The sequence below is a fragment of the Streptomyces sp. NPDC001443 genome (assembly GCF_053597355.1).
The window spans coordinates 1-111,682 of record NZ_JBSFIA010000022.1 but is presented as its reverse complement, the minus strand read 5'-3'; the positions used below and the strand labels follow the sequence as shown (position 1 = coordinate 111,682).

109 protein-coding genes (1 of these 109 cut by a window edge) are annotated in these 111,682 nt (G+C 72.7%); 53 read left to right on the top strand and 56 right to left on the bottom strand.

Annotation, left to right across the window (positions count from 1 at the left end):
* Window positions 1-278, top strand: partial view of an SRPBCC family protein gene (locus ACWC24_RS23085; protein WP_450664743.1) — the 3' portion only. It extends 193 nt beyond the left edge of the window; 278 of the gene's 471 nt are visible here — the last part of the coding sequence; its start codon lies beyond the left edge, outside the window; it ends in the stop codon at window positions 276-278.
* A 240-nt stretch (window positions 279-518) separates the two neighbouring features.
* Here ACWC24_RS23085 and ACWC24_RS23080 read toward each other — a convergent pair whose 3' ends face one another.
* Window positions 519-1,643 (bottom strand): PLP-dependent cysteine synthase family protein, encoded by a 1,125-nt coding sequence (locus ACWC24_RS23080; protein ID WP_450664742.1) that lies wholly within the window; start codon window positions 1,641-1,643, stop codon window positions 519-521.
* Window positions 1,644-2,017: 374 nt separating this feature from the next.
* On the opposite strand from ACWC24_RS23080, the gene ACWC24_RS23075 reads away from it, so the two are divergent.
* Together ACWC24_RS23075 and ACWC24_RS23070 are read left to right on the top strand one after the other, a co-directional pair.
* Window positions 2,018-2,341, top strand: coding sequence for a hypothetical protein (locus ACWC24_RS23075; RefSeq protein ID WP_392622086.1), 324 nt, complete (start codon window positions 2,018-2,020; stop codon window positions 2,339-2,341).
* 178 nt (window positions 2,342-2,519) lie between these two features.
* Window positions 2,520-3,044, top strand: a complete 525-nt coding sequence (locus ACWC24_RS23070) for an ATP-binding protein (RefSeq protein WP_450664741.1) — start codon at window positions 2,520-2,522, stop codon at window positions 3,042-3,044.
* 157 nt (window positions 3,045-3,201) lie between these two features.
* On the opposite strand, the gene ACWC24_RS23065 is transcribed toward ACWC24_RS23070, so the two are convergent.
* Complete coding sequence (locus ACWC24_RS23065; protein WP_450664740.1) at window positions 3,202-3,411, bottom strand: hypothetical protein; 210 nt, start codon at window positions 3,409-3,411, stop codon at window positions 3,202-3,204.
* 40 nt (window positions 3,412-3,451) lie between these two features.
* A complete protein-coding gene (locus ACWC24_RS23060) occupies window positions 3,452-3,742 on the bottom strand; it encodes an SHOCT domain-containing protein (protein WP_450664739.1) in 291 nt (96 codons plus the stop codon).
* Between the two features lie 225 nt (window positions 3,743-3,967).
* Here ACWC24_RS23060 and ACWC24_RS23055 point away from each other — a divergent pair, with 225 nt between their 5' ends.
* The 6 genes from ACWC24_RS23055 to ACWC24_RS23030 all read left to right on the top strand — a co-directional run bounded on the left by ACWC24_RS23055 (window position 3,968) and on the right by ACWC24_RS23030 (window position 7,999).
* A complete protein-coding gene (locus tag ACWC24_RS23055; protein ID WP_450664738.1) occupies window positions 3,968-4,525 on the top strand; it encodes a TetR/AcrR family transcriptional regulator in 558 nt (185 codons plus the stop codon).
* A gap of 12 nt (window positions 4,526-4,537) precedes the next feature.
* Window positions 4,538-4,933, top strand: coding sequence for a (R)-mandelonitrile lyase (locus ACWC24_RS23050; protein WP_450664737.1), 396 nt, complete (start codon window positions 4,538-4,540; stop codon window positions 4,931-4,933).
* A gap of 9 nt (window positions 4,934-4,942) precedes the next feature.
* Window positions 4,943-5,527, top strand: a complete 585-nt coding sequence (locus ACWC24_RS23045) for a DUF4865 family protein (protein WP_450664736.1) — start codon at window positions 4,943-4,945, stop codon at window positions 5,525-5,527.
* Window positions 5,524-6,432: a phosphotriesterase family protein gene (locus ACWC24_RS23040; protein ID WP_450664735.1), complete on the top strand. Its 909-nt coding sequence runs from the start codon at window positions 5,524-5,526 to the stop codon at window positions 6,430-6,432. The genes ACWC24_RS23045 and ACWC24_RS23040 overlap by 4 nt, the downstream gene beginning before the upstream one ends.
* Before the next feature lie 58 nt (window positions 6,433-6,490).
* The gene (locus ACWC24_RS23035; RefSeq protein ID WP_450664734.1) at window positions 6,491-7,075 is read left to right on the top strand and encodes a TetR/AcrR family transcriptional regulator; all 585 of its coding nucleotides are present in this window, start codon (window positions 6,491-6,493) and stop codon (window positions 7,073-7,075) included.
* A 147-nt stretch (window positions 7,076-7,222) separates the two neighbouring features.
* Entirely contained in the window at window positions 7,223-7,999 is a 777-nt protein-coding gene (locus ACWC24_RS23030) for an SDR family NAD(P)-dependent oxidoreductase (RefSeq protein ID WP_450664733.1), read from the top strand.
* Window positions 8,000-8,028: 29 nt separating this feature from the next.
* On the opposite strand, the gene ACWC24_RS23025 is transcribed toward ACWC24_RS23030, so the two are convergent.
* On the bottom strand, window positions 8,029-9,270 hold the full coding sequence (locus tag ACWC24_RS23025) for an ROK family protein (protein ID WP_450664732.1): 1,242 nt from the start codon (window positions 9,268-9,270) through the stop codon (window positions 8,029-8,031).
* Window positions 9,271-9,412: 142 nt separating this feature from the next.
* Entirely contained in the window at window positions 9,413-10,087 is a 675-nt protein-coding gene (locus tag ACWC24_RS23020) for an alpha-ketoglutarate-dependent dioxygenase AlkB family protein (protein ID WP_450664731.1), read from the bottom strand.
* Window positions 10,088-10,167: 80 nt separating this feature from the next.
* Here ACWC24_RS23020 and ACWC24_RS23015 point away from each other — a divergent pair, with 80 nt between their 5' ends.
* The gene (locus ACWC24_RS23015) at window positions 10,168-11,304 is read left to right on the top strand and encodes a methyltransferase (protein WP_450664730.1); all 1,137 of its coding nucleotides are present in this window, start codon (window positions 10,168-10,170) and stop codon (window positions 11,302-11,304) included.
* Window positions 11,305-11,319: 15 nt separating this feature from the next.
* Here ACWC24_RS23015 and ACWC24_RS23010 read toward each other — a convergent pair whose 3' ends face one another.
* The gene (locus ACWC24_RS23010) at window positions 11,320-12,168 is read right to left on the bottom strand and encodes a class II fructose-bisphosphate aldolase (RefSeq protein ID WP_450664729.1); all 849 of its coding nucleotides are present in this window, start codon (window positions 12,166-12,168) and stop codon (window positions 11,320-11,322) included.
* 148 nt (window positions 12,169-12,316) lie between these two features.
* On the bottom strand, window positions 12,317-13,207 hold the full coding sequence (locus ACWC24_RS23005) for an SIS domain-containing protein (protein ID WP_450664728.1): 891 nt from the start codon (window positions 13,205-13,207) through the stop codon (window positions 12,317-12,319).
* A 218-nt stretch (window positions 13,208-13,425) separates the two neighbouring features.
* On the opposite strand from ACWC24_RS23005, the gene ACWC24_RS23000 reads away from it, so the two are divergent.
* From ACWC24_RS23000 to ACWC24_RS22985, 4 genes are all read left to right on the top strand, one after another.
* Entirely contained in the window at window positions 13,426-14,205 is a 780-nt protein-coding gene (locus ACWC24_RS23000; RefSeq protein ID WP_450664727.1) for a DeoR/GlpR family DNA-binding transcription regulator, read from the top strand.
* 385 nt (window positions 14,206-14,590) lie between these two features.
* Window positions 14,591-16,429, top strand: coding sequence for a glycoside hydrolase family 15 protein (locus ACWC24_RS22995; protein ID WP_450664726.1), 1,839 nt, complete (start codon window positions 14,591-14,593; stop codon window positions 16,427-16,429).
* A 164-nt stretch (window positions 16,430-16,593) separates the two neighbouring features.
* Window positions 16,594-17,838 carry an MFS transporter gene (locus ACWC24_RS22990; protein WP_450664725.1) on the top strand — a complete coding sequence of 415 codons (1,245 nt, stop codon included), beginning with the start codon at window positions 16,594-16,596 and terminating at the stop codon, window positions 17,836-17,838.
* A 107-nt stretch (window positions 17,839-17,945) separates the two neighbouring features.
* Complete coding sequence (locus ACWC24_RS22985; RefSeq protein ID WP_450664724.1) at window positions 17,946-18,686, top strand: maleylpyruvate isomerase family mycothiol-dependent enzyme; 741 nt, start codon at window positions 17,946-17,948, stop codon at window positions 18,684-18,686.
* Window positions 18,687-18,786: 100 nt separating this feature from the next.
* Here the strand turns inward: ACWC24_RS22985 and ACWC24_RS22980 are convergent, their stop codons facing one another.
* Window positions 18,787-19,191, bottom strand: coding sequence for a MarR family winged helix-turn-helix transcriptional regulator (locus ACWC24_RS22980; protein WP_450664723.1), 405 nt, complete (start codon window positions 19,189-19,191; stop codon window positions 18,787-18,789).
* Between the two features lie 85 nt (window positions 19,192-19,276).
* On the opposite strand from ACWC24_RS22980, the gene ACWC24_RS22975 reads away from it, so the two are divergent.
* Together ACWC24_RS22975 and ACWC24_RS22970 are read left to right on the top strand one after the other, a co-directional pair.
* On the top strand, window positions 19,277-20,767 hold the full coding sequence (locus ACWC24_RS22975) for an MFS transporter (protein ID WP_450664722.1): 1,491 nt from the start codon (window positions 19,277-19,279) through the stop codon (window positions 20,765-20,767).
* A gap of 117 nt (window positions 20,768-20,884) precedes the next feature.
* Window positions 20,885-21,160, top strand: a complete 276-nt coding sequence (locus ACWC24_RS22970; protein ID WP_450664721.1) for a DUF6332 family protein — start codon at window positions 20,885-20,887, stop codon at window positions 21,158-21,160.
* 11 nt (window positions 21,161-21,171) lie between these two features.
* Here ACWC24_RS22970 and ACWC24_RS22965 read toward each other — a convergent pair whose 3' ends face one another.
* From ACWC24_RS22965 to ACWC24_RS22955, 3 genes are all read right to left on the bottom strand, one after another.
* On the bottom strand, window positions 21,172-21,837 hold the full coding sequence (locus tag ACWC24_RS22965; RefSeq protein ID WP_450664720.1) for a response regulator: 666 nt from the start codon (window positions 21,835-21,837) through the stop codon (window positions 21,172-21,174).
* Window positions 21,834-23,156: a sensor histidine kinase gene (locus ACWC24_RS22960; protein ID WP_450664719.1), complete on the bottom strand. Its 1,323-nt coding sequence runs from the start codon at window positions 23,154-23,156 to the stop codon at window positions 21,834-21,836. Before ACWC24_RS22960 ends, ACWC24_RS22965 begins: the two co-directional genes overlap by 4 nt.
* Before the next feature lie 111 nt (window positions 23,157-23,267).
* Entirely contained in the window at window positions 23,268-23,990 is a 723-nt protein-coding gene (locus ACWC24_RS22955; RefSeq protein ID WP_450664718.1) for a TetR/AcrR family transcriptional regulator, read from the bottom strand.
* A gap of 206 nt (window positions 23,991-24,196) precedes the next feature.
* On the opposite strand from ACWC24_RS22955, the gene ACWC24_RS22950 reads away from it, so the two are divergent.
* The gene (locus tag ACWC24_RS22950; protein ID WP_450664717.1) at window positions 24,197-24,646 is read left to right on the top strand and encodes a nitroreductase family deazaflavin-dependent oxidoreductase; all 450 of its coding nucleotides are present in this window, start codon (window positions 24,197-24,199) and stop codon (window positions 24,644-24,646) included.
* A 7-nt stretch (window positions 24,647-24,653) separates the two neighbouring features.
* Here the strand turns inward: ACWC24_RS22950 and ACWC24_RS22945 are convergent, their stop codons facing one another.
* The gene (locus ACWC24_RS22945; protein WP_450664716.1) at window positions 24,654-26,096 is read right to left on the bottom strand and encodes a geranylgeranyl reductase family protein; all 1,443 of its coding nucleotides are present in this window, start codon (window positions 26,094-26,096) and stop codon (window positions 24,654-24,656) included.
* A 180-nt stretch (window positions 26,097-26,276) separates the two neighbouring features.
* Here ACWC24_RS22945 and ACWC24_RS22940 point away from each other — a divergent pair, with 180 nt between their 5' ends.
* Window positions 26,277-27,632 (top strand): M20/M25/M40 family metallo-hydrolase, encoded by a 1,356-nt coding sequence (locus ACWC24_RS22940; protein WP_450664715.1) that lies wholly within the window; start codon window positions 26,277-26,279, stop codon window positions 27,630-27,632.
* Window positions 27,633-27,761: 129 nt separating this feature from the next.
* Here ACWC24_RS22940 and ACWC24_RS22935 read toward each other — a convergent pair whose 3' ends face one another.
* The 3 genes from ACWC24_RS22935 to ACWC24_RS22925 form a co-directional block, all read right to left on the bottom strand.
* Complete coding sequence (locus ACWC24_RS22935) at window positions 27,762-28,805, bottom strand: NUDIX domain-containing protein (protein WP_450664714.1); 1,044 nt, start codon at window positions 28,803-28,805, stop codon at window positions 27,762-27,764.
* Window positions 28,806-28,977: 172 nt separating this feature from the next.
* Window positions 28,978-29,172, bottom strand: coding sequence for a hypothetical protein (locus ACWC24_RS22930; protein WP_450664713.1), 195 nt, complete (start codon window positions 29,170-29,172; stop codon window positions 28,978-28,980).
* 130 nt (window positions 29,173-29,302) lie between these two features.
* A complete protein-coding gene (locus tag ACWC24_RS22925; protein ID WP_450664712.1) occupies window positions 29,303-30,256 on the bottom strand; it encodes an ROK family protein in 954 nt (317 codons plus the stop codon).
* A gap of 192 nt (window positions 30,257-30,448) precedes the next feature.
* Here ACWC24_RS22925 and ACWC24_RS22920 point away from each other — a divergent pair, with 192 nt between their 5' ends.
* On the top strand, window positions 30,449-31,486 hold the full coding sequence (locus ACWC24_RS22920; protein ID WP_450664711.1) for a LacI family DNA-binding transcriptional regulator: 1,038 nt from the start codon (window positions 30,449-30,451) through the stop codon (window positions 31,484-31,486).
* A 251-nt stretch (window positions 31,487-31,737) separates the two neighbouring features.
* Here the strand turns inward: ACWC24_RS22920 and ACWC24_RS22915 are convergent, their stop codons facing one another.
* Window positions 31,738-33,027 (bottom strand): DUF6986 family protein, encoded by a 1,290-nt coding sequence (locus tag ACWC24_RS22915; protein WP_450664710.1) that lies wholly within the window; start codon window positions 33,025-33,027, stop codon window positions 31,738-31,740.
* Between the two features lie 181 nt (window positions 33,028-33,208).
* Here ACWC24_RS22915 and ACWC24_RS22910 point away from each other — a divergent pair, with 181 nt between their 5' ends.
* The gene (locus ACWC24_RS22910; RefSeq protein WP_450664709.1) at window positions 33,209-34,132 is read left to right on the top strand and encodes an endonuclease/exonuclease/phosphatase family protein; all 924 of its coding nucleotides are present in this window, start codon (window positions 33,209-33,211) and stop codon (window positions 34,130-34,132) included.
* Between the two features lie 91 nt (window positions 34,133-34,223).
* Here ACWC24_RS22910 and ACWC24_RS22905 read toward each other — a convergent pair whose 3' ends face one another.
* The 5 genes from ACWC24_RS22905 to ACWC24_RS22885 form a co-directional block, all read right to left on the bottom strand.
* On the bottom strand, window positions 34,224-35,186 hold the full coding sequence (locus ACWC24_RS22905; RefSeq protein ID WP_450664708.1) for an electron transfer flavoprotein subunit alpha/FixB family protein: 963 nt from the start codon (window positions 35,184-35,186) through the stop codon (window positions 34,224-34,226).
* 53 nt (window positions 35,187-35,239) lie between these two features.
* Window positions 35,240-36,037 carry an electron transfer flavoprotein subunit beta/FixA family protein gene (locus ACWC24_RS22900; protein ID WP_450664707.1) on the bottom strand — a complete coding sequence of 266 codons (798 nt, stop codon included), beginning with the start codon at window positions 36,035-36,037 and terminating at the stop codon, window positions 35,240-35,242.
* Between the two features lie 219 nt (window positions 36,038-36,256).
* Complete coding sequence (locus ACWC24_RS22895) at window positions 36,257-36,781, bottom strand: flavin reductase family protein (RefSeq protein ID WP_450664706.1); 525 nt, start codon at window positions 36,779-36,781, stop codon at window positions 36,257-36,259.
* 47 nt (window positions 36,782-36,828) lie between these two features.
* Complete coding sequence (locus ACWC24_RS22890) at window positions 36,829-36,909, bottom strand: putative leader peptide (protein ID WP_450664769.1); 81 nt, start codon at window positions 36,907-36,909, stop codon at window positions 36,829-36,831.
* 105 nt (window positions 36,910-37,014) lie between these two features.
* Window positions 37,015-37,392, bottom strand: coding sequence for a TlpA family protein disulfide reductase (locus tag ACWC24_RS22885; protein ID WP_450664705.1), 378 nt, complete (start codon window positions 37,390-37,392; stop codon window positions 37,015-37,017).
* Between the two features lie 509 nt (window positions 37,393-37,901).
* Here ACWC24_RS22885 and ACWC24_RS22880 point away from each other — a divergent pair.
* Window positions 37,902-38,630 (top strand): lysophospholipid acyltransferase family protein, encoded by a 729-nt coding sequence (locus ACWC24_RS22880; protein WP_152890443.1) that lies wholly within the window; start codon window positions 37,902-37,904, stop codon window positions 38,628-38,630.
* Between the two features lie 77 nt (window positions 38,631-38,707).
* On the opposite strand, the gene ACWC24_RS22875 is transcribed toward ACWC24_RS22880, so the two are convergent.
* The 5 genes from ACWC24_RS22875 to ACWC24_RS22855 form a co-directional block, all read right to left on the bottom strand.
* The gene (locus tag ACWC24_RS22875) at window positions 38,708-39,400 is read right to left on the bottom strand and encodes a B3/B4 domain-containing protein (RefSeq protein ID WP_450664704.1); all 693 of its coding nucleotides are present in this window, start codon (window positions 39,398-39,400) and stop codon (window positions 38,708-38,710) included.
* Between the two features lie 8 nt (window positions 39,401-39,408).
* Complete coding sequence (locus ACWC24_RS22870; RefSeq protein WP_450664703.1) at window positions 39,409-39,999, bottom strand: transglutaminase domain-containing protein; 591 nt, start codon at window positions 39,997-39,999, stop codon at window positions 39,409-39,411.
* A gap of 107 nt (window positions 40,000-40,106) precedes the next feature.
* The gene (locus ACWC24_RS22865; protein ID WP_450664702.1) at window positions 40,107-41,177 is read right to left on the bottom strand and encodes a threonine aldolase family protein; all 1,071 of its coding nucleotides are present in this window, start codon (window positions 41,175-41,177) and stop codon (window positions 40,107-40,109) included.
* Entirely contained in the window at window positions 41,174-41,929 is a 756-nt protein-coding gene (locus ACWC24_RS22860; protein ID WP_450664768.1) for an SDR family NAD(P)-dependent oxidoreductase, read from the bottom strand. Before ACWC24_RS22860 ends, ACWC24_RS22865 begins: the two co-directional genes overlap by 4 nt.
* A gap of 44 nt (window positions 41,930-41,973) precedes the next feature.
* The gene (locus ACWC24_RS22855; protein WP_450664701.1) at window positions 41,974-43,371 is read right to left on the bottom strand and encodes a DUF6421 family protein; all 1,398 of its coding nucleotides are present in this window, start codon (window positions 43,369-43,371) and stop codon (window positions 41,974-41,976) included.
* A 422-nt stretch (window positions 43,372-43,793) separates the two neighbouring features.
* Between ACWC24_RS22855 and ACWC24_RS22850 the strand changes: the two genes are divergently transcribed.
* Complete coding sequence (locus ACWC24_RS22850) at window positions 43,794-44,477, top strand: glycerophosphodiester phosphodiesterase (protein WP_450664700.1); 684 nt, start codon at window positions 43,794-43,796, stop codon at window positions 44,475-44,477.
* A 40-nt stretch (window positions 44,478-44,517) separates the two neighbouring features.
* Here the strand turns inward: ACWC24_RS22850 and ACWC24_RS22845 are convergent, their stop codons facing one another.
* The gene (locus ACWC24_RS22845) at window positions 44,518-45,063 is read right to left on the bottom strand and encodes a GNAT family N-acetyltransferase (RefSeq protein WP_450664699.1); all 546 of its coding nucleotides are present in this window, start codon (window positions 45,061-45,063) and stop codon (window positions 44,518-44,520) included.
* A 70-nt stretch (window positions 45,064-45,133) separates the two neighbouring features.
* On the opposite strand from ACWC24_RS22845, the gene ACWC24_RS22840 reads away from it, so the two are divergent.
* Together ACWC24_RS22840 and ACWC24_RS22835 are read left to right on the top strand one after the other, a co-directional pair.
* Window positions 45,134-45,526: a VOC family protein gene (locus tag ACWC24_RS22840; protein WP_450664698.1), complete on the top strand. Its 393-nt coding sequence runs from the start codon at window positions 45,134-45,136 to the stop codon at window positions 45,524-45,526.
* Window positions 45,527-45,671: 145 nt separating this feature from the next.
* Window positions 45,672-46,436, top strand: coding sequence for a VOC family protein (locus ACWC24_RS22835; protein WP_450664697.1), 765 nt, complete (start codon window positions 45,672-45,674; stop codon window positions 46,434-46,436).
* Between the two features lie 419 nt (window positions 46,437-46,855).
* Here the strand turns inward: ACWC24_RS22835 and ACWC24_RS22830 are convergent, their stop codons facing one another.
* Window positions 46,856-47,422, bottom strand: coding sequence for a MarR family winged helix-turn-helix transcriptional regulator (locus tag ACWC24_RS22830; protein ID WP_450664696.1), 567 nt, complete (start codon window positions 47,420-47,422; stop codon window positions 46,856-46,858).
* Window positions 47,419-49,170 carry an FUSC family protein gene (locus ACWC24_RS22825; RefSeq protein ID WP_450664695.1) on the bottom strand — a complete coding sequence of 584 codons (1,752 nt, stop codon included), beginning with the start codon at window positions 49,168-49,170 and terminating at the stop codon, window positions 47,419-47,421. Before ACWC24_RS22825 ends, ACWC24_RS22830 begins: the two co-directional genes overlap by 4 nt.
* Before the next feature lie 180 nt (window positions 49,171-49,350).
* Between ACWC24_RS22825 and ACWC24_RS22820 the strand changes: the two genes are divergently transcribed.
* The 4 genes from ACWC24_RS22820 (at window position 49,351) to ACWC24_RS22805 (ending at window position 52,816) form a co-directional block, all read left to right on the top strand.
* Window positions 49,351-49,893 (top strand): DUF5134 domain-containing protein, encoded by a 543-nt coding sequence (locus ACWC24_RS22820; protein WP_450664694.1) that lies wholly within the window; start codon window positions 49,351-49,353, stop codon window positions 49,891-49,893.
* Between the two features lie 256 nt (window positions 49,894-50,149).
* Window positions 50,150-51,097 carry a M56 family metallopeptidase gene (locus ACWC24_RS22815; RefSeq protein WP_450664693.1) on the top strand — a complete coding sequence of 316 codons (948 nt, stop codon included), beginning with the start codon at window positions 50,150-50,152 and terminating at the stop codon, window positions 51,095-51,097.
* Between the two features lie 108 nt (window positions 51,098-51,205).
* On the top strand, window positions 51,206-51,895 hold the full coding sequence (locus tag ACWC24_RS22810; RefSeq protein WP_450664692.1) for an HAD family hydrolase: 690 nt from the start codon (window positions 51,206-51,208) through the stop codon (window positions 51,893-51,895).
* Window positions 51,896-52,141: 246 nt separating this feature from the next.
* Complete coding sequence (locus ACWC24_RS22805) at window positions 52,142-52,816, top strand: TetR/AcrR family transcriptional regulator (RefSeq protein WP_450664691.1); 675 nt, start codon at window positions 52,142-52,144, stop codon at window positions 52,814-52,816.
* Here the strand turns inward: ACWC24_RS22805 and ACWC24_RS22800 are convergent.
* Complete coding sequence (locus ACWC24_RS22800) at window positions 52,804-54,306, bottom strand: LVIVD repeat-containing protein (protein ID WP_450664690.1); 1,503 nt, start codon at window positions 54,304-54,306, stop codon at window positions 52,804-52,806. The genes ACWC24_RS22805 and ACWC24_RS22800 overlap by 13 nt on opposite strands.
* A 211-nt stretch (window positions 54,307-54,517) precedes the next feature.
* Between ACWC24_RS22800 and ACWC24_RS22795 the strand changes: the two genes are divergently transcribed.
* Window positions 54,518-55,177, top strand: a complete 660-nt coding sequence (locus tag ACWC24_RS22795; protein ID WP_450664689.1) for a DUF305 domain-containing protein — start codon at window positions 54,518-54,520, stop codon at window positions 55,175-55,177.
* Between the two features lie 88 nt (window positions 55,178-55,265).
* Here the strand turns inward: ACWC24_RS22795 and ACWC24_RS22790 are convergent, their stop codons facing one another.
* Window positions 55,266-55,835, bottom strand: a complete 570-nt coding sequence (locus ACWC24_RS22790; RefSeq protein ID WP_450664688.1) for a DUF6214 family protein — start codon at window positions 55,833-55,835, stop codon at window positions 55,266-55,268.
* A gap of 209 nt (window positions 55,836-56,044) precedes the next feature.
* Here ACWC24_RS22790 and ACWC24_RS22785 point away from each other — a divergent pair, with 209 nt between their 5' ends.
* The 3 genes from ACWC24_RS22785 to ACWC24_RS22775 all read left to right on the top strand — a co-directional run bounded on the left by ACWC24_RS22785 (window position 56,045) and on the right by ACWC24_RS22775 (window position 59,514).
* Window positions 56,045-57,400: an FAD-dependent oxidoreductase gene (locus ACWC24_RS22785; protein ID WP_450664687.1), complete on the top strand. Its 1,356-nt coding sequence runs from the start codon at window positions 56,045-56,047 to the stop codon at window positions 57,398-57,400.
* 298 nt (window positions 57,401-57,698) lie between these two features.
* Complete coding sequence (locus ACWC24_RS22780; protein WP_450664686.1) at window positions 57,699-58,676, top strand: pectate lyase family protein; 978 nt, start codon at window positions 57,699-57,701, stop codon at window positions 58,674-58,676.
* Between the two features lie 31 nt (window positions 58,677-58,707).
* A complete protein-coding gene (locus tag ACWC24_RS22775) occupies window positions 58,708-59,514 on the top strand; it encodes a pectate lyase (RefSeq protein ID WP_450664685.1) in 807 nt (268 codons plus the stop codon).
* A gap of 31 nt (window positions 59,515-59,545) precedes the next feature.
* Here ACWC24_RS22775 and ACWC24_RS22770 read toward each other — a convergent pair whose 3' ends face one another.
* A complete protein-coding gene (locus ACWC24_RS22770) occupies window positions 59,546-60,493 on the bottom strand; it encodes a PaaX family transcriptional regulator C-terminal domain-containing protein (RefSeq protein ID WP_450664767.1) in 948 nt (315 codons plus the stop codon).
* Window positions 60,494-60,570: 77 nt separating this feature from the next.
* Here ACWC24_RS22770 and ACWC24_RS22765 point away from each other — a divergent pair, with 77 nt between their 5' ends.
* Window positions 60,571-62,283 (top strand): DNA alkylation response protein, encoded by a 1,713-nt coding sequence (locus ACWC24_RS22765; protein WP_450664684.1) that lies wholly within the window; start codon window positions 60,571-60,573, stop codon window positions 62,281-62,283.
* A 3-nt stretch (window positions 62,284-62,286) separates the two neighbouring features.
* Here the strand turns inward: ACWC24_RS22765 and ACWC24_RS22760 are convergent, their stop codons facing one another.
* Window positions 62,287-62,871, bottom strand: a complete 585-nt coding sequence (locus ACWC24_RS22760) for an Rv1733c family protein (protein ID WP_450664683.1) — start codon at window positions 62,869-62,871, stop codon at window positions 62,287-62,289.
* A gap of 236 nt (window positions 62,872-63,107) precedes the next feature.
* On the opposite strand from ACWC24_RS22760, the gene ACWC24_RS22755 reads away from it, so the two are divergent.
* From ACWC24_RS22755 to ACWC24_RS22740, 4 genes are all read left to right on the top strand, one after another.
* On the top strand, window positions 63,108-64,250 hold the full coding sequence (locus tag ACWC24_RS22755; RefSeq protein ID WP_450664682.1) for a WD40/YVTN/BNR-like repeat-containing protein: 1,143 nt from the start codon (window positions 63,108-63,110) through the stop codon (window positions 64,248-64,250).
* Between the two features lie 226 nt (window positions 64,251-64,476).
* Window positions 64,477-65,154, top strand: a complete 678-nt coding sequence (locus ACWC24_RS22750; RefSeq protein WP_450664681.1) for a uracil-DNA glycosylase — start codon at window positions 64,477-64,479, stop codon at window positions 65,152-65,154.
* A complete protein-coding gene (locus tag ACWC24_RS22745) occupies window positions 65,151-66,158 on the top strand; it encodes an N-acetylglucosamine kinase (protein WP_450664680.1) in 1,008 nt (335 codons plus the stop codon). The genes ACWC24_RS22750 and ACWC24_RS22745 overlap by 4 nt, the downstream gene beginning before the upstream one ends.
* A 122-nt stretch (window positions 66,159-66,280) precedes the next feature.
* Window positions 66,281-67,204 carry a sirohydrochlorin chelatase gene (locus tag ACWC24_RS22740; protein ID WP_450664679.1) on the top strand — a complete coding sequence of 308 codons (924 nt, stop codon included), beginning with the start codon at window positions 66,281-66,283 and terminating at the stop codon, window positions 67,202-67,204.
* A gap of 217 nt (window positions 67,205-67,421) precedes the next feature.
* Here ACWC24_RS22740 and ACWC24_RS22735 read toward each other — a convergent pair whose 3' ends face one another.
* Both ACWC24_RS22735 and ACWC24_RS22730 read right to left on the bottom strand, forming a co-directional pair.
* On the bottom strand, window positions 67,422-68,453 hold the full coding sequence (locus ACWC24_RS22735; RefSeq protein WP_450664678.1) for a lactonase family protein: 1,032 nt from the start codon (window positions 68,451-68,453) through the stop codon (window positions 67,422-67,424).
* A gap of 572 nt (window positions 68,454-69,025) precedes the next feature.
* A complete protein-coding gene (locus tag ACWC24_RS22730) occupies window positions 69,026-70,525 on the bottom strand; it encodes an FUSC family protein (RefSeq protein WP_450664677.1) in 1,500 nt (499 codons plus the stop codon).
* 261 nt (window positions 70,526-70,786) lie between these two features.
* Here ACWC24_RS22730 and ACWC24_RS22725 point away from each other — a divergent pair, with 261 nt between their 5' ends.
* Window positions 70,787-71,263, top strand: coding sequence for an Lrp/AsnC family transcriptional regulator (locus ACWC24_RS22725; RefSeq protein ID WP_450664676.1), 477 nt, complete (start codon window positions 70,787-70,789; stop codon window positions 71,261-71,263).
* Window positions 71,264-71,294: 31 nt separating this feature from the next.
* On the opposite strand, the gene ACWC24_RS22720 is transcribed toward ACWC24_RS22725, so the two are convergent.
* Complete coding sequence (locus tag ACWC24_RS22720; protein WP_450664675.1) at window positions 71,295-72,161, bottom strand: LysR family transcriptional regulator substrate-binding protein; 867 nt, start codon at window positions 72,159-72,161, stop codon at window positions 71,295-71,297.
* A gap of 58 nt (window positions 72,162-72,219) precedes the next feature.
* Between ACWC24_RS22720 and ACWC24_RS22715 the strand changes: the two genes are divergently transcribed.
* The 3 genes from ACWC24_RS22715 to ACWC24_RS22705 all read left to right on the top strand — a co-directional run bounded on the left by ACWC24_RS22715 (window position 72,220) and on the right by ACWC24_RS22705 (window position 75,358).
* On the top strand, window positions 72,220-72,618 hold the full coding sequence (locus ACWC24_RS22715) for a DUF5997 family protein (RefSeq protein ID WP_450664674.1): 399 nt from the start codon (window positions 72,220-72,222) through the stop codon (window positions 72,616-72,618).
* 166 nt (window positions 72,619-72,784) lie between these two features.
* On the top strand, window positions 72,785-73,465 hold the full coding sequence (locus ACWC24_RS22710) for a class I SAM-dependent DNA methyltransferase (RefSeq protein WP_450664673.1): 681 nt from the start codon (window positions 72,785-72,787) through the stop codon (window positions 73,463-73,465).
* Window positions 73,466-73,705: 240 nt separating this feature from the next.
* Complete coding sequence (locus ACWC24_RS22705) at window positions 73,706-75,358, top strand: SpoIIE family protein phosphatase (RefSeq protein WP_450664766.1); 1,653 nt, start codon at window positions 73,706-73,708, stop codon at window positions 75,356-75,358.
* A 115-nt stretch (window positions 75,359-75,473) separates the two neighbouring features.
* Here ACWC24_RS22705 and ACWC24_RS22700 read toward each other — a convergent pair whose 3' ends face one another.
* From ACWC24_RS22700 to ACWC24_RS22680, 5 genes are all read right to left on the bottom strand, one after another.
* Window positions 75,474-77,012, bottom strand: coding sequence for a CYTH and CHAD domain-containing protein (locus ACWC24_RS22700; protein ID WP_450664672.1), 1,539 nt, complete (start codon window positions 77,010-77,012; stop codon window positions 75,474-75,476).
* 63 nt (window positions 77,013-77,075) lie between these two features.
* Window positions 77,076-77,996 (bottom strand): NrfD/PsrC family molybdoenzyme membrane anchor subunit, encoded by a 921-nt coding sequence (nrfD, locus tag ACWC24_RS22695; protein ID WP_450664671.1) that lies wholly within the window; start codon window positions 77,994-77,996, stop codon window positions 77,076-77,078.
* Window positions 77,993-78,907: a 4Fe-4S dicluster domain-containing protein gene (locus ACWC24_RS22690; protein WP_450664670.1), complete on the bottom strand. Its 915-nt coding sequence runs from the start codon at window positions 78,905-78,907 to the stop codon at window positions 77,993-77,995. Before ACWC24_RS22690 ends, nrfD begins: the two co-directional genes overlap by 4 nt.
* On the bottom strand, window positions 78,904-82,149 hold the full coding sequence (gene fdh / locus ACWC24_RS22685) for a formate dehydrogenase (RefSeq protein WP_450664669.1): 3,246 nt from the start codon (window positions 82,147-82,149) through the stop codon (window positions 78,904-78,906). Before fdh ends, ACWC24_RS22690 begins: the two co-directional genes overlap by 4 nt.
* 222 nt (window positions 82,150-82,371) lie before the next feature.
* Entirely contained in the window at window positions 82,372-82,794 is a 423-nt protein-coding gene (locus ACWC24_RS22680; protein WP_450664668.1) for a YjbQ family protein, read from the bottom strand.
* Window positions 82,795-82,848: 54 nt separating this feature from the next.
* Between ACWC24_RS22680 and ACWC24_RS22675 the strand changes: the two genes are divergently transcribed.
* A complete protein-coding gene (locus ACWC24_RS22675) occupies window positions 82,849-83,925 on the top strand; it encodes an NAD(P)-binding domain-containing protein (protein WP_450664667.1) in 1,077 nt (358 codons plus the stop codon).
* A gap of 12 nt (window positions 83,926-83,937) precedes the next feature.
* Here ACWC24_RS22675 and mltG read toward each other — a convergent pair whose 3' ends face one another.
* Both mltG and ACWC24_RS22665 read right to left on the bottom strand, forming a co-directional pair.
* On the bottom strand, window positions 83,938-84,801 hold the full coding sequence (mltG, locus tag ACWC24_RS22670; protein ID WP_450664666.1) for an endolytic transglycosylase MltG: 864 nt from the start codon (window positions 84,799-84,801) through the stop codon (window positions 83,938-83,940).
* Window positions 84,802-84,844: 43 nt separating this feature from the next.
* Window positions 84,845-86,665, bottom strand: coding sequence for an ABC transporter ATP-binding protein (locus ACWC24_RS22665; protein WP_450664665.1), 1,821 nt, complete (start codon window positions 86,663-86,665; stop codon window positions 84,845-84,847).
* 93 nt (window positions 86,666-86,758) lie between these two features.
* On the opposite strand from ACWC24_RS22665, the gene ACWC24_RS22660 reads away from it, so the two are divergent.
* Window positions 86,759-87,217, top strand: coding sequence for a MarR family winged helix-turn-helix transcriptional regulator (locus ACWC24_RS22660; RefSeq protein ID WP_450664664.1), 459 nt, complete (start codon window positions 86,759-86,761; stop codon window positions 87,215-87,217).
* A 21-nt stretch (window positions 87,218-87,238) separates the two neighbouring features.
* Here the strand turns inward: ACWC24_RS22660 and ACWC24_RS22655 are convergent, their stop codons facing one another.
* Complete coding sequence (locus ACWC24_RS22655) at window positions 87,239-88,033, bottom strand: hypothetical protein (protein ID WP_450664663.1); 795 nt, start codon at window positions 88,031-88,033, stop codon at window positions 87,239-87,241.
* 311 nt (window positions 88,034-88,344) lie between these two features.
* Here ACWC24_RS22655 and ACWC24_RS22650 point away from each other — a divergent pair, with 311 nt between their 5' ends.
* From ACWC24_RS22650 to ACWC24_RS22640, 3 genes are all read left to right on the top strand, one after another.
* Complete coding sequence (locus ACWC24_RS22650) at window positions 88,345-90,141, top strand: ABC transporter ATP-binding protein (RefSeq protein WP_450664662.1); 1,797 nt, start codon at window positions 88,345-88,347, stop codon at window positions 90,139-90,141.
* On the top strand, window positions 90,138-91,919 hold the full coding sequence (locus ACWC24_RS22645) for an ABC transporter ATP-binding protein (protein ID WP_450664661.1): 1,782 nt from the start codon (window positions 90,138-90,140) through the stop codon (window positions 91,917-91,919). The genes ACWC24_RS22650 and ACWC24_RS22645 overlap by 4 nt, the downstream gene beginning before the upstream one ends.
* 537 nt (window positions 91,920-92,456) lie before the next feature.
* Window positions 92,457-92,927, top strand: a complete 471-nt coding sequence (locus tag ACWC24_RS22640; RefSeq protein ID WP_450664660.1) for a DUF5709 domain-containing protein — start codon at window positions 92,457-92,459, stop codon at window positions 92,925-92,927.
* 104 nt (window positions 92,928-93,031) lie between these two features.
* On the opposite strand, the gene ACWC24_RS22635 is transcribed toward ACWC24_RS22640, so the two are convergent.
* On the bottom strand, window positions 93,032-93,826 hold the full coding sequence (locus ACWC24_RS22635; RefSeq protein ID WP_450664659.1) for a metal-dependent hydrolase: 795 nt from the start codon (window positions 93,824-93,826) through the stop codon (window positions 93,032-93,034).
* Window positions 93,827-93,971: 145 nt separating this feature from the next.
* Here ACWC24_RS22635 and ACWC24_RS22630 point away from each other — a divergent pair, with 145 nt between their 5' ends.
* Both ACWC24_RS22630 and ACWC24_RS22625 read left to right on the top strand, forming a co-directional pair.
* The gene (locus ACWC24_RS22630; protein WP_450664658.1) at window positions 93,972-96,485 is read left to right on the top strand and encodes a DEAD/DEAH box helicase; all 2,514 of its coding nucleotides are present in this window, start codon (window positions 93,972-93,974) and stop codon (window positions 96,483-96,485) included.
* 19 nt (window positions 96,486-96,504) lie between these two features.
* A complete protein-coding gene (locus ACWC24_RS22625) occupies window positions 96,505-97,371 on the top strand; it encodes an acyl-CoA thioesterase (protein WP_450664657.1) in 867 nt (288 codons plus the stop codon).
* 1 nt (window position 97,372) lies between these two features.
* Here the strand turns inward: ACWC24_RS22625 and ACWC24_RS22620 are convergent, their stop codons facing one another.
* Both ACWC24_RS22620 and ACWC24_RS22615 read right to left on the bottom strand, forming a co-directional pair.
* Window positions 97,373-98,287 (bottom strand): DUF6397 family protein, encoded by a 915-nt coding sequence (locus tag ACWC24_RS22620; RefSeq protein ID WP_450664656.1) that lies wholly within the window; start codon window positions 98,285-98,287, stop codon window positions 97,373-97,375.
* 125 nt (window positions 98,288-98,412) lie between these two features.
* A complete protein-coding gene (locus ACWC24_RS22615; RefSeq protein ID WP_450664655.1) occupies window positions 98,413-98,826 on the bottom strand; it encodes a roadblock/LC7 domain-containing protein in 414 nt (137 codons plus the stop codon).
* 94 nt (window positions 98,827-98,920) lie between these two features.
* Here ACWC24_RS22615 and ACWC24_RS22610 point away from each other — a divergent pair, with 94 nt between their 5' ends.
* Entirely contained in the window at window positions 98,921-99,349 is a 429-nt protein-coding gene (locus ACWC24_RS22610) for a PPOX class F420-dependent oxidoreductase (RefSeq protein ID WP_450664654.1), read from the top strand.
* 27 nt (window positions 99,350-99,376) lie between these two features.
* On the opposite strand, the gene ACWC24_RS22605 is transcribed toward ACWC24_RS22610, so the two are convergent.
* The 5 genes from ACWC24_RS22605 to ACWC24_RS22585 all read right to left on the bottom strand — a co-directional run bounded on the left by ACWC24_RS22605 (window position 99,377) and on the right by ACWC24_RS22585 (window position 104,460).
* Window positions 99,377-99,982: a GTP-binding protein gene (locus ACWC24_RS22605; protein WP_450664653.1), complete on the bottom strand. Its 606-nt coding sequence runs from the start codon at window positions 99,980-99,982 to the stop codon at window positions 99,377-99,379.
* Between the two features lie 248 nt (window positions 99,983-100,230).
* Window positions 100,231-100,641 (bottom strand): DUF742 domain-containing protein, encoded by a 411-nt coding sequence (locus ACWC24_RS22600; RefSeq protein WP_450664652.1) that lies wholly within the window; start codon window positions 100,639-100,641, stop codon window positions 100,231-100,233.
* 22 nt (window positions 100,642-100,663) lie between these two features.
* Entirely contained in the window at window positions 100,664-101,101 is a 438-nt protein-coding gene (locus ACWC24_RS22595; protein ID WP_450664651.1) for a roadblock/LC7 domain-containing protein, read from the bottom strand.
* Entirely contained in the window at window positions 101,098-103,623 is a 2,526-nt protein-coding gene (locus ACWC24_RS22590) for a sensor histidine kinase (protein ID WP_450664650.1), read from the bottom strand. The genes ACWC24_RS22595 and ACWC24_RS22590 overlap by 4 nt, the downstream gene beginning before the upstream one ends.
* Window positions 103,624-103,686: 63 nt before the next feature.
* Window positions 103,687-104,460: an MHYT domain-containing protein gene (locus ACWC24_RS22585; protein ID WP_450664649.1), complete on the bottom strand. Its 774-nt coding sequence runs from the start codon at window positions 104,458-104,460 to the stop codon at window positions 103,687-103,689.
* A 152-nt stretch (window positions 104,461-104,612) separates the two neighbouring features.
* On the opposite strand from ACWC24_RS22585, the gene ACWC24_RS22580 reads away from it, so the two are divergent.
* Window positions 104,613-105,212 carry a class I SAM-dependent methyltransferase gene (locus ACWC24_RS22580; protein ID WP_450664648.1) on the top strand — a complete coding sequence of 200 codons (600 nt, stop codon included), beginning with the start codon at window positions 104,613-104,615 and terminating at the stop codon, window positions 105,210-105,212.
* Between the two features lie 29 nt (window positions 105,213-105,241).
* Here the strand turns inward: ACWC24_RS22580 and ACWC24_RS22575 are convergent, their stop codons facing one another.
* Window positions 105,242-106,003, bottom strand: a complete 762-nt coding sequence (locus tag ACWC24_RS22575; RefSeq protein ID WP_450664647.1) for an alpha/beta fold hydrolase — start codon at window positions 106,001-106,003, stop codon at window positions 105,242-105,244.
* Between the two features lie 177 nt (window positions 106,004-106,180).
* On the opposite strand from ACWC24_RS22575, the gene ACWC24_RS22570 reads away from it, so the two are divergent.
* Window positions 106,181-106,714 (top strand): PadR family transcriptional regulator, encoded by a 534-nt coding sequence (locus tag ACWC24_RS22570; protein ID WP_450664646.1) that lies wholly within the window; start codon window positions 106,181-106,183, stop codon window positions 106,712-106,714.
* A gap of 311 nt (window positions 106,715-107,025) precedes the next feature.
* Entirely contained in the window at window positions 107,026-107,970 is a 945-nt protein-coding gene (locus tag ACWC24_RS22565; protein WP_450664645.1) for a hypothetical protein, read from the top strand.
* 143 nt (window positions 107,971-108,113) lie between these two features.
* Here the strand turns inward: ACWC24_RS22565 and ACWC24_RS22560 are convergent, their stop codons facing one another.
* Window positions 108,114-108,296, bottom strand: a complete 183-nt coding sequence (locus tag ACWC24_RS22560; RefSeq protein ID WP_351611204.1) for a hypothetical protein — start codon at window positions 108,294-108,296, stop codon at window positions 108,114-108,116.
* Window positions 108,297-108,811: 515 nt separating this feature from the next.
* Here ACWC24_RS22560 and ACWC24_RS22555 point away from each other — a divergent pair.
* Window positions 108,812-110,152, top strand: a complete 1,341-nt coding sequence (locus ACWC24_RS22555) for an esterase-like activity of phytase family protein (RefSeq protein WP_450664644.1) — start codon at window positions 108,812-108,814, stop codon at window positions 110,150-110,152.
* 57 nt (window positions 110,153-110,209) lie between these two features.
* Here the strand turns inward: ACWC24_RS22555 and ACWC24_RS22550 are convergent, their stop codons facing one another.
* Together ACWC24_RS22550 and xylA are read right to left on the bottom strand one after the other, a co-directional pair.
* Window positions 110,210-110,446, bottom strand: a complete 237-nt coding sequence (locus tag ACWC24_RS22550) for a hypothetical protein (RefSeq protein ID WP_450664643.1) — start codon at window positions 110,444-110,446, stop codon at window positions 110,210-110,212.
* A 459-nt stretch (window positions 110,447-110,905) separates the two neighbouring features.
* On the bottom strand, window positions 110,906-111,682 hold a 777-nt coding region (xylA, locus tag ACWC24_RS22545; protein ID WP_450664642.1), incomplete at its 5' end, for a xylose isomerase.

The window sequence follows — 111,682 nt, the reverse complement described above, 5'->3', positions numbered from 1 at the left end:
TCCGGCTCAAGGGCGGCGGGCACTTCCGGGAGACGGTGCTCGCGGCCGAGGGACCCGAGGTCTACGCCTACCGGGTGGACTCGGCCAACGCGCCGGGCGTCCGGGCCCTGGTCGAGGAGTGGCGGCTGACCCCGGTGGGCACCGGCACCCGCGTGCGGTGGACGTTCGCCGCGGACGGCAACACGGCGTTCCGGCTCGTACTGCGGCTGGCCCGGCCCGGGCTCGGGAAGGCCTTCCGGGACGCGGTGGGGACGCTGGAGCGGCGGTTGGCCGCGTAGGGCCTTTCGTTCGGACCGCTCGGCGTCGCGCCCCGGCGTCCCGGCCCGACGTCGCGTCCCGGCGTCCCGGCCTCCCGGCCCGGTGTCGCGCCCCGGCGTCCCGGCCCGACGTCGCGTCCCGGCGTCCCGGCCCGCTGTCGCGCCCTGGCGTCCCGGCCCGACGTCGCGCCCCGGCCTCCCGGCCCGGTGTCGTGGCGCCATCGGACGGCCGGTGGGACGTGGCCGACCGGCCGCCGGCGCTCAGTCCGGCCAGACGCCCGTCGTCAGCAGGGACTCGATCGCCGCCGTGTACGGCGTGATGTCCAGGCCCTGTTCGGCCAGCCACTCGTCCGCGTAGTACTTGTCGAGATAGCGGTCCCCGGGGTCGCACAGGAGCGTCACCACGCTCCCCCGGCGCCCCTCGGCCGCCATCTCGGCGACGATCTTCAGGGCGCCCCACAGCCCGGTCCCGGTGGAGCCGCCCGCCTTGCGGCCGATGACCTGCTCCAGGGCACGCACGGCGGCGACGCTCGCCGCGTCGGGGACCTTCATCATGCGGTCGACGGCGCCGGGCACGAAGCTCGGTTCCATACGGGGGCGGCCGATGCCCTCGATGCGCGAACCGCGGTCGCAGGTGACGTCCTGGTCCCCCCTGGTCCAGCCCTCGAAGAAACAGGAGTTCTCCGGATCGGCGACACAGATGCGGGTGTCGCGCTGGGTGTAGTGGACGTAGCGGGCGAGCGTCGCGGAGGTGCCGCCGGTACCGGCAGTGGCCACGATCCAGGCCGGCTCCGGGAACCGCTCCAACTCCAGCTGACGGAAGATGGATTCGGCGATGTTGTTGTTGCCGCGCCAGTCCGTGGCCCGCTCGGCGTAGGTGAACTGGTCCATGTAGTGTCCGCCGGTCTCCGCCGCGAGGCGGGCCGACTCCTCGTACATCCGGCGCGAGTCGTCGACGAAGTGGCACCGGCCGCCGTGGAACTCGATCAGCCGGCACTTCTCGGCGCTCGTCGTGCGCGGCATGACCGCGATGAACGGCACGCCGATCAGGTTCGCGAAGTACGCCTCGGAGACGGCCGTCGAGCCGCTGGACGCCTCGATCACCGGGCGGCCCGGCCGGATCCAGCCATTGCACAGACCGTAGAGGAACAACGAGCGGGCCAGACGGTGCTTGAGGCTGCCGGTGGGGTGGGTCGACTCGTCCTTCAGATAGAGGTCGATGCCCCACGCCTCGGGCAGCGGGAAACGCAGCAGGTGCGTGTCGGCCGAACGGTTCGCGTCCGCCTGGACCTTGCGGACCGCCTCTTTCAGCCAGTCACGATAGGCGTCGTCACTGCGGTCGACGTCGAGGGTCTCGCCGGTCCGGGTCTGCTGAGGGGTGCTCACGGCGGTGCTCCTAACGCTGCGCGCCGACGGCGCGTCGCGCGCCCGACGCCTCGATCATAAGCACCCTTCGCACCGCTTCTCACCAGCATAAACACATCTTTGAGCGGCCCAAAGGACGCCTGCGGAACCGACCCGGGGGCCCACCTGGCGCAGATCGGGGGGGCGCATTCGCGCGAGTGCTCCGGGTGCGCGCCGCCCGGACGTCGTACGCACTGGTGCTCGACGCGGTACGCGGGCAGACTTCAGGGGGCGGGGCGAAGGTCCCGGACGGGGGCGCACTGGATCACGGAGACGGGCTGGATCACGCCACGGGTCGGATCACCCGCGAGGCAGCGCGGTCCGGCGCACCCACGCGCACAAGGGGGCGGAACGGCATGGCGGAGCCGGAGTTCACGGCGACGGGCGTGCGGATCGGCAGGCGACTGCGCTCGCTCACCCGGGCCGGGCAGGTCCGGATCAGCGGCGGCAGGCTGGAGTTGCTCACGAGTTACGGCAGCGAGATCGACAGCGCGCCGGTGCAGGCGGTGCGGGCGTCGAAGCCCTGGTTCGCGCCGCAGGACCGCGCCCTGGCGGACCTCAACGGCAACCGGTATCAGCTGACCCTGAGTGACCACGACCCCGCTCCGGGCGAGCCGGGGCCGCCCGCGGCGCGACGGTTCATCGAGGCCGTACGCCGGGCCGCCGGGCGGGGTGGCTGAGGCGCGAGTTGCGGCACGGACCCCACTGGGTCACGCTGTTCTCACGTCACTCTGGGTTTACCGGCGATAACGCTGCGAACCAGCCCGCCGGACATGACAGCAGGCGGCAGCTTCATCCCACGTCCTGCTGGATCCGAACTCCGTGTTCTTCCGGACCTCACGTCGGGGAGTCGCAGCCGTGATCAGTCACCCGCGCAGGCACTGCACGGTGGAGCTCCAAGCCCTGCCGTCGCGGATCGGCCAGGTCCGCAGAATCGTATCGGCGCAGTTGCGCTACTGGCATATGGACCCTCTCATCGACCGGGCCGCGCTCGGTGTGACGGAGCTTCTGACCAACGTCCACCGACATGCCCAGCCCGACAAGACATGCACCGTGGAGATGGAGCTGGTGGTCGACCGGCTGACCGTCTCGGTGCGCGACCACGACCCCCGGCTCCCGGTGGTAGACGACGCGGAACCCCTGGCCACCTGCGGACGCGGGCTCGCCATGGTGGCCGCGGTCAGCGAGAGCTGGGGCGTCCGGCCGGACGGCGAGTCCGGCAAGGTCGTGTGGTTCACGCTCCCCACGGCCGTCTCCGCGCCGGCCCGCCCGGCCCGCCGTACGGTCGCGGACAAACCCGCGCACCTGTTCACGGAGGTCGAGGTCACGACCGACGGCCTCAGGCCCGCCCATGCTCCCGCCCGGTCGGCCGTTGTCGGCTGACCGGGCGGTGACCGGGCGGTGACCGGGCGGTGCCCCACCGCCGGACGCACCGGAGGCGACCCGCCTCGGGCGGGTCCGGACCGGTCGCGGGCCGCGCGGGCCGTGCGGGTCCGCCGCATGCCGTCGGCGAAGGTGCGGCGGGCGGTGTCGCCCGCCGTCAGGCCCCGTCGGCAGGCCTCCGCGCCGTGCCGCGGCCACCACCCGTGTGGTCCGACGGCAGCGCGCCGCCCTCCGTCGCGGTCGGCGCAGGGCCCAGGTCGAACGCCCAGACCAGGAAGCCGATCAGGTCGCCGCAGCAGGGCCGGTCGACGTCCTCCCCGTCCGGGGCCCGTACGGCCGCCCCGCCGTCGCCGCGGTCCTTCACCACGTCGGCGACCCGACGGCCGCTCGGGCGACGGTGGCCGTCGTCATGCCGTACCGCTCTTGTCCGTACGGCCGAACTGCTCGTCGAGGACGGACAGCCGGCGCCAGTACTCGTCCTCGTCGATCTCGCCGGAGGCGAAGCGGCGGCCGAGGATCGCGACGGGCGAGTCACCGGACGGACGGGGGTCGCCGAGCGCCTGCCACGGTCCGCGGCGGCCGCGCCGGGCGGTGCGGCGCAGGAAAGTGACGGCGCCGGCCACGACGGCCGCCCAGATCAGCGGGAAGAACAGGATCCAGGGGCCGGGACCGCCGTGCCAGTCGGCCAGGGTGGTCATCTCGGGTCATCTCCTCGGGAAGTTCGGTGGACGGAGTCCTTGGCGATGTACCGAGACTCGCCCCCGAGGGGGGTCCGGGTCGTCGTACGGCCAGCGGCTGTGCGCGTACCGCGGCGGGAGTACGCGGACGGTCCGCGACTGCTCCCCCGGCCGTTTCCGGCCGTTTCCCGGGCCGCTCTCCCGATCTTCGAGATTTCTGTAACTACTAGTATGTACAGTGGCGGCATGAGCACCTCGGAACGACTGATCGAGTCCACCCGGGACCTGCTCTGGGAGCGCGGCTACGTGGGCACCAGCCCCAAGGCGATCCTGGAGCGCGCGGGCGCCGGACAGGGCAGCATGTACCACCACTTCAAGGGCAAGCCGGACCTCGCCCTGGCCGCCATCCGGCGGACGGCCGAGGAGCTGCTGGCCACCACCGGTGCCCTCCTCGACGGTCCGGGCACTCCGTACGACCGCATCCGGGCGTACCTCCTGCGTGAGCGCGACGTGCTGCGCGGCTGCCCGATCGGGCGGCTGACCATGGACCCCGACGTCGTCGCCGACGACACGCTGCGCGCCCCGGTCGACGAGACGCTCGACCGCGTCCGCGCACAGCTCGCCAGGGTCGTCGAGGAGGGCGTGGAACAGGGCCAGTTCCCGCCCGGACTCGACGGCGAGGAGATCGCGGCGACCATCCTCGCGACCGTCCAGGGCGGTTACGTCCTGGCCCGCGCCTCCGGTTCGCCGGCCGCCTTCGACACCGGCGTCCGCGGACTGCTCTCCCTGCTCTCCCCCCGTTAGGAGCACACGCGCGTGCGCATCACCCGACAGCGCCCCGGGACCAGGCAGGGCCCGGCGGAGCACTTCACCGGCACGGTCTGGCTCGACGAGATCGCGGCCCCCGGCCCCCCGTCCCGGCTGCATCTGTTCAACGTGCACTTCGCGCCCGGCGCGCACACCGCCTGGCACCGCCATCCCCACGGGCAGGTCCTGCACGTCCTGGAGGGCGAGGGCCGGGTGCAGCGCGAGGGCGGCCCCGTGGAGCCGATCCGGGCGGGCGACACGGTGTGGATCGAACCGGGCGAGCGGCACTGGCACGGTGCGGGCCCGCACACCTTCATGACGCACCTCGCGGTGGTCGAGGCCGCCGAGGACGGCACGACCGTCGAGTGGGACGCCCACGTCGACACACAGGACCTGCCCGCCTGAGGAGGCCGGATGCACGCCATGCAGTACGAGGTCACCCTGCCCGCCGACTACGACACGGACGTCATCCGCGCGCGCGTGGCCCGCGTCGGCCACGCGCTGGACGACTGGGCGGGCCTCGGTCTCAAGGCGTACCTGCTGCGGGAACGCGGAGTGCGCGCGTCGCCGGTCAACCAGTACGCGCCGTTCTACCTCTGGAACACCGTGCGGGGCATGAACGCCTTCCTCTGGGGAGGCCCCTTCCAGGGACTGAGCGACGACTTCGGGCGGCCCGTGGTGCGGCAGTGGACCGGACTCGCCCACGAGGAGGGCACGTCCGCCGCGGCACCCGCCCGGTTCGCCGTCCGCGACCGCCGGCCGCTGCCCGACGGGGTGGAACTGTCCGCCCTGACGGGCCGGGCGGTGGACGAGGTCGGGCGACTGGCCCGCAAGGACGGCGCGGTGCTCGCGGCGGCGGCCGTGGACACCAGCCGCTGGGAGTCGGTCCACTTCTCCCTCTGGGAGCACGACACGCCCGAGACGGACGGCGAGGTGTTCGAGGTGCTGCACCTGTCGGCGCCGGGGCGGGACACGCTGCCGCGGGGCAGGCAGTGGTGAGCACGGTCCGTACGGTCCTGGGGGACGTGCCGCCCGAGCGGCTCGGGGTGTGCGACGCGCACGACCACCTGTTCTTCGGCAGCCCGCTGCTCCCCGGGCAGGAGCTGCGCAGCGCGACCGCGGCACGCGCGGAACTGGCCGCGTTCCGCGCGCAGGGCGGCGGCAGCGTCGTGCAGTGGACCCCGTACGGCCTGGGCCGGCGCGCGGCCGATCTGCCTGCGCTGTCCCGGGAGACCGGGGTGCACGTGGTGGCCGCGACGGGCCTGCACCAGGCGGCGCACTACGACGACGCGCTGCTCGACGGGCTGCGCGGCCGCCTGGCCGACGTCTTCGTCGCCGAACTGACCTCGGGCATCGGCACGTCGGGGGTGCGCGCCGGACTGATCAAGGTGGCCGGCGGCTTCCACGTCCTCGACGCGCACGCCCGCTGGACCATGACCGCGGCGGCCGAGGCCCACCATGCGACCGGTGCGCCCATCGCCGTGCACCTGGAACTCGGCACCGGCGCGCTGGACGTGCTCGACCTGCTGTGCGGCGAGTGGGGCGTGCCGCCGCACCGGGTGATCCTCGGGCACCTGAACCGTTTCCCCGACAGCGTGCTGCACCGCCAGGCCGCCGCGTCGGGCTGTTATCTGGCGTTCGACGGACCCTCGCGCGCCCACCACGCCACCGACTGGCGGATGCCCGACGCCGTCCGCGCGCTCGCCGACGCGGGACACGGCGACCGGCTGCTGCTCGGCGGGGACACCACGACGGCTGCCGCCCGCTCGGTGGACGGCGGTCCGGGCATGCCCTACCTCCTGCGCCGAGTGCGGCCGCGGCTGGCGTCGGCCCTGGGCGAGGAACCGGTGGACCGCATCCTGACGGAGAACCCCGGCCGGGCCTTCGGCGTGGAGTGGCACTGAACAGGCTCCGTACCCGCCATACTTGACCGATCGTTCTGCATTGTTCTAGCGTCCGGTCATGGCCAGGAGCAAGGAATTCGACCCGGACGCGACCCTCGACGCGGCCCTCGAACTGTTCTGGCAGCGAGGGTACGAGGCGACCTCCATGGCCGACCTGGTGGAGCGGCTCGGCATCGGCCGGGCGAGCATCTACGCCACCTACGGCAACAAGCACGACCTGTACCTCAAGGCCCTGGAGCGGTACGGCGATACGCGCGATCCGCTGCTGCTGCGCGAGCTGTCCCAGCCCGGTCCCGCGCTGCCGGCCGTGCGCACGCTGGTGCGGCGGTTCGCCGCCGAGGCCGCCGCCGACGACAGCCGTGCGCGCGGCTGCTTCGTCACCAACACGGCGGCCGAACTGGCCCCGCACGACGCCGCCGCCGCCCGGCGCGTGGAGCTGAGCTGGGAGCACCTGGAGACCCTGCTGCACTCGGCGCTGGTCCGCGCCCAGGCCCGGGGCGAGCTGCCCGCGCACCGCGAACCCCGGGCGCTGGCCCGGATGCTGCTCGTCCTCATGCAGGGGCTGCGGGTCGTCGGCAAGGTCTCGGCCGACCCGGCGCGGGTCCGGGAGGCGGCGGAACAGGCGCTCGCGATACTGGAATGAACGGTTCGGAAAAACGGGACCCTCCGGGATCCGTCACAGGGGACCCCGCGGGATCCGTCGCGGTGCTCCTCCGAGATCCGTCGCGGTGCTCCTCCGAGATCCGTCGCAGTGGTCCCCCGGGATCCGTCACGAAGGGAACGTCACGCCATGTCCGGCACTCGCTTCGCCCGCTTCACCGGCCGCACCGCCCTGGTCACCGGGGGCGGATCCGGCATCGGACGGGCCGTCGCCCTGGCACTCGCCGCCGAGGGGGCCCGGGTCGTCGTGTCCGGGCGCGGACGGGCGGCGCTCGACGAGACCGCCGCGCTCGCGGCGGCGGCAGGCGGCGAGACGGTCACCCTCGTCGCCGACGTGACCAGGGCCGGTGACGTCGACGCGCTGGTCCGGGAGACCGTGGCCCGCTTCGGCTCGCTCGACGTCGCCGTCAACAACGCGGGGGTCTTCCGTGGTGCCGGGCCGGTGGCGGACGTGCCCGAGGAGGACTGGCAGACGCTGCTCGACGTCAACGTGACGGGCGTCTTCCTCGCCCTGCGGGCCGAGATCCGGCAGATGCGCAGCCAGCCGGGCGGCGGCACGATCGTCAACGTCTCCTCCAACCTGGGTCCCCACAAGCAGGCGCGCGGGCTCACCGCCTACGGGGCGTCCAAGGCCGCCGTCTCCGCCCTCACCCGCGGCGCCGCGCTCGACCACATCGCGGACGGCGTCCGCATCAACGCGGTCAGCCCCGGCCCGGCGGACACCGCCATGTCACTGCGGCCCGGCGAGTCGCCGGCGGATCGCGCCGCGCGGATGAAGGAGCTGTCCCCGCTCGGCCGGGTCTCGTCGACCGAGGAGGTGGCCCAGGCCGTGCTGTACCTGGCCTCTGACGCGGCCGCGTCCGTGGTGGGCACGGATCTGGTGATCGACGGCGGGGCGGTGCTGTGACGGGACGGCCGTGGCGCGTAGGCGTACGCCTACGCGCTGAGCGCGCCCAGGGGGTCGTCGAGAACCGGCTGCCACGCCAGCTCCGCCGCGCCCACCAGGCTGTTGTGGTCCAGTGAGCAGGCCAGGATGGGCACGCCCCCGCTGCGGCCCCACAGGCTGCGGTCGGCGACCACGGCGCGCAGCCGGTCCGGGTCGGTGTCGATGAGGGTGCGGTGCAGACCGCCGAGGATGATGCGGTCGGGGTTGAGGATGTTCACCAGTCCGGCGAGCCCGAGGCCCAACCGGTCGATCAGGGCCTCGACGGCGGTGCGGACCGCCGGGTCGGCGTACTCGTCGCGGATCAGGTCGTCGGCCTGCTTCAGCAGCGACTCCTCGGGGCCGGGCGCCCGGCCAGCCGCCGTGAGCAGGGCCAACGGGTCCGTCTCCACGTCGAGGCAGCCGCGGCTGCCGCAGTAACAGGGGTGGCCGCCCTCGGGGTTGACGGTGAGGTGGCCAACCTCCAGGGCCAGGCCCGAACTGCCGGTGTGCAGTCGCCCGTCGAGCACCAGCGCACCGCCGACCCCCCGGTGACCGGTGGCCACGCACAGCAGGTCGCGGGCCCCTCGTCCGGCGCCGTGCCGGTGCTCGGCGAGCGCGGCGAGGTTGATGTCGTTGCCCGCGAACGCCGGACCGGTGATGCCCGCGGCGCGCACCCGCTCGGCGAAGATCTCCCGTACGGGCGCCCCCGCGGGCCAGGCCAGGTGCAGCGGGTTCAGGGCCAGGCCCTCGGGTTCGGCGACCGCGGACGGCACGGCGAGCCCCGCGCCCACGCACCGCCGTCCGGTCCGCCGCAGCAGCTCGGCACCCACGTCCACGACGGAGCCGAGCACCTTCGCGGGATCGGCGTCGACGGTCTCGCAACCGGGCGCGGTCGCGACGATCCGGCCGCCGAGTCCGACCAGCGCGGCCCGGAACCCGTCGGCGTGCACCTGAGCGGCCAGCACCACGGGCCCGTCCTCGGCGAGTTCGAGCCGGTGCGAGGGCCGGCCCTGCGATCCGGCGGCGGCGGGCCGGGCGTCGACCCTGATCAGGCCGAGTGCTTCCAGCTCCACGGCGACGGCGCCCGCCGTGGCACGGGTGACGCCCAGTTCGGCGGTCAGCACGGCCCGGGTCGGCGCCCGCCCGGTGTGCACCAGCTCCAGCGCGGGCCCGAGCGCGCCGCGCCCCCGGTCCAGCCGTGTCCTTGAGGTGGTCCCTTCCCCTGCCTGCCGGGGCTCCGCCTTGCCGCTCATGAGAGCGAGTCTCCCATGATCCGCTCGACGGCCGGCGAGTGCGGCCGTGTCGACGTGCCCACGTCGGGTTCACCAGGCGTGGCACGGCCCACCACTCCGGCCGACGTTTCGCGGCTCACCGCTCCACCCGGCGTGGGGCGGCTCACCGCAGCCCGCTCACCCGCAGGGTGATGTTCAGCCGTCCGGTCAGCCCCAGCCAGGCCGGGGCCGTGCCCGGGTGGACCCGCGGCACGCCGTGGTAGGCGAGCCGCGACGGGCCGCCGAACACGAACAGATCGCCGCTGCGCAGTTCGACGTCCCGGTACGGACGCGCCCGCGTCTCGGTGTTGCCGAAGCGGAAGACGCAGGTGTCACCGAGGCTCAGGGACACCACGGGAGCCTCCGACCGCTCGTCGGCGTCGCGGTGCATGCCCATCCGGGCGTCGCCGTCGTAGAAGTTGATCAGCGCGATGTCGTACGCCACCGCCGTGCCCGGCGCCGTCTGCGCCGTCAGCGCCTTTGGGCCGAGGGCGTCGCGCACCGCGCGCCGGCCCAGTTCGCCCAGCCAGTCGGGGAACGGCTTCACCGGCGCGCCGTCCCCGTCGACGACGGTGCGGGCGTACGCGTACGGGTACCAGTGCCAGCCCAGACAGACCTGCCGGGCCGTCATGGCCCCGCCGCCGGGTGTGACCACCGTGCGCAGCCCGGCCGGCGGACGTGCCCACTCCCGGCAGGCCTCGAGCAGCTGCCGCTGCTCCCGGGCGTCGAGCCAGTCCGGCACATGGACCGCGCCCGGCGCGAGGTCCGTACGGTCCCGGGGGAACAGCTCGGCGTCCATGGCCCCATCCTCCCGCACCGTTCTGCGGCACAGGCCCTGAACTGCGACTCCGCTAGCCTTGACGCACGATGAACGACCGTATGACGACTCCCTGGGGCGAGCTCCGGCTGGCCCGCTTCCCCGAGGACCCGCGCGATCAGTTGCGGGCCTGGGACGCCTCCGACGCGTATCTCCTGCGGTACCTCGCCGGGCAGCCCGTGCCACCGACCGGCGACGTCGTGGTCGTGGGCGACCGCTGGGGCGCGCTGGTCACCGCGCTCGCGGCGCACCGGCCGACGCAGATCACCGACTCGTTCCTCGCGCAGGAGGCGACGCGGGCCAACCTCGCCCGCAACGGCGTGGAGACCGGGGCCGTACGGCTGCTGACCACCCAGGACCCCCCGCCCGAACGGATCGACGTGCTCCTGGTGCGGGTGCCGAAGAGCCTGGCGCTCCTGGAGGACCAGTTGCTGCGGCTGGCGCCCGCGGTGCACGAGAACACGGTCGTGGTCGGCACCGGCATGGTGAAGGAGATCCACACCTCGACGCTGCGGCTGTTCGAGCGGATCCTCGGGCCGACCCGTACCTCGCTGGCCGAGCAGAAGGCCCGCCTGATCTTCTGCGAGCCCGATCCGGCGCTGAAGCGGCCGACCCACCCATGGCCGTACGTGTACACGCTCCCGGACGGCATCGGCGCCGTCTCCGGGCGCACGGTCGTCAACCACGCGGGCGTCTTCTGCGCCGACCGGCTCGACATCGGCACCCGTTTCTTCCTGCGGCATCTGCCCGACTTCCGGGGAGCCCGGCGGGTGGTGGACCTGGGCTGCGGCAACGGTGTCGTCGGTACGGCGGTGGCGCTGTCCGAACCGGACGCCGAAGTGCTGTTCCTGGACGAGTCGTTCCAGGCCGTCGCCTCGGCCGAGGCGACGTACAGGGCGAACGCGGTGCCGGGGCACGCCGAGTTCCGGGTCGGGGACGGCCTGGACGGCGTGCCGGACGACAGTGTCGATGTCGTCCTCAACAACCCGCCGTTCCACTCCCATCAGGCGACGACCGACGCGACGGCCTGGCGGATGTTCGCCGGGGCGCATCGCGTGCTGCGGCCGGGCGGCGAGCTGTGGGTGATCGGCAACCGGCACCTGGGCTACCACGTCAAGCTGCGGCGGCTGTTCGGCAACAGCCAACTGGTGTCAGGGGACCCGAAGTTCGTGGTGCTCAAGGCGGTCAAGCGGGGGTGAGCCGGCCGTCGGCGGTCAGCCCAGCACCTTGATGATCCGGGTCACGGCCTCCGCCATCGCCGCCCGGCCCACGGCGAGGTATCTGCGCGAGTCGACCGCCTCCGGGTGCGCGGCGAGGAAGTCCCTGATGGCGCACGTCATGGCGATGTTGAGGGCGGTGCCGACATTGACCTTGGCGATGCCTCCGGCGACCGCCGCGGTCAGTTCGCCGTCCGGGACCCCGGAGGAGCCGTGCAGGACGAGGGGGATGCCGACGGCGCTGTAGAGCCGGGCGAGGAGGGCGTGGTCGAGGGCGGCGGTGCGGGTGGTCATCGCGTGGGAGCTGCCGATGGCCACGGCCAGGGCGTCGACGCCGGCCTCCGTCACGAAGGCGCGGGCCCCGGCGGGGTCGGTGCGGGCGCCGGGTGCGTGGGGATCGAGCGGCGGGGCGCCGTCCTTGCCGCCGACCTCCCCCAACTCCGCCTCGATCCACAACCCTTGGTCGTGCGCCCAGTCGGCGGCGGCCCGGGTCGCGGCGAGGTTCTCCCGATACGGCAGACGGGCGGCGTCGTACATCACCGAACTGAATCCGGCGGCCGCCGCCTGGCGCAGCAGGGCGTCGCTCCGGACATGGTCAAGGTGCAACGCGACCGGCACGCCGGCGCGTTCGGCGGCGGCCGTCGCCGCGCGGGCGAGCGGGAGCAGTCGGCCGTAGCGGAATCTGACGGCGTTCTCGCTGACCTGGAGGACGACGGGCGACCCGGCCGTCTCGGCGCCGGCGATGACGGCCTCGACGTGCTCCAGCGTGATGATGTTGAAGGCGGCGACGGCGGAGCGGCTCGCGGCGGCACGGGCGACGAGCTCGCCGGTGGTCGTGAGAGGCACGGCCCTTCCTTTCCGGGCGATCACGGCGATCAGGAAGATCAGCGGAGAGCAGGGGGATCAGGGGAAAACAGGGGCGATCAGGAGAGATCAGGAGAGATCAAGGAAGGGCGCAGGCGGTCGGCGCGGAGCAGAGGTGGCCGGAGGAAGGTCAGCGGTGCCGACGCTCGAGGATCACCGAGCGGGTGAGGTGGCGCGGGTGGTCCGGGTCGAGGCCGCGGGCCTCGGCGACCGCGACGGCGAGCCGCTGGGCCCGGACCAGTTCGGCGAGCGGGTCGAGATCGCCCGGCACCCACCGGCCGCCGGTGGCGCCCACCTGCTCGGCCAGCCCCTCGGGCGCCTCGCCGAACATCCAGGTGGCGGTGCCCTCGGCGGTGACGCCGATGGGGCCGTGCCGGTACTCCATCGCCGGGTAGGCCTCCGCCCACGCCAGCGCGGCCTCGCGCATCTTCAGTCCGGCCTCGTTGGCCAGACCGACCGTCCAGCCACGGCCGAGGAAGGTGAACTGGGCGCAGTCGACGAGCCCTTGGGGCAGTTCGGCGGCGAGCGCGGTACGGGCGTCGGTGACCGCCGCGGCGCCGTGCAGCCCGAAGTGGGCGCGCAACAGGGTGAGGGCCGTGGTGGCGAAGCGGGTCTGGACGACGGAGCGCTCGTCGGCGTAGTCGAGGACGACCAGGTCGTCGGCGGCGGCCGTCACGGGCGTGCCGGGATCGGCGGTGAACGCGACGGTGCGGGTACGGCCCCGCAGCCGGGCCAGCAGTTCCAGCACCTCGGTGGTGGTGCCCGAGCGGGTGAGGGCGACGACCCGGTCGTAGGCCCGCCCGTGGGGGAACTCCGAGGCCGCGAAGGCGTCCGTCTCCCCCTGTCCCGCCGCCTCGCGCAGCCCCGCCGCCGCCTGGGCCATGAAGTACGAGGTGCCGCAGCCGACGAGCGCGACCCGCTCCCCCGGCGCCGGCAGTACCGCGCGGTGTTCCGGCGCCTGGGCGGCGGCCCGGATCCAGCACTCCGGCTGGCTGTTCAGTTCCTCCTCGACATGGCTCACGCCGCGTCCCTCCCCGGGAGAATTCAGAGCTCATTTGATTGTTCTTGCAAGATATAGCGCTCTTTCAAGCATCTTCAAGCATCCGGAGTCGGCCAACCTTGCGCTAGGGTCGCCGGGAGAACGAATGCCGTGGACGAAGACGTCGAGTGCCGTGGACGAAGGCTTCGAGCGGCCCGGACGAAGGCTTCGAGCGGCCCGGACGAACGGAGAGGTGCGGGATGTCGCGCGACGCGCGCTGGAAGGCGCTGCTGGAACTGCTCGTCGAGCGCGGCCGGCTGGACGTCGAGGAGGCCGCCGCCGACCTGGACGTCTCGTCCGCCACGATCCGCCGCGACTTCGACCAGCTCGCCGAGCAGCAGATGCTCGTCCGCACCCGGGGCGGGGCGCTGGTGCACGGGGTGTCGTACGAGCTGCCGCTGCGCTACAAGACCGCCCGCCACGCCTCCGAGAAACAGCGCGTCGCCAAGGCCGTGGCCGAGCTGATCGCGCCCGGGGAGGCGGTCGGGCTCACCGGCGGCACGACCACGACCGAGGTGGCACGGGCCCTGGCCGTACGTGGCGACCTCGCCACCGGCTCACCCGCGCTGACCGTCGTGACGAACGCGCTCAACATCGCGAACGAACTGGCCGTGCGCCCGCAGTTCAAGATCGTGGTGACCGGCGGGGTCGCCCGGGCGCAGTCGTACGAGCTGGTCGGGCCGCTCGCGGACGGCGTACTGGGCCAGATCACGCTGGATGTGGCGGTCCTCGGGGTCGTGTCCTTCGACGTCACCCATGGCGCCGCCGCCCAGGACGAGGCGGAGGCCGCCGTCAACCGGCTGCTGTGCGAGCGGGCCGAGCGGGTGATCGTCGCCGCGGACTCCAGCAAGCTCGGCCGTCGGGCCTTCGCCCGGATCTGCGCGGCCGGGTCGGTGGACACGCTGGTCACGGACACCGCGGCCGACGCCGACGCGGTACGCCGGTTCGAGGAGGCGGGGGTCCGGGTCCTCGTCGCCTGACCGCGCGGGTCGCCGTGGCCGGACGGATACGCCTCGCCACGCGCCTTCCCGGCCCTCCTCGTCCGGAGCTCCAAGGCCTGTCCGGCGGATCAAGCCGCAGGAAAGCAGCGGTGCCGTAGCAGCCCAGGCGAGCGGGGTCATGGGGGTGCCCCCTGCTCGAGCGGAGCCGAGAGCTTGGGGGAGCGTCCGGCTGCAAGGCGGAGGAGGCAGTCGACGCGGTGGGGGCGCCTCCCGGCCGGAGGCCGGGGGATGTCGGCGAGTGACGACAACGCCGCTGGGGGTCCCCCTGGGGGAGGGCGTGCCGGACCCCGCGTCTGCGGCATGACCCGCCGGACAGGCCCTAAGCTGGAAGCCGCGTGATGCGGGCCGGTCCAGGGAGGCTGCGATGACGGAGACGTCGTTCGACCAGGACACGCCCGCGGGCGCGCGATACGTGCCGATCGCCGATCACGGGCTGATCGGCGACCTGCGCAGCGTGGCGCTGGTGGGCTCGAACGGCACGATCGACTGGTACTGCTGCCCCTCCTTCGACGCGCCCAGCGTCTTCGGCTCCGTCCTGGACGCCGAGCGCGGCGGCTCCTTCGAACTGGCGGCGACCGTGCCGGCCCGGACCAAGCAGTTCTACTTCCCCGACACCAACGTCCTGATCACCCGGTTCTTCACCGAGGACGGCGTCGGCGAGGTGCAGGACTTCATGCCGGTCACCTGCGCCACGGGCCGCGAGGCCGACCGCCACCGGCTGATCCGGCGGGTGCTGTGCGTACGCGGCTCGATCCCCTTCCGGGTCCGGGTGGCACCGCGCTTCGAGTACGGCGCCTCGCCGCACACCCTGCGCCTGGACGGCGACGTGGCCGTGTTCGAGTCCGCGAAGCTCTCCCTCGGCCTGACCGCCACGGTGGTCCTGGAGGCCGACGGGCCGGACGCGCGGGCGGATTTCAAGCTCGCCGAGGGCGAGTCGGCGGTGTTCGCGCTCGACCAGCTCGGCGGCGAGGTGGCACCGCGCCGGTGCCCCCGGATGGAGGCGGAGGAGCAGTTCACCGCCACGGTGGCGTACTGGCGGCACTGGCTGTCCGCCTCCAAGTACCGGGGCCGCTGGCGGGAGATGGTGCACCGCTCCGCGCTCACCCTGAAGCTGCTCACCTACGCCCCCACGGGCGCGATCGTGGCCGCGCCGACCACGAGCCTGCCCGAGCAACTGGGCGGCGAACGCAACTGGGACTACCGCTACGTATGGGTGCGCGACGCGGCCTTCTGCGTCTACGCCTTGCTGCGGCTGGGCTTCACCGGCGAGGCCGAGGCGTTCATGAGGTTCGTGACCCGGCACATCAGTCCGGGCGACGGCAAGCCGTCCGGCCCCCTTCAGATCATGTACGGCATCGACGGCCGCACCGACCTGCCGGAGCGTGAACTGCCCCATCTGGAGGGCCACCACGGCTCCGCGCCGGTGCGCGTCGGCAACGCGGCCGCCGATCAGCTCCAACTCGACATCTACGGCGCGCTGATCGACTCCATCTATCTCTACGACAAGTGGGCGGAACCCATTTCCAGCGAGCAGTGGGACGATGTGTGCGCGCTGGTCGACTGGGTCTGCGAGCACTGGGACCAGCCGGACGAGGGCGTCTGGGAGACGCGCGGCGGCCGCAAGAACTTCCTGTACTCACGGCTGATGTGCTGGGTGGCGATCGAGCGGGGCATCCGGATGGCCAACCGGCGCGGCCTGCCGGCCGACCTGGCCCGCTGGCAGCAGTGCCGCGACACGATCTACCGGCGCATCCACAGCCGGGGCTGGTCCGAGGACCGCCAGGCCTTCGTGCAGCACGAGGGCAGCGACGTACTGGACGCGGCCGTGCTGATGATGCCGCTCACCAAGTTCATCGCGCCCACCGACCCCAAGTGGCTGTCCACCCTCGACGCGCTCACCCAGGACCTGGTCTCCGACTCGCTGGTCTACCGCTACGACCCGCTGGCCAGCCCCGACGGACTGCGCGGCGACGAAGGCACGTTCTCCATCTGCTCCTTCTGGTACGTGGAGGCGATGGTGCGCGCCGGCCGGGTGGACGAGGCGCGGCTCGCGTTCGAGAAGATGCTGACGTACGCCAACCATCTGGGCCTGTACGCCGAGGAGATCAGCCAGACCGGTGAGCAACAGGGCAACTTCCCCCAGGCGTTCACCCATCTCGCGCTCATCAGCGCCGCCTTCAGCCTGGACCGGGCCCTGGGCTGACCGTCCGCACCCTGGGCCGACTGTCCGGCCCCCGTGCCCGGACCCGCGCCCGCCACCGGCCGAGCGGCGGACCCGGGCCGGGCCGCCGCCCCCTTGTCCGCCCCTGCCCGACGCCCTACGCTGACTTTGTGCCGCTAATAAACAAAACCCGAACGCACAGTGTCGTGCCGGGGAACGGCAACGACCTCACCCGCCTCCGCGTCGCCCTGACCACCTTCTTCGCCCTCGACGGCTTCGTGTTCGCCGGCTGGGTGGTGCGCATCCCGGCCGTCAAGCACCAGACCCACGCCTCGGCAGGCACCCTCGGACTCGCCCTGCTCTGCGTCTCCGCCGGAGCGGTCGTCACCATGACCCTCACCGGCCGGCTGTGCCGCCGCTACGGCAGCCATCCGGTGACGGTCGTCTGCGCCGTACTGCTCTCGCTCAGCGTCGCGCTGCCCCCGCTCACGCATTCCGCACCGGCCCTCGGCGCCGTGCTGCTGGTCTTCGGCGCCGCGTACGGCGGGATCAACGTCGCGTTCAACAGCGCCGCCGTCGATCTGGTCGCCGCGCTGCGACGTCCGGTGATGCCCAGCTTCCACGCGGCCTACAGCCTGGGCGGAATGGCCGGCGCCGGGCTGGGAGCACTGGTCGCGGGCTCGCTCTCCCCCACCCGCCACCTGCTGGGCCTCACCGTCGTGGGCCTGCTCGTGACCGCCGCCGCGGGACACACGCTGCTGCGCCACGGGTCCCCGGCGCCGACCGGCACAGAGCCGACCGACCTCCAGCCGGCCGACCTCCAGCCGGACGGCCCCCGGCCGGTCGCCGCGCCCCCGGACGGCCCGCACGCCGAAGGGGACGGCTCCCGACGGCCGGACTCGCACACCCGGCGGCTGGTGACCGTACTCGGACTGATCGCCCTGTGCACGGCGTACGGCGAGGGGGCCATGGCCGACTGGGGCGCCCTGCACCTCGAACAGGACCTGGACACGTCACCGGGGACAGCGGCAGTGGGGTACTCCTGCTTCGCGCTCGCGATGACGGCCGGGCGGCTGTCGGGTACGGCGCTGCTCGAGCGGCTGGGCCGCACCCGCACCGTGGTGGCGGGCGGCACCGTCGCCGCGGTCGGCATGCTGGTCGGCTCCCTCGCCCCGGCCTCCTGGGCGGTGCTGGTCGGCTTCGCCGTCACCGGACTCGGTCTCGCCAACCTCTTCCCGGTCGCCGTCGAGCACGCAGGCAGGCTCGCCGGGCCGTCCGGGGTCGCGACCGTCTCCACACTCGGCTACAGCGGCATGCTCCTGGGACCGCCCGCCATCGGCTTCATGGCCGAGTGGCTCTCCCTGCCCGCCGCGCTCACGAGCGTCGCGACGCTGGCCGGGGTGGCCGCCCTCATCGGGTTCGCGACCGGGCGGGCGGCCACGGCCGGGTGACCGGTTCCGGCGGGCCCGGCCGGGCCCGCCGGAACCGCCCCGGCGCGCACCGCCCGGCTTCCCGCACTCCGGCCGTCCGGCACTCCCCCGTCCGGCACACTCACCCCATGGACACTGAAGACTTCATCGGTTCCCTGGACCGGGAGGGCCGGGCGCTCGCCGCGGCCGCCGAGGCGGCGGGGACCGACGCCAAGGTGCCGACCTGCCCGGGGTGGCAGATGCGGGACCTGCTGAGGCACACGGGTGCGGTGCACCGCTGGGCCGCGTCCTTCGTCGCCGAGGGCCACACCTCCCCGCGGCCGATGAGCGACCCGCCCGAACTCGACGGCGCCGAGCTGCTGGCCTGGTACCGCGCCGGCCACCGGCACCTCGTCGACACCCTGACCGCGGCGCCGGCCGACACGTCGGCCTGGACCTTCCTCCCCGCGCCCGCGCCACTGTTCTTCTGGGCCCGTCGGCAGGCCCACGAGACGGCCGTCCACCGCTACGACGCCGAGTCGGCGCTCGACGGCCCGCCCGGCCCGGTCACCGCGGAGTTCGCGACGGACGGCATCGACGAGCTCCTGCGCGGCTTCCACGCCCGGCCCCGGAGCCGGGTCCGCACCGAGACGCCGCGGGTGCTGCGGGTGCGCGCGTCGGACACGGGCGCGGTGTGGACCGTACGGCTGTCCCCGGAACCGCCCGCGACCACGCGGGACGACGCCGGCGAGGCGGACGGCGCGGACTGCGAACTCGCCGGTCCGGCCGCGCAGTTGTACCTGGCGCTGTGGAACCGGCGGCCGATTCCGGACGTGACGGGGGACGCATCGCTGGCCGCGCTGTGGCAGGAGAACTCGGCGATCGGCTGACCGTCGCCACCGAGGTCAGGGCCTGTCCGGCGGAGCATGCCGCAGACGCGGGGTGATACGACACCGACGCTTTCCTGCGACTTGATCCGCCGGACAGGCCCTAGTCGGCGGAGCCGTCCGTCAGCATGCGTGTCAGCACCGCACGCTGCACCGGCCGTACCTCACCGTGCAGGGCTCGCCCCTGGGCGGTGAGGGCGACCCGCACCCCCCGCCGGTCCTGCGGGCACATGGCCCGCTCGACCAGACCGTCCCGCTCCAGCCGGGCGATCAGCCGCGACAACGCGCTCTGCGTGAGATGGACCCGCTCGGAGATCTCCTGGACGCGGTAGGTGCGGGTGCCGTCCGCCGCGGTGCCTTCGGCCAGCACCTCCAGCACCTCGAAGTCGCTGCCGCACAGACCGTGCCCGTGCAGCGCGCGGTCGAGTTCGCACTGGGTGCGCGCGTGCAGCGCGAGAAGGTCCCGCCACCGGTCCACGAGCGCCCGCTCGGCCTTCTCCGCCGCCATGCCGGGACCGTAGCAGAGAACGGAGATCGTTGCATCAGAATTAAATGCACTTGCATTCAATGCATATGCATGTACTGTCGTCGTCATGACCTCTCCGCTCACCGCCCCGGCGTCCGACGGACGCTGGACCCCACGGCTCTGGGGCACCCTCCTGGTGCTGTGCGCCGCGATGTTCCTGGACGCGCTCGACGTGTCGATGGTCGGCGTCGCCCTGCCCTCCATCGGCTCGGACCTCCACCTGTCGACCTCGACGCTGCAATGGATCGTCAGCGGCTACATCCTGGGCTACGGCGGCCTGCTGCTCCTCGGCGGGCGCACCGCCGACCTGCTGGGCAGGCGCCAGGTCTTCCTGGTGGCCCTGGGCGTGTTCGCGCTGGCGTCCCTGCTCGGCGGACTCGTCGACTCCGGCCCGCTGCTGATCGCCAGCCGCTTCATCAAGGGCCTGAGCGCCGCCTTCACGGCACCGGCCGGTCTGTCGATCATCACCACGACGTTCCCCGAGGGCCCGCTGCGCAACCGCGCGCTGTCCATCTACACCACCTGCGCCGCCACCGGCTTCTCCATGGGCCTGGTGCTGTCCGGCCTGCTCACCGAGGCCAGCTGGCGACTGACCATGCTGCTGCCCGCCCCCATCGCCCTGATCGCGCTCGCCGCCGGACTGCGGCTGCTGCCGCACAGCGAACGCGAGCGGGACCACCGGGGCTACGACATCCCCGGCGCCGTCCTCGGCACCGCCTCGATGCTGCTGCTGGTCTTCACCGTCGTCCAGGCACCGGAGGCCGGCTGGGCGTCCGCGCGCACGCTGCTGTCCTTCGTCGCCGTCGTCGCCCTGCTGACCGTCTTCGTCCTGGTCGAGCGACGCTCGCCGGGTCCGCTGATCCGGCTCGGCGTGCTGCGCTCCGGCAACCAGATCCGCGCCCAGCTCGGCGCCATGGCCTTCTTCGGGTCGTACGTCGGCTTCCAGTTCCTGGTCACGCTGTACATGCAGTCGCTGCTCGGCTGGTCGGCGCTGCACACCGCGCTGGCGTTCCTGCCCGCGGGCGCGCTGGTGGCGGTGTCCTCGACGAAGGTCGGCGCGATCGTCGACCGCTTCGGCACCCAGCGGCTGATCGCGGCGGGCTTCGCGCTCATGGCCGTCGGGTACGCGCTGTTCCTGCGGGTCGACCTCGACCCGGCCTACGCGGCCGTGATCCTGCCGAGCATGCTGCTGATCGGCGCGGCCTGCGCACTCGTCTTCCCTTCGCTCAACATCCAGGCCACCAACGGCGTGGAGGACCACGAGCAGGGCATGGTCTCGGGGCTGCTGAACACCTCGGTACAGGTGGGCGGCGCGATCTTCCTGGCCGTCGTCACGGCCGTGGTGACCGCGCACACCTCCCCCGACGCCGGCCCGCAGGCGGTGCTCGACAGCTACCGGCCGGGACTCGTGGTGGTCACCGGCATCGCCCTCGCCGGACTGCTGATCACCCTCACGGGACTGCGGACCCGCACGGCCGACCGGCGCAGCGTCGTGGTCGCCGGGTCCACGGCACCGGCCCCGAAGGCGGACGCGGAGCGCGTGAGCGTCTCCGACTAGTCCGCGCCGAGGGCGACTTGAGGCTGCGGCCGGCCCGCCCGTCGGTACATGTCTGCTGCGCGCACCTGCCCGGCGGGGCTCCTTGTCCGCCGGGCACACGCCTGTTTGACTCGTGGCATGACTGGCCACGGGGGACGGCGCACACAGGCCGAACGGGACGCGATCACGGTCGAGATCGGGTACGCGCTGTGCAGCGCGGCGTTCGCCGCGGCACTTGTCTTCGGTGCCGTCGCGGGCCCCGCGCTGCTGTTCGAACTTCCGGTCGGATGGGAGAAGTTGCTGCTGCGCGCGGGGCTCGCGCTCGCGGCCGTGCTGTTCGCCGTACGGGTGGTCAGCGTGCTGTACCGCTTCCGCGGCCGCCCCGCCGCCGTCGACGACGAAGAGGTCCGGTAGGCGCGGGCGCCTCAGCCCAGCCAGCCCGGTCGTACCAGTCCGTACTCGTAGGCCAGCACGACCAGTTGGGCCCGGTCCCGGGCGCCCAGCTTCACCATCGTGCGGCTCACGTGGGTCTTCGCGGTCAGCGGGCTGACCACCAGGCGACGGGCGATCTCGTCGTTGGACAGACCGATGCCGACCAGGGCCATCACCTCCCGTTCCCGCTCGGTGAGCCGGGCGAGGTCGTCGGCCGCCGCGGGCTCCTTGGAACGGGCCGCGAACTCCGCGATCAGCCGCCGGGTCACCCCCGGCGACAGCAGCGCGGCCCCCTCGACCACCGCCCGCACGGCCCGCAGCAGTTCCTCCGGTTCGGTGTCCTTGACCAGGAAGCCGGAGGCACCCGAGCGGATCGCCTCGAAGACGTACTCGTCGAGCTCGAAGGTGGTGAGCATGACCACCTTGACCGCCGCGAGCGCGGGGTCGCCGGTGATGCCGCGGGTGGCCGCCAGGCCGTCCAGGCGGGGCATGCGGATGTCCATCAGGACGACGTCCGGGCGCAGTTCGCGCACCGCGCGCAGTGCCTCCTCGCCGTCCGCGGCCTCTCCGGCCACCTCGATGTCCGACTGCGCGTCGAGCAGCGCCCGGAATCCGGCGCGGACCAACGACTGGTCGTCGGCGAGCAGTACGCGGATCACCGATCCTCCTCGGTCTTCGACGGCGACGACACCGATCCCGATCCTGATCCCGTTCCTGTGCTCGGTGCCGGTGCCGGTGCCGGTGCCGCATCACGATCCCGGTCCCGTCTCCGCTCCGACGGCAGTACGGCGAGCACGCGGAAGCCGCCGTCAGGGCGCGGCCCGGCCTCGATCCTGCCACCGAGCGCGGCGGCCCGCTCCCGCATCCCGGCCAGGCCGTTGCCGCTGCCGCCCGCGTCGGCGCCGGTCGCGGGCCCGTCGTCGTCGACGCACAACCGCAGCTCGCCGCCGACGTGCTCGACGCGCACGCGCGCGTGCCGCGAACCGGAATGCCGTACGACGTTGGTGAGTGCCTCCTGGACGATGCGGAACGCGGCGAGGTCCGCGCCGGGCGACAGCCGGGGCGGCCGCCCCTCGACCTCGACGGTGAGACCCGCGCCGGCCGCCAGCTCCACCAGCTCGGGCAGCCGGTCGAGCCCGGGCGCGGGCGTGCGCGGCGCGTCACCCGGCGTACGCAGTGTGTCGAGCACCTGGCGGACCTCGCCGAGCGCCTCCTTGCTCGCGGCCTTGATGGTGGTGAGCGCCGTGCGTGCCTGTTCCGGGTCCGTGTCCAGGAGCGCCAGGCCGACGCCCGCCTGCACGTTGATCACGGAGATGCTGTGCGCGAGGACGTCGTGCAGTTCGCGGGCGATCCGCAGCCGTTCCTCGTCGGCGCGCCGGCGCGCCGCCCGCGCCCGCTCGGCCCGTTCCCTGGCCCACTGCTCGCGCCGCGCCCGAGCCAGCTCGGACACCGCCAGCACCCCGAGCACCCAGGTGGCGACGGCGGCCTCCTGCCACCAGGAGGCGGCCTGGTCGCCGGTCGGCGGCAGCCACCGGTAGAGCCAGTGGGCCATCAGCACGTGGCCGGCCCAGAGCACCCCCGCCGCCGACCACGCGGCCCGGCGGTGTCCCATGACGACCGCGCTGAAGCAGGCCACGGCGACGGTCAGGAAGACCGGCCCGTACGTGTATCCGGCGGCCAGATAGACCAGGGTGACCGCGGCCGTGCCGAAGGCGACGAGCGCCGGACACCGCTTCCGCCACAGGAGCAGACCCGATCCGAGGAGCAGCAGCACCCGCGCGAGGGCGTCCAGCGGGAGCCGTCCGCTCTGCTGGGCATGTGCCGCGAAGCTCGACCCGCCGAGCACGAAGACGGTGATCGCGACGGTGGACCGCCACGGCCAACGGCTACCCCGCTCCTCCTTGTCCCAGAGGTGCCCCAGCGGCCCGTGCCGCCACCGCGGGGGCGGCCCGCCGCCGGATACGCGCTGCTCGTCCATGTCCGCCACGCTAGACGCCGCCGCCCCCGGCGGGCGTCCGCCGGCCGGGGCGATCACGCGTACTCCCCGCGGAGTACGCCGACGCGGGACCCGCACGCACGGCCGGTCCGCTCAGTCGGTCCGGCCCTGCTGCGGGTACACCAGCCCCACGCCGTGGGCGAGCCGGGCCACCGCGTGCCGGAAGAACGGCTCGCGGTCCTCCACGACCCGGTTGAACTGTCCGAACAGCTCGAAGCCGATCAGCCCGTAGAGCTGCGCCCAGGCCGCGACGAGTGCCGTGACCACCTCCGGGGGCAGATCGGGCGCGAGGTCGGCGGTCATCCGCTCGGCCTCGGCGCGCAGTTCGGCCGGCAGCGGCGGCTTGGCCACCCCGAGTCCCCGGTGCGCGTCCCGCACGATGTCGATGAGGAGAAGGCCGACCCGCGCGGCGGCCGGGACGGTCGCCTGGGGCGCGGAGTATCCCGGCACCGGGGACCCGTAGATCAGCGCGTACTCGTGCGGGTGGGCGAGCGCCCAGGCGCGCGCGGCCTCGCACACCGCGGTCCACCTGCGCACCGGACCGGCCCCGGCGACCGCGGCCTCCGCCGCCTCCGCGCTCTCGCCCAGGGAGTTGTAGGCGTCGATGATGAGGGCGGTGAGCAGGTCGTCACGGCTGGGGAAGTAGCGGTACAGCGCGGACGAGACCATCCCGAGCTCGCGCGCCACGGCCCGCAGCGACAGCTTCGCGGCGCCCTCCGCCGCGAGCTGTCTGCGCGCCTCGTCCTTGATGGCCGCGGTGACCTCGATCCTTGCCCGGGCTCGGGCGCCACGGGTGCCGTCTGGGGAGTTGCTCATACGAGCGAGTGTCCCATGTTTCCGGAGCAGTGCACACAACCGAGAGCACTGCATCAAAACGAGAGCGCTGCCGCGAAACGAGAGCGACGATAAAAAACGAGAGCACTGCTCTTGCTATGGATCACCGATCTCCAGCAGACTGTCCATCAAGTGAGAGCAGTGCTCACGGAATGCGCCCCCGAGCGCTTCCAAGAAGGGAAGTAGCCATGTCCACGCACGTCAAGAAGCCCGGCTGGTTCACCATCAACGTCTTCAACCGTGCCGTCGCCTGGATCACCCGCCGGGGCATCAGCGTCTGGGGCTCTCGGGTCCTGGCGGTCCGCGGTCGCAAGAGCGGCGAGTGGCGCACCACCCCCGTGAACCTTCTGACGGTGGACGGCCGCCAGTACCTGCTCGCCCCTCGCGGCCACGTCCAGTGGACGCACAACATGCGGGCGGCCGGTGGCGGTGAACTGCGCCTGGGCAAGAACGTGGACGAGTTCACCGCGACCGAGGTCGCCGACGACGACAAGGTCCCGCTGCTGCGGGCCTACCTCAAGCGCTGGAAGGCCGAGGTGGGCGTCTTCTTCAAGGGTGTCGGGCCCGACTCCCCCGACGCCGACCTGCGCCGGATCGCGCCGGACCACCCGGTCTTCCTCATCAGCCTCAAGAGCTGAACGAGCATCAGGAGCCGGTCTCGTCGGCCTCGCGGACATCGTCCGTCCCATGGGCATCGTCAGCCCCACGGACGCCGTCGGTCTCGCGCGCCTCGGCTCCCTCGCCGTCCGCGACACCGGCGCCACCCTTGGTGCTCGCGCCGCTCACACCGTTCGCACCGCGCGCACCACGAGCATCACCCGCACCCTCCGCACCGTCGGCCTCACCCGAACCACTCACCGCGTCCGCCGTGGCCGCCGTGGGCCGGCGGTCCAGCGCGGTCAGGGCGCGCTGGGCGAGAGGGTGGCCGCGCATGAGCTCGCCCAGGGTCGTCGCACCCCGGGTGATGTCCGCGAACGCCCGCCAGGCGGGCCGGAAACCCGTCAGAGCCGCGTGGAAGACGCCGGGCCGCCGCTCGAACACCGCCAGCATCCGCTTGCCGACGCTCATCTCCACGCCCAGCCCGGCCTTGATCGCGAAGGCGTAGTTCAGGGCCTGCCTGCGGGTGTCCACGGCGTCGTGCGCCTCGGCGATGCGGACCGCCCATTCACCCGCGAGCCGTCCGGAGCGCAGCGCGAACGAGATGCCCTCGCGCGTCCACGGCTCCAGCAGCCCGGCCGCGTCCCCGCACACCAGGACCCGACCGCGCGACAACGGCGAGTCGTCGGCCCGGCAGCGGGTCAGATGCCCGGAGGAGATGCTCGGTTCGAAGCCCGCGAGGCCGAGCCGGGCGACGAAGTCCTCCAGATAGCGCTTGGTCGCGGCGCCTTCGCCACGGGCCGAGATCACACCGACCGTCAGCGTGTCGCCCTTGGGGAACACCCAGCCGTAGCTGCCGGGCATCGGTCCCCAGTCGATGAGGACCCGCCCCCGCCAGTCCTCGGCGACCGTCTCCGGCACCGGGATCTCCGCTTCGAGGCCGAGGTCCACCTGGTCGAGCTTCACGCCGACGTGCGCCCCTATGCGGCTGGCGCTGCCGTCCGCGCCGACGACCGCCCGCGCGAACACCGTCTCGCCGCCCTGGAGGACGACGGCGACCGTGCGCCGGTCCGGTACGGCCGAGCCGTGCTGCTCGACCCGCTGCACGGTCACGCCGGTCCGCAGGTCGGCGCCCGCCTTCTGGGCGTGCTCGACCAGCTGCTGGTCGAACTCGGGCCGGTTGATCAGCCCGAACAGCATCCGCTTGGAGCGCCGGGTCCGGGTGAAACGGCCGTTGTTCGAGAACGTCACCGCGTGCACCCGGTCCTGCAAAGGCAGTTCGAAGCCCGGCGGCAGGCTGTCCCGCGACGGTCCGATGATGCCGCCGCCGCACGTTTTGTAGCGGGGCAGCTCCGCTTTCTCCAGCAACAGGACGCGCCGCCCCGCGACCGCCGCCGCGTAGGCGGCCGAGGCCCCCGCGGGTCCCGCGCCCACCACGACGACGTCCCACACCTGCCGCACGTCGTCCGCCGAAGAGTTCTCGCTGCTCACGATGGTCTACTGCTCCCGATCAAGCCGCTGCCGCACCTGTCCCCCGCATCCTACGGCGACCGTGGCACCGGACCGCTGTGGGAGTTGTCGGGGGCGTTTGCGCCCTGTACCCCAGGTGCGCATACGCTGACACGATCATCCGTACTCACGTACAACGTCGCACCCACGAGGAGCGTGCCCATGTCGTCGAATCCGGTCGCCGAGACCGTCGCCACGCTGATGCCCGGAGCGAAGGCGGAGCTCACCGAACTCGTGGCTTTCAAGTCGGTGGCGGACTTCGACCAGTTCCCCAGGAGCGAGAGCGAGGGCGCCGCGAACTGGATCGCCGACGCCCTGCGCACCGAGGGCTTCACGGAGGTGGCGCTGCTCGACACCCCCGACGGCACGCAGTCGGTCTACGGCTACCTGCCCGGCCCGGAGGGTGCCAGGACCGTCCTGCTGTACGCCCACTACGACGTGCAGCCCCCGCTCGACGAGGCCGCCTGGTCCACCCCGCCGTTCGAACTGACCGAACGCGACGGCCGTTGGTACGGCCGCGGCGCCGCCGACTGCAAGGGCGGCGTGATCATGCACCTGCTCGCCCTGCGTGCGCTGAAGGCGAACGGCGGCGTCCCGGTGCACGTCAAGGTGATCGCCGAGGGCTCGGAGGAGATGGGCACGGGCGGCCTGGAGCGGTACGCCGAGCAGCACCCGGAGCTCCTGGCCGCCGACACGATCGTCATCGGTGACGCGGGCAACTTCCGCGTCGGCCTGCCGACCGTCACCACCACGCTGCGCGGCATGACGATGCTCAACGTGCAGGTCGACACGCTCGAGGGCAACCTGCACTCGGGCCAGTTCGGCGGCGCCGCGCCCGACGCGCTGGCCGCGCTCATCCGCGTCCTCGACTCGCTGCGCGCCGAGGACGGTTCGACGACGGTCGACGGGCTCGCCCCGGCGTCCCGGTGGGACGGACTCCAGTACGACGAGGAGCAGTTCCGCAAGGACGCCAAGGTGCTCGACGGCGTCGGGCTGATCGGCTCCGGCACGGTCGCCGACCGCATCTGGGCCCGCCCGGCCGTCACGGTGCTGGGCATCGACTGCCCGCCGGTCGTCGGCGCGACGCCGTCCGTGCAGGCGAGCGCGCGGGCCAAGGTGAGCCTGCGGGTGCCGCCGGGCGTCGACGCGGTCGAGGCGACGAAGCTGCTCCAGGCCCACCTCGAGGCGCACACGCCGTGGGGTGCGCGGGTGCGTACGGAGCAGGTCGGCCAGGGTCAGGCGTTCAGCGCCGAGACGGCCAGCCCGGCGTACACGGCGATGGCCGAGGCGATGGCGGTGGCGTACCCGGGTCAGCAGATGCAGTACGCCGGCCAGGGCGGCTCCATCCCGCTGTGCAACACCCTGGCGTCCCTCTACCCGGACGCGGAGATCCTGCTCATCGGTCTGAGCGAGCCGGAGGCACAGATCCACGCGGTGGACGAGAGCGTGTCCCCCGACGAGCTGGAGCGGCTGTCGGTGGCCGAGGCGCTGTTCCTGCTGAACTACGCGGCCGGCTGAGCCGGCCGGTCCACACCGGTGGGCCCCTCGCCACGGGGCGAATTGCAGGGGCCCACCTACGGGAAGGCGGTCCGCGACCGTCGTACCGGGCCGCGCGTCGGCCGTCCGGCCGCCGCACCCGCCCGTACGTCAGCCGCCGACCGGTGTGCCCGCCTCCAGGTACAGGGCCGCGCCGCGTTCCTTGGCGCGCAGGGCCCAGCGCAGCCGCTCGTAGCGGACGGGCGGGAGCAGGTCGGCGGCCTCCTGCTCGGTGACGAAGCGCCAGGCGCGCAGTTCGGGGCCGGGCAGCAGCAGCCCGGCGGTGCGGTCCGGGTCGAGGCGGCCGCCGTCGAAGAGGAACCGCAGGCCGCCGTAGCCGGGCGGGACGGGCCGCTCCCAGTCGACGACGAGGAGGCGGGGCATCTCGTCGAGGTCTATCCCGGTCTCCTCCGCCACTTCGCGCACTCCGGCCCGCGCCGGGGCCTCGCCGGGTTCGACGACGCCGCCGGGGAACTCCCAGCCGGCCTTGTACGTGGGGTCGACCAGGAGCACCCGGTCCTGGTCGTCGAAGAGCAGCACCCCCGCGGCGGTCGTCTCGGCCGTCGGCTCGGGGGTCTGCACGATGGAGCAGGTGTCCACGGCCCCGCTGCCGACGGCCTCGGCGATGCGGACGGCCGTCTCGTACGGGGTGAGGGTGCTGGTGTCGACGAGGTGCGCGTCGGCGGTGAGCCAGCCGGCGAGCGCGGCACGGTAGGGCTCGATCTGGTCGTACGACCACTGGCGTACCCGTATCTCCCCGTCGGGCAGGTCCGGCGGGAGCTCTCGGTCGGCTATGCGCTCGCGCAGGATCGTTTCCGCCGGGGCGAGGAGCACATGCCGCACGGCGAGCCGGCGGGCGGCGAGACCGCCGAAGATCTCGTCGCGGTACTCCTGGCGCAGCAGCGTCATGGGGACCACCAGGGTGCCGCCGACCTCGGCGAGCATCGCGGCCGCGGTGTCGATCACGAGCCGCCGCCAGATCGGCAGGTCCTGGAAGTCGCCGACCTCGGCGAGGTGCTTGGCCGGCAGCAGCTGCGTGAGTGCCGCCCCGATGACCTCGGGGTCGAAGAGCGTGCTGTTCGGGATCAGTTCGATCAGTTCCCGCGCGGTCGCGCTCTTCCCCGCGCCGAACGCACCGTTGATCCAGACGATCACGGTTCCCCCTCTTCCGTTGGCCCCCTGTGGCTTGCCCGCTCCACCCTGCCACGGAAACCAGCTCCCGTTGAGGGTGCCCGGACGCGGGCCCGGAGCCCCGGGGCGGGGCTCCGGCACCGGTCGCCGAAGGAGGCCGGTCCGGGGGACCGGCGCCGACCGCGCGCCGCGGCCGTCAGCCGCCGTGCCCCAAGGTGTTCTCTCCGAGGTCGACGCTCTCACCGGCCACGACGTGATCGAGGGTGCCGACGGTGTCGCGTACGTTCAGGTCGCTCAGGTCCTCGGCGGACGCGCTGTGGGACGGGGTGATCGCGGCGACCACGAACCCGGTGGCGAGGGAGGCGATGGCGAGCATGCTGCGCTTCTTCATGCCCGGCTCAACTCCACAACGGCCTGCGGGGTCACGCCCTCGCCCCGAACGAACGCACCCGGCGGCTCCGCGACGCCCGCCCCGCCGGTCGCCGTGGGCCCGTCAGACTCCGGCGGTCGCCGTGGGTCCGTCAGACTCCGGCGGTCGCCGTGCCCGCCGCCCCCGCGAGTGCGGCGGCGGCCGCTCCCACGAGGCCGGCGTCCGTGCCCATCTGGGCCGGCGCCACGGTCAGCCGCTGGACGAAGGACAGGGTCGCGTAGTCGCCGAGGGCCTTGCGCAGCGGCGCGAAGAGCACCTCCCCGGCCTTGCCCACTCCCCCGCCGACGACGGCGATGTCGATCTCCACGAGCGTCGCGGTGGCCGCGATCCCGGCCGCCAGGGCCTGCGCCGCCCGCTCGAAGGAGGCCACGGCGACCGGGTCCCCGGCCCGCGCGGCGGCGGCCACCGCGGCGGCGGAGGTGTCGCCGTCCGGGCCGGGGCGCCAGCCGTTCTCGAGGGCCCGGCGGGCGATGTTGGGGCCGCTGGCGATCCGCTCCACGCACCCGCGCGCGCCGCACGGGCACAGGTCGCCGTCCAGATCCACGCTGATGTGGCCGATGTGGCCCGCGTTGCCGGTGGGGCCGGGGTGGAGCTGGCCGTTGAGGACCAGGCCACCGCCGACACCGGTGGAGACCACCATGCACAGCGCGTTGGCGTGGCCGCGGGCCGCGCCCTGCCAGTGCTCGGCCGCGGTGATCGCCACCCCGTCGCCGATCAGCTCGACGGGCAGGCCCCCGGTCGCCGCCCGGACCCGTTCGACGAGCGGGAAGTCGCGCCAGCCGGGCACGTTCACCGGGCTCACCGTGCCCGCCCCGGCGTCCACCGGACCCGCGCTGCCGATGCCGACGGCGCGGGTGCGCCCCCACAGCGGCGACGCGTCGAGCTCGCCGAGGACCTCCTCGACGGCCCGCATCACGGTGTCGCCGTCCTCCCGCGCGGGCGTCGGGCGCTGCGCCCGCACCAGGATCGTGCCGTGGCCGTCGACCAGCGCTCCGGCGATCTTGGTGCCGCCGATGTCGAGCGCGGCCACGAGGTGGGTGTGCATCAGTGTCGGATCTCCCCGTCAACCATGAGAAAAGGCTGGCCGGTCCAGCGTTGGGGGACGTGGGCCGAGATTGCGGTGGACAGTCTCTCCCGCATCTGACAACGTTGTCCAGGCCCTATGCTCGACGCCACATCCTCATACATGCCCGTGGAGCGATGCACACCCCCCGTGGCCGACAGGACAGGACGTACCGTGCCCGACACGCCCCGCCGATCCGAGAGCCGTTACGGCAACCGTCCCACCATGAAGGACGTGGCCGCACGGGCCGGGGTAGGACTGAAGACGGTCTCCCGCGTCGTCAACGGCGAGCAGGGGGTCACCCCGGAGACCGAGCGCCGGGTCCAGGAGGCGATCGACTCCCTGGGCTTCCGGCGCAACGACAGCGCGCGGGTGCTGCGCAAGGGCCGCACCGCGAGCATAGGCCTGGTCCTAGAGGACCTGGCCGACCCGTTCTACGGACCGCTCAGCCGCTCGGTCGAGGAGGTGGCCCGCGCGCACGGCGCCCTGCTGATCAACGGCTCCAGCGCCGAGGACCCCGACCGTGAGCAGGAGCTGGTGCTGGCGCTGTGCGCCCGCCGGGTGGACGGGCTGGTCATCATCCCCGCGGGTGACGACCACCGCTATCTGGAGCAGGAGATCAGGGCGGGCGTCGCGACGGTCTTCGTCGACCGGCCGGCCGGGAAGACGGACGCGGACGTCGTCCTGTCCGACAACTTCGGCGGCGCCCGTGACGGCGTCGCCCACCTGATCGCCCACGGACACCGCCGGATCGGCTTCATCGGCGACATGCCGCGTATCCACACGGCCGCCGAGCGGCTGCGCGGCTACCTGGCCGCCATGGAGGACGCCGGGATACCCGTGGAGGCCTCCTGGACGTCCCTGGGCGTCACCGATCCGCTGCGGGTGCGCAGGGCCGCGGAGGACATGCTCCGCGGGCCCTCCCCCGTCACCGCGGTCTTCGCGGGCAACAACCGGGTGAGCGTCACGGTGGTCCGGGTCCTCGCGGAGCAGAACCGCCGGGTGGCGCTCGTCGGGTTCGACGACATCGAGCTCGCCGATCTGCTGCACCCCGGGCTCACCGTCGTCGCCCAGGACGCGTCGGTGCTCGGCCGCACCGCCGCCGAGCGCCTGTTCGGCCAGCTGGACGGATCGCTGATCGTCCCGGAGCGCATCGAACTGCCGACGCGTCTGATCACCCGCGGCTCGGGCGAGCTGCCCCCGGCGGACTGACCGGCCGGAACCGGGGACCGCGAGCGAGCCCGCGACCGGGAACCGGACCGAGGGCGGCAGCGAGCCCCGGGGCGGGATCGCGGGGACCGGGACAAGGCCCGCGAGGACCGAGGCCGGCAGCAGACCCCGGGGCCGAGGCCCGGTCCCGGGAGGACCGGAGCGGAGACCGAGGCCGGGAACGAGACCGAGGCCGGGCGCGGGCCCCCGGACGGGACCGCGAAGGCCGGCGTCGCTGCGGGGCGGACGCGCCGTCAGGGCGTCCCGCCGCCCCGCCGTGGTGCCGCGAGGCCGTCCAGCTCGGCCCGGGTCAGTCCGGTCGCGCCGGTGACCTCCGCCAGGTCCAGTGCGCCGCAGTCGAGGCCGCGCAGCAGATGGCCGCTGAGTGCCTTGGCGGTCGCCGGCTCGTCCATGACGTCGCCGCCGGCGCGGTGGACGTAGCGGGCGAGCCGGGCCGCCGTCCGCTCGAAGCCCTCGCGGTAGAAGGCGAAGACGGCCGCGTACCGGGTGGGGAGGTGGCCGGGGTGCATGTCCCAGCCCTGGTAGTAGGCACGGGCCAGGGCGCGCCGGGTGAGGCCGTAGTGCAGGCGCCAGGCGTCGTGGACCTGTTCGGCCGGGCCGACCGGCAGCACGTTGGTGGAGCCGTCGGAGAGGCGTACGCCGGTGCCCGCGGCGGCGACCTGCATGACCGCCTTGGCGTGGTCGGCGGCCGGGTGGTCGCTCGCCTGGTGGGCGGCTGACACGCCGAGGCAGGCGCTGTAGTCGAAGGTGCCGTAGTGCAGGCCCGTGGCGCGGCCCTCGGCGGCCCGGATCAGGCGGGCGACGGTGGCGGTGCCGTCGGCGGCGAGGACGGCCTGGCTGGTCTCGATCTGGATCTCGAAGCCGATCCTGCCGGGCGCGAGGCCGCGCGCCTCCTCGAACGCCTCGAGCAGCCGCACCATGGCGGTGACCTGCTCGGGGTAGGTGACCTTGGGCAGGGTCAGCACGAGCCCGTCGGGCAGGCCGCCGGCCTCCGCCAGGCCGCTGAGGAAGACGTCGAGGGTGCGGATGCCGCGGTCGCGCACGGCGGCTTCCAGGCACTTCATCCGGATGCCCATGTACGGGGCGGCCGTGCCGTCCTCGTACGCCCGCGCGATCAGCCGGGCCGCGCGGGCGGCCGCCGCGTCCTCCTCGGCGTCCGGACGGGCACCGTAGCCGTCCTCGAAGTCGACGCGCAGGTCCTCCACGGGCTCGCGCTCCAGCTTGGTCCGCACGCGCGCGTACACGGGCTCGGCGAGTGCGTCGTCCAGGCCGAGGACCGCGGCGAAGGAGGCCGCGTCGGGCGCGTGTTCGTCGAGGGCGGCCAGCGCCCGGTCCCCCCACGAGCGGACGGTTCCGGCCTCGAAAACGTCCGCGGGCACATAGACGGTGTGGACGGGCTGACGGGTGCCCGGGTCGCCCGGGTAGTCCCGCTCCAGCGCGGCGTCGACCGGCGCGAGGAAGGCGCCGATCTCCGCGCCGACCGTGCCCGCGAGGCTCGTCGTCACCTTCTCCTGCCGACCCATCTCGCGTCCTCCGACTTCCCCGGCGCGGAATCAACAATTTGTTGAAGGAACCTATCCGGCGACCTTTCCACGGGTCAACACCCGTCCACGCCCCGGTCCCTCGCGATTCACCGTGCCCCTGCGCCCTCTTCCGTCCAGGCGTTTTCCCCTTCATCCTGGCTCCCGAGGGGAGGGGACACACATGGCGATCACCCCAGGGCCCACCCGTCGGGCGGGGTTGCGGACGCTGGTGGCCCTCGCGGCCACCGTGGCCGCCGTACCCCTGCTCGGCGGCGTACGGACCTCCGGGGCCCGGGACGCGGACCACGCGCGCGTGAAGGCGGGAACCGTCCCCCCGCTGCGGGTCATGACGTTCAATCTGCGGGTCGCCGGCTCCCACGAGCCCAACAGCTGGGCGGACCGCCGACCGGTGATGCGCGCGCTGCTGCGCCGCGCGGCCCCGCACGTCATCGGCACCCAGGAGGGGCGACTGCCCCAGCTGAGCGACATCGAGGCCGACCTCGGACCGCACTACGCGTGGATCGGCACTCCCGGCGAGGGCCACGAGGAGTCGGTGGCCGTCTTCTACGACACGCGTCGGCTCGCCCCGGTCGAGCACACCACGTTCCGCCTCTCCGACACCCCGGACGTGCCCGGCTCCAACACCTGGGGCGCCGCCTTCCCCCGGCTGGTCACCCGGGTCCGCTTCCGCGATCTGCTCGATCCGGGGCGGCAGTTCCACGTCCTCAACACGCACCTCGACCACCGCAGCGAGTACGCGCGCGAGCGTGCCGCCGCCCTCATCGCCGAGCGGGTCGCCGCCCTGGGCGACCGGCTCCCGATCCTGCTCACCGGCGACTTCAACGCCGCGGCCCACGCCAGCCCGGCCTACGACACCCTGCTGGACGCCGGCTTCCTGGACACCTGGGACACGGCGCGGCAGCGCGGTCCCGCCTACGGGACGTTCCAGGCCTTCGGCTCGCTGACGCCGAACGGCGAGCGCATCGACTGGATCCTGGCGACGCCGGGTGTGACGGTGCACCGGGAGTCGGTCGACACGTTCTGGGTGCGGGGCCAGTGGCCGAGCGACCACCTGCCGGTGCTGGCGTCGCTGAGCCTGGGCTGAGCCGAGCCGATCCCGGCATGGGCCGGGCCCGGGACGGGCGAGGCCCCCGTGACCGGTGTGGTCACGGGGGCCTCGGACAGCCTGACGCGGATCAGCCCTTGCGGGTCTTGACCTCGTCGGTGAGCTGGGGGACGACGTCGAAGAGGTCGCCGACGACGCCGTAGTCGACCAGGTCGAAGATCGGGGCCTCGGGGTCCTTGTTGATGGCCACGATCGTCTTCGAGGTCTGCATGCCGGCGCGGTGCTGGATCGCGCCGGAGATGCCGGAGGCGATGTAGAGCTGCGGCGAGACCGACTTGCCGGTCTGGCCGACCTGGTTGGTGTGCGGGTACCAGCCCGCGTCCACCGCGGCGCGCGAGGCACCGACGGCCGCGCCGAGCGAGTCGGCGAGCGCCTCGATGATCGCGAAGTTCTCGGCACCGTTGACGCCACGGCCGCCGGAGACCACGATCGCGGCCTCGGTCAGCTCCGGACGGCCCGTCGACTCACGCGGGGTGCGGCCGGTGACCTTGGTGCCGGTCGCCTTCTCCGAGAAGGACACGGCGAGGGCCTCGACCGCGCCGGCGGCCGGGGCGGCCTCCACGGCGGCCGAGTTCGGCTTGACCGTGATGACCGGGGTGCCCTTGGAGACACGGGTCTTGGTGGTGAAGGACGCGGCGAACACCGACTGGGTGGCCACCGGGCCCTCGTCGCCGGCCTCCAGGTCGACGGCGTCGGTGATGATGCCCGAACCGATGCGCAGCGCCAGACGGGCGGCGATCTCCTTGCCCTCGGCGGAGGACGACACCAGCACGGCGGCCGGGGACACAGCCTCGACGGCGGTCTGGAGGGCCTCCACCTTCGGGACGACGAGGTAGTCGGCGTACTCGGCGGCGTCGTGCGTGAGGACCTTCACCGCGCCGTGCTCGGCGAGCACGGCGGCGGTGTCAGCGGCACCGGCGCCGAGCGCGACGGCGACGGGCTCGCCGATCCGGCGGGCGAGCGTCAGCAGCTCGAGAGTGGGCTTGCGGACGGCACCGTCCACGTGGTCGACGTAGACGAGGACTTCAGCCATGGGATTGCTCTCCTGCGGGGATGATGTGAGGGGCGGTCAGCTGCTGCGGGGCCTTAGATGAACTTCTGGCCCGCGAGGAACTCGGCGAGCTGCTTGCCGCCCTCGCCCTCGTCCTTGACGATGGTGCCCGCGGTGCGCGCCGGGCGCGCGGCCGCGGAGTCGACGGCCGTCCAGGCGCCCTCGAGGCCGACCTCGTCCGCCTCGATGTCCAGGTCGGACAGGTCCCAGGACTGAACCGGCTTCTTCTTGGCGGCCATGATGCCCTTGAAGGACGGGTAACGCGCCTCGCCCGACTGGTCGGTGACCGACACGACGGCCGGCAGGGAGGCCTCGAGCTGCTCGGAGGCGGCGTCGCCGTCGCGGCGGCCCTTGACGGTCCCGTCGGCGCCACCCTCGACCGACACCTCGGACAGCAGGGTGACCTGCGGGACGCCCAGGCGCTCGGCCAGCAGCGCCGGGACCACACCCGCGGTGCCGTCGGTGGAGGCCATGCCGGAGATGACCAGGTCGAAGCCGGCCTTCTCGATGGCCTTGGCCAGCACCAGGGAGGTGCCGATGACGTCCGTGCCGTGCAGGTCGTCGTCCTCGACGTGGACGGCCTTGTCGGCGCCCATCGACAGCGCCTTGCGCAGCGCGTCCTTGGCGTCCTCGGGGCCCACCGTCAGGACGGTGATCTCCACGTCGTCGTCCGAGTTCTCGGAGATCTGCAGCGCCTGCTCGACCGCGTACTCGTCGAGCTCGGAGAGCAGACCGTCCACGTCGTCCCGGTCCACGGTCAGGTCATCGGCGAAGTGCCGGTCGCCAGTGGCGTCGGGCACGTACTTCACAGTGACAACGATCCTCAAGCTCACGCCGGCTCTCCTACTGCATCGTCTCAATTTCGGCTGCCTACTTGCAGGCAGCATAGGCGCCCCAAGCGGCCGATCCCGGTCGGGGCGGCCCGCGCTCCGACCGAAATATTACTCGTCAGTACACCCAGTTCGTTCCCGCTAAGCAAGCGCTTTGAACTGTGACCTTCGCAACGCAGCGTAATCGGAAGTCGACGACTTCGCAGAGGCAGGGTGCTGTGATCAGTCACGCAGTGCGTTGAACCGGCCCTGGTGGTAGACGAGCGGACGCCCGGGACCCGTGGGATCGCCGACGGCGACCTCGGCCAGCACGACACGATGGTCGCCCGCGGGCACCCGGGTGACGACGCGGCACACCAGCCACGCGGAGACGTCGTCGAGCAGGGGCACGCCCTCGGGACCCTCGCGCCAGGCGGTCGGCGCGCCGAACCGGTCGGCGCCGCTGCGCGCGAAGGTGCCGGCCAGCTCCCGCTGGTGCTCGCCGAGTATGTGCACGCCCACGTGGGAGGCCGTGGAGACGGCCGGCCAGCTGGAGGAGCCGGTGCTGATCCCGAAGGAGAGCAGCGGGGGCTCGGCGGACACGGAGGTGAGGGAGGTGGCGGTGAAGCCGACCGGCCCCGCCGCACCACGGGCGGTGATCACGGCGACTCCCGCCGCGTGCCGCCGGAAGACGGAACGCAGCAGGTCGGCCGAGGCGAGGCGCGGGGCGTCGAGGCGGGAGGCGTCGAGGTCGGGCGTGGCCGTCATGGAGTTGTCCTTCTGCGGCAGGGGCGTGGATGCGGGGCCGTGACTGCTCAACAGTCCGGACAGCACGCGCTCGCGGTGCGGGCGAGGTCGATGTGCACCCGCCCGAAGAGAAGGAGTTCCCTAGGCATACGGTCAGGCTGACGATAGGTGCCACGCACAGTCAAGTGCGTACCGGCATGTGGGAGATGTCTCACCGTGCTTCACCGTGCGCCCCCGCGCCGGGTGCACGGCCGTCAGACGGCCTCCCCGAGTGCCGCGATGACGTCCGCCTTGCGTGGCTGGCCGGCGGCGCGCCGTACGACCCGCCCCTCCGCGTCCAGGACGAGCACGGTCGGGGTCTTGAGGACGCCGAGTTCGCGTACGAGGTCGAGCCGGGCCTCCGCGTCGATCTCCACGTGGGCCACGCCCGGGACCAGCGCGGCCACCTCGCCGAGGATCCGCCGGGTGGCCCGGCAGGGGGCGCAGAAGGCGCTGGAGAACTGTACGAGCGTGGCCCGCTCGCCGAGCTCCCCGCCCAACAGGTCGGCTCCCAGCCGCTGTCCGTCGCCCTGCCCGCGCACCCGCACTCCCCTGCTCCGCCGCCGACGCGGCACTCCGTGAACACCCACCACCCGCCCTCGCGAGCACCGCCCCGCGCACCACACGTCCGGGCGCCGCACACGCGCGCACCACGTGCGGACGCCGCACACACGCGCGCACCACGTGCGGACGCCACACACGCGCGCGCACCATACGTCCGGGCACCACCCGCACCAGCGTTCGTGGGAGCGCGAAGATTCCCGGGTCCGCGACACGCGGAGTTCGCGCGGGCGTCGGGCTCACGGCCACCGGGGGGTCGCGTTCGCGCCACCTTCTCGAGTGGCGCGTTCGGGTACTGCCTGCGCCACGAGTTGTACCTGCTCACCCGGCGCGTCACGGTCCGCGCGGAGTAAAGGCGGGTTAAAAGCGCAGGTGGATCATGGGGCCGACGTGACGAGGATCTCGCCGCACCCGGGCACCAGGGCTGGCTCCCCGGCCGTTATTCGGGCACGATCTGCGGGATGCCGTAAACCTACGGCTGCGTAAGTTTCCGGCTGGGAGATCCCTTCCCAGGCTGAGTGAGGAAGGGCCCACCCCGTCCATGGCTGAACTGGTCTACCGCCCCGTCGTCGGTCTCGCGCGCACACTGTTCAAGGTGTGGGACCTCAAGATCGACTGCAAGGGGTCGGAGAACATCCCACGCTCGGGCGGCGCCGTACTGGTGAGCAATCACATCAGCTATCTGGACTTCATCTTCGACGGTCTGGCCGCGCTGCCGCAGAAACGTCTCGTTCGTTTCATGGCGAAGGAGTCCGTCTTCCGGCACAAGGTGTCCGGTCCGCTGATGCGCGGCATGAAGCACATTCCCGTGGACCGCGAGCAGGGCGACGCGGCGTACGCGCACGCCCTGGAGTCGCTGAAGTCCGGTGAGATCGTGGGGGTCTTCCCGGAGGCCACCATCTCACAGTCGTTCACGCTGAAGAGTTTCAAGTCGGGTGCCGCCCGGCTGGCCCAGGAGGCGGGCGTCCCGCTGGTCCCGATGGCCGTGTGGGGTACGCAGCGGCTGTGGACCAAGGGGCACCAGCGCAACTTCAAGCGCAGCCACACCCCGATCACCATCCGCGTCGGCGAGCCGGTGGAGGCCCCGCGCGACCAGTACGCGGGCGCCATCACGCGTCGGCTGCGCGGGCGTGTCCAGGAGTTGCTGGAGGCCGCGCAGCGCGCCTATCCCGTACGCCCCAAGGGCGCGGACGACACCTGGTGGATGCCGGCCCACCTCGGCGGCACTGCGCCGACCCCCGAAGAAGTGCGGGCCGCCGAGGCGCGCTGACACCGCCGCGCGCCCGGACGGGCCGCCGATCGACGCCGGTCCGGACCGGCAGGCCGCCCGAGCCGTCCGCCCGACCGTCAGCCCCCGTGCCGGATCGTGATCCGTGCGCCGGGGCTGAACTTCTCCAGCAGCTCGGCGAGTTCGGTCGCGGCCGCCTCGATGTCGGGCAGCGGCATCGGGGCCATGCCCTCCAGCAGGAAGATGCCCGAGGTGGTGGTCTCGGTGAGCCGGGTGCGCGGACCCTGGCGCCAGTTCCAGCGACGGCACGTCACCCCCGCCTCGTCACGCCACACCACCTCTCCGGCGTCGGGGTGTTCCACGCTCTCCTCCCCGCCCGAGACGGTCGGGAAGTCCTCGTCACCGGTGGCGCGCACCAGGCTCATGGCGCCCTGGATGCGGTCGATGTCCTCTCCCCCGACGGGGATGAGGTGGGCGACGCTGACGGCGTTGTAGAGGTCGACGAGCAGGTTGACGCGCGGCAGACCCGCGTCCGTCAGCGCCCGCCTGGCCAGCGCCTCGGCCGAGTTGCGGGTGCGCGACGGCTTCGAGCCGAACGCGGTGTACACCTCCCGCCAGGCGACCATGTGCGGGTCCTCGTGCGGAGCGCGGCCGTCCAGCCGGGCCGCGAGCCGACGGGCCGCGTCGTCGAGGACAGCCGCGCCGGCGTCCGCGCTGGGCCCGTTGACAAGACCGTGCGCCTCGACCGCGACCCAGGTGAAACCGGGCGCGAGGGTGCGCACGTCGTCGGACACGATCAGGGGGAGGGTCATCGTCTGCCTCAAAGTGCGGTGGGGAGCGTCTTCCAGAGGTGCGGCCGGTCGGAGGCTGCCTTGAGCGCGCTCAGCACGGCCGGGTGCGGTTCAGCGTACAGGACCGGATAGTCCAACTCACTGGACTCCGGATCGGCGACGAAGGCCAGCCGCTCGCCGTCGAGGGAGAACCGGGCGTCCACGCCCGGCTTGTTGCCGCGCGGGTCCTGCCGGTGCCACGAGCCGTGGAACCGCACGGCGACCAGCCCGTGCACGGCATGGCCGCCGCCGTCGTCCGTCAGCCGCTGGTAGGCGAACCCGGTGGGGATGTCCTCGGCGCGCAGCAGCGCGGCCAGCGCGTGGGCCTTGGCGTAGCAGATCCCGGTGCGCTGTTCCAGGACGTCGGAGGCGCGCCAGGTGACGCGCGGATCGCCGACGTCCTGGGAGTGCGGCACGGTGTCGCGCACGAACTCGTACGCCGCCCGCGCATAGGCATACGAGTCGACCGCCCCCTCGGCGAGCCGGGCGGCCGTCTCCCGCACGCGCGGATGATGGTGGTCGACGACGTCGTCAGCCGCCAGGTAGGCGGACAGATCTGGGGTGTTCTGGATCAGCTCCATGAGTGCAGAGCATAGAAATGCGATCACCCGAGAGTCAATGACTTTTCAGGTGACCGCATATCTATGCATCACTGCACACGCCGCCGGACGCACCGCGCCCGGTGTGTCTAGCGCGCCATCTCCTCCTTGAGCGCCGCGACGAACGCGTCCACGTCGTCCTCGGTCGTGTCGAACGCGCACATCCAGCGCACGTCGCCGGCCGCCTCGTTCCAGAAGTAGAAGCGGAAGCGCTTCTGGAGGCGCTCGCTCACGTCGTGCGGCAGCCGGGCGAAGACACCGTTGGCCTGCACCGGGTAGAGGATCTCCACCCCGTGCACGGCACGGACGCCCTCGGCCAGCCGCGTGGCCATCTCGTTGGCGTGGCGGGCGTTGCGCAGCCACAGGTCCTTGGCGAGCAGGGCTTCCAGCTGCACCGACACGAAGCGCATCTTGGAGGCGAGCTGCATGGACAGCTTGCGCAGGTGCTTCATGCTGCGGACGGCGTCCTGGTTGACGACGACGACCGCCTCCCCGAACAGGGCGCCGTTCTTCGTGCCGCCCAGGGAGAGGATGTCGACGCCGACCGCGTTGGTGAACGCGCGCATGGGCATGTCGAGCGACGCGGCCGCGTTGGCTATCCGGGAGCCGTCCAGGTGCACCTTCATGCCGTGCGCGTGGGCGTGGTCACAGATCGCGCGGATCTCGTCCGGCGTGTAGAGGGTGCCCAGCTCGGTGCTCTGGGTGATCGAGACGACCTGGGGCATCGCCCGGTGCTCGTCGTCCCAGCCGTACGCCTGCCGGTCGATCAGCTCGGGCGTGAGCTTGCCGTCCGGCGTCGGCACGGTGAGCAGCTTGAGCCCGCCCATCCGCTCCGGGGCGCCGCCCTCGTCGACGTTGATGTGGGCGCTCTCGGCGCAGATCACCGCGCCCCACCGGTCGGTGACCGCCTGGAGCGCGACGACGTTCGCGCCGGTGCCGTTGAAGACGGGGAACGCCTCCGCCGTGGGCCCGAAGTGGCTGCGGACGATGCGCTGGAGGTTCTCCGTGTAGTCGTCCTCGCCGTACGCGACCTGGTGACCGCCGTTGGCCAGGGCCAGGGCGGCCATCACCTCCGGGTGGGCCCCGGCGTAGTTGTCGCTGGCGAATCCTCGGATCTGCGGGTCGTGATGGCGGCGCGCGTCGGTCTTCGGAGGGTTCACGGCTTCTCGGTGAGCCACAGACGGTTTCCGTTCACTTCTGCGGCGGGCCGGTTCCAGACGTCGACGATGGCCTCGGCCAGGTCCTTGACGTCCGTGAAGCCCGCGAACTTCGCGTTGGGTCGCTCGGCGCGCATCGCGTCGTGCACCAGCGCCTTCACGACCAGGATGGCAGCCGCGGACGTGGCACCCTCGGCGCCCTCGGAGAGCCCCGCCTTGCGGAAGTAGTCGGCCATGGCCAGCGTCCACGCCTCGGCGGCGGCCTTGGCGGCGGAGTACGCGGCATTGCCCGCGGTCGGGTTGCTCGCGCCGGCAGCGCTGATCAGGAGGTACCGACCGCGGTCGCTGCGCTGGAGCGCCTCGTGGAAGGCGAGGGAGGTGTGCTGCACGGTCTTGACGAGCAGCAGCTCCAGGAAGTCCCAGTCGTCGAGGCTGGTCTTGGTGAAGGTCTCGCTGCCGCGCCAGCCGCCGACGAGGTGGACGAGCCCGTCGACACGGCCGAAGTCCTTCTCGATGTGGGCGGCCCAGTCGCGGGTGGACTGCAGGTCGAGCAGGTCCACCGTGTCCCCGGTGACGGTGGCGCCACCGGACGCGTAGCGGGCCGCGTCCACGGCCTCGGAGAGCCGCTCGGGGTCGTTGTCCGCCCCGACGACGGTGGCGCCCGCCTCGGCGAGCCGCAGCAGCGCCGCCCGTCCGGCGGGTCCGCCCGCGCCCGCCACCGCGATCACAGCACCGCTGAGAGCACCGTTCCCCACCATGATCTTCGCCTCCTGAGCAGTGTTCTCGGTGCCGCGCTCGCTCACGCGGCGACCCGCTCGGCGCCGTCCGCCGTGATGCCCCGGGTCGAGGCGATCACGTTCTTTAGCCTCTTGGACAGTGCCTCATAGAACATGCTCAGCGGAAACTCGTCCGGAAGCACGTCGTCCACGAGCCGGCGCGGCGGCTGGGTCAGGTCCAGGGCGTCCGGACCCTTGGCCCACGTGGAGCCCGGGTGCGGGGCGAGGTATCCGGAGACCAGCTCGTATCCGGCGAACCAGTGCACCAGCTTGGGACGGTCGATCCCGTCGCGGTACAGCTGCTCGATGTCGGCGCAGAGCTGGTTGGTGACCTGCGGGGCACGCTGCCAGTCGATGTGCAGCTTGTTGTCCGTCCAGCGCACGACGTCGTGCTTGTGGAGGTAGGCGAACAGCAGCTGGCCGCCGAGACCGTCGTAGTTGCGCACCCGGTCGCCGGTGACCGGGAAGCGGAACATCCGGTCGAACAGCACCGCGTACTGCACGTCCCGGGCCTGCGGGACGCCGTCGGCCTCCAGCTTCACGGCCTCCTTGAAGGCGGTGAGGTCGCAGCGCAGCTCCTCCAGGCCGTACATCCAGAACGGCTGGCGCTGCTTGATCATGAACGGGTCGAAGGGCAGGTCGCCGTGGCTGTGGGTGCGGTCGTGGACCATGTCCCACAGGACGAACGCCTCTTCGCAGCGCTTCTGGTCGTGGACCATGGCGGCGATGTCCTCGGGCAGCTCCAGGCCCAGGACGTCGACGGCGGCGTCGGTGACACGCCGGAAGCGGGCCGCCTCGCGGTCACAGAAGATGCCACCCCAGGTGAATCGTTCCGGCGCCTCGCGCACGGCGATGGTCTCCGGGAACAGCACGGCGGAGTTGGTGTCGTAGCCGGCCGTGAAGTCCTCGAAGGTGATCCCGCAGAACAGCGGGTTGTCGTAACGGGTGCGCTCCAGCTCGGCCAGCCAGTCCGGCCAGACCATGCGCAGGACGACGGCCTCGAGGTTGCGGTCGGGGTTGCCGTTCTGGGTGTACATCGGGAAGACGACCAGGTGCTGCAGGCCGTCCTCGCGCCGCGCGGCGGGCTGGAAGGCCAGCAGCGAGTCGAGGAAGTCCGGCACCCCGAAGCCGCCGTCGGCCCAGCGGCGCAGGTCCTTGACGAGGGCCTGGTGGTACGCGACGTCGTGCGGGAGCAGCGGCGAGAGTTCCTCGACGGCGTCGGCGACACGCCCGACGGCGAGTTCGGCGTCGGCCTTGCCGGGCGCACCCTCGGCGTCGAAGTCGATCGAACCGTCCTTCGACTGCCATGGCCGGATCTGCTCCACGGCATCCTTGAGCACGGGCCACGCCGGGTGCTCGACCACCCTGCTCACGGGAGGAACCCGCTCCTCCGAACCCACCTGCACAAGAATTTCCGCCATTTCCCATCCTCCACGGGAGAACATCACGTAAGGAGACCGTATACATACGGGGTTCCCCCCAGCAAGTGGATCCTCGGGAAATTATTCTGCGCACTCGGCATGTCACCGCACTTTTTCCTGCGCGACACCCGAACGGCCCACGCTTCCGCTACCCACCGGTACGCGGCACACACCTGACACCGGGAACCGGATCCGGCCACCGCGCGGAGCCGATCCAGCGGCGACCGGCCCACCGCGGGGGCCGTCCCGGCGCCGCGGACCGGAGCGGACCCGCACGCCACACCAATGCCCTGCGTACGAGCGGGTCCATCGCGCGGCCCGACCATTAGGCTGCGGCTCTGCCGCGTGGACAGTGCCGTCCGCTCCGTCCGCCTCTGCTCCGCGCGTGCGCCGAGCCGCCGTCGACGGAAGCGAGTTGAACCTTGAACTTCCTTACCATCGGTCATCGCGGGGTCATGGGTGTCGAGCCCGAGAACACCCTTCGTTCCTTCGTCGCAGCCCAGCAGGCGGGCCTCGACGTCATCGAACTCGATCTGCATCTGAGCAAGGACGGCGCCCTCGTCGTCATGCACGACGCCGAGGTGGACCGCACGACCGACGGTTGCGGCCCGATCGCCGAGATGACCCTCGCTGAACTGCGCGGCCTGGACGCGGGCCGCGGCGAGCGGATCCCCGTCTTCGAGGAGGTGCTGGACGCGGTACGCACACCGCTCCAGGCCGAGATCAAGGACGTGGCCGCGGCCCGGGCCCTGGCCGAGGTCATGACCAGGCTCGATCTGCTGGGGCGCGTGGAGGTGTCCTCGTTCCACGACGACGCGATCACGGAGATCGCCCGGCTGGTACCCGGTGTACGGACCGCGCTCATCGGCAGCCGCTATGACGCCGACATCGTGCAGCGGGCCGTCGACGCCGGGGCCTCGACGCTCTGCCTCAACATCCGCCGCCTCACCCTGGAGGTCGTGGAGCGGGCGCGGGAGGCGGACCTGAGGATCATCGGCTGGGTGGTGAACACCCAGGACCACCTACGGCTGGTGCGCGCCCTGCAGCTCGACGGCGCGACCACCGACTACCCGGACATCAAGCGCACGGGCCGCTTCACCGCCTGACGGCGGGAGCAGCCGGGCGGCCGGGGGCGAGCGCGGCGGACTAGACGGTCAGCTCCTTGACCAGCAGCTCGAACTCCAGGTCGTCGCGCTGCGGGATGCCGAAGCGCTCGTCGCCGTACGGGAACGGGGTCATCCGGCCCGTACGGCGGTAGCCGCGGCGCTCGTACCAGGCGATGAGGTCCTCGCGCACCGAGATGACGGTCATGTGCATCTCCGCGACACCCCAGGTCTCGCGGGCCAGCCGCTCGGCCTCCGCGATGACCGCCTTGCCGAGGCCGCCGCCCTGCCGGGTGGGGCTGACCGCGAACATGCCGAAGTAGGCGTGGGCACCGCGGTGCTCGATCTGGCAGCAGGCCAGCAGTCGGCCGTCGTGCTCCGCCGTCAGCAGCCGGCTGTCGGGCGACGTGACGACCTCCAGTACGCCCTCCGGGTCGGTCCGCTGCCCTTCGAGGATGTCCGCCTCCGTGGTCCAGCCGGCCCGGCTGGCGTCCCCGCGGTACGCGGACTGCACGAGCGCGACCAGCGCGTCGACGTCGGCTTCGGTGGCGTCGCGGAAGGTCAGTCCGGTGGTGGCGACGGTGTCCATGGGCGGGTGTCTCCGATCTGTGGCGCGGCTCGGCAGGGACGAGGGTAGCCCGCCGGTAGGCTCCGGCTGCATGGTGCATGTACTGAGCAGCCGGACACTCCTGCGCCCCACCGACCCCGAACGCTCGCGCGTCTTCTACGGCGAGCGGCTGGGCCTCGCCGTCTACCGCGAGTTCGGCACCGGCCCGGAGCGCGGCACCGTCTACTTCCTCGGTGGCGGCTTCCTGGAGCTCTCCGGGCGCGCGGAGGCCCCGGCGTCCCCTCCCTTGAGGCTGTGGCTCCAGGTCGCGGACGTGGCCGCGGCACACGCCGAGCTGCTGGCCCACGGCGTCGAGATCGTACGTCCGCCACGGACGGAGCCGTGGGGACTGGTCGAGATGTGGATCGCCGACCCGGACGGCACCCAGATCGTGCTGGTGGAGGTACCCGCCGAGCATCCGCTGCGCTACCGACCGGGCATCTAGGGCCTGCGTTTCGGCTCCACGCCCTTCGGCTCCTGGCCGCGATGACGCCGCGCTCCGCCGCCGAGGTGTGGCACCGGGTGCCGGATGGCCGGTGGCGGAAGGCGGGGCTAGCGTGCTGAAGGGGCCCCCATCCGGAAGGAACGCCATGAAGCTCGACAAGCCGGTGCCCGGCGGGCCCTGCTGGACCGAACTGGGGACCAGCGACCTGGAGGGCGCGAAGCGGTTCTACGCGGAGGTGTTCGGCTGGCGTCCGGAGACGGATCCCCGGCCGGAGGCGGGCGGATACACGATCGCGCACCTGGGAGACGCGCCCGTCGCCGCCCTCTCACCCCTGTATCAGGAGTCGCAGCCCGTCGCGTGGAACGTGTCGTTCGCCGTGACGGACGCCGACGTCGCCGCGCGGCTCCTGGCGGAGGCGGGCGGAAAGGTCCTGGTCGGGCCGATGGAGGTGTTCGACGCGGGCCGTTTCGCGGTGGCCCTGGATCCGGGCGGCGCGCCCTTCCAGCTCTGGCAGGCAGGGACGTTCCCGGGCGCTGGGGTGTTCAACGCGCCCGGCTCGCTCGGCTGGGTGGAGCTGCTGACCCGTTCGCCCGAGCGCGCCGAGACCTTCTACACGACGTTGTTCGGCTGGACCGTGAACGCCTCCGAGCACTACACGCAGTGGGGCGTCCACGGGGCCGACTTCGGCGGCATGATCACGATGGACGACAAGTTCCCGCCCGAGGTGCCGCCCCACTGGCTGCCGTACTTCGCGGTGGAGGACGTGGACGCGGCGGCGGCGACCACGACCGGTGGCGACGGCAGTGTGCTCATGGAGCCCACCACCATGGCGGGAGGGCGACGGATCGCGGTGCTGCGCGATCCGCAGGGCGCGGTCTTCGGCGTCTACACGGCAGGCGCCGAGGGCTGAGCACGCCCGACGACGCGAACCACCACGACGGCACTGACGACACGGACGACACGGACGACACTGACGACACGGACGGCACGCCCGCGCGTGACCGCCGAAGCCGAGGCCCTGCGGGGCGTCGAGGGCGAGCCCGCGCGGCCCACCGAAGCCGCAGCCCGGGAGCCGTCGACGCCAAGCCCGCCCGGGCCGTCTCGGCCGTCGCCGCGCGGGACGTCGAAGCCGCGGCTGCCCGAACGGCTGCGGCTGCGGTCGCGCGGACGGTCGAATCCGTGGCCGCACCTCCGCCGCGGCGCCGACGGATCCGCGACAGCCGGTGGACCCGGTGCACCCGGTGCACCCGCCCGGGCCGAGTGGGATCCGGGGCGGCATCCCGCGGTGACGGCCAGCGCTTTCGGGCACGGTCGGAGCGCGGGCGGCCGTCAGGCCCGCAGCGCGCCCATGTGGCCCTCCAGCCGGCCCAGCAACTCGGCGAGGAGCGCGGACAGTTCTCCCTGGCTCGGCGGGTCCAGCACCTCCAGCACGGCAGCCTCGTAGGCCAGTTGCTCGGGCAGGATCGCGTCGACCAGGTCGCGGCCGGCGTCCGTGAGGCGGACGTGGGCGACGCGGCGGTCCCGGGTGTCGCCGCGGCGCTCCACCAGACCGCGCTCGGTGAGCTGCTTGAGGCGTTTGGTCACCGCGGCGCCCGAGGAGAAGGTCTCGCGGGCCAGCTCGCTGGGGGTCAGTTCGTGCCCCGTGCGGCGCAGCGCGCCGAGCAGGTCGAACTCGGGGCGGCTGAGACCGGCCCGGCGCAACGGGGCGTCCTCGGCCTGTTGCAGGAGTGCGGCGCAGCGGTTGACCCGGCCGATGATCTCCATGGGCCCGGTGTCGAGTTCGGGGTGCACGGCCTGCCACTGCCCCACCACGGCGGCTACCGTGTCTCCGCGCGTCGCCCCGCCGGCTCCGGCCCCGCCGGCCCCTTCCGTCGGTCTTCCCTGCGTCGGCGTCATGACCGTACGTCCTCCGCTCTGCCGCTCGTGCGCCGGTCCAGGAGAAGTCCCTGGCGCCGTACCGTAGCCGCGAGCGTACGGTGTCCGCTCTGCTCGGCGAGCACGACCCGCTCCATGGGGAGCGCGCGCTGCCACCACTCACCGGCGGCCGCGTCCGCGGTGGCCCGCAGGTCGACCAGGGCACCGGACAGCACCCGGCGGGCGGACTCCAGCTCGCCGGGGGCGACCTGCGGCTCGGCCGACAGTCGGGCGGCGCGCTCCCGGGCGCCCTCCGCGGTGGTCAGCGCCCGTTCGAGACGGTCGCCGGCGCGCCGGTTGGTGACGGCGATCGCGGCGACGAGACCGACCAGAGCGCCGATCAGCGTGTCCAGGACGCGTTCGGTGATCAGCTGTCCCGCGTCCTGGGTCCGGGCGAACTCGGTGATGAGCAGCGCCATCGGGGTGACGCAGATGCTGCCGAGCCAGTAGTTCCGGCTGATCAGCGCCTCCGCGCCGAAGTTCAGGGCGAGACAGCACAGGACGAGCGCCGCCTGGTGGAGGTGGGCCAGCGGAACGAGTGCGGCGAAGACGAGCACCCCGACGAGGTTGCCGACGACGCGCTGGACGCCCCGGCTCCAGGTGAGGGTGAGGTTGGCCTGGTAGAGGGAGGCCGCGGTGACCAGAGCCCAGTAGGGGCGGCCGACCCCGAGGGCGAGGGAGGCGTACCCGGCGAGGGCGCAGCCGACGGCGGTACGGACGGCGAGGGGGGTGAGCGGGCCGAGCCTGGTCCACAACGGCCGCTTTCCGGCGTCCAGTTCGGCCTCGACGCCGAGGAGTTCGTCGGCGGTCGCCGCCGGGTCGTCGACCTGTGGCAGGGGGCGGCGTCCGCGCAGGGCGCGCGCCCAGGCACGCAGTCGCTCGGGTTCCGTGTCGCCGGGGGCGGCGAGCGCGACCTCGGCCCGGACCACGAGCCGTTCGAGCGCGCGCCGGGACCCGGAGTCGGCGCCGGCGGCGAGCAGGGTCTGCCAGGCGGCGTGCACGGCGGCGGCCGTCGCGGCCCGGGCCCGCGCCGGACCGGCACCCGTAGCCGCGGCCGTCCCCACGCCCGCGCCTGCGTGCGCGCCGCCGGTCGTGCCTGCGCCCGTCCGCGCCGCGCCGCCGACCGCGGCGGCGTACGCGGCGGCGGCTTCGAGGGCCTGGGCGGTGGCCCGGCGCTCCGGGCCGTGCGGGCGTACGAGCCCGGGAGCCATGCCGACGATCCAGGCCCAGGCGCCCGCCGCCAGGGCCAGCGCGAGATGGCCGGGGATCTGGCCGAGGGACTGCGGGGCGAAGAGGGAGGCGGAACTGATGAAGGTGAGGACCACGTTGCCGGGCGGCCCGACCCGGCTCGCGTCGCACAGCACCTTCTGTACGGCGGCCAGCAGCGCGCCGACGGTGACGAGGACGACGGCGTTCGCGGTCAGGGAGGCGGCGAGCAGCGAGACGGCGAGGCCGCAGGTCATGCCGAGCACCACCAGCGCCAGGACACGGCCCCGGGCCGCGTACGGACGGTTGTGGGCGTACAGCGCGCACAGGGAGCCGGCCATCGTGTACATGGCCAGGTCGAGGCGGCCGAGCGCCAGCAGGGCGAGGTTGGGCGGGGCGATCGCGGCGACCGCGCTGAGGGCGGGCTTGAACCAGATGTCGGAGGGCCGGCCGAGGCGCAGCACACCGGCCAGCGGGAGGCGCCGGACGCGTGGGGTGACGGGGGTGGGGGTCGCACTGCTCATACCTACAAGATTAGCAGGTGTTTTACTTGTAAAAAATTCACCCGGGCCCGGTCGACATCTCCGGTGACCTGCCGTGCTCCGCCGAGTGCTCCCCGTGTACACCCTTGCGCTCGCTTGCGCTCCGCCCGGCCCGGGCATCCCTTGACCGACCGTCCAGGACCGCCGAGCGGGGAGGCTCGTGTGCATGGACCGGCGTCACCCGGCTGGCTGCTGGTCGCGCTCTGCGCGGCGACCGGGGCCTACTGCCTGCTGCGGATGCGCAGCAGGGTCGAGGAACAGCGCCGGGCCGCGGGCGGCGAGGCGCTCATGGGCTTCGGCATGGCCGTGATGGCCGTACCGGCGGCCGTGTTCACCCCGCCGTCCTGGGCCTGGCCGGCGTACGCGGTCGTGTTCGGCGCGGCGGGGGTGCGCGCCCTGTGGGCGGCGCGGGCCGACGCACACCATCTGCACCACCTGGTGGGCACGGCGACCATGGTGTACATGGCGGTCGTGATGGCCGCCGCCCCGGGCGGCGGCCATCACGACCACGGCGGTTCCGGACTGCCGTTGGTGACCGGGGTGCTGCTGCTCTACTTCGCGGGCTACGTGCTGGTGTCCGGCGTCCGGCTGCTGCCCGCCGCGGGCGGCACCGTGGGCGGAGGGTGGGGCGACCGGCCGGAGCTGGCGCGGGCGTGCCGGCTGTCGATGGGGATCGGCATGGTGGCGATGCTGCTGGCGCTCTGAGCCCGCGGGCCTTCCGGCAGCCGCCCGGGAGCGGCCCCGGGGGCCCGGCGGGGAACCTCGGGAGTCCGGCCGGGAACCTCGGGCGCCCGGCCGGGGCCCGCGGACACCCGCCGAGGTCCACGGACACCCGCACCGTACGAAATCGGCGCGGACGGCGCGAAGCCGCCGACGTCCGTGCCGGGCGCAATCGTTGCTTGCGTCACTTTGCCCGGGCGCCCCGTACCCCCGGGCGGCACGGCGCTCATAGGGTGCTCCCATGATGGTCCCCGCGGCACTGTTGCTGCTCGGCGCCCTGACCGCCGTCCTCGCCCCCCGGCTGCTCGCCCGCGCGGACTGGACGGACCGGGAACCGGTGGTCGCGCTGTGGGTGTGGCAGTGCGTGGTGGTGGCCGTCCTGGTGTGCTGCGCGCTGTCGATGACCCTCAGCGCCGCCGCGGCCTGGCAGGCGGTGCGCGGCCGGGTCTTCGGGCCTGCGCCCCGCGCGGTGGTGGAGGCCTACACGCTCGGCGCGGCGGGCCCCTGGACGGCGAAGTGCGCGGCGACGATCGCGGTGGCGCTCGCGTGCGGCGGGCTGTGGAGCGCCGCGATGCTGGTCCGGGAGGTCGCCCGTGCCCGGCTCGGGCGACGCCGTCGCCATAGCGAACTGCTCGTACGCGCACCGCTGTTGCCCGGCGAGACCGCACCCGGCGGCCGGCTCGTGGTGCTGGAGGGCGAGCGGCCGGACACCTGGTGGCTGCCGGGGCCGGCTCCCCGACTCGTGGTCACCACCGGTGCGTTGCGCCGCCTCAAAGGGCGTCGGCTGGATGCCGTCCTCGCCCATGAGCAGGGCCACGCCCAGGCCCGGCACGACTGGCTGCTGCATTGCTCGGCCGCACTGGCCAACGGGTTTCCGCAGGTACCGGTGTTCGCGGCGTTCCAGGCCGAGATGCACCGGCTGGTCGAACTGGCCGCCGACGACATGGCCTCCCGCCGCTTCGGGAGGCTGACGACCGCCCTCGCGCTGGTCGAACTCAACGAGGACCGGGGCGTGTTCGGTCCCGTCCCGACCCCGCACGCCCACGTTCCGCAGCGCGTCGACCGCCTCCTCGCTCCCCCGCACCGGCTCACCGCCGCTCACCGCCTGCGGCTGACGGCGGCGGGCGCGCTGGTGCCGCTGGTCCCGGTCCTGGTGGCGCTCGTACCGGCGCTGCGGGCACTGGGTTAGCACCTGCCCGAGCCGGGGGAGGCCAGGCGGCTAGGCCGTCGCGCGCGACACCCGGTGGGCCGGATCCCCGCGGGCACGCCCGGACGGCGACCCGGTAGGGTCCCGCGCATGACCGCCGTTCTGTTCGACTTCTCCGGCACCCTCTGCCGAATCGAGTCCGTCGATTCCTGGCTGCGCGCGGTGCTCTCCGAGGCTGATCTCGCCCTCCCCGAGGCCGAGTTGGCCGAAACGGCGCAGGCGCTGGAGCGGTCCGGAGCGCTGCCCGGCGGGAGCGTCCCCGCACATGTACCGCCAGAACTCGCCGAGTTGTGGGCGACCCGGGACTCCAGTGCCGAGCGGCACCGGGCCGCGTTCACCGGTCTGGCTCGTCAGGTTCCGCTGCCGGACGCTCAGTTGTACGACGCGCTCTACGACCGGCACAGGACACCGGCGGCGTGGACGCCGTACCCGGACGCCGTCGAGGTGCTGCGGGCGTTGCGCGAGCGCGGGATCGATGTGGGCGTGATAAGCAACATCGGCTGGGACATGCGTCCGGTGTTCCGGGAGCACGGCCTCGACCCGTTCGTGGACAGCTACACCCTGTCGTACGAACACGGCGTCCAGAAGCCGGATCCCCGGCTGTTCGCGGCCGCCTGCGCGGCGCTCGGCGCCGATCCGCGGGACACGCTCATGGTGGGGGACGAACGCCGCTCCGACGGTGGCGCGGCCGCTCTCGGCTGCCGGGTCCATTTCGTCGACCACCTGCCGGTCGCCGAACGCCCGGACTCCCTGCTCCCGGTACTCGGCATGGTGGGCTGACGGCCGCGACGCTCCGGGCCGGCCGACGGCAGAACACCCAAGCCACCGACAACACCGAGAACACCGAGAACACCGAAGTCACAGCACACATCGCCCAAGGCAACTACCAGTGCGGGAAGTACGTCCGCCTCGGACGATCCCCCGCGTCGCCCGAGGCGGACGACAGCCCGGCCGGCCCCGCACAGGGGTCGGCCAGGACGCGTTGAGTATAGTTGGCTGTCGGCCAGTCAACGCAGGAGTTCCAGCATGTCCCCGCGCAGCGCCTCGGTCAATGAAGAATTGCGGCGGCGTTCCCGGGAGCGGCTGCTTCAGGCGACGGTCGAACTGGTCCGGGAGCGTGGGTACGAGGCCACGACGCTCGGCGACATAGCCGACCGCGCGGGATCCGCGCGGGGCCTGGTCTCCTACTACTTCCCCGGCAAACGCCACCTCGTGCAGTCGGCCGTGCACCGGCTGATGCACCGCACCCTGGACGAGGCGCTGGAGCGCGAACCGTGCACCGAGGACGGGCGGGAGCGGATGGCACGGGCAGTCGACGCGGTTCTCGGACTGGCCCGGGACCAGCCCGTGCTGATGCGCACGCACATGGCGGGACTGCTCCAGGCGGAAGGCTTCGTGCAGTGTCCGGAGCAGCAGCGGCTGGCCGAACTGCTGCGGGACACCGTGGTCCGGCGCGGCTCGCAGAACGTCGACGCCGACTACCCGATGCTGCGCTCCCTGCTCATGGGCGCCGTCTACGCGATGGTCCTGCCGAACGTGCCCCTGCCGATCACGCCGCTGCGCGCCGAACTGTTCGAACGGTACGGGCTGGACTGGGAGATGGGCGTCCCGCCGGACACCGAGGCGGCCGGCGGGACGGGACAGACGGACATGTCGCGGTTCTTCGCGACGGACTGCCGACCGGTCGATCAGTCGAAGTAGTCCGGCTGGGTCTGCACGTTCAGCTCGCGCAACCGCACCCGCTTCGCCGGATCCGTGCGCCGGTCACTCAGCTTCAGGACGTCGAAGCCCTTGGCGATGTCGTTCGAGTAGATGTAGCCGTTGTAGTAGTACGCCGACCACGAACCGCCGATGGAGAGCGTGGTCGTGGACAGCGGGCCGCGCTCGAAGTAGGCGATCTCCTTCGGGGCGGTGGAGTCGGTGAAGTCCCAGACCGAGACGCCCCCCTGGTACCAGGCCTGGACCATGATGTCCTTGCCCTTGACCGGGATCAGCGATCCGTTGTGGGCCACGCAGTTCTCGGTGTCGGCCTGGTGGCGGGGGATCTTGTAGTAGGCGCGGAAGACGAGCTTGCGCCGGTCGCCCTTGCCGACGATGTCGTAGATGCCGTCGGCACCGCGGTCCGGACCCACGGTCGCGTTGCAGGTGGCGGCCCCTCCGCCGCCGAGTTCGTCGGTGAACACGACCTTGTTCGCCTTCTGGTTGAAGGTCGCCGAGTGCCAGAACGCGAAGTTGACGTTGTCCTCGACCTGGTCGATCACCTTCGGGTGTTCGGGATCCTTGATGGAGAACAGGATGCCGTCGCCCATGCACGCGCCCGCGGCCAGGTCCTTCTCCGGCAGCACGGTGATGTCGTGGCAGCCGGTGGTCTTGGAGACACCGGGGTTGGTGGGCGCGCCCGGGTTGCCGCCGCCGTCCGGGCCCTCACCGGGGAACAGGACGGGGAAGCTCACCACCGCGGCCTTCTCGGGGGCGTTGCGCGGCACCTTGATCACCGAGATGCCGTCGTGCGGCGGCCGGCAGTCGGGGTAGGTGGCGCTCGGCGAGTACGAGGAGACGTAGATGTAGACGTTCCTGCGCTCGGGCACCAGGGAGTGGGTGTGTGAACCGCAGGCGGTCTCGACCGCGGCGACGTACTTCGGGTTCGCCTTGTCGCTGATGTCGAAGATCTTCATGCCCTCCCACGACGACTTCTCGGTCGCGGGCTGGGTGGTGCTGTTGCAACTGCTGTCGCTGCGTGAGGAGTCGGTGGACAGGAACAGCAGGTCGCCGGAGACGGAGACGTCGTTCTGCGAGCCGGGGCACAGCACCTGGGCGACCGTCCTGGGCGCCTTCGGGTTGCCGATGTCGAAGATCCGGAAGCCGTCGTAGTTGCCGGCGAAGGCGTATCCGCCCTGGAAGGCCAGATCCGAGTTGAGGCCGGTGAAGGCGTCCTTGGGGACGTTGGCCAGGTGCTCGATGTCGGCGGAGTGGACGATCTCGTCCTGCCCGGGTATCTCGCCGTCGGCGATCGCCCGCGCCGCCTGGGCCTCGGCCCCGGCGGAGACCTCCTGCCGCGCCGCCGGGCCGTCCCCCGGGTCGGGGGTGGCGGCCGCCGGTACCGCGGTGAGCAGCGCGGCCAGGAGTCCGGCCGCGATCGCGCCGACTCCGGTTCTTCTGTGCCGTGTTCGGGGATGGTTCGACAGGGTCACTGCATCCTCCCTCGTCGCATGCACACGGGAACGGTTCACGCTCCCCCGAAGTATCGTATTGGTCATGCACATACCAAAAGAGGGCAACGGGCCAGTCGGCGAACCGCCCGAACCATGACGCACGGGGTACCTCTCCCGCTCCTCCTCCCCTGTCCGTACCAGCCTGTCCCGCTCGTGCCGTTGCCCAACCCGCCTGCCACAGGAGGACGTTGTGCTCACTCGTCACTCGTCCCGTACGTCCCTCGCCCTGGCTTCCGCGGTCGCCGTGGCCGTACTCGCGCTCGGCGGCTGCGACTCGGATTCCGGATCCGGGCCCGGGCCGGCCGGGACCGGCGGCCCCTCGGTGATCGTGCCGGGCGGGCCCGGCGAGGCGAACCGGACCCTGTCCGCCGAGGAGGCGGCCCGGCAGCGCGCCGATGACGACACCCCCGACGCGGCGGACCTCCGGTACGCGCGCCACATGATCGAACACCACGCCCAGGCCCTGGAGATGACCCGGCTGGCCCCCGACCGCGCGGAGTCGGCGGGCGTCAGACGGATCGCCGAGCGAATAGCCGCGGCCCAGGGGCCGGAGATCACCGCGATGGAGAGCTGGCTGAAGCCCTACGCCGAGGACGGCCGCGTCGGCACGCACGACCACACCGCGATGCCCGGCATGGCGACCGCGGCTCAGCTCACGGAGTTGCGCGCGGCCAGGGGCAAGGCCTTCGACGAGCTGTTCCTCACCTTGATGATCGCCCACCACGAAGGGGCGATCATCATGGCCACGGAGGTGAAGGCGCAGGGCAACAACGTCCGGATCGAGGAGATGGCCGACGACGTGATCGCCCAGCAGACGAGCGAGATCACCCGCATGCAGGGGATGCGGTAGGCGGACCAGGCGCAGGAGACGGAGCAGCCGCAGGACGTGGGACGCGCGGCGGACGAGGAAGCCGAGGCCGCCGGAGGACCCGCCCCCGTCAGCGCCGCGCGTGGCGCGGTGCCAGGTACCCGGCGTCCCGGGCCCGCGAGATCATCCTGAGCGACCTGCGACGGCTGCACCCGGTGGCGCACATCACCGCGAGCACGGGGTCGGCACCCTCCCGCTGGGCCGCCCGGTACTCCTGCGCGACCAGCCATCGCCCCTCGATACCGCGCGGCCAGGCGGGACGGGCGCGGCGCACGGAGGAGGGCGCGGCACCGGGACCGAAGCCGAGACCAAGGCCGAGGCCGAGGCCGAGGCCGAGGCCGCAGACGGTCTCACCGATGTCGCACTCGGGCGCCCCGGCCGGACCCTCGCCCGCCCTCTGCCCCCGTTCGACGGACGGCCCGCACACCTCGTACAGCGGACCCGAGATCCAGTCAGGAAGCACCACGAGGTCACCGAGGGAGAGGGGCGGCTGCGCCCGGACGTCCTCGATCGAGACGCGGCCACCGGACACCACGGCGAGCACGTCGACCCGGGCTCCGTCGGCGAAGGCCAGCCCGACGTCGAACCACGCGGTCACATCCGCCCCCTCCCGCAGTTCCCACGCAGGCCACACGGACACGACACCGTCCGAAGCGGAACGATCGGAAAGATCAAGAAAGGATGCATCCGGCACACACGTGACGTAACCGCATGATCACATTCCACAAGAACGGACACGCGCACGCCCAAACGCCACAGCACCCTGTCAGCGCAGCCGCCGCGGTGCCATGCTGAAGTCGTCAGCGACCTCCTCCGAACCCCCGTACCCCTCGGACAAGGAGTTCCGCCGTGCTGCGTGTCGCCGTCGTCGGCTCCGGGCCGAGCGGGTGCTACACCGCCCAGAACCTCGTCGAACTGGACTCCGGGGCGTACGTCGACGTCCTGGACCGGCTGCCGTGCCCGTACGGACTGGTCCGCTACGGCGTGGCACCCGACCACGAGAAGATCAAGTCGCTCCAGAACAACCTGCGCACGGTCCTGGAGCACGAACGGGTGCGCTTCCTCGGCGGGGTACGGGTCGGCGCCGAGGGAATCCCGGCCGCCCGGCTCCTGGAGCTGTACCACGCGGTGGTGTACTGCGTGGGCGCGGCCACCGACCGGCACCTCGGGATCCCCGGCGAGGACCTGCCGGGGAGCTGGTCGGCGACGGAGTTCGTGTCCTGGTACAGCGCCCACCCGGACGCCGGGGACGACCGCTACGTGACCGGGGCCCGTTCGGCCGTGGTCATCGGCGTGGGGAACGTCGCCGTCGACGTGGCGCGGATGCTGGCCCGCGGCCCGGCCGAGCTCAGCCCCACCGACATGCCGCAGGCCGCCCTGGCCGCGCTGGCCGAGAGCGGGGTGCGGGACATCCGGATGGTGGGCCGCCGCGGCCCGTCCCAGGCCCGCTTCACCACCAAGGAGCTGCGCGAGCTGGGCTCCCTGCCGGACACCGAGGTCACGGTGGATCCCGCCGAGCTGGCCGCGGATCCGGCGTACGGCGATCCCGGCGGCCTGCCCGCCGCGCAGCGCCGCAACATCGAGGTGCTGCGCGGCTGGGCGGCGCGACCGCCGACGGAGGCCGCGCGCCGGATCGGGCTGCGCTTCTTCCTGCGGCCGGTGGAAGTGCTCGCCGACGACGGGCGCGTGGGCGCGGTGCGTTTCGAGCGCACGGAGCCCGACGGACACGGCGGGGTGCGGGGCACCGGCCGGTACGAGGACGTCGAGGCGCAGCTGGTGCTGCGGTCGGTGGGCTACCGCGGGCTGCCGCTGGAGGGCCTGCCGTTCGACGCGGACCACGGCACGGTTCCGCAGCTCGCCGGACGCGTGCTGCGCGCGGGCGCCGTGTCGCCGGGCGAGTACGTGGCGGGCTGGATCAAGCGCGGACCGACCGGGGTCATCGGCACCAACCGGTCGTGCGCGAAGGAGACGGTGGCCTCACTGCTCGCGGACGCCCCGGCGCTCGGTGCGAGGGAGCTGCCCGAGGACCCGCTCGCGGCTCTGCGGGCCGAGGGGGTCGAGCCGGTCACCTGGGCGGGCTGGCTGGCGATCGAACGCGCCGAGGCCGAGCTCGGGGCCTCTCTGGGGCGAGGTGTCGTCAAGCTGCCGGACTGGCAATCGCTGCTGGCCGCGGCCCGGACCCCGGTCGGACCGGGACACCCGTAGCGGCCCGCGACGCTGCTTTTCGGCTCACGACTCTGTTCACCCCCTGAGTGCCATCTCGCCGTGGGAGCGCTCCCGCGCCCGACCCGGCAAGCCCTCGCCGTCGACGGGGAGTACCGGAACAGGTTCTGCGCGAGGCGTTGACTAGAAAGCGCTTGCCATCTACGTTCCGTTCAGCAGCGTGACCGATGCCTCGGGCGCAAGCCACGCAAAGGCCACGCTGACCGCACGCAGTGTTCTACATGGCGTACGTCATGCACATACATGACCACCCTGACCCCCACTGAAGGGACGCACCCGCATGCGCACTCGCCTCCCGCGCACCCATGCACGGAGCTCCGCACTGGCCGCCGGCGCCGCCGCTCTCGCCACGGCCGTCGTCCTCGCCCTCCCCCAGCCGGCCGGGGCGGCCGACACCTCCCCGGTCGGGTTCGGCGCCGGGACCACCGGCGGTGGCAGCAGCACGGCGGTCACCGTCACGACCCTGGCCGCCTTCAAGACGGCGGTGACGGGCGACTCGGCCAAGGTCGTCAAGGTCAACGGCCTGATCTCGCTGAGCGGTCAGGTCGACATCGGGTCCAACACCACGGTCCTGGGCGTCGGTTCGGCGTCCGGCTTCACCGGTGGCGGGCTGCGGCTGAAGAAGGTGACCAACGTCGTCATCCGCAACCTCAACATCAGCAAGCCGGTGGCGCCCGCCGACGGCATCACCGTCCAGGCCTCCACGAAGGTGTGGGTCGACCACAACTCCTTCTCGTCGGACCGCGACCACGACAAGGACTACTACGACGGCCTGCTCGACATCACGCACGGCTCGGACTACGTCACGGTGTCCTGGAACACCTTCAAGGACCACTACAAGGGCTCGCTCGTCGGCCACAGCGACAGCAACGCGAGCGAGGACACCGGGCATCTGCGGGTGACGTACCACCACAACTGGTTCAACAACGTCAACTCGCGCATCCCCAGCCTGCGTTTCGGCACCGGGCACTTCTACGACAACTACGTGGTCGGCGCCGACACCGCGGTGCACTCGCGGATGGGCGCCCAGATGTTCGTCCAGAACAACGTGTTCCGCTCGACCGCGGTCGCCGTGACGACGAGCCGCGACAGCGACGTGGACGGCTACGCCAACCTGAGCGGCAACGACCTCGGCGGCGCCGCCACCGAGATCTCCCGGACGGGCACCTTCACCAGCCCGCCGTACAGCTACACCGCCGAACCCGCCTCGACCGTCGTCGCCTCGGTGACCGCGGGCGCGGGCGCGGGAAAGATCTGACAACCCCCCATCCGGAAGCAGGTATCGGGACATGACCCCACCCGCACGGCCACGCACCCGACGGCGCGCCGTCACCGGCTCCCTGGCCGCCCTCGGTCTTTCGATTGGCATGATCACGGCAAGCGGTGCACTCACGCCCGCGAACGCTGCCACCTGGCCCACCGCGAGCGGCAGCCAGGCCGTCTCGTCCACCATCTCGGTCTCCGGCACCAAGGACTACGGGATGCTGCGCCTCTACGGCACCGGCGACCTGGGCAGCGGCAGCCAGGACGAGGACCAGGGGCCGATCCTGGAACTGGCCGCCGGCACCGTCCTGAAGAACGTCATCATCGGCGCCCCCGCCGCCGACGGCATCCACTGCCTGGGCAGTTGCACGCTCCAGAACGTCTGGTGGGAGGACGTCGGCGAGGACGCGGCGACCTTCCTGGGCTCCTCCTCGTCCAACGTGTACACCGTCTCCGGCGGCGGCGCGAAGGAAGCCAGCGACAAGGTGTTCCAGTTCAACGGCGCCGGCACCCTGAACGTCTCGAACTTCGCGGTGCAGACCTTCGGCACCTTCGTCCGCTCGTGCGGCAACTGCAAGACGCAGTACAAGCGGACGATCAACCTCAACACCATCGAGGCGACGTACAAGGGCAGCAAGCTCGTCGGCATCAACACCAACTACGGCGACAGCGCGACCCTGAAGAAGATCACCATCGTCGGGGACTCCAGCAAGAAGATCGTCCCCTGCCAGAAGTACATCGGCAACAACACGGGCGCGGAGCCGACCACGAACGGCTCGGGCCCCGACAGCACCTACTGCAAGTACGCCACCTCGGACATCACCTACAAGTGACCGTCCGCGCGGCGGCCGCACGGCACCGGGTTCACCGGGCGCCCGCGGCCGCCGCGCCTCCGTCCGGGCCACGACCGCGATCGGACTCCGCCTCCCCGCCACGGCCGCCCCCGGACTCCGACTCGCCGTCCTGACGGCCGGATTGCGGCACCGTCCGCGCCAACTCTCCCTGGTAGCCCGTGTACACGGAGCGCAGCGCCGCCCCGGGCCAGTCGTCCGGCAGGAGTTCGGGGGGCAGCACGGGGTCGGCGAGCAGATGGCGTACGACCGCCGCGAAGCCGGTGAGGCGGTCGGCCGGGCGGTCGGCGCGGGCCACATGGGCGAGCAGGGACCGGGCGGTGGCGGCCCAGTCGTCCAGCGGCCACAGGCTCGCGGCCAGCCCGGCCGAAGTACGGTCGGCCGCCGGGCCGACGCCTGCCGGACCTGCGCCTGCCGGGCCGTCGGCCGCGGTCACGCCGGCCCCGGGCCGGTCGGCCACGGCCGCGGTTCCGCCGGGGCGCGCGATGTAGTGCTGGGCCACCGCCTCCAGGTCTTCCGGCAGCGTGCGCAGCAGATTGGCGGGCCGCAGCCAGACGCCCTCGCGGAGTTCGGCCAGCCGGAGCGCGGCCAGCCGGGCCCTGAGGTCGGCGCGTTCGGCGGGGCCGCGCCCGGTCGCCGTGATCACCACCATCTCCCAGTCGCCGTGCCACGGGCGCGTGCGGGGCCGCACGGCCTCGTCCTGACGGCGCTGGCGGGACAGCAGCCGGTCGCTGAGGCCGTAGACGGCGTCCGTACGCCGCAGATCGCCCGCCGCCACCATCCGGCTCAGCGCCGCACGGAGCGCCGACCCGCCGACGCCGAAGGGCTCGACGGCGCTGACGAGGTCGCGCACCGGGAGTTCGGGCGGGTGGGCGCCGAGCAGCAGGCTCAGCACGACCGAGCGCGCGGACAGGGGCCGCAGGTCGACCTCGCCCGGCTCGGCCGGCACGTTCATCCGCAGGGGCACGGCACGTACTTTACGTGCGCCCCGTTATTGCATCATTGCTACGGCCGCAGCGAAGGTGCAACATGGACGGCATGGTCTCGACACTCGCGCACGAGCAGCCGCAGCACGACGCCCCGCACGCAGCCCCGGACGGCGTCGGCCACCGCCCCACCCGTGATGCCACCCAAGACGTCACCAACCAGGCCCCTCCCCTGGCCCCGTACGACGCCTCGGCCGACACGGCACTGCTGGAGGGGCTGCGCCGGGAGGGAGCCGGCTGGGCCGAGGACGACGTCCGACGCCTCGGTGTGCTGGCCGGCGGCGCCGAGGCGCAGGAGTGGGCCGAGCTGGCCAACCGCCACGAGCCCGAGCTGCGCACCCACGACCGCTACGGCAACCGCGTCGACGAGGTCGACTTCCATCCGAGCTGGCACCAGCTGATGCGGACCGCGGTCGCCGAGGGCCTGGCCGGCTCCCCCTGGGCGGACGAACGACCCGGTGCCCACGTGGCCCGCACGGCCGGCGGCCTGGTGTGGGGACACACCGACGCCGGGCACGGCTGCCCCACCTCGATGACGTACGCCGCCGTCCCCGCCCTGCGCCGCCAGCCGGAGCTCGCCAAGATCTACGAACCCCTGCTGACCAGCAGGGAGTACGAGCCGGGGCTGCGGGTGCCGGCCGAGAAGCGCGGACTGCTCGCGGGCATGGGGATGACCGAGAAGCAGGGCGGCTCGGACGTCCGTACGAACACGACCGTGGCCACGCCCACCGCCGAGCCGGGCGTGTACACCCTGCGCGGGCACAAGTGGTTCACCTCGGCGCCGATGTGCGACGTCTTCCTGGTGCTGGCCCAGGCGCCGGACGGTCTGTCCTGCTTCCTGGTCCCGCGGGTCCTGCCCGACGGCAGCCGCAACACCTTCCGCATCCAGCGGCTGAAGGACAAGCTCGGCAACCGGTCCAACGCCTCCTCCGAGCCGGAGTTCGACGGGACGGTGGCGTGGCTGGTGGGGCCCGAGGGGCACGGCGTCAAGACCATCATCGAGATGGTCAACTGCACACGGCTGGACTGCGTGATGATGTCGGCGGCGCTGATGCGCAAGACGCTCGTGGAGGCGGGACACCATGTGCGCCACCGCAGCGCCTTCGGCGCGCGACTGCTGGACCAGCCGTTGATGCGCAACGTCCTGGCCGACCTCGCGCTGGAGTCGGAGGCCGCGACGACGCTCACCCTGCGACTGGCGGGCGCGGCGGACCGGGCGGTGCGCGGGGACGCCGGTGAGCGGACGTTCCGCCGGATCGCCACCGCCGTCGGCAAGTACTGGGTCACCAAGCGCGGCCCCGCCTTCACGGCGGAGGCGCTGGAGTGCCTGGGCGGCAACGGCTACGTGGAGGAGTCGGGCATGCCCCGGCACTACCGCGAGGCGCCCCTGCTGTCGATCTGGGAGGGCTCGGGGAACGTCAACGCCCTCGACGTGCTCAGGGCGCTCGGGCGCGAACCCGGTGCCGCGGACGCCCTGTTCGCCGAACTCGACCTGGCCCGGGGTGCGGACGCCCGCCTGGACGCGACGGTGTCCCGGCTCAGGAGCGGCCTGGCCGGCGCGTCGCCGTCCGGCGCCCGTCGGCTGGTGGAGCTGATGGCCCTCGCCCTCCAGGCCTCCCTGCTGGTGCGGTACGCCCCGCCCGCGGTCGCCGACGCCTTCTGCGCGACCCGGCTCGGCGGCGACTGGGGGTACGCCTTCGGCACGCTGCCCGACTCGGCGGACCTCGACGCGATCCTGAGCCGGGCGCTGCCGGACGGGGAGTGAGCGTCAGCCCGTCCGGTGCCCCCAGAGCGGGTCGAACCGCGCCCAGTCGACGTCCCACTGGTCCATGCGGCGGCGTTCCAGACGGGCGCGGACGGCGCGGCCGACGATGAAGGGGACGGCGGCGGTGCTCACGCCGGCCAGGCCGCCGATCAGGGAGGCCCGCAACCGGGCCTCGTAGGGGGTGGCGGGCCTGCTCACCAGGGTGCCCCGGCGGTCCGTCCAGACCACGACCGGGGTGCCCGCGGTGCTGCCGGGCCGGACCCGGACGAGTCCGGAGTGCGCGGTTCCGTCGACCGCGGTCCAGGCCGCTCTCCCCCACACCCGGTCTCCGCTGGCGTTGCCGGTGTGCGCGGTGGCCCTGCCGGGCGCACGCTCGGAGAGGTGGGCGACGGCGGGGCGCCAGTCCTCGCGCTCGCGGGCCAGTTCGTCCTCGACGGACCGGGTCGCCGTCAGCCCGGCGAGCACCCCGGCGAGGACGGTGAGCACCCCGGCTCCGAGCAGGACCCAGCCCTCCATCGCGTCGGCACGGCGTCTGAGCGGATTGCGCCGCCAGCGCCACAGCCACACCTTCGGACCACGGAACGCCATCGAAGGCTTCCTCCTCGTGAGCGCACGAACATCCCCGACCGCCCTCCCATACGGGAGAGGCGGCCGCGATGCTCAGGGCGAGTCCTCCAGCTCGACGTTCCCACGGGTCCTTCGACCCGCGCAGGCGTCTGTCCGAAAGTGCCCGGAACCTGTTCGTCCAACAGCGCGGACTGGCGTCGCGCGACCGACACCGCGCCCTGTGACCTGCGCGGACGCCGCCCGCGGGATGACTGTCAGTGGCGGGGTGCAGACTGGCCGGTGTCCGAGAGGAATCCGTCGCGGAGGTGATCGGGATGACCGAGGTACTGCTCGCCGTGGGCACGCGCAAGGGCCTGTTCATCGGGCGCCGGCGCGGTGGCTCGTGGGAGTTCGACGAGAGTCCTTGCTTCAACGCCCAGGCCGTGTACTCGGTGGCCGTCGACACCAGGGGCGACACCCCGCGGCTGCTGGCCGGCGGCGACAGCGCCCATTGGGGCCCGTCCGTGTTCCACTCCGACGACCTGGGACGGACGTGGACCGAACCGGCCCGACCCGCCGTCAAGTTCCCGAAGGACACAGGCGCTTCGCTGGAGCGGGTGTGGCAGCTCCACCCGGCGGCGGCCGAGCCGGACGTGGTGTACGCGGGCACGGAACCCGCCGCGCTGTACCGCTCCGAGGACCGCGGCGAGAGCTTCGAACTCGTCCGGCCGCTCTGGGAACACCCCACGCGCTCGCGCTGGGTGCCGGGCGGCGGCGGTGAGGGGCTGCACACCGTGATCACCGACAAGCGGGACGCCTCGGCGGTGACGGTGGCCGTCTCCACGGCGGGGGTGTTCCGCACGACCGACGGCGGCGCGAGCTGGTCGCCGTCCAACTCCGGTGTCTCCGCGGTGTTCCTGCCGGATCCGAACCCCGAGTTCGGCCAGTGCGTGCACAAGATCGCCCAGGACGCGGCGACCCCGGACCGTCTGTACCTCCAGAACCACTGGGGGGTGTACCGCAGCGACGACGCGGGCGCCCACTGGACCGACATCGGCGAGGGGCTGCCGTCCACGTTCGGGTTCGCCGCCGCCGCACACCCCCACCGGGGCGACACGGCGTACGTGTACCCGATCAACGCCGACGCGGACCGGGTGCCCGCCGACCGGCGGTGCCGGCTGTTCCGTACGGCGGACGCGGGCCGGAGCTGGGAGCCGCTGTCGGCGGGCCTGCCCCAGGAGGACCACTACGGCACGGTGCTGCGCGACGCGCTCTGCACCGACGACGCCGACCCCGCGGGTGTGTACTTCGGCAACCGCAACGGCGAGGTGTACGCGTCGGCCGACGACGGCGACAGCTGGCGGCAACTGGTGTCCCACCTGCCGGACGTGCTGTGCGTCCGGGCGGCGGTCGTCGCCTGACGGAGGAGAGGCCCGGCAGCGGAAAGACCCCCGCAGAGGAAGCCCCGACAGAGGAACGCCTCGGCAGAGGAACGCCTCGACGGAAGCAACGTCTCGACAGAAGAAAGAGGAGACAGCAGCACCTGATGGAACCAACGCACGTGATGACGAAGCCTGTTGGGCCGCCCTTGCCCGGCCTTGGCCACCGGTTGATCGCCATCGCCCGTACGGCAGTAGGGTGACGCCCGTGGCACCACGACCCTTGCACGAGATCGTCGAACCCGGCTGGGCCCAGGCCCTCGCACCCGTGGCCGGGAAGATCGCCGAAATGGGCGACTTCCTGCGCGCGGAGATCGCCGCCGGACGCACCTATCTCCCGGCCGGACCGAACGTCCTGCGAGCCTTCCAGCAGCCCTTCGACGAGGTACGCGTCCTCATCGTCGGTCAGGACCCCTACCCCACCCCGGGACACGCCGTGGGCCTGTCGTTCTCGGTCGCGCCCGAGGTACGACCGCTGCCGGGCAGTCTCATCAACATCTACCGCGAGCTGACCGCCGATCTGGGGGTGCCTCCGCCGACCAACGGCGATCTGACGCCGTGGACCCAGCAGGGCGTGCTACTGCTCAACAGGGCGCTGACCACCGCTCCGCGCTCGCCGGCCGCGCACCGGGGCAAGGGCTGGGAGGAAGTCACCGAGCAGGCGATACGGGCCCTTGCCGCGCGCGGCAAGCCCCTCGTGTCCATCCTCTGGGGCCGTGACGCCCGCAACCTGCGCCCGCTCCTCGGGCAGCTCCCGGCGGTGGAGTCGGCCCATCCCTCCCCCATGTCGGCCGACCGTGGATTCTTCGGCTCCCGCCCCTTCAGCCGGGCCAACGACCTGCTGATCGGCCAGGGCGGTCAGCCCGTGGACTGGCGCCTGCCGTGACCGGCCGGGGCGTCCCGGCCGGTCTGCTCGCCGTGGACTCCGGAGGCTCCGGACTGCGTGCGGCCCTCGCCGTCGCGGACCGGGGCGTCCTGGCCCGGCGGGCGTCCACCGTGCCGGTGCGCACCGGCGCGCGGGGCATCGACCCGGGGCACCTCATGGAACAACTGGTGCCGATGGTCCGGGCGTTGACCGCCGAGACCGGAGTGCGCGAGCTGGCCGCGGCCGTCGTCGGCGCGGCCGGGCTGAGCACGCTGGGCGACGCCCTGCGCGCCGAACTCCCGGACGCGCTGGCCCGGGAGTTCGGGGTGGCGAAGGTCGCCCTGGCGGCCGACGCCGTCACCGCGTACGTCGGCGCCCTCGGACCGGGCCCGGGAGCCGTGATCGCCGCCGGGACCGGGCTGATCGCGATCGGCACGGACCTCGCCCACTGGCGTCGCGCGGACGGCTGGGGACATCTGCTCGGCGACTGCGGCGGTGGCGCGTGGATCGGACGGGCCGGCCTGGAGGCCGCGCTGCGCGCGCACGACGGACGGCCGGGCGGATCGGCCCGGCTGCGCGCCCGCGCCGAGGCCGAGTTCGGGCCGCTCCCCACGCTGCCCGGCCGGCTCTACCCACGCGCCGACCGGGCCGCCGTCCTGGCCTCCTTCGCACCCGGTGTGGCCGACTGCGCGCACCAGGGCGACCCCGTCGCCCTGGACATCCTGGGCGCGGCCGCACGGCAGATGGCCGAGTCCGCGGCCGCCGTCTGCCCGGTCTCGGGCGGACCCCGGATCGCCCTCACCGGTGGCCTGTTCAGGATGGGCGACCCCCTGCTCCGCCCGCTGGAGATCGAACTGGCGCAAAAGCTACCCCACGCGCGACAGGTCCCGGCCGTCGGCGATCCCCTGCACGGATCGGTCCGCATGGCCGCTGACCTGGCAACTGGTGCTCTCACTCTGCCGAGTGACGGAACAATGCTGTACGTGGCGCCCAAAAAGGGGATTGCCCCCAGGAAGGACAATTAGCCCGGAAGTCACGCCGATCACTGCTGATCCGCACGTAACTCATCAGACAAAACCGGACGGATACCGCTCACCTGCACCCTCCCCGAACAGGGGAACCCGGTGAGCCAGTAACATGCGGCGCCATGAGCTCCCCCACTGGGCCCGCGTCCGGCCTGCCTGTACGAATGCCGCGCCCCCGCCAGCCTGGGCGGCACCGGCGACCCGAGCCCCTGGCGGCTCCCGAAGGCGCGCCCGCGCTTGTCCTGGCCGTGCCGGGCACCCCCGGTACCGCCACGCGCGGACTCGCCGAGGAGGTCGTGAGCATCGCCCGCTCCGAGCTCCCCGGCCTCGACGCCCGCATCGGTTACCTCGACGGGGACGACGCGGAGTTCCCGACCCTTCAGTCCGTGCTCACGCACGCCGCCGAAGAGCGCACCGCCCGCTACGAGCAGGCCCTCGCCGCCGGCCTCGAGGTCAAGGAGCCGGACGGCCCCGTCGCCGTCGTCGTGCCCCTGCTGGCCGGTCCGGACAGCGCCCTGCTGCGCCAGGTCCGCCAGGCCGTGATGGAGAGCCGGATCGCCGCCGACCTGACCGACGTCCTCGGCCCGCACCCGCTGCTGGCGGAGGCGCTGCACGTGCGTCTGTCCGAGGCGGGTCTGGCCCGCGCGGACCGCGCCCGTCTGTTCACCGTGGCCACCGCCGCGGACGGCATCATCCTGGCCTCGGTCGGTGGCGAGGAGGCCGTGCAGGCCGCCGGGATCACCGGCATGCTGCTCGCCGCGCGCCTGGCCGTGCCGGTGATCGCCGCGGCCCTCGACCAGGAGGGTTCGATCGCCTCCGTCGCCGAGCAGCTCCGCGCCTCGGGCTCGCAGCAGCTGGCGCTGGCGCCCTACCTGATCGGCCCGGAGATCGACGCGGCCCTGGTGGCGGACGCGGCCGAGGAGGCGGGCTGCTCCGCCGCCGAGGCGATCGGCCCCTACCCGGCCATCGGCAAGCTGGCCCTGGCCCAGTACAGCGCGGCCCTGGGCATCGCCCCGCAGCAGCCGCAGGGCACGCCGGCCCACTGACCCGGACGCCTGACCGCGACCCACCGGAAGGGCCCGCTCCGTACGCCGGAGCGGGCCCTTTCGCCTTGCCGGTCCCGGCCGCCCCGGTCCGCCGGGAAGAGGGCTCCCGGCAGACCGGACACAGGGCCCCGCCCTGAGCCCGGCGTGGCGCCACCGTCCCGTCCCGCCCTCAGATGTCCTGCCACCCGGCAGGGCCCCGGCACCGTCCCACCGGTCCTCAGCCGAAGATCACGCAGGAGGCCGCCGGCACCTCGACGCTGCCGCCGTGCCGCGGCAGGCCCGTCTCCGGGTCGACGAAGAACCAGGTGACGTCGCCGGAACGCTCGTTCGCGACGTACAGGAATCCGTCCGACTCGGCGAGCGCGCGGGGCCAGTGCCCGCCGCAGGGGACCGTGCCGACCAGCCGCAGCCCCTCACCCTCGACGGCGAGCACGGACAGCACGTCCTCGCCGCGGGTGGCGGTCCACACGAAGCGCCCGTCGGGCGAGACGGCGATCCCGGAGGGGTAGGCGTCGCCCGCGGGGGCACCGGACAGCACCGGGGTCTCGGCCAGCGGCCTGAGCGAGCCGTGCGCGTCGTCCCAGCGGCAGACGGTGACGGTCGGCGTGAGTTCGTTCAGCACGTAGGCGTACGAGCCGTCGGGATGGAAGGCGAGGTGGCGCGGGCCGGAGCCGGGCCGCAGGGCGCTCTCCCGGTGCAGTACGGGCACGCCGTCGGCCAGTGTGCACACCCGTACGGAATCCGTGCCGAGGTCGACGCTCACGGCCCACCGGCCGCTCGGGGCGGGCTGCACCTGATGGGCGTGCGGCCCCTGCTGGCGGCGCGTGTGGGGACCGGAACCGGTGTGCTCCAGGATCCCGGACACGGCGGCGGCAAGGGTCCCGTCGGGGCGGACGGGCACCGCGCTGACGCTGCCCGATCCGTAGTTGGCGGTCAGGACGTGTCCGTCGAAGACGCTGAGGTGGGTGGGCCCGCTGCCACCGACCAGGATCGGCGGCCCCGCCTGCACCACCTTGTCGCCGTCCACGCGATACGCGGCCACCGCGCCCTCGGTCGTCTCGCTCACCGCGTACAGAGTGCCCCCGTCGGGCGACAGGGCCAGGTAGGAGGGGTCGGGGACGCCGTCCACGCTGTTCAGGACCGTCAGCGCGCCATCGGCCGCGTCCACGGCCGCCGTCACGAGCCCGGGCCCGCCGGCCGCCGTGAACGACCCGATGAACGCCCGCTGCCGCCTGCCGCCGTCTGTCACCGCTGTCCCCTCTCGTCCGCACATGTCGGACGCGACGGTAGCAGTCGGTCGTCAGCGGTCTAGACCAAGACTCCGGTCCGCCGTCGTGCCCGGCACGGGCCGCCGGGTCGTGCGCGCCCGGCCGCCCGCGGACGACTCCGGGCGGGCCGGCCGGACCGGGCCCGCGGAACGTCGGGCGAGCTCGCCGGGCGAACCGTCCGGGCAGTCCTGACCAGGCGCGTCGGGCCGGATCACGAGGTCGCCCCGGGCGCCGTCCGCGCGGTGTGCGCGCGGCCGTCCAGCGGGTCGCACGCAGGAGCCGGTACGGACGCGTGGGCCGGACGTCCGGGCGGCGGGGCCCCCTCCAGGTGACTCCGGAGACGGCTCCGGGAGCGGCCCCGACCCGCCACGACCCGCACCGCGTACGACCGTTTGGAGCATCGGAGCAGGTCGCGCCCGAACCGGTACCCACAAGCCGCTCCGACCCGCAGGCCACTGCGACCCGCAAGCCACTGCGACCCGCAGACCGCCGCTACCCCGCAGACCGCTGCGACCCGCGGGCTGCCGCTACCGCTTGCGGGGCGTTCCGTCCCTCAGGCGCCGACCAGCGGTGATCCGGACGGCGTGCGCAGGGGCGCGGCGAGTTCCGCGAGGGCCCGTTCCAGGCCGTGGAGGTGGGCCAGCGCGGGTTCGACCGGCGGCTGGGCGGTGGCGGACGGCGGCTGCGCGCCGTCGTCGGCGCGCTCGGTGAGCGCCTCCACCGCGGCCTCCACGCGCCAGCACGCGGCGGCCAGGCGGGCGTCGTGCGAGGCCTCCGGGTCGGCTGCCACGGCGACCAGGCCGCGGATCTCGCGGGCGCAGTCGTCGAGCAGCGCGAGCACCTGGCGGGCGCGCCGCTTGCGGCCGAGCATCGGGTTCAGCGGATGCACCAGCGGGGCGACGGAGAGCCGTACCCGGCCGAGGAGCTGTTCCAGTTCGCCGACGCGACGGGCCGGGTCGACATAGTCCGCTCCGGAGAGACGGGCGGCGGCCTCCGCGGTGCACAGGCGGACGCAGCGCAGGGCGCGCTGGATCCACGCGTCGGTGACGGCATGCGTGGTGACGGGCAGCACGAAGAGCACGGCGAGTCCGGCACCGAGCGCCCCGACACCGGTCTCCGTCAGCCGGAGCGCGAGGAGGCCGGGACCGAGCACGCCGAGCAGCCCGTACAGCAGCCCCGCCATGAGCGTCACCCAGAGCATCATCCAGGTGTAGGAGACGGCGGCGGTGTAGAAGATGCCGAAGACGCAGACGGCGAGGAGCACGGCCGTGGGCACCGCCGCCCCGTGCACCGGAAGGGCGACGAGCAGGCCGAGGCCGATGCCGATCACCGTGCCGAGGACGCGCCGGAAGCCGCGTACCAGCGTCTCGCCGCGCGAGGCGGTGTTGACGAAGATCCACCAGGTGGCGCCCACGGCCCAGTACCAGCGTTGCCCGGACACCAGCTGCCCCACGACCAGCGCGAAGCCCGCGCCCGCCGTCGCCTGGACCGCCTGGCGGGTGGTCACGCGGGCCAGCCCGGTGGCGCCGGGCGGGGCGGGCGCCGCGGCCGGGGGCAGGCGTCGCTCGTAGCACCACAGTCCGAAGCGCACCGCGGCCGCGGCGAGGACGGACAGGAGCACGGCGGCGTAGAGCCGGGGCAGCTGTCCGGCGGTCGCGTGCAGGAACTGCGCGATGAAGAAGGTCATGAAGGCGAACACGCCCAGGCTGTGGCCGCGCGGGCCCCAGCGGCGCGCGTACACGCCCGCGCCGACCACCGCTAGGAAGGCGAGGTCGCGGGCGACCGGGTACTCGTGCAGGGCCGCCGCGACGGTGAGGAGGGGCAGGCCGACGACGGGCAGCAGCGCGGTGGTGACCGCCTGGCCGCGGACCGTGGCGTCGGTGACGGTGAACAGGGCGAGGAGTGCGGCGAGCCCGCCGGTGACGGTGCCCGCGAGAGGGTTCCCGGCCAGTTGGCAGCCGAGGACCGCGAGTCCGATGCCGAGGACCGCCCGCGCGGCGAAACGCAGCCGCACGCGCCCCGGATCCGGAGCCATGAACACCCTCTTCAGCACGTGCTTGTCGCTCCCTCGGAAACGGCATGAAAAAGGCGCCGCGGGATCCGCAGCGCCATCGACGTGTCCATGAGAGCATCCCCGCCGCCACTGGCTCAAGTGGCGTCCGCCCGGATGGGCCATTGGCACAGCTCGGGCGGGCTCGGCCGATCCATGGCGAGGCCAACGGACCACGTCGTCCGGTCCACCCCGTATGCGGCTCCGTGCGCCATTGGTACAGTCGTAGATGATCATCGAATGCCGACGAGGAGGCCGGGCAGCATGGCCGTGGACGAGCTCGACACCCGCATCCTGCGGCTGTTGCTCGAACAGCCGCGCACCAGCGTGCGCGAGTACGCCCGGATCCTGGGAGTCGCGCGCGGCACGCTCCAGGCCCGTCTGGACCGGCTGGAACGCGACGGCGTGATCACCGGCACGGGGCCGGCCCTGTCCCCCGCCGCGCTCGGTCATCCGGTCCTGGCGTTCGTGCACGTCGAGGTCACCCAGGGCCACCTCGACGACATCGGCGAGGAGCTCGCGGCCGTGCCGGAGATCGTCGAGGCGTTCTCGATCACCGGTGGCGGAGATCTGATGACCCGGGTGGTGGCGCGCGACAACGCCCACCTGGAGGACGTGATCCAGAAACTGATCAGTCTGCCGGGCGTGGTCCGCACCCGCACGGAGGTCGCGCTGCGCGAGCGGGTGCCGCACCGGCTGCTGCCGCTGGTGGAGTCGATCGGCCGAGCGGCCGGGAAGTAGCCCGGCCGCTCGGCCGCCGGGCCCCGTCGGTCTACGAGCGACGGCGGGGCCGGCCTCGCTTGGCGCCACCGCTGCCGCCGCTTCCACCGCTTCCGCCGCTCTTCGGGCCGCCGGAGCGGCCGCCGCGCGCGGTGCCGCCGGCCTTCTTCGCGGTGCCGCCCGTGGACTTGCCGCCGGACCTGCCGGTGGCCCCGGCCGCCGTCCGGCCGGCCGGCTTGCCCTCGTTCGGCTTGCGGCGCGCGTCGGCCGTCGCGCCGCGCTCGCTCTTCGGATCCCGCGAGGAGGATGTGCGGCCACGGGTGCTGTTGACCGTCCGGCCGCGCACGATGCCGATGAAGTCCTCGACGAGGTCGGTGGTGGCCTCCTCCGGCCAGGACAGGACGACGCTCGACTGCGGGGCGTCGGCGACCTGCCGGTAGGTGAGGTCCCTGCGGTGGTGCAGGCGGGCCAGCGACTGCGGGACGACCAGGACTCCCACACCCGCGGCCACCAGCTCGACGGCGTCCTCCGTGGTCGCCGGGCGCTCGAAGGCCGGCTGCCCCGGTGGCCGCTCCCAGTCGAGGACGTCGTCGAGGGGATGGAAGACGACCTCGTCGGCGAGGTCCTCCAGGGTCACCTCGTCCACCGCGGTCAGGAGGTGGTCCTTGGGGACCACGACGACCGTGGTCTCCGTGTAGAGGGGGATCGCGCTGAACACCGTACGGTCGACCGGGAGGCGCAGGACGCCCGCGTCGGCGTCGCCGCCGCGCAACACATCGGATGCCTGGGCGGCCGGTACCTGAAGGAGGGTCAGCGGGACGTCGGGCAGGCGCTCGTTCCAGATCCGCACCCACTTGGCGGGTGTCACCCCGGGGACGTACGCCAGCCGGAACGAGGGGGATTCTTCCGAGCCTGTCACCCCGCCAGGCTACCGGCTGTGGTCGGACGTCTCGTCCCGGGCCGATAGTCTGGACTGTATGAAGTCGCACCAGACCACCCAGACGATGAAGCCCGCCACGGCGGCGAAGAAGCTGGGTGTGTACCTCCCCGCCACGCCCGCCGCGTTCCAGGAGGGTGTCGTCACGCGCGCCGAACTGAACGAGCTCCAGGCGAACCCGCCCGAGTGGCTTCAGGAGCTGCGCCGCAACGGCCCGCACCCCCGTCCGGTGGTCGCGGCGAAGCTGGGCGTCTCCATCGCGGGTCTGGCGCGCGGCGGGGTCACGGAGGCCCTCACCACCGAGCAGATCTCGGCGCTCAAGGACAGCCGGCCGGAGTGGCTGGAGAAGGAGCGCTCCACGCAGGCCGATGTGCGCAAGGAGACGGCCCGTATCAAGAAGCGCGACGCCGAGCGCGCCGAGCGGGAGCCGCGTTCCTGACGTCCGCGGACCGGTGGCGACCGGGCCGCCACCGTCGGCACCGCGCGGGGACCCGGACGACTTCCGTGCCCCTGCTCCCGTGACCGGGTTCGCCCGGCGGCGCTCCCGTGACCCCGATCCACTCGACTGTGAAATAATCCCATATGCCCGATGAAGGGTTACTTTCATGGTCAAGGGAACGTACGCGACCGAGTACGGGCTGATCCGGATCGACCGCACCGGTCAGGCCGAGGCCTTCGACGCGATCGGCAGTCGCTACGACGAGGCGTTCCGGCAGAAGGACGGCCAACTGTCCGCCGGTGCCTGGCTGATCGCCTCCCTGCCCGCGGGTTCCCGTGTGCTCGATCTGGGCTGCGGCACCGGACTGCCGACCACGCGCCAGCTCGCGGACGCCGCCCTGGAGGCCGTCGGCGTCGACCTCTCCCCCGGGATGCTGCGGCTCGCCCGGGAGAACGTCCCCGGTGCCACCTTCCATCAGCTGGACCTCGCCGACCTCAGGCCGGACGGTCCCCGCGACCTGGGCCGCTTCGCCGCCGTCGCGGCCTTCTTCTCCCTGTTGATGCTGCCGCGCGCGGAGATCCCCCTCGCGCTGCGCACGGTCCGGCACCTGCTGGTCCCGGGCGGTCTGTTCGTCCTGTCGATGGTGGAGGCCGACGTGGACGACTTCGCCATCCCGTTCCTCGGAAACACGATCAGGGTCTCCGGCTACCTGCGGGAGGAGCTGTACGAGGTCATCGGGGCCGGGGGCTTCGAGATTCTGAGGGAATCGTCCTACACCTACGCCCCGGCGGTCGCCGACGTACCGCCCGAGGAGCAGGTGTTCCTCTGCTGCCGACGCCGTGACTGACCAGACACGAGGCGGCACCGCGGACCGCGGCGCCCCCTGAACGGGACGAAGCGTGTGACGAAGCAACGCACTTCTCATCAAGGCCCCGCCCAGGCCGGCCGGGCCTCCGGCGGTCTGCTGGACGGGACGAGGGAGCGCGCCGTGGCGGAACACACCCTGGACCCGCTGCCGGTCGGGGCCGGACCGCAGACCGACCGGCTGCGGTATCTCGACGTGGCGACCCGGCGCATCGCCGGCGGGATGGACCTGGACGAGACGCTCCGGGAACTGCGCCGGGCCGCCGTGCCCGCGTTCGCGGACGTCATCCTGATCCATCTGCACGACCCCCTGCCGGTCGGGGACGAAAAAATGCCCGCGCCAGGCGTGCTGAAACTGCACAGCATCGACCGGGCGCCGGAGCCGCCCACGGCCGACCGGTCCGCGCCCTCCCTGTCCGACGAACTCCCCCGGCGCTCGGACCTCACCGAGCGCGTGCACCTCACCGTCTCCGGCCGGCTCGCGCGACTGCTGCTGTCCGGGCGGCCGGCGTTCGGCGACACGCCGGGGATCGCCCCGGCGGTGACCGAGCTGCTCGGGCCCGTGGCCGACGCGCCGGGGGCTCTGCCGTCCGGCCGACGGCTGATCATCGCCCCGCTGCACGGCCGCCACCACATCATGGGCAGCGTCGTACTGCTGCGCGGCTCCGCCCGGCCCGCGTTCACCGGCGACGACCAGCTCGTCGCCTCGCAGCTCGCGACCCACACCGCCCTCGGCGTCCAGAAGGCGGTGATGTACGGGCACGAGGCCTCCGTGGCGGACACGCTCCAGCACACGATGCTCCCCGCGTCGCTGCCCGAGCCCACCGGTGTCCGACTGGCCAGCAGATACCTGCCCGCCTCCAAGACCGCGCAGGTCGGCGGCGACTGGTACGACGCGATCCCGCTGCCCGGCAACCGGATCGCCCTGGTCGTCGGCGACGTCATGGGCCACTCCATGACCTCGGCCGCGATCATGGGCCAGCTCCGTACCATCGTGCAGACCCTCGCCGGGCTCGACCTGCCCCCTGACGAGGTCCTGCACCACCTCGACGAACAGGCCCAGCGCCTCGGCAGCGACCACATCGCCACCTGCCTCTACGTGATCTACGATCCGATCTCGCAGCGGATGCTGATGGCGAACGCCGGCCACCCGCCCGCGCTGCTGCTCCAGCCGGACGGCCGGGTGGAGGTGCTGAGGGTCCCGCCGGGCGCTCCGCTCGGCGTCGGCGGTGTCTGCTTCGAGTCCGTGGAGCTGCCCGCGCCCAAGGGGGCGACGCTGCTCCAGTACACCGACGGTCTGGTCGAGTCCCGCGACCAGGACGTGGGCTCGGGCGTCGAGGCGCTGCGCGCCCATCTCCAGGCGCCGCCCTCGGCCAGGGGGCAGGGTGTCGCCGTCCCCTCGCTGGAAACGCTGTGCGACCAGGTGCTGGGCACCCTGGGCCCGCGCACCCGGGACGACGACATCGCGCTGCTCGCCACCCGCTTCGAGGGATTCCCCGAGGACAGTGTCAGGTACTGGTTCCTGGAACCGCACCCGCGCACCGCGGGGCAGGCGCGTCGGCTGACCCATCGCACCCTGCGGCGCTGGGGGCTCGAATCCCTGCTGGAATCGACGGAACTCATGGTCAGCGAGGTCGTCACGAACGCCGTGCGCTGCGCCTCCCGTCCCATCTCGCTACGGCTGCTGCGCACCGACGTGCTGCGCTGCGAAGTCACCGACGACTCCCCCCAGGCGCCCAGGATGCGGTGCGCCGACCTCGACGACGAGGGCGGGCGCGGTCTGTTCCTGGTCAACCAGATCGCCCGGCGCTGGGGCTCGACCCGGCTCAGCGCGGGCAAGGTGGTCTGGTTCGAGCAGCCGATCCCCGACACCTGATTCGAGCGGCCGACCCCGACCCATGATCCGAGCAGCCGAACCCCGACCCGTGAAAGGCCCGGCGTTCCTCGACGGCCCGGCACGACCGCGCGACGGCACCGCCGGAAGTCGTCCCTCAGTGGGTGAGCGCATCGCGCAGGCCGGGCTTCGAGGCGTCCGCCCAGGCGGCCGGCAGCTCCTCTTCGCACCGTTGCGCCGCAGCCTGCTCCTGGCCGTACAACAGGCCCCAGGTGAAGGCGGACTCTCCCGCCGCGTGCGCCGCCAGGGCCAGGTTCCGCAGTGCCTCGCGTGCGACGACGCTGTCCTGGTGCTCGCCGAGCAGCCGCTGCACGGCCTTGACGCGCTTGCCGAACCGTCGGGCGGGCTTGCCGAGCGAGCCGCGCGCCGGTTCGGTGGCGTACCGGGTCTTCTTGGCCGCCTTGCGGGCCTGGTGCAGGGCCACGTCGCGGTCCGTGCCCGGGGAGAGTTCCAGCGCGTGTGCCACCCGGCCGGCCAGTCGCGCGTACTCCTTGAGCACTGCCTTGGCCATCACCTTCTCCGGCCCGCGCGCGGCCTTGCTCCGCAGGGGCGGCTGCCGCGTGAGGTCGGCCAGCGCATCCAGCAGGTCCAGGTAACGCGGTGAGAGCAGGGCGTCGAGGCTGCGCTGCCGGGCCGCCGAGGCGCGGGCGACGTGCCACCCCCGCAACCGGGCGTGGACGGCTCCGAGGACCAGCTCACGGGGCGAGGCGTCGACGCGCGCGCCGAGCCGTTCCATGAGGACCTCCTGGTCGCGTTCCGCGCCCAGTTCACCGCCGAGCCATTTGAGCTCGTCACGGATCGGATCGGTGCGCTCACGGGCCAGCACCGACCGGTAGGACCGCAGAGTGCTGCGCAGCCGTCGGCAGGCGACGCGCATCTGGTGCACGGAGTCGGGCAGTCCTCGGCGTACCGCGGGATCGGTGTCGACCAGGGTGGTCACCTGCTCGTCCAGGTACTTGAGGAGTTCGTCCGCGGCCGAGCCCGCCTCGACGCCCTCGGCCCGCCCGTGCGGCCGGGGCGGCGCTCCTGCTCCGGTGCCCTCCAGCGCCCGGACCAGTTTGGTCGTGTGGCCGGCGCGGTCGATGCCGTTCTTGCGGAGCGTCTCCTCGACGAGGTCCAGCAGCCCGGGATCGGTGTCCTCGGCGAGCTCGACCTCCAGCTCGGTCCACGCGGCCGGTGCGGTCGTGGCGGTCCGGGACTCGGCGTGCACCCGGTCGAGGGTCAGCTCGGCGAGGACCGTGCCCTCGGCGTCGACCAGGTGGCGCGTGCTCCGAATGGTCCGGATCCGGACCACCGGCCTGGGTTCCGCCCCTCGGGTGCGGGAGAGGGCCAGGTCGTGCAGGGCCTGCGGGACCGTGTCGGACAGCGGGGCCTGTATCTCCTCCCGGCTGTCCCCGGACAGGGGCAGTTTGAGGTGCCAGCCCGCGTCGGCCCCGCCGGTCCTTCGCCGCAGTGTCGCCGAGGCCGCGGCCAGGCGCAGGCCGGCCGTGTCCCAGTACACGGCGTCCAGTTCGTCGACGCCCTTCTCGACGACCGACGCGATGCCCTCGACACCGGTGAGGTCCGGCAGCCAGGAGGTGTCCTCGGCCGACGGGGCTTCGTATTTTCGCTCTGTCTCTCGCTTCGAACGGGTCATACCGGGCGCGTGCACGCGACAGCGCGGTTCAAACGTCCGTGAGGGACGCCCGGGCCGTCGGGGTCACCCTCCTTCCCGCTGCGGTGTGACGGTGTACTTCGGGTCCTCCGCGGAGGCGATGCCCGCCGCGAAGATCCCGAAGCGGGTGCAGACCGACCCCGCGAGCAGGGCCAGCCCCGCGGCCGCGGCGACCGGACGGCTGCGGCCGCCGGCCAGTACCGCGGCCGCGCCGCCCGCCAGGGTCAGAACCCGCGCGGCGCGCATGAGTGTCCCCGCACGGCCCTCGCGCCAGGTCTCGGCGACCATGCCAAGGCGTCGCTCCGCGGCCTGGGACGCCACTGTCTCGGCCACGCAGGCGAGCGCCGCCGCGCGGCGGGCGGGACCGCTCTCGCGCGGTGGCGCGACGATCAGCGCCATCCCCGAGGCCGCGGCCGTCGCGGACGCCGTGAACACGTACGGAAGTTCCCGGTGGGCGCCGTGCCAGGCGGGGACGGCGGTGTCGGCGGCCAGTACGGCGGTGTACGAGGCCAGCATGGGGCCGAGCAGCGCGGCCGTGCCGGTCGCGGCACCGCCCGCCCTGGGCAGCCGCCCGGTGACCGCGCTGAGCGCGGCCGCTCCGGCGGCGGGGCCGTACGCGCTGAGCAGCCAGGAGCCCATGCTCATAGGTGAGGTGGGCTTGAACACCCGCAGCATGTTGGCGAACCGGGCGGGCCGGCCCAGGTCGTGGACGAGGGCGGCGGCGGACAGCGACACGGCGGCGAGCGAGGAGACCTTCATCGCGGTGGCGGTACGGGGGCGTCCGGTGAGCTGGGCCCCGGCGGCGAGCACCGATCCCGCCCCGGCGAGCCCGCCGAGGAAGAAGTATCCGGCGATGTCGCGGGCCGCCCAGGAGGGGGCGTGGATGATCGGACGGCCGTAGTAGGAGTCGAACTCCGCGGGCGGAACCATGAGCTGTTCGCCCCGGCGCCGCCGGGTCCTGGTCATCGTGCCCCCTCGGTCCGTCCGGCCAGCGCGAAGGCGAGTGCGATGCCGCCGGCCAGGGACAGTGCGGCGGCGCCCGCGTGCTTCCACATGGCGGGCAGGTCGCGGGTGGTCACCACGGGGTCGGGCGGCAGTCCGTACACCTCCGGCTTGTCGAGGAGCAGGAAGAACGCTCCGTCACCCCCGACCCCGTCGTGCGGGTCGTGCCCGTAGAGGTGCGCCTCCTCGACGCCCTGCTCGTGCAGTTGGTCCACCCGCAGGGCGGCCCGCTCGCGCAGCTCGTCCAGGGGGCCGAACTGGATGGACTCGGTGGGGCAGGCCTTCGCGCAGGCCGGTTCCTGTCCCGCGCCGAGCCGGTCGTAGCACATGGTGCACTTGAAGGCCCGGCCGTCGTCCTGGCGTTGCTCGATCACCCCGTACGGGCAGGCGGGCACGCAGTAGCCGCAGCCGTTGCAGATGTCCTCCTGGACGACGACGGTGCCGAACTCCGTGCGGAACAGGGAGCCGGTGGGGCAGACGTCCAGACAGGCCGCGTGGGTGCAGTGCTTGCAGACGTCCGACGACATCAGCCAGCGCATGTCGTCCGGCGTCCCCGGGGGTGCGGAGGCCGCCGGTGCCCCGTCGAGCAGGGCGAGTTCGGTGCGTCCCTCCGGCGCGGGCACCTTCTGCTCGATGAAGGCGACATGGCGCCAGGTGGAGGCGCCGAGCCCGCGGGTGTTGTCGTAGCTCATGCCGCTCAGCGGCAGTCCGTCGTCCGGGATCGCGTTCCACTCCTTGCAGGCCACCTCGCACGCCTTGCAGCCGATGCAGATGGACGTGTCGGTGAAGAAGCCGACCCGCTCGGGGGGTTGGGGGTGCCCGGCGTCACGGGCGAGGTCCGGCTCGGGGCCGCTCAACAGGTGCCGCTCAGTCATTTCCGGACCTCCGTGCCGGTCGTCCCGGTGATTCCAGCGCGCCGCCGGTACTCGGCGACCAGTTTCGGCAGCTCGGGTCCGCGAGGGCGGCGGCCCGGGCGGATGTCGGCCGTGAGCGCCTTGTCCTCCTGGATGTGGGCGTTGGGGTCGAGCGTGATGGCCATGAGTTCGTTGGCCGCGTCTCCGGTGGCGATCCCGTTGGGTCCCCAGTGGAACGGCAGTCCGATCTGATGGCAGGTCCTGCCGTGCACCGTCAGGGGCTTGAGCCGGTCGGTGACCAGGACGCGCGCCTCGACGGCGTTGCGGGCGGTGATGATCGTCGCCCAGCCGCCGTGCTCCAGGCCGCGCTCGGCGGCCAGTTCCGGGGACAGCTCGCAGAAGAACTCGGGCTGGAGCTCGGCGAGGTAGGGGGACCAGCGGCTCATGCCGCCGGCGGTGAAGTGCTCGGTGAGCCGGTGGGTGGTGACGATGTACGGGTACACCTGGGCGCCCGGCTCGTCGCCGCTGGGGTGGTAGCGGTTGCCCTCACGCGGCTTCACCTCCCGCACGGGTGAGCGCGGGGTCGACGGATACAGGGCGTTGCGGAAGGGCGAGTCCTGCGGCTCGTAGTGGGTGGGCAGCGGCCCGTCCTCGAGTCCGGCCGGCGCGTACAGCCAGCCCTTGCCGTCGGCCTGCATGATGAACGGGTCGTCGCCGCGCAGTGCGTCGGGACCGGTGGCGTCCTCCGGCGGTACGTAGTCGGGTGCGCGGTCGGGCACGAAGTCGGGGACGTCGCGGCCGGTCCACCTCCCCTCCTTACCGTCCCACCACACGTACGCCTTGCGCTCGCTCCACGGTGTGCCGTCGGGGGCGGCCGAGGCGCGGTTGTAGAGGATGCGGCGGTTGGCGGGCCATGCCCAGGCCCAGTCGGCGGCCACGTAGTCCTGTTGCGTGTGCGGGGTACGGCGGGCGGCGTGGTTGACGCCGTCGGCGTACACCCCGCAGTAGATCCAGCAGCCGCAGCGGGTGGAGCCGTCGTCCTTCAGCTCGGTGTACGCGGAGAGCGGGGCGCCGTCCGGACCGTGGCCGTTGATCTCGGCGAGGACCGCTTCGGCGGCCGGCTCGCGCAGCGGTCCTTCGAGGGGATAGTCCCAGGTGAGGTCCTGGACGGGCCGGTCCATGGGGTCGGTCGAACCGGCCAGCCGCTCCTTGACGCGGCGGCCCAGGTGGTAGGTGAACCACAGGTCGCTGCGGGCGTCCCCGTCCGGTTCCACGGCCGCGTGGTGCCATTGCAGCCATCGGTTGGTGTTGGTGAACGAGCCGGATTTCTCGGTGTGCGCGGCCGCCGGGAAGAAGAAGACCTCGGTGGGGATCGACGCGGTGCTCAGTTCGCCCGTCTCGATCTCCGGTCCGTCCTGCCACCAGGTCGCGGACTCGATCAGGGAGAAGTCCCGGACGACCAGCCACTCCAGGTTGGCCATGCCCAGCCGTTGCAGCCGGGTGTTGGCGGAGCCGACGGCCGGGTTCTCGCCCATCAGGAAGTAGCCCTTGCAGTCGCCGTCGAGCTGCGCCATGACCGTGTCGTAGGTGGCGTGGGAGCCGGTGAGACGCGGCAGGTGGTCGAAGCAGAAGTCGTTGTCCTCGGTGGCGGCGTCACCGTAGTACGCCTTGAGCAGGCTGACGAAGTACGCCCGCATGCCGCCCCAGAAGCCCTTGACGGTGCGGCTGGCCTCGACGAACGCGTCCAGGTCCTCGTGCGCGTGGGCGTGCGGCATCGGCAGGTAGCCGGGCAGCAGGTTGTACAGGGTCGGGATGTCGCTGGAGCCCTGGATGGAGGCGTGGCCGCGCAGGGCCTGGATGCCGCCGCCGGGCCGGCCGATGTTGCCGAGGAGGAGCTGGAGGACGCTGGCGGCCCGGATGTACTGGGTCCCGTTGGAGTGCTGGGTCCAGCCCACCGCGTACACGAAGGCGCTGGTGCGTTCGCGGCCGCTGTTGGCGGTCAGGGCGTCGCAGACCTCCAGGAAGGTCGCGCGCGGGATTCCGCAGGTCTCCTCGACGAGTTCGGGGGTGTAGCGGGCGTAGTGGCGTTTGAGGATCTGGTAGACGCAGCGCGGGTGTCGGAGGGTCTCGTCGCGGGGCGGTCGGGCGCCGGTCCTGGCCCCGCCCGAGCCGTGGCTCTCGGCGCGGCCCGAGCCCTTCGTCTTCTCCTCGTACAGTTCGTCGACGTCGCCGGAGGGGGCCTGGACCTCCACGCCCTCGTACTGCCAGCTGCGCAGGTCGTACTGGCGGCTCTCCACGTCGAGTCCCGAGAAGACCCCGTCCAGGTCCTCGGTGTCCTGGAAGTCCTCGCTGACGATCGAGGCGGCGTTGGTGTAGGCGAGGACGTACTCCCGGAAGTCCTTCTCCTCGGTGAGCACGTGGTTGATCACCGCGCCGAGGAAGGCGATGTCGCTGCCGGCCCGGATCGGGACGTGCAGGTCGGCCAGGGCGCTGGTGCGCGTGAAGCGCGGGTCGACGTGGATGATGCGGGCGCCGCGTTCCTTGGCCTCCACGACCCACTGGAAGCCGACCGGGTGTGCCTCGGCGAAGTTGGAGCCCTGGATGACGATGCAGTCGGCGTGCTGGAGATCCTGCATGAAGGTGGTGGCGCCGCCCCGGCCGAACGAGGTGCCGAGGCCCGCGACGGTGGAGCTGTGGCAGACCCGTGCCTGGTTCTCCACCTGGACGACGCCGAGCCCGGTGAAGAGCTTCTTGATCAGGTAGTTCTCCTCGTTGTCGAGGGTCGCGCCGCCGAGGCTGGCGATGCCGAGCGTGCGGGCGGTGCGCAGTCCGTCCTTCTCCCACTCCCAGGTGCGCCGCCGCGTCTCGACCACCCGGTCGGCGACCATGTCCATGGCCGTCTCCAGATCGAGCGGCTCCCAGTCGGTGGCGTACGGCCGCCGGTGGAGGACCTGGTGCCGGCGCGCGGATCCCGTCGTCAGCTGAAGGGTGGCCGATCCCTTGGGGCACAGTCGGCCCCGGCTGATGGGCGAGGCGGGATCGCCCTCGATCTGGACCACCTTGTCGTCCTTGACGTAGATCTGCTGGCCGCAGCCCACCGCGCAGTAGGGACAGATGGAGGGGACCACCCGGTCGGCGGTGTCGGTGCGCGGCTCGAGCCGCCGCGTGTGGGGGGACATGGCCGCCCGGCCACGCCCCAGCCGGTCCGATCCGGTCAGCTGTCGGTATACGGGCCAGTCGCTGACCCAGGTGCGTACGCCCATGACGTGTCCTCTCGGGCAGCCGGACTCCTGTCTTCACCTCGGACGTGCCACCCGGCGCCGCCGTCCGGAACTCCCTGCGCGACCGGGGCGTGGGACCGGCGGCCCGTCGGAGTGCGCTCGCCCACGGGTGCTCTCACCTCCTGCCTCGGGGGTGGCGTGAGACCCAGGTACCCCGGCGGGCGCCGGTGAAGCCGACGACCGGAATCCGCCTCGCAAGGCCGGTCAGCCCAGGAAGCTCAGCCGTACCTGGCGGTCGGGGTTGTCCCGGTTCGTGTCCACCAGGCACACCGACTGCCAGGTGCCCAGTTCCAGCCGTCCGCCGATCACCGGGAGGGTCGCGTGGGGCGGGACGAAGGCCGGCAGGACGTGGTCGCGGCCGTGGCCGGGGCTGCCGTGGCGGTGCTGCCAGCGGTCGTCGGCGGGCAGGAGGGCGTGGAGGGCGGCGAGGAGGTCGTCGTCGCTGCCCGCGCCGGTCTCGATGACCGCGATCCCGGCGGTGGCGTGCGGGACGAAGACGTTCAGGAGGCCGTCGCGGCCGGCGGCCGCCTCCCGCAGGAACGCCTCGCAGTCACGGGTGAGGTCGACGACCCGCTCCGTGGAGCCGGAGGCGACGCGCAGGACTCGGGTGGTGAAGCCGTCTGACATGTCTCCATCCTCGCCCAGGGGAAGATCTCCGACCACACACCCGTTAGTGGAACCGTGAACAACACACGCGAGGTCGAGGTGGTCGTCGCCGGCGCGGGTCAGGCGGGGCTGTCCGGCGCTTATCACCTGCGGCGCGCCGGTTTCCGCCCCGAGCACGACTTCGTCGTCCTCGACCACTCCCCCGGACCGGGCGGCGCCTGGCAGTTCCGGTGGCCCTCGCTGACGTACGGCAAGGTGCACGGCATGCACGCGCTGCCGGGGATGGAGCTGACGGACGCCGACTCCGCACGACCCTCCTCCGAGGTGATCAGCGCGTACTTCGACCGCTACGAGCGCGCCTTCGACCTGCGGGTCCGACGGCCGGTGGAGGTGCGCGCGGTACGCGAGGGCCGCGGCGGCCGGCTGCTCGTGGAGACGTCCGACGGGGTGTGGTCGACGCGCGCGCTGATCAACGCGACCGGCACCTGGGACCGGCCGTTCCAGCCGCGCCTTCCCGGTCAGGAGACCTTCCTCGGACGGCAGCTGCACACCACGCACTACCCCGGACCCGAGGCGTTCACGGGGCTGCGGGTGGTCGTGGTGGGCGGCGGGGCGTCCGGCACCCAGCATCTGCTGGAGCTCGCGCCGTACGCGGCCGCCACCACCTGGGTCACCAGGCGGCCGCCCGTCTTCCGGGAGGGACCCTTCGACGAGGAGGCGGGCCGCGCGGCGGTCGCGCTCGTGGAGGAGCGGGTGCGGCGCGGGCTGCCGCCGAGGAGCGTGGTCTCCGTGACCGGCCTGCCCCTGAACGACGCGATCCGGCGGGGTCTGGCGGATGGCGTCCTGGACCGGTTGCCGATGTTCGACCGGATCACCCCGGACGGCGTCGAGTGGAAGGACGGACGGCACGTGGCCGCCGACGTCATCCTGTGGGCGACCGGCTTCCGGCCTGCCGTCGGCCATCTGGCACCGCTGCGGCTGCGCGAGCCGGGCGGCGGAATCCGCTTGGACGGGACCCGCGCGGTCGCCGATCCGCGCGTCCATCTGGTCGGCTACGGCCCGTCGGCGAGCACGATCGGCGCCAACCGGGCCGGACGGGCGGCGGTACGGGACATCAGGCGTCTGCTCGCCGGCGAGGCCCTCGCCGCCTGACGTCCCGCCCGCTCACTTCGAGGTCGTGGGCGCCGGACCCGCGCTCTTCTGCTGCGCGGTATTGAACTCGGCGACGTTGCGCAGGTGCTGCTGGTAGTCGGCCGTGAACCGGGTGTCGCCCGGTTTGACGGTCACGAAGTACAGCCAGTCGCCCGTCGGCGGGTTGATCGCGGCCTTCATCGCGTCCTCGCCGGGGTTGTCGATCGGCGTCGGCGGCAGGCCCATCCGCTGGTACGAGTTGTAGGGGCTGTCGATCCGGGTGTCGTCGGCCGTCGTGCGCAGGGTGGAGCGGTTGAGCGCGTAGTTGATCGTGGAGTCCATCTGGAGCGGCATCCCGCGCTCCAGCCGGTTGAAGACGACCCGGGCCACCTTTCCCATGTCGGACCTCGTCGCGGACTCGGCCTGGACGATGCTGGCGATGGTGACCGCCTGGTAGAGGTTCAGCGCGTTGTGCTGCGCGCCGGCGGCGATGGGTGCCTTGTTGAACGTGCGGTTCGCGGTGTCGACCATGGACGCCAGCACCATCTGCGGCGTGGCTTTCCCGGCCAGCGCGTACGTCGCCGGGAACAGGTATCCCTCGGGGTTGTCCTCGGCGTCGCGCGGCAGCTTCAGGTGCGCCTTCGTGAGGGACTGCCGGGTGGTGCCGGCGGACAGGCCGAGAGCCTTGTCCACCGCGTCGTAGACCTGGCCGGCCCGCCAGCCCTCCGGGATCACCAGCGAGGCGGGCCGGGCGGGCGCGGCGGGCGCGTCGTGACCCAGCTTCAGCAGCGGCACCGCGACGGCGATGCCGACCACGACGGCCCCGGTCGCGACGAGGGTGATCCGGCCCCGGCGCGTCAGTCGAATCGGTCTCCGTGGCGGAGTGTTCATCTGCATGGGGGCACGGTAACCCGCAGAACCCAGCAAACCTGGCATATCGTCAGCTTGTCGGCTCCAGTTGGGCGTCCCGGCGCACGAGCGCGGCATACCGTCCGTCCCGCGCCAACAGCTCCTCGTGCGTACCTCGTTCGACGACGTGCCCGCGATCCAGGACCGCGATCTGGTCGGCGCCCCGGACGGTGGACAGCCGGTGCGCGATCGTGAGGGTCGTGCGGTCGGCGGACAGCGCGTCGATGGCCTCCTGGACGGCGTGTTCGGTGCGGGTGTCCAGGGCGCTGGTCGCCTCGTCGAGGATGAGCACCGGCGGATCGCGCAGGATGGTCCGGGCGATGGCCAGGCGCTGCTTCTCGCCGCCCGAGAACCGGTGGCCGCGTTCGCCGACGACGGTGTCGTAGCCGTCCGGCAGGGACACGATGTGGTCGTGGATCTGGGCCGCTCGGGCCGCCGCGTACAACTCCTCGTCGGTGGCCTCCGGCTTGGCGAAGCGCAGGTTCTCGGCGACCGAGGCGTGGAAGAGGTACGTCTCCTGCGAGACGACGCCGACCGCGCGGGCCAGGGTGTCGAAGTCGAGGTCACGGACGTCGACGCCGTCGAGGGTGACCCGGCCGCCCGTGACGTCGTACAGGCGTGGCACCAGATAGCCGAGCGTGGACTTGCCTGCCCCGGTGGCGCCGACGAGCGCGAGGCCGCTGCCCGCGGGGACGGTGATGTCGATGCCGTCGAGGACCGGGCCGCCCTTGCCGTCGTAGCCGAAGGTGACGTCCTCGAAGCGGACCTCGCCCTTGACCTGGTCGAGGTGGACGGGCTCCGCGCGCTCGGTGATGTCGACGGGCAGGTCGAGGTACTCGAAGATGCGCTGGAACAGGGCGAGCGAGGTCTGGATCTGGACGCCGGTCGCCAGCAGGCTCACGGCCGGGCGGAACAGGCCCTGCTGGAGCGAGACGAAGGCGACGAGGGTACCGATCGAGACGCCGGGGCCGCCCAGTTGGAGGGCGAGGCCCGCGGTCCAGTAGATGACGGCCGGCATGGCGGCCATCACGATCGTGATCACGGCCATCCGCCAGCGGCCCGCCATGCTCGCGCGCACCTCGAGGTCGACCAGTTGCTCGGACTCCTCGGCGAACGACCGGGTGAGCGAGTCGGAGCGGCCCATGGTGCGGCCGAGCAGGATGCCGCTGACGGAGAGCGACTCGGTGACGGTCGCCGCCATCGCAGCCATCTGCTTCTGGCGTTGGGTGGTGATCTTCTTGCGCTCGTTGCCGACGCGGCGGCTGATCCAGACGAAGGCCGGCAGCAGGAGCAGCGAGACGACGGTCAGCCGCCAGTCGAGGGCGATCATCGCGACGATCGTGGCGACCACGCTGGTGAGGTTGGAGACCAGGGAGGTCGCGGTGGAGGTGACGGTGGCCTGCATACCGCCGATGTCGTTGGCGATGCGGGACTGCACCTCGCCGGTGCGGGTCCGGGTGAAGAAGGCGAGCGACATGCGCTGGAGCCGGCCGTAGACGGCGGTGCGCAGGTCGTGCATGACGCGTTGGCCGACGGTCGTGGAGATCAGCGTCTGGAGTACGCCGAAGACGCTGTTCAGGACGGCGCTGAGGATCATGCCGAGGGCCAGGAGGCTCAGCAGACCGGTGCGCCCCTGGGGGATCGCGACGTCCAGCGTCTCCTTGAGCAGGAACGGGGTGGCCACGGACACCAGGGACGAGGCGCCGACCAGCAGGCCGACGACCGCGAGCCGGGCGCGGTAGGGCTTGAACAGGGAGAGGATGCGGCGCACCTGGCGGGGCTGGTCCGTCGAGGTGCCGGGAGAGCCGGGAGAGCCGGGAGAGGGGGTCCATTCGATGTGATCGCGGGGCATGGCTCCTACGGAGGGTGAGAGGGTGAGGATTCATGGAGCATAGCTCATTGTTACCTATACTCACAATGAACCTGGTCCTGATATTGTTCCCCCATGACCAGCCCCGATCCCGACGGCCTGCTCGCCGAGCAACTCCTGCGGCTCACACGCCGGGTGCACCGCATCCAGAAGCACCACCTCCAGCAGCGCGGCCTGGGTGTCACACCCGCCCAGGCCCGGCTGCTGCGCACCCTGGCGCACTGCGACACCTCGCCCCGCATGGCCGATCTGGCCGAACGGCTGGAGGTGGTACCCCGTGCCGTGACGACCCTGGTCGACGGGCTGGAGGCGAGCGGCAAGGTGCGGCGGGTCCCCGACCCGACCAACCGCCGCGTGATCCGCGTCGAACTCACCGCCGACGGCCAGGAGGCGCTGCGCGAACTGCGCGGGGCGCGCGTGTCGGCCGCGCAGGAGATCCTCGCGCCGCTGACGGGCGCCCAGCGCGAGGCACTCGGGAGCCTGCTGGACACACTGGTGGACGGGCCCCCCGCGCCATGGGGGCGCTCCTGCTGAACGGCGGGCTCCGGTGGCGAGTCAGTCGAGGTGCGCCCTGTCGCCCATCACCACCACGGGATGCCGGTCAGGGTCGAGTGTGCGCAACAGGTACCGCACAGCCGCTCCGGACAGGCCGACACAGGCCGACGTACCGCTGCCGTGGTCCAGGTGCAGCCAGATACCACCCCCTCTGGAACCGCCCTCGGGGCGGGTCGGGTCGTTCGGCGGGGTGCCCTTGAGGCGGTTGTAGTCGATGGCGATGACGTAGTCGAAGTCGTGCCAGTGCGACCTGGCCCACCAGTGCGGCGCCGCGAAGCCGGCGGATCTCGTGTACGGGAGTCGGGTTCCGGGGTCGGCGAGGACACCGCCGGCGTCGGTGAGCGTGAACACTCCCACGGGGCTGCGCCCGTCGCCCTCGTGGTGGTCGGTGGTCCAGCCCTTCTTCCCGTTGTGCGCGGGCCAGTCGCGGACGTGCTCCCAGACGGAGCCGCGCCTGGTGTACAGCACGACCGTGGCGTCGGCCGAGTCCCTGCCGTCCCCGTAGACCGCCACCACCTGCCGGGAGTCGGCGGGGATCCGCCGCCGAAGGCGCTCGCCGACGCCCGGGATGCGGGTCGGGTCCACGGGCTTTGCACCCGGGCGCTCCGGGCGGGTTCGGCCCGGGTCCGGGTGAGTGCGGTCCGCGCCCGCGACGGGTCCCGCGCCCCCACCGCTCCCCCGGTCCGGGCCGTCGCATCCGGACAGGGTCAGCAGGCCCGTGAGGGTCGCGAGCACCGGCAGCACCGACAGAGCCGACAGGGTCGTGCGGGTCGCCCGGGCCGTGCCGGTCGTCACGGCCGTCGAGGGGAGCGCGGTTCGCCGTCGCGGTTCTCGCGCACCGTGCGCTGCCACTCCGACATCACCCCATCCTCCTGGAACTTTCCTGACATTCAACCAGAGTTAGGGACATTCAACTGATGCCGGACCAGTCCGGATCGCGCGGACCGGGCAGCCTGAACCGTTCGGCGCCCCGGAAAAAGAGGTTGATTTTGACCACGCTCCGACGCGAACCTTTCACGGTTTGTTGCCGCGCCTCGCGGCTCCGCCCTTCCCTGCCGTCCTTCCACCTTCCCCGTCCGCCCCCTGACACGAGCCACTTGGACGTCATGCAGATTCAAGACCTTCCGTATCCCGACCCGGGCGTGCCCGACGTGCGTTCGGGCCCCCGGTTCCTGTGGTGGCTCGGCCGGAACCAGTTGGGCGGTCAGATCCGGGCGCTGGCCTGGGGCCTGCTGCACTTCACGGCCGTCTCCGCCCAGCCCTTCTGCGTCGGCTACGCCGTCCAGGCCGTCGTCGACCGCTCCGGCACCCAACTGGCCCTCTCCGGCGGCCTGATGGCCCTGTGCTGTGTGGGCATCGCGGTCGGCGACACCTTCCTGCACCGGGCCGCGGTCACCAACTGGATCACGGCGGCGGCCCGCGTGCAGCAGCTACTGGCCCGCAGGGCCGCGCAGTTGGGCTCCGCGCTGACCCGCCGGGTCGCCGCCGGCGAGGTGGTGGCGGTCTCCACGGGAGACGTCGAGAAGATCGGCTGGTTCGTGGAGGCCGTCTCCCGCTTCACCGCCGCCGCGCTGACCGTCGTCCTGGTCTGCGTCGGCCTGGTCGTCTACCAGCCCTCGCTCGGTGTGGTCGTAGCCGTGGGGCTGCCCCTGCTGAGCCTCGCCGCACTGCCGTTGCTGCCGCGCGCGACCAGACGCGCCGACCTCCAGCGCCAGAAGGCCGGCCGCGCCACCGAGCTGGCCTCGGACACCGTCGCCGGTCTGCGCGTGCTGCGCGGCATCGGCGGCGAGGACCTGTTCCTCGACCGCTACCGGCGCGCCTCGCAGGAGGTCCGCCACGCCGCCGTACGCAGCGCCCGGATGTGGTCACTGATCTCGGCGATCCAGGTCCTGCTGCCGGGTCTGCTGCTGATCGCGGTCGTCTGGTACGGCGTCCACCTGGCCCGCGAGGGCCGGATCTCCGTCGGCGAACTCGTCACGGTCTACAGCTCGGTCATGGTACTCACCTATCCGCTGCGTCACTTCACGGAGATCGCCATGGCGTACTCCTTCTCGCGGCCCTCGGCCCGGCGGGCCGCGGGCGTGCTGTCGCTGGAGCGGTCCACCGACACCGGGGGCTCGCGCCCGGCCGACGTTCCGTCAGGAGACCTGTACGACCCGGACACGGAGCTGCTCGCCCCCGTCGGCCTGCTCACCGCGGTGGTCTGCGGCGACCCGGACGCGGCGGGACGGCTCGCCGAACGCCTCGGCGGTCACCCGGCGGAGGCGGGCACCACCTCCGTGCTGCTCGGCGGTGTACCGCTGGACGAACTGCCCCTCGACACGGCGCGGACGGCCGTCCTCGTCCAGGACAAGGACCCCGTGCTGCTCTCCGGCACCCTGCGCGAACTGCTCGACGTCCCCGCCTCCGGTGACGTCGATCCGCGGGCGGCCCTGGCGGCCGCACAGTGCGGCGACGTCCTGGAGGCGCTCGTGCAGGGCTCGCTCGACGCCGAGGACCCGATGGACGCCCGTATCGCCGAGCGCGGACGCTCCCTCTCGGGCGGCCAGCGCCAGCGGCTCGCGCTGGCCCGGTCGCTGATCACGGACCCGGAGGTCCTCGTCCTGGACGAGCCGACCTCCGCCGTCGACTCGCACACCGAGGCGCGGATCGCGGAGGGCGTCAGCCGGCTGCGGGCGGGCCGCACGACCGTGGTCTTCACCTCCTCACCGCTGCTCCTGGACCGCGCCGACCGGGTCGTCCTGGTGCACGAGGGCGAGGTCGCGGCGGTCGGCGCGCACCGGGAGCTGGTGCTCACGGAGCCCCGGTACCGGGCCGTGGTGACACGCGAGACGCAGGACGAGCCCGCCTTCGCCGACGGTGCCTTCCGGGGCGCCCTGGAAGAGATCGAGGAGACCGCATGATCGGCGTGGCACCACCGGCCTACGACCCGGCGGCCCCGACGACGGCGAGCACCCTGCCCGTCGGCGCCCCGGCGACCGTACGCGCCTACGTGGCCGAACTGTTCCGCCGCCACCGCCCTGCCTTCCTGATGCTCATCACGGTCAACACGGTCGCGGTGATCACCTCGATGGTCGGTCCCTGGCTGCTGGGCGGCCTGGTCGAGCGCGTGTCGGACCACACGCGGGAACTCCATCTGGAGCGCACCGCCGCACTGTTCGTGGTCGCCCTGCTCGTCCAGGCCGTGTTCGTGCGGCAGGTGCAGCTGCGGGGCGCGGTGCTCGGCGAGCGGATGCTGGCCGACCTTCGCGAGGACTTCCTCGTGCGGTCGGTGGCGCTGCCGCCCGGCGTGCTGGAGCGGGCGGGCACCGGCGACCTGCTCTCCCGGATCACCACGGACATCGACCGGCTGGGCAACGCCATGCGCGAGGCCGTGCCGCAGCTCGCGATCGGCGTGATGTGGACGGTGCTGCTGCTCGGCGGACTCGTCGTCACCGCGCCGCCGCTGGCCCCGGCCGTGCTGCTCGCCGCGCCGGTGCTGATCGTCGGCTGCCGCTGGTACTTCCGACGAGCACCCTCCGGATACCGTTCCGAAGCCGCCGGGTACGCAGCCGTCGCCGCCGCTCTCGCCGAGACCGTGGACGCCGGACGCACCGTCGAGGCGCACCGGCTCGGAGCCCGCCGCGTCGAGCAGTCGGACCAACGCATCAGTTCGTGGACCCAATGGGAGCGCTACACGCTCTGGCTGCGTTCCGTGCTCTTCCCGGTCGTCACCGTCACGCATGCGACCGTGCTCGCCTCCGTCGTGCTGATCGGTGGGGTGTTCGTCCTCCAGGGCTGGATCGGGATCGGCCAGATGACCACGAGCGCCTTGATCGCGCAGATGCTGGTCGACCCGGTCAACCTGATCCTTCGCTGGTACGACGAGCTGCAGGTGGCGCAGGTGTCGCTCGCGCGGCTGGTCGGCGTACGGGACATCGAGCCCGATGCCGGGGACGAGTCGGTGTCCCCGGACGGGCGCGACGTCCACGCGGACCGGGTGCACTTCGGCTACCGCGCGGGAGTGGACGTACTGCACGAGGTCTCGCTCGCGGTCGCGCCGGGCACCCGGCTGGCGCTGGTCGGCCCCTCCGGCGCGGGCAAGTCCACCCTGGGCAGGCTGCTCGCCGGCATCTACGCGCCCCGGGCGGGCCGCATCGCCCTCGGGGGCGCCGAGCTGTCCCGGATGCCTGCCGAGCGGGTCCGCTCCCACGTGGCCCTGGTCAACCAGGAGCACCACGTGTTCGTGGGTTCCCTGCGTGACAACCTGCTGCTCGCCCGGACCCACGCGGCCGACGCCGAGCTGTGGGCCGCACTCGGCGCGGTCGACGCGGACGGCTGGGCGCGCGCCCTCGCCGACGGTCTGGACACCGAGGTCGGCTCGGGCGGCCTCGCGCTCACCCCGGCCCAGGCCCAGCAGATCGCGCTGGCCCGGCTGGTGCTGGCCGACCCGCACACCCTGGTCCTGGACGAGGCGACCTCGCTGCTCGACCCGCGGGCGGCACGTCACCTGGAGCGCTCCCTGGCCCGCGTGCTCGACGGCCGTACGGTGATCGCCATCGCCCACCGTCTGCACACCGCCCACGACGCGGATGTCATCGCGGTCGTGGAGAACGGTCGCATCACTGAGCTGGGCAGCCATGACGAGCTGGTCGCGGCGGACGGCGCGTACGCGGCCCTGTGGCGTTCCTGGCACGGCTGAGGGAGCCGACGGTGCCCGAGGCACGGCGGGACGGCCGGGTCCGGTGGCGGTCGTGGCCGAACACCCGGAGCAGGTCCGGGGCGCCCGCGACCGCACGGAGCGGGCGTCCACGGTGAGCCGCCGGGCGGGCGCGGCCCCGTCGGCGCGCCGCGGGTCCGCCCCGGCCCCGGCCTCGGCGCGGGGCCGCCGGACGGGTCCGGCAGGGCCTGGTGACGTCGGCGGCCACGGGCCTGGTCTCCCGGGCGCGGACCGGCGGGACACCGCGGGGCGGCCGGGCTCCCGGGGACTCACGCGCGGGCGCCGACGGGGGCGCTCGGGGCGGTGCGGGAGGGCCGCGCGCATGCCGACGGTGGGCGGCTCCTCGCGCTCTGGCGTTGCGCAGTCCCGAACCCGGGTGGAACGCTGGAAAGCGGCACAGGTGCCGAAAGCACCCGGGAATCCTTCGGTGCGTGCCGCGCGCAGCCTGCGCCCCGTACGGCGGCGGCCGATCGCCGACCGCGGTACGAGCGGGCCCGTTCCCACGACCTGGAGGTACCCGTGAACAGCGTCGACGGATGGGGAGACGACGTCTACCAGCCCGACGGATCCGAGGTCCAGGCCGACACGGGACTCCTCGATGTGGAAGACACCCTGGAGAACGACGGCGTCGGTGATCCTCTCGACCGGGGCTGGTCCCCGCCCGAGCGGCCGTGGGCGGTGGAGCGCTCCGATGTCACCGCCGCGGAGCGGCACCGCGGCGAGACGCTGGACCAGCGCCTGGCGGAGGAGACGCCGGATCTCGACATCCCCGACAGCGACGGCATCGGCGACTGCGAGGGCACCGACGGCGAAGTCCTCGACAACGAGGTCGGCGCCCTGCGCTCCGGCAGGCTCGTGGCCCCCGACGAGGGGGCGCACGAGGACGAGGAGAGCGCGCTGGTCGCCACGGACGTCGGCATCGACGGCGCGGCGGCCTCCGCGGAGGAGGCCGCGATGCACATCGTCGACGAGGACAGCCTGTCCGGCTGAGTCCGCCGCCCCCGGCCCGCGTGCCACCTCTGCGGGCCGGGCGGCACACCCCGGACGGGCGTGCCGCGTCAGGCGTACGGGCCGCGTCAGGCGTACGTGCGGCCTCAGATGTAGTTGAGCGCCGCCGCGCCGCACACCCCGCCGAGCACCATGAACACGGGCATCAGCACCTTGAGCTCGACCCAGCTGCCGGCCCGGAAGCGCATGGCCTTCGGGGTACCGAGGGGGTACCAGCGCTTGCGGCCCAGCGGGATCGGCCAGAGTATCGGGCAGCCCGAGACGGTCAGGGCGTCCCCGATGTCGTGCACCAGGGCGCCGAGGACGATCGGCAGGCCCAGCCACAGATACTCCTGGCCAGGTGCCGTGAACAGCCAGTCCGAGCCGTTGCCGGGCTTGTCCAGGACTCCGGCGACGATCCACGCGGTGGTCGCGGCCAGCAGCCACACCAGGATGTCGCTGCTGGAGCCGCGGGCGGCCCGCCACAGCAGGCCCTCGATGGCCAGCACCATGTGCACGAAGAGGATCGCCAGCACCGCCCAGCGGCCGCCGGCGATCGCCAGCGCCGAGGTGCCCGCACCGATCATGACCGCCCACAGCCAGGTGTGGGTGAGCGTGCGGTGCCCACCGGAGCGGCGCGGGTCGCCCGGCTTCCTGGTGGACTTGTAGGCGGCGTAGGAGAGCTTGTCGACGATCTCGCAGAGCCAGCGCGAGACCGGGCCGAAGGCGCGGGAGATGGTGGCGGCCTTGTGGTCGAGGTCCGGAGCGAGAGCGGCACCGGCGCAGATCAGCGCACCGGCCACCACGACCGGCCAGGGCATCGGGTGCCCGGCCGCGGCGGTCGCCGCCCCTACGCCGAGCCAGGCGGCGGCGCCCGACAGTGAGTGTGCTGGTCCCATCATGGCCGTTGCCCGCCCTGTTCCTCGTGTGTCGCTGTCCAGTTGACCGGGTGCGTTGACGCTCCGTCGGCGACACAGCGTAGCGGTCATGATCTTCGGCCTGGTATCCGATTCCCGCATCGGGGCCGAGGCCAGGCAATATGGGTGCGTGACCCTCATCGATCAGCTGCCGCCGACCGCAGACCCCGACGCCCTCTACGAAGCCTTCGAGTCGTGGGCCCAGGAGCGCGGTCTGACGCTCTACCCCCACCAGGAGGAGGCGCTGATCGAGGTGGTCTCCGGTGCCAACGTGATCGTGTCGACGCCCACCGGCTCGGGCAAGAGCATGATCGCGGCGGGCGCGCACTTCGCGGCGCTCGCCCGGGACGAGGTCACGTTCTACACCGCCCCGATCAAGGCGCTGGTCTCGGAGAAGTTCTTCGAGCTGTGCAAGATCTTCGGTACCGAGAACGTCGGCATGCTCACCGGTGACGCGTCCGTCAACGCGGACGCGCCGGTGATCTGCTGCACCGCCGAGGTGCTCGCGTCGATCGCGCTGCGCGACGGCAAGGACGCCGACGTCGGCCAGGTCGTCATGGACGAGTTCCACTTCTACGCGGAAGGGGACCGGGGCTGGGCCTGGCAGATCCCCCTGCTGGAACTGCCGCAGGCGCAGTTCGTCCTGATGTCGGCGACGCTCGGCGACGTCTCCTTCTTCGAGAAGGACCTGACCCGGCGCACCGGCCGGCCCACCTCGGTGGTCCGCTCGGCCAACCGCCCGGTACCGCTGTCCTACGAGTACCGGTACACCCCGCTCACGGAGACGCTGACCGACCTGCTGGACACCAGGCAGGCGCCGGTCTACATCGTGCACTTCACCCAGGCGCAGGCCGTGGAGCGCGCGCAGGCGCTGATGAGCATCAACATGTGCTCGAAGGAGGAGAAGGAGCGGATCGCCGACCTGATCGGCAACTTCCGTTTCACCACCAAGTTCGGCCGCAACCTCTCGCGTTACGTGCGGCACGGCATCGGCGTCCACCATGCCGGCATGCTGCCGAAGTACCGGCGTCTGGTGGAGAAGCTCGCCCAGGCCGGGCTGTTGAAGGTCATCTGCGGCACGGACACGCTCGGCGTCGGTGTCAACGTGCCCATCCGCACCGTGCTGTTCACGGCTCTGACCAAGTACGACGGCAATCGGGTGCGCACGCTGCGGGCCCGGGAGTTCCACCAGATCGCGGGCCGGGCCGGGCGGGCCGGCTTCGACACGGCCGGCTTCGTGGTCGCGCAGGCGCCCGAGCACGTCATCGAGAACGAGAAGGCGCTCGCCAAGGCGGGTGACGACCCCAAGAAGCGCCGGAAGGTGGTCCGCAAGAAGGCGCCCGAGGGCTTCGTCGCCTGGACCGAGACCACGTTCGACAAGCTCATCACCTCCGAGCCTGAGCCGCTGACCTCCCGTTTCCGGGTGACGCACACGATGCTGCTGTCGGTGATCGCCCGGCCCGGCAACGCCTTCGAGGCGATGCGCCGGCTCCTGGAGGACAACCACGAGCCGCGCAAGCAGCAGCTCCGGCACATCCGGCGCGCGATCGCGATCTACCGTTCCCTGCTGGACGGCGGCATCGTGGAGAAGCTCGACACGCCGGACGCCACGGGCCGCATCGTGCGTCTGACGGTCGACCTCCAGCAGGACTTCGCCCTCAACCAGCCGCTCTCCACCTTCGCGCTGGCCGCGTTCGAGCTCCTGGACCCGGAGTCGCCGTCCTACGCGCTGGACATGGTCTCGGTCGTGGAGTCCACCCTGGACGACCCACGGCAGATCCTCGCCGCCCAGCAGAACAAGGCGCGCGGCGAGGCCGTCGCCGCGATGAAGGCGGACGGGGTCGAGTACGAGGAGCGCATGGAGCGGCTCCAGGACATCGGCTACCCCAAGCCGCTGGAGGAGCTGCTCTTCCACGCCTACGACACCTACCGCAAGAGCCACCCGTGGGTGGGCGACCATCCGCTGTCGCCGAAGTCCGTCATCCGTGACATGTACGAGCGGGCCATGTCCTTCACGGAGTTGGTCTCCCACTACGAGCTGGCCCGCACCGAGGGCATCGTGCTGCGCTACCTGGCCAGCGCGTACAAGACCCTCGAGCACAACATCCCGGACGATCTGAAGTCCGAGGACCTGGAGGACCTGATCGCCTGGCTGGGCGAGATGGTGCGCCAGGTCGACTCCAGCCTGCTGGACGAATGGGAGCAGCTGGCCAACCCGGAGGAGATGACGGCCGAGGAGGCCCAGGAGAAGGCCGACCAGGTCAAGCCGGTCACCGCCAACGCGCGGGCCTTCCGTGTCCTGGTCCGCAACGCCATGTTCCGCCGTGTCGAACTCGCCGCTCTCGACCAGGTCGGGGAGCTCGGCGAGATGGACGCCGAGGCCGGCTGGGACGCCGACGCCTGGGGCGAGGCGATGGACAAGTACTGGGACGAGTACGACGAACTCGGCACCGGCCCGGACGCCCGCGGTCCCAAGCTGCTCCTGATCGAGGAGGAGCCGCAGCACGGCCTGTGGCGGGTCCGGCAGATCTTCGACGACCCGCGCGGCGATCACGACTGGGGCGTCAGCGCCGAGATCGACCTCGCGGCCTCGGACGCCGAGGGCCGCGCCGTCGTCCGTGTCACCGACGTCGGCCAGCTGTGAGCCGAGGAGAATCCCACCCATGACGAATCCGGCCGAGAGGCTCGTCGACCTGCTGGACCTGGAGCAGATCGAGGTCAACATCTTCCGTGGCCGCAGCCCGCAGGAGTCCCTGCAACGGGTCTTCGGCGGCCAGGTGGCGGGCCAGGCGCTGGTCGCCGCCGGGCGCACCACCGACGGCGAGCGCCCGGTGCACTCGCTGCACGCGTACTTCCTGCGCCCCGGCCGTCCGGGTGTGCCGATCGTGTACCAGGTCGAGCGGGTCCGGGACGGACGGTCGTTCACCACACGCCGGGTCACCGCCGTGCAGCAGGGCCGTACGATCTTCAATCTCACCGCCTCCTTTCACAGGCCTGAGGAAGGTCCCTTCGAGCACCAGCTGCCACCGGCCCGCAAGGTGCCGGCACCGGAGTCCCTGCCGACGGTCACGGAGGAGATCCGGGAGCATCTGGGAGCACTGCCGGAGCAGTTGGAGCGGATGGCGCGCCGTCAGCCCTTCGACATCCGGTATGTGGACCGGCTGCGCTGGAACGCCGAGGACGTCGAGGGCGCCGAACCGCGCAGCGCGGTGTGGATGCGTGCGGTCGGCCCGCTCGGGGACGATCCGCTGGTGCACACGTGCGCGTTGACGTACGCGAGCGACATGACCCTGCTGGACGCCGTGCGCATCCCGGTCGAACCCCTGTGGGGTGCGCGGAACTTCGACATGGCGTCGCTGGACCATGCCATGTGGTTCCACCGGCCGTTCCGCGCGGACGAGTGGTTCCTGTACGACCAGGAGTCGCCGATCGCCACGGGCGGCCGGGGCCTGGCCCGCGGACGGATCTACGACCTGGAGGGACGCCTGCTGGTGTCCGTCGTCCAGGAGGGTCTGTTCCGGGCTCTTTAGGTCAGGGGCTTCTGCGGCACAGCCGGCTCAGCAGGCCGCGCGTCCGCTCGGGCCGGTCCGGCACGTGTGCCGCGGCGCTCCGGGCTTCGCGCCGTGGGGTCCGAGGATCCGCGTTCACGATCCTGTGGGGCGCGGGGTGGGGCACCGGCCGGTGCCGGCGCGCCTGTTCGACGGCGTGCGCCAGATCGGCGCTGAGCCGGCCGATCTCGTCCGGGTCGGCCGCCGTGGCGAGCGTCTCGGCGATCCGCGCGGACGGTGACCCGGGAACGCCCTGCGTGGGCGGGTCCGGCCGGAACCGGTCGACCTTGGCGCGCTCGTGGGGATCCGGGACGGTCTCGGCGATCTGGTCGGGGGTGAGCAGAGAGGCCAGGGCGCCCGCGCGCTGCCAGGGGCCGTCGGCCTGCCGCAGCAGGAATTCCAGGTGCCGTCCCCGCCAGTTGCGGGGCCGCAGGTCCACTCCCGCGCGCAGTCGGTCCCGCAGCGCTTCGGGGGTACGCCCGCTCAGCAGTCCGCGATGCTCATCCCCGGCGGCGAACCGCCTGATGTCGTCGGCGAGATACAGCCAGACCACCGCGCGATAGCGGTTGAGGTAGAACTTCACCGGGCTCACCAGGCCCAGGCGTGCCAGGCGGGTGAAGCGGGCGGCCGTCACCTCCATGAGGGTCGCGCCTTCCCTGGTCCCCACGACCCGGACGCCGGCGCGCAGCCCCTCGGGGAAGTCCTCCGCGGAGCGCAACCGGTCGATTTCGGTGTGCGCGACGCGACGCGCTCCCCCGCCGCCTTCGTCGGGCACGGTCCGGATGCGACCGAGGCGCACGGCGAGTTCGAACTCGCCCCGCCTGAGTCCCAGTTCCCGGGCGGCTCGGCCGGTCGCGAGGGTGGGGACGTGCGGTGTCGTGAGCGTGTGGACGGACATGATCGGTCTCCCCCGTGGCGTCGGTGACTCGCGCCGTGCGCGCTTGCCGTGAGAAAAACCGTAGCCGCATCGACGCTTCTCGTGGCGAGCCTGTGGATAACTCGTCGGAGGATGAAAGCCGCAGGTCAGAGGTCTATGACCGGAGTTCGTTCGGGCTGGCGGGCGTCCAGTCCGAGGTGTTCGCCGACTCGGTTGACGAGGAGTGTCATCTCGTAGGCGATCTGGCCGATGTCGGCCTGCGCGCCGGTGAGGACGCTCAGGCAGCTGCCGTTGCCCGCGGCGGTGACGAACAGGACGGCGTCGTCGAACTCGACCATCGTCTGACGCACCTGTCCCGCGCCGAAGTGGCGTCCCGAGCCCTTGGCCAGGCTGTGCAGTCCGGACGACACTGCGGCCAGATGCTCCGAGTCCTCCCGTCGTAGTCCTGTGCTCGCGGCTGTCACCAGTCCGTCGTTGGACAACACCAAGGCGTGCCGTACGTGTTCGACACGCTCGGTCAGGTCGTCCAGCAGCCAGCCGAGTCCCTGGTTCTGCGCCATGATCCGGTCTCCCCGTGCGACGTCTCCCCCTGACCGGAGGATCTCCCCCGCCAGCCTTCCCCACCTCCGGGCGCCCGGCAAGGAGGATGTGGACATGGCACAGAAGATGACCGATGACGAGTGGCGGGCGTTCGTCTCCTGCGGGACGCGCACGGGGAAGCTGTCCACCGTTCGGGCCGACGGGAGCCCGCACGTGGCGCCGATCTGGTTCCTGCTGGACGGGGACGAGATCGTGTTCAACACCGGCAAGGGCACTGTGAAGGGACGCAATCTGGCCAGGGACGGCCGGGTCGCGCTGTGCGTGGACGACGACCGGCCGCCGTTCGACTTCGTGGTGCTGCACGGACGTGCGGTGCTCTCGGAGGAACTGGACGACGTCCGGCACTGGGCCACTCGTATCGCCGCCCGGTACATGGGCGAGGACCGGGCCGAGGAGATCGGCGCCCGGAACGGCGTCCCGGGTGAACTCCTCGTCCGGGTCACGGTCGAGAAGGTCCTGGCGGAGAAGGGCGTCGCCGACTGACGGCGCCGCCGGTCCGAGGACCGACCGTCAGCCCACCGAGTCGAGCAGCCGGGCGGTGTGCATCCGCCCGGCGTACTCGACGAGCCGGATCAGGACTTCCTTCCCCGAGTCGCGGTCACGGGCGTCGCACAGCACGACGGGCGTTCCCTGGTCCAGGTCGAGTGCCGAGGAGACCTCACGGGCGTCGTAGGTCCGGGCGCGCGGGAAGCAGTTGACGGCCACCACGAACGGGATGTGGCGGTGCTCGAAGTAGTCCACGGCGGGAAAGCAGGCCTCCAGCCGCCGGGTGTCTGCGAGGACCACGGCCCCGAGGGCTCCCTGCGACAGCTCGTCCCACAGGAACCAGAAGCGGTCCTGGCCGGGGGTGCCGAACAGGTACAGGGAGAGGCCGGAACGGATGGTGATGCGCCCGAAGTCCATCGCGACGGTCGTCGTGACCTTCCGGTCGACCCCGTCGGTGTCGTCCACGAGTTGTCCGGCCTCGCTGAGCAGTTCCTCGGTGCGCAGCGGCCTGATCTCGCTGACCGCGCCCACCAGGGTGGTCTTGCCCACGCCGAACCCGCCGGCGACCAGGATCTTCAACGCCAGGGCGGTCGTGTCGCCGTCCATGTCTTCGGAGTGCTCGGAGACCATCGATCACTTCTCTCGGGAGTCGGGCCACGACCGACGTCCGTTCGGGTGCGGCGCGCCCCGGCGGACGGTCCGCCCGTGGCTCCGGGGCGGGTTCACGAAGTCAGCATCATGACAACTGCACCCCCTTCAGGGGGCGTTCGACCGTTTGTGGAATGTCTGGACCGATCTGCGCGCGTTCACTGAGCACCGGGCCACCGAAGTGGACGGTGTGCACGTCCTTTCGGGTCCGGATGGTGGTGAACGTTTGTCTACAGCGCACGGAGCCCTTCGATCACTTCGCGCAGGATCCGTTCGTCGGGCAGTTGCGCGGGGGGCACCGGTCGGCTGACGGTGACGCGGCCCAGTTCCAGCAGGTCGCCGAGGAGAACCCGGACGACGCCGACGGGCAGGTCGGCGCCTGCCGCGAGTTCGGCGACGGACTGGGTCTCCGGACGGCACAGATCGACGAGGCAACGGTGCTCCGGGCCGAGACCGACATCGTCGGCTCCGGGTGCCGTCGGGTCCAAGGTGACGAGCGCGATCAGGTCGAAGCGCACTCCGTCGGGGCCGGACCTGGTCCGTCCGCCCGTCATGGCGTACGGGCGCACCAAGGGGCCGGCCTCGTTGTCGTACCACTGACTGCCCCGCTCGTGCGGGGCCTCGCGCCTGCCTTCGGTCATCTTCGCCGGCCGTTCCCTCGCCTCATCCACCGGCCGGCGGGCGCGCGGTGGCGCGCGGCGCGCTGCGCAGGTGCTCGCCGACGCGCTTGACCAGGCGTGCCATCTCGTACGCCACCAGGCCGATGTCGGCGGTCACCGCGGTCAGCAGGGCGAGGCAGGAGCCGTCGCCCGCGGCGGCCACGAACAGGAAGCCTTCGTCCATCTCCACCATCGTCTGGCGTACCCCGCCGGTGCCGAAGTGCCTGCCCGCGCCCTTGGCCAGGCTGTGGAAGCCGGAGGCGACCGCGGCCAGGTGTTCGGCGTCCTCCCGGCTCAGGTCGGTCGACGCGCCCACGGCGAGGCCGTCGTTGGACAGCACCACGGCGTGCCTGACTTCGCGCACGCGCGTCACCAGGTCGTCCAGCAGCCAGTCGAGTTCGCCGGATCGCCCGGCCGGCTTCGTGCTCGGGTCCTGGATCATGCGGGGGCTCCTTCGCCTCTGTCGTCGAGCGGTGCGGGGCCCGGGGTGGCCCCGCGGCCCGGTTGCCTGCCTCCGCCGCGTGTCCAGCCCGTGCGAAAGGCCGTCATGCGGTCCCTTACGAGTTCCGGTGTGCGCCCGTCGTCACCGTCCGGGTCGGCCGGCTGCTCCGACTCCTCCGCGGCCCGCTCGCGCAGTTGGGGGGCGAGGCTCGCCTGCCGTACCCGTCGTGGGAGGCCGTCGGATCCCGCGGTGTCGTCCGTGGGGCGGTGCAGGCGCAAGGTGGCGACTCCCGGGGGTGGGTCCTGGGTCCCGCCGGCCGCCGCGGTCTGCGCGGGGGCGGACAGCGCGGGTCGGTCGGCGGGCGGGGGAACGGCTTCCTGGTGCGCGGTGGCGACCGCCACGCGCGCGTACGCACGTGGTTCCACGGTGCGCTCCGTCTCCCCGGCCGCACGGGCGGGGCGTTCCGGCGCACCGTTGTGCAACAGGGCCGTGGGCAGCAGGACGACCGCGGTGGTACCGCCGTAGGGCGAGGTCCGCAGATGCACCTTGATGTCGTGGCGCGCCGCGAGCCGGCTGACCACGAACAGGCCGAGCCGGTCGCTGTCGAAGAGATCCAGGGCCGCGGACTGCGCGATACGCCGGTTGGCCCCGGCGAGCGTCTCCTTGCCCATGCCGAGTCCGCGGTCCTCGACCTCGATCGCGTAACCGTTGCCGACGGGTTCGCCGGCGATGCGCACGCGGGTGTGGGGCGGTGAGAACTGGGCCGCGTTCTCGACGATCTCGGCCAGCAGGTGGGTGAGGTCGGCCACCGCGGTACCGATGACGGACGCCTCGGGGAGTTGTCGTACCTCCACGCGTGCGTAGTCCTCGATCTCGGAGACGGCCGCGCGGACCACGTTCGTCAGGGAGACCGGCATGCGCCACGCCCGGCCGGGGGCCGCGCCGGAGAGGATGATCAGGCTCTCCGCGTGGCGCCGCATCCGGGTGGTGAGGTGGTCGAGACGGAAAAGGTCGCCGAGTTCGTCGGGGTCGTCCGACCGGCGTTCCATGCTGTCGAGGAGGCTGAGCTGACGGTGGACGAGGACCTGGCTGCGGCGCGCGAGGTTGACGAACACGCCGGAGATGCCGTTGGCCAGTTCCGCGCGCTCCACGGCGGCGTGCAGCGCGGCCCGGTGCACGATGCCGAGGGCCTCGGCGACCTGGCCGGTCTCGTCCTCCGCGCGGGGTCCGGGCGGTGCCTCGGCCCGGACGTCGATCTCCTCGCCCGCGTGCAGCCTGCGCATGGTCTCGGGCAGTTTGCGCCGGGCGATGTCCAGAGCGCTGTTGCGCAGGCCGACCAGTTCTACGACCAGGCCGCGTCCGATGCGCACCGAGATCACCAGCGACGCGGCGACGGCGACGAGCCCGAGAAGCACCGCGGCACCGGCCGAGGTGAACAGGCCGCGGGTGAACGGGTCGGCCCGGTCGGCGACGCCGCGCGCGGCGTCCTGCTCGACGGCGCGCATGCCGTCCTGTACGCGCGTGTGCGCGTCGTCCCACGTGGCGCCGGATGCCGCGTCGATCGCGCGCGGGCCGGAACCGCTCGCCAGGACCCGGTCCTCGACGGCCTCCACGGCGGCGTAGGCGCCGCTTTCGGCGAGGCTCCGCCAGGCGGCCCGCTCGGAGCCTCGCAGGTCCACGGCGGCCGACTCGGTGAGCGCGCGACGGGTGTCGACGGCCCCGGTGAACAGCCTCAGCCGCTCCCCGTCGAGCGTGCCGACGAGGCGTGCGCTCGAGAGGACCGTGTCCTCCTGGGCCAGCGCCTCCCCGGCTCGGGAGAATTCGAGCAGTACGCGCGCGTCCGAACCGAGGTCGGCGTCCTGGATGCCGGTCAGCGCTCCGTCTACGCGGAAGGCGGCGGTGATGCTGTCCGTGTAGCGCCTGTACGCCTCGTCCCATCCGGCACGGCCGTCGAGCACGTCGGCGCGCAGGGAGCGCAGTTCCTCGGTTCCCATGACGAAGGCCGCCAGTCGCCGGGCGACTCCTGCGGGCATCTCCTGGCCGTCGGCGACGGTGTTGCGGTCGCCGAGGCGCAGCTTCGCGACGGCCCGGTCGGTGCGCCGACCCAGCTCGCGGTAGTCGCCGCCGGAGGCGAGGGCGGGATCGGTCGCGTACCGCACGGCCGTGGCGCGCTCGGCCTGGAGAGCGGCGACCGCGGTCGCGACGGGGGCCCGGACCTGGGCGTCCACCCGCTGCAACTCCAGCAGCCCGGAGATGTCCTGAGCGGTGCTGACGGTGGCGGACGCCCACAGCGCCAGCAGCGACACGACCGGCACCATCAGCAGGCAGACGATCTTGGCCCGGACGGTGCGGGGCCGCAGCCGCCGACGGCCCGCGCGCCCGTGCGGGCCGTCGGTCGGCGCGGCCGAGGAGTCGTCGGGGCCCTCGTCGGCGGGTGGTCCGGCGTGCGCGCGGCGACCGCGTGCCGGGGACGGAGGCGGCGTCTCGGCGCCGGCCGGGGCGATCCTGCGGGGTGTACGCATGGCCTCCTCGCTCGGAAGTGGTTCGTGGGCCCCGCGCGCGGACTCACCGGCGCGGCAGACCCGCTAGCGGGCGACGCTCCCGACCGTGCGCTGGGCCGAGGCGGATGCCTCGCGCTCCCCCGCCGTCGGCGACAGCGCGACGAAGGCCGAGGTCAGGAAGAGGTAGGACCCGAGGCCCACGGCGAGGGGGAAGATGAACTGCATCGCCGAGGCCCCGGGCAGGGCCGCGCCGGAGGGCGTGACATGCACGCTCACGGCGGACATCCCGGTGTAGTGCATGCTGCTGACGGCGGCTCCCATGACGAGGGAGGCGACGGTGACCGCGACCGGCGACTTGATGTTGAGGGCCGCCCACAGCGCCGCGGTCGCCGCGACGACGGCGATCAGGACGGAGAGCCCGACGAGCGGCGGGTCGTAGCTCACGCGGCCGTGCAGTCGCATCGCGGCCATACCGAGGTAGTGCATGCTCGCGACGCCCAGCCCGGTGGTGAGACCGCCGAGGAGCAGCGCGCGGGTGCGGTGGCGGCCGTAGCCGACCGCGAAGACCCCGGCGGACACGACGATCATGGCGACCACGAGGCTGAGGACGGTGAGCGGCACGTCGTAGCGGATGTCGGTGCCGCCGACGCCGAAGCCGAGCATGGCCACGAAGTGCATCGTCCAGATGCCGGTTCCGATCGCCGAGGCCGCGGTGAGCAGCCAGTTGCGGCGCGAGCGCCCGGTGGCACCGAGGGCGCGGACCGTGCAGCGGAGTCCCAGCGCGGCCCCTGTGCACGCCATCACGTACGACAGCGCGGGGGTGAGCCAGCCGAAGCCGGCGTGGTCCAGGTGTCCCATGGCCCGTGGACGCTAGTCGGGGCACGGGAGCACGGAGGGGGCGCATTTCGAAATCTGCTGGAATATGGCGCATATACGTATCGGAGCGATCGCCCGAAGCTCGAACGTGTGCGCCGAGACGTCTCCGGTGTCGGTGCGGGATCATGCGGAACATGAGCGACCATCACACGCACGTCCAGGAGTTCTTCACCGCCCGGGCGGCCGACTGGGACACCCGGTTCCCCGACGACGGCCCCGCCTACGCGGCCGCCGTCGCCGCTCTGGGCCTGCGCGAGGGGGACCGCGTGCTCGACGCGGGCTGTGGCACCGGGCGCGCCCTGGGGCCGTTGCGGGCCGCCGTGGGCGCCTCGGGCGTGGTCGTCGGAGCCGATCTGACCCCGGCCATGCTGGAGGCGGCGGCACGGGCCGGACAGGACCGGAACGGACGGCTGTTGCTCGCCGACGTCACCGCGCTCCCGTTGCGCTCGCAGTCGGTGGACGCGGTGTTCGCGGCGGGGCTGGTCGCCCATCTTCCCCGTCCCGCCGAAAACCTCCGGGAGTTGGCCCGCGTGGCGCGTCACGGCGGCACGCTGGCACTGTTCCATCCGATCGGCAGAAGGGCGCTGGCCGCGCGCCAGGGCCGCCGGATCACCCCGGAGGACCTGCGCGCGGAACCCCGCCTGCGTCCGCTGCTGGCCGCCTCGGGATGGCGTATGACGTCGTACGTCGACGAGGACGCGCGGTTCCTGGCCCTGGCGGTCCGGGAGGGCTGAGGCACCCGGCCGCGACCGGCCGGGGCTACTCAGCCCAGGCCGCTTCCCGCGACCGCCGCGACGAACGCGTCGGGGTTGTCGAACATGACGTTGTGGCCGGCGCCGGCCGCGGTCACCACCCGTACCCCCGCGGCCTCCAGGGCCGCCCCGCCCTCGAGTTCGCCGCTCCGCTCACCCTGCACGTACACGCGCTCGATCGTCAGTTCTTCGAGGAGCGTGCGCATCACCGGATCCGAACCCCTCCTGAGCCCCACGGCGGAACGGTGCAGGGCGCGCGGGTCCGCCAGCCGCATGGTCGCCGCCCACACCGGTCCGACCCGCTCCAGTACGCGCGCGTGGCCGCCGTCGACGAAGGCGTCCTCGTCGTAGGAGGCGATACCGCTGCTCCCCGCCGTGACCGGCGGAAAGGCGTCGAGGTTGGCCTCGGTGAGGACCAGCCGGGACACGAGGTCGGGCCGCCGCCGGGCGAGCACGATGGCGACGGAGCCGCCCATGCTGTGCCCGACGAGTTCGGCGCCCGTCACACCGGCGGCGTCCAGCGCCGCGGCCAGGGCGTCCGCGTGGTCCACGAGGGTGTAGCCGAAGTCCGCGGGCCGGTCGCTGGTGCCGTGCCCGGGCAGGTCCACGAACAGACTGCGCCGCCCCGCGAGTTCGGGCCGGGCGGCGACATGCGCGTGGTACACGGCCGAGGTCGCGCCGAGGCCGTGCACGTACACCCGCGCGGGTTCCGCTCCCGGCGTCTCCGTCCAACGGACGCAGTTCCCCTTGCCGTCGAACTCGGCCTGCTTCATCCCGTCTCCCCGCTCGTCGCTCGTCGCTCGCCACCGAAGCTGCCGCCGACCGTCCTTCGGCGCACGTTCGACTATACATCGGTGTCGATGTATAGCGAGGGTGATGTATAGCGAGGGCGATGCGCGAGAGGGACGCACTCCGCAGGACGCGCCGCACCGGTGGGCGAGAATGCGGGCATGCTCGAGCTCGCCATCCTCGGATTCCTGTACGACGCCCCGTTGCACGGCTACGAGCTGCGCAAACGCATCAACGCCCTCATGGGACACGTGCGGCCGGCGGCCGAGAGCACGCTGTATCCCGCGATCAAGCGCATGGAGCGGGCCGGGCTGCTCGCCCGCGCCACCGAGCCGGGCGCGGTGGCGGCACCGCGGCACGTCCTGACGCTCACCGACGAGGGGAGGCGCGAACTTCGCCACCGGCTCGCCGATCCCGTCCAGCGCGACATCACCGACGAGAACCGCTGGTTCACGGTGCTCGCCTTCCTACGGCATCTGGACGACCCCGGCGCCCAGTCGGCCGTGTTGCGGCGCAGGCTGGCGTTCCTGGAGGAACCGGCGAGCTTCTTCTACGCCGACGACCGCCCGCTGCGCGCCGAGGAGGTGGACGATCCCTTCAGGCGCGGCATCCTGACCATCGCGCGTGCCACCTCCCGCGCCGAACTCGCCTGGCTGCGAAGCACACTGGACACGCTGGAGTCACCGGCCGGCTGACGCGCCCGGGTACCGTCCCGGCAGGGGGACAGTCGCCGCATCCGTACGATCCGCTCGAACCGCAGCGCCCCTCTTCTGCGGCCGGGAATTCCACTCCACGTCGAGGTCGCCCGGGAGCGCGACGAGTAGCCGGGCGCGGTGGCACGCGCCCCTCTCGGGCTCCCGACGGCCCGAGGGACCCTGGCCTCTCGTGGCCGATTCGTCCCGTCCCGACGGAAAACCACAGTTCCGCATGCGCCTGGGAGCCGTGACAAGCGGCTTCCGGGCACACTAGGGTGCGCGCCGATGGACGAACCTATGGGGAGGCTGAGATGGCCGGGACGGACGAGGACACCGTCGCCGCCGCGGACGACGCGCTCTACGTGCTCACGGCGCTGCTGCTGACGCCGGCGAAATTCCCGAGCGTACTGGGCGACGACTACCCGGAGGCCTGCGCGGCCCTGGGCCTCGCCCCTCTCGTCGACGGCTACGGCCTCGTACTGGGGCAGGACGGCGGCGGCGCGCGCTGGACGGTCGCGATCGACGACGTGTCGCTGGTCGCCGTCGCGATCGCGACATGGGACTGCGGCCTGGAGTACGACCTGTCGCCCGAGGAGCGGACCGTAGTGGCCGCCCTGCCCGGCTGGCCCCTCGATGTGGCGGTCGCGGCGCCCGGCGTGCCGGCACCGCACGATCCGGCCCCGGAGGACGGGGACGGCCCGCCCCTGTGCCCGCCGGACACGAGCGTCTGGGGCCCGGCCCAGCGGCGGCTGGGCGCGGACGAGATCGCCATGCAGTGGGCACGCTGGCGGGAGCAGCTCGACGACGACGCCTTCAGTGCCTCCTCGAAGGATCCCGAGGCGGCGGAGGGCAGCGGCGGCGCCTCAAAGGCGACGGAGGGCACCGGCGGCACCAAGGGATCTCCTGCGGGCGCGGAGGAGGGCTCCGAGGCGTCCGAGGCCGAGGACAAGGCCGGCGAGCCCGGGAGGACGGCTCCCGAAGAGCCCCACCACCAGGGGATCCGGCGCGTCCTCGCGGAGGCCTGGGCGTACGTCGATTCGCCGCCGCCCCTGGGACGGGTGCGGTCCTCCTTCGGATCGGGGGACGCGCGGACCCTGCGCGTCGACGGTCCGGGCTGGTCGCTGGTGGCGAGGACCGACGACATCGCGTTCGTCCTGCTGGACGACGAGCCCGGTGAGGTTCTGCCGGTGGGACGCGGGCCGGAGCTGCCCGGTCTGCTGGCAGCCCTCGACAAGATGGCCGTACGCCCGAACTGAAGCCGGCACGGGCGTGTCGCAGGTCGCGGACCTGGCGGCACACCGGTGCACGGGGCGTGCCCCGCACCCCGCAACCGCACCCGTCGCGCGTCAGCCGTCCGCGGACCACGCCGCCCGCGGGCCCGTGGACGAAGACGGACGCGTCAGCGCCCCAGCTCCTTGCGGCCGACCCTGCGCAGCCTGCGCCGCTGCGAGGGGTCCAGCGCGAGGTACGCGGCCGCGGGAACTCCCAGGACTATGAGCAGCGCGGCCCACCAGGGCAGCCAGATCAGCAGGATGAGCCCGACCGCGACCCCTCCCGCGGCGATCTTCGCGTTCTTCGACATGTGCGTCGCCTCCTTCGCGGCTCCTGCCGCTCTCTGCTGTGAAAACGGGCCCGTGCTCCCCGCGGTTCCGTCTCGCGCCCCTGAGAGGTCCCTGATGTCCGACCCTTACGGGCCCCTGAGAGGGAAAAAACCGCCCTGCCGCGACGTGATATCCATCACACTCTAAGGCGGTTCGGGCCGTGTGCGCGCCGTCGGCACCACCCCGCCGCAGCCACCGTTCGACGCCCCTCCGGACGGAGCCGATCGTCACCGCCGACGCGCCTCCCTGCGCACCTCCCGGCAGGCCTGTCCGAGGACGCGGTCGGCGCATGCTCGGCCGAGGGGACCAGGACCTGCGCACGGCTCGGCGCCGGTCCGCCGAGCGGCCGACGTCCGGCGTTCACCGGGCCGTCGTGCGGCGTTCGACCGGAGACCCAACTCTGTCCGCTGTCGACGCACTTGATGCGTACGACCCAACTCGGCAACCTCGCCCCACATCTGACGGCTTCTCCGCAAGCTGCCCCTCAGGAGGCTCGATGTCCCCGCTCGCCACCGGCCGGCGCCGCGTCCGACGTTCCGTCGCGGCGGGTGCGCCCCTCGCCGTACTGGCCGCACTCGTGGCGGCGGGCCCGGCCGCGGGCGCGCCCTCCGAGGACGCCCGCGTCGTCCGCACGGCGACGCTCGGCGACCTTCCGCTCGGCACGTTCAGCAATGCGCTGCTGCCCGGGACCGTGGACAACGACCGTGGCGTCGACCTCGGCGGCATCGGCAGCGACATCTACCCGGCAGGCCGCAAGGGCGAGTTCTGGACGATCACCGACCGCGGGCCCAACGGCCAGATCAAGGTGAGCGGCACCAAGCGCCGCACGTTCCCGGTGCCCGGCTTCGACCCGGCGATCGTGAAGATCCGGGTCTCCGGTGACAGCGTGCGGGTGCTCGACGCCATTCCGCTCACCACGTCGTCCGGGAAGCCCGTGACGGGCCTGTCGAACCTGGCGGGCCGCGACGAGGCCCCGTACTCCTACGACGCGACGACGCCCCTGTCCTACAACCCGAACGGGCTGGACACCGAGGGGATCGTGCGCGCCGCGGACGGCAGCTTCTGGCTGGTCGACGAGTACGGTCCTTCCCTCGTCCATGTCTCCGCGCGCGGCAGGGTGCTCGTCCGCTACGTGCCCAAGGGGCTGGAGCTCACCGGTGCGGACTACCCGGTGGTCCAGTCGCTGCCGGCCGTGCTGCTGCACCGGAAGATCAACCGCGGCTTCGAGGGACTCGCCCAACTGCCCTGCGGTGACCTCGTGATGGCGTTGCAGAGCCCGTTGTCCCTGCCGGACGCGGACGTCGGGAACGCCTCGCGCACCACCCGGCTGCTGCGCTTCTCCCCCAAGAAGCGGGCGGTCACCGCCGAGTACGCCTACCGCTTCGACCCGGTGGACGTGGTCGACCCGAGCGAGGACGACACCTCCGAGCTCAAGATCTCCTCGGTCGTCGCCGTCGGCGGCGACCGGCTGCTGGTCGAGGAGCGCACCGACAAGGCGGCCCGGCTGCAACTGATCCGTCTGGACCGCAGGGAGAACATTCTCGGGAGCGTCTGGGACGACGACACGACGTCGCCGTCCCTGGAGCAGCTCGACGATCCGACGGCCGCGGGCGTCCCGGTGCCGGCCAAGCGGCTGGTCGTCGATCTGGGCGAGGTCGCCGGCGTGCCGGGGAAGATCGAAGGCGTCGCGCGCGTGGATCACGACACGCTCGCCCTGATCAACGACAACGACTTCGGCATGACGGACGGCGCGGGCGCCTTCGACGCGCAGGGCCGACTGGTCGACAGCGGTATCAAGACGACGGTGACCTACGTGCGGCTGCCGCGGGGCATCTGACCCACAGCAGCCCACGACCGCCCACGGCCGTCCGCGCCCGCCGTCGTCCGCGCCCCGTCAGGGCGCCAACGACGGGAGCAACGACACCAGGTCGCTCGGCAGTTCGGTGGGAAGTGCGGTCGGAAGCTCGGTCGGCAGTTCCGTGGGAAGTCCGGTCGGAAGCTCGGTGGGGAACCCGCTCGGCAGGGTGCTGGGCAGTTCGGTCGGCAGGCTGAGGGAGGGCGCGGGGGTGGTGCTCGCGCTGCTCTCCTCGGCCGGTTTCCGTGCGGGTGAGTCGTCGTTCCGAGAGGACATCAGGACCACGACGGCGACGACGATCCCGACGGCGACGACCGCCGCGAGCAGCAGGAGGAACGGATTGCGGCGCCGCCCCGGCCCGCCTGGATCCTGGGGTGGGGGACCGTACCCGCTGTCGCCTCCCGATGGGGGGCCGTACCCGCTGTCGCCTCCCGGCGGAGGGCCGTAGCCCCCTTCGTAGCTTCCGGAAGCGGGGCTGGAGGGTCCGGAAGGCGGTCCGAATCCGCCGCCCGGCGGCTCGGGCGGCTGTGGCGGTACGGGCGGTATGGCCATGCCGACCAGGGTCGCGCCGTACCGGCCCCGATGCGACCCCCGCACGGAGGTTGACACGGAATCAGGTCGTGGACCGCATGATTCCGGGTCATTCCGCGCGGGGGCCGGTCACGGCGAGGCCATGCGAACACGCACGCGTGCGTGTGTTCAGCCGTGTGTACGTGCCGTCAGGCACGCGTGCGTTCAGCCGCGGGTGCCGAGGAGGTGGTCCATGGCGAGCTGGTCGAGGTGCTCGAACGCCATCCCGCGCGCGGCGGCCGCGTCGACGTCGAAGTCCTCGAACGAACCGCGGTCGGCCAGCAGCGCCTGAAGACCGTCGGCGGCCGTCGGCTGCGCCAGCTCGTCGAGGCGCGCGGCCCGCAGCGCCTCCTGGACCTGCGGGTCCGCCCGGAACGCCAGCGCACGCTCCTTCAGGATCAGGTAGTTGCGCATGCAGCCCTCGGCCGACGCCCACACCCCGTCGAAGTCCTCGGTCCGCGGCGGCTTGAAGTCGAAGTGCTTCGGACCCGCGTAACCCGCGCTCTCCAGCAGGTCCACCAGCCAGAACGCCGACCGCAGGTCACCCGCGCCGAACCGCAGGTCCTGGTCGTACTTGATGCCGGACTGGCCGTTGAGGTCGATGTGGAAGAGCTTGCCCGCCCACAGCGCCTGCGCGATGCCGTGCGGGAAGTTAAGCCCCGCCATCTGCTCGTGACCGACCTCCGGGTTCACGCCGTACAGCTCCGGACGCTCCAGGCGCTCGATGAACGCCAGCGCGTGACCGACGGTCGGCAGCAGGATGTCACCGCGCGGCTCGTTCGGCTTGGGCTCGATGGCGAACCTCAGGTCGTAGCCCTGCTCGGTGACGTACTCGCCGAGGAGGTCGAACGCCTCCTTCATCCGGTCCAGCGCGACGCGGACGTCCTTGGCGGCGCCGGACTCCGCGCCCTCACGCCCGCCCCAGGCCACATAGGTCCTCGC

Coding starts and splice junctions, on each gene's coding strand:
- ACWC24_RS23075 (WP_392622086.1), top strand. CDS start 2,018: ATGGCGGAGCCGGAGTTCACGGCGACGGGCGTGCGGATCGGCAGGCGA.
- ACWC24_RS23060 (WP_450664739.1), bottom strand. CDS start 3,742: ATGACCACCCTGGCCGACTGGCACGGCGGTCCCGGCCCCTGGATCCTG.
- ACWC24_RS23055 (WP_450664738.1), top strand. CDS start 3,968: ATGAGCACCTCGGAACGACTGATCGAGTCCACCCGGGACCTGCTCTGG.
- ACWC24_RS23045 (WP_450664736.1), top strand. CDS start 4,943: ATGCACGCCATGCAGTACGAGGTCACCCTGCCCGCCGACTACGACACG.
- ACWC24_RS23035 (WP_450664734.1), top strand. CDS start 6,491: ATGGCCAGGAGCAAGGAATTCGACCCGGACGCGACCCTCGACGCGGCC.
- ACWC24_RS23030 (WP_450664733.1), top strand. CDS start 7,223: ATGTCCGGCACTCGCTTCGCCCGCTTCACCGGCCGCACCGCCCTGGTC.
- ACWC24_RS23025 (WP_450664732.1), bottom strand. CDS start 9,270: ATGAGCGGCAAGGCGGAGCCCCGGCAGGCAGGGGAAGGGACCACCTCA.
- ACWC24_RS23020 (WP_450664731.1), bottom strand. CDS start 10,087: ATGGACGCCGAGCTGTTCCCCCGGGACCGTACGGACCTCGCGCCGGGC.
- ACWC24_RS23015 (WP_450664730.1), top strand. CDS start 10,168: ATGACGACTCCCTGGGGCGAGCTCCGGCTGGCCCGCTTCCCCGAGGAC.
- ACWC24_RS23000 (WP_450664727.1), top strand. CDS start 13,426: ATGTCGCGCGACGCGCGCTGGAAGGCGCTGCTGGAACTGCTCGTCGAG.
- ACWC24_RS22995 (WP_450664726.1), top strand. CDS start 14,591: ATGACGGAGACGTCGTTCGACCAGGACACGCCCGCGGGCGCGCGATAC.
- ACWC24_RS22985 (WP_450664724.1), top strand. CDS start 17,946: ATGGACACTGAAGACTTCATCGGTTCCCTGGACCGGGAGGGCCGGGCG.
- ACWC24_RS22980 (WP_450664723.1), bottom strand. CDS start 19,191: ATGGCGGCGGAGAAGGCCGAGCGGGCGCTCGTGGACCGGTGGCGGGAC.
- ACWC24_RS22975 (WP_450664722.1), top strand. CDS start 19,277: ATGACCTCTCCGCTCACCGCCCCGGCGTCCGACGGACGCTGGACCCCA.
- ACWC24_RS22970 (WP_450664721.1), top strand. CDS start 20,885: ATGACTGGCCACGGGGGACGGCGCACACAGGCCGAACGGGACGCGATC.
- ACWC24_RS22960 (WP_450664719.1), bottom strand. CDS start 23,156: ATGGACGAGCAGCGCGTATCCGGCGGCGGGCCGCCCCCGCGGTGGCGG.
- ACWC24_RS22955 (WP_450664718.1), bottom strand. CDS start 23,990: ATGAGCAACTCCCCAGACGGCACCCGTGGCGCCCGAGCCCGGGCAAGG.
- ACWC24_RS22950 (WP_450664717.1), top strand. CDS start 24,197: ATGTCCACGCACGTCAAGAAGCCCGGCTGGTTCACCATCAACGTCTTC.
- ACWC24_RS22940 (WP_450664715.1), top strand. CDS start 26,277: ATGTCGTCGAATCCGGTCGCCGAGACCGTCGCCACGCTGATGCCCGGA.
- ACWC24_RS22930 (WP_450664713.1), bottom strand. CDS start 29,172: ATGAAGAAGCGCAGCATGCTCGCCATCGCCTCCCTCGCCACCGGGTTC.
- ACWC24_RS22925 (WP_450664712.1), bottom strand. CDS start 30,256: ATGCACACCCACCTCGTGGCCGCGCTCGACATCGGCGGCACCAAGATC.
- ACWC24_RS22915 (WP_450664710.1), bottom strand. CDS start 33,027: ATGGGTCGGCAGGAGAAGGTGACGACGAGCCTCGCGGGCACGGTCGGC.
- ACWC24_RS22910 (WP_450664709.1), top strand. CDS start 33,209: ATGGCGATCACCCCAGGGCCCACCCGTCGGGCGGGGTTGCGGACGCTG.
- ACWC24_RS22905 (WP_450664708.1), bottom strand. CDS start 35,186: ATGGCTGAAGTCCTCGTCTACGTCGACCACGTGGACGGTGCCGTCCGC.
- ACWC24_RS22895 (WP_450664706.1), bottom strand. CDS start 36,781: ATGACGGCCACGCCCGACCTCGACGCCTCCCGCCTCGACGCCCCGCGC.
- ACWC24_RS22890 (WP_450664769.1), bottom strand. CDS start 36,909: ATGCCTAGGGAACTCCTTCTCTTCGGGCGGGTGCACATCGACCTCGCC.
- ACWC24_RS22880 (WP_152890443.1), top strand. CDS start 37,902: ATGGCTGAACTGGTCTACCGCCCCGTCGTCGGTCTCGCGCGCACACTG.
- ACWC24_RS22875 (WP_450664704.1), bottom strand. CDS start 39,400: ATGACCCTCCCCCTGATCGTGTCCGACGACGTGCGCACCCTCGCGCCC.
- ACWC24_RS22870 (WP_450664703.1), bottom strand. CDS start 39,999: ATGGAGCTGATCCAGAACACCCCAGATCTGTCCGCCTACCTGGCGGCT.
- ACWC24_RS22855 (WP_450664701.1), bottom strand. CDS start 43,371: ATGGCGGAAATTCTTGTGCAGGTGGGTTCGGAGGAGCGGGTTCCTCCC.
- ACWC24_RS22845 (WP_450664699.1), bottom strand. CDS start 45,063: ATGGACACCGTCGCCACCACCGGACTGACCTTCCGCGACGCCACCGAA.
- ACWC24_RS22840 (WP_450664698.1), top strand. CDS start 45,134: ATGGTGCATGTACTGAGCAGCCGGACACTCCTGCGCCCCACCGACCCC.
- ACWC24_RS22835 (WP_450664697.1), top strand. CDS start 45,672: ATGAAGCTCGACAAGCCGGTGCCCGGCGGGCCCTGCTGGACCGAACTG.
- ACWC24_RS22830 (WP_450664696.1), bottom strand. CDS start 47,422: ATGACGCCGACGCAGGGAAGACCGACGGAAGGGGCCGGCGGGGCCGGA.
- ACWC24_RS22825 (WP_450664695.1), bottom strand. CDS start 49,170: ATGAGCAGTGCGACCCCCACCCCCGTCACCCCACGCGTCCGGCGCCTC.
- ACWC24_RS22815 (WP_450664693.1), top strand. CDS start 50,150: ATGATGGTCCCCGCGGCACTGTTGCTGCTCGGCGCCCTGACCGCCGTC.
- ACWC24_RS22810 (WP_450664692.1), top strand. CDS start 51,206: ATGACCGCCGTTCTGTTCGACTTCTCCGGCACCCTCTGCCGAATCGAG.
- ACWC24_RS22805 (WP_450664691.1), top strand. CDS start 52,142: ATGTCCCCGCGCAGCGCCTCGGTCAATGAAGAATTGCGGCGGCGTTCC.
- ACWC24_RS22780 (WP_450664686.1), top strand. CDS start 57,699: ATGCGCACTCGCCTCCCGCGCACCCATGCACGGAGCTCCGCACTGGCC.
- ACWC24_RS22775 (WP_450664685.1), top strand. CDS start 58,708: ATGACCCCACCCGCACGGCCACGCACCCGACGGCGCGCCGTCACCGGC.
- ACWC24_RS22765 (WP_450664684.1), top strand. CDS start 60,571: ATGGTCTCGACACTCGCGCACGAGCAGCCGCAGCACGACGCCCCGCAC.
- ACWC24_RS22760 (WP_450664683.1), bottom strand. CDS start 62,871: ATGGCGTTCCGTGGTCCGAAGGTGTGGCTGTGGCGCTGGCGGCGCAAT.
- ACWC24_RS22740 (WP_450664679.1), top strand. CDS start 66,281: ATGAGCTCCCCCACTGGGCCCGCGTCCGGCCTGCCTGTACGAATGCCG.
- ACWC24_RS22725 (WP_450664676.1), top strand. CDS start 70,787: ATGGCCGTGGACGAGCTCGACACCCGCATCCTGCGGCTGTTGCTCGAA.
- ACWC24_RS22715 (WP_450664674.1), top strand. CDS start 72,220: ATGAAGTCGCACCAGACCACCCAGACGATGAAGCCCGCCACGGCGGCG.
- ACWC24_RS22710 (WP_450664673.1), top strand. CDS start 72,785: ATGGTCAAGGGAACGTACGCGACCGAGTACGGGCTGATCCGGATCGAC.
- ACWC24_RS22705 (WP_450664766.1), top strand. CDS start 73,706: ATGGACCTGGACGAGACGCTCCGGGAACTGCGCCGGGCCGCCGTGCCC.
- ACWC24_RS22700 (WP_450664672.1), bottom strand. CDS start 77,012: ATGACCCGTTCGAAGCGAGAGACAGAGCGAAAATACGAAGCCCCGTCG.
- nrfD (WP_450664671.1), bottom strand. CDS start 77,996: ATGACCAGGACCCGGCGGCGCCGGGGCGAACAGCTCATGGTTCCGCCC.
- ACWC24_RS22690 (WP_450664670.1), bottom strand. CDS start 78,907: ATGACTGAGCGGCACCTGTTGAGCGGCCCCGAGCCGGACCTCGCCCGT.
- fdh (WP_450664669.1), bottom strand. CDS start 82,149: ATGGGCGTACGCACCTGGGTCAGCGACTGGCCCGTATACCGACAGCTG.
- ACWC24_RS22680 (WP_450664668.1), bottom strand. CDS start 82,794: ATGTCAGACGGCTTCACCACCCGAGTCCTGCGCGTCGCCTCCGGCTCC.
- mltG (WP_450664666.1), bottom strand. CDS start 84,801: ATGCAGATGAACACTCCGCCACGGAGACCGATTCGACTGACGCGCCGG.
- ACWC24_RS22665 (WP_450664665.1), bottom strand. CDS start 86,665: ATGCCCCGCGATCACATCGAATGGACCCCCTCTCCCGGCTCTCCCGGC.
- ACWC24_RS22660 (WP_450664664.1), top strand. CDS start 86,759: ATGACCAGCCCCGATCCCGACGGCCTGCTCGCCGAGCAACTCCTGCGG.
- ACWC24_RS22650 (WP_450664662.1), top strand. CDS start 88,345: ATGCAGATTCAAGACCTTCCGTATCCCGACCCGGGCGTGCCCGACGTG.
- ACWC24_RS22645 (WP_450664661.1), top strand. CDS start 90,138: ATGATCGGCGTGGCACCACCGGCCTACGACCCGGCGGCCCCGACGACG.
- ACWC24_RS22635 (WP_450664659.1), bottom strand. CDS start 93,826: ATGATGGGACCAGCACACTCACTGTCGGGCGCCGCCGCCTGGCTCGGC.
- ACWC24_RS22625 (WP_450664657.1), top strand. CDS start 96,505: ATGACGAATCCGGCCGAGAGGCTCGTCGACCTGCTGGACCTGGAGCAG.
- ACWC24_RS22620 (WP_450664656.1), bottom strand. CDS start 98,287: ATGTCCGTCCACACGCTCACGACACCGCACGTCCCCACCCTCGCGACC.
- ACWC24_RS22615 (WP_450664655.1), bottom strand. CDS start 98,826: ATGGCGCAGAACCAGGGACTCGGCTGGCTGCTGGACGACCTGACCGAG.
- ACWC24_RS22610 (WP_450664654.1), top strand. CDS start 98,921: ATGGCACAGAAGATGACCGATGACGAGTGGCGGGCGTTCGTCTCCTGC.
- ACWC24_RS22605 (WP_450664653.1), bottom strand. CDS start 99,982: ATGGTCTCCGAGCACTCCGAAGACATGGACGGCGACACGACCGCCCTG.
- ACWC24_RS22600 (WP_450664652.1), bottom strand. CDS start 100,641: ATGACCGAAGGCAGGCGCGAGGCCCCGCACGAGCGGGGCAGTCAGTGG.
- ACWC24_RS22595 (WP_450664651.1), bottom strand. CDS start 101,101: ATGATCCAGGACCCGAGCACGAAGCCGGCCGGGCGATCCGGCGAACTC.
- ACWC24_RS22590 (WP_450664650.1), bottom strand. CDS start 103,623: ATGCGTACACCCCGCAGGATCGCCCCGGCCGGCGCCGAGACGCCGCCT.
- ACWC24_RS22585 (WP_450664649.1), bottom strand. CDS start 104,460: ATGGGACACCTGGACCACGCCGGCTTCGGCTGGCTCACCCCCGCGCTG.
- ACWC24_RS22580 (WP_450664648.1), top strand. CDS start 104,613: ATGAGCGACCATCACACGCACGTCCAGGAGTTCTTCACCGCCCGGGCG.
- ACWC24_RS22575 (WP_450664647.1), bottom strand. CDS start 106,003: ATGAAGCAGGCCGAGTTCGACGGCAAGGGGAACTGCGTCCGTTGGACG.
- ACWC24_RS22570 (WP_450664646.1), top strand. CDS start 106,181: ATGCTCGAGCTCGCCATCCTCGGATTCCTGTACGACGCCCCGTTGCAC.
- ACWC24_RS22565 (WP_450664645.1), top strand. CDS start 107,026: ATGGCCGGGACGGACGAGGACACCGTCGCCGCCGCGGACGACGCGCTC.
- ACWC24_RS22560 (WP_351611204.1), bottom strand. CDS start 108,296: ATGTCGAAGAACGCGAAGATCGCCGCGGGAGGGGTCGCGGTCGGGCTC.
- ACWC24_RS22555 (WP_450664644.1), top strand. CDS start 108,812: ATGTCCCCGCTCGCCACCGGCCGGCGCCGCGTCCGACGTTCCGTCGCG.
- ACWC24_RS22550 (WP_450664643.1), bottom strand. CDS start 110,446: ATGTCCTCTCGGAACGACGACTCACCCGCACGGAAACCGGCCGAGGAG.